The sequence below is a fragment of the Duganella sp. genome, assembly GCF_039595735.1.
GTDB lineage: Bacteria > Pseudomonadota > Gammaproteobacteria > Burkholderiales > Burkholderiaceae_D > Rugamonas.
The window spans coordinates 1-114505 of record NZ_JBCNLB010000017.1 but is presented as its reverse complement, the minus strand read 5'-3'; the positions used below and the strand labels follow the sequence as shown (position 1 = coordinate 114505).

At 63.4% G+C, this 114505-nt stretch carries 100 protein-coding genes, 1 tRNA gene and 1 riboswitch (1 of these 102 cut by a window edge); of the genes, 41 read left to right on the top strand and 60 right to left on the bottom strand.

Annotated features, from left to right (window positions below):
- The 9 genes from pbpC to ABDW57_RS22855 form a co-directional block, all read right to left on the bottom strand.
- On the bottom strand, nt 1-1748 hold the 5' portion of the coding sequence (gene pbpC, locus ABDW57_RS22895) for a penicillin-binding protein 1C (RefSeq protein WP_343732456.1). The gene continues 343 nt to the left of window position 1, outside the view; only the first 1748 of its 2091 coding nucleotides appear in the window; its start codon is at nt 1746-1748; its stop codon lies off the left edge, out of view.
- Complete coding sequence (locus tag ABDW57_RS22890; protein ID WP_343732455.1) at nt 1745-7525, bottom strand: MG2 domain-containing protein; 5781 nt, start codon at nt 7523-7525, stop codon at nt 1745-1747. The genes pbpC and ABDW57_RS22890 overlap by 4 nt, the downstream gene beginning before the upstream one ends.
- 80 nt (nt 7526-7605) lie before the next feature.
- Nucleotides 7606-8949, bottom strand: a complete 1344-nt coding sequence (rlmD, locus tag ABDW57_RS22885; protein WP_343732454.1) for a 23S rRNA (uracil(1939)-C(5))-methyltransferase RlmD — start codon at nt 8947-8949, stop codon at nt 7606-7608.
- Between the two features lie 164 nt (nt 8950-9113).
- Entirely contained in the window at nt 9114-10118 is a 1005-nt protein-coding gene (rpoS, locus tag ABDW57_RS22880; protein ID WP_343732453.1) for an RNA polymerase sigma factor RpoS, read from the bottom strand.
- Between the two features lie 13 nt (nt 10119-10131).
- Entirely contained in the window at nt 10132-11070 is a 939-nt protein-coding gene (locus ABDW57_RS22875) for a peptidoglycan DD-metalloendopeptidase family protein (protein ID WP_343732452.1), read from the bottom strand.
- Between the two features lie 29 nt (nt 11071-11099).
- Nucleotides 11100-11969, bottom strand: coding sequence for a protein-L-isoaspartate(D-aspartate) O-methyltransferase (locus tag ABDW57_RS22870; RefSeq protein WP_343732451.1), 870 nt, complete (start codon nt 11967-11969; stop codon nt 11100-11102).
- Nucleotides 11966-12703, bottom strand: a complete 738-nt coding sequence (surE, locus tag ABDW57_RS22865; RefSeq protein WP_343732450.1) for a 5'/3'-nucleotidase SurE — start codon at nt 12701-12703, stop codon at nt 11966-11968. Before surE ends, ABDW57_RS22870 begins: the two co-directional genes overlap by 4 nt.
- A gap of 70 nt (nt 12704-12773) precedes the next feature.
- Entirely contained in the window at nt 12774-14735 is a 1962-nt protein-coding gene (locus tag ABDW57_RS22860) for a tetratricopeptide repeat protein (RefSeq protein WP_343732449.1), read from the bottom strand.
- A gap of 9 nt (nt 14736-14744) precedes the next feature.
- Nucleotides 14745-15350, bottom strand: a complete 606-nt coding sequence (locus tag ABDW57_RS22855; protein ID WP_343732448.1) for a toll/interleukin-1 receptor domain-containing protein — start codon at nt 15348-15350, stop codon at nt 14745-14747.
- A gap of 159 nt (nt 15351-15509) precedes the next feature.
- On the opposite strand from ABDW57_RS22855, the gene ABDW57_RS22850 reads away from it, so the two are divergent.
- On the top strand, nt 15510-16487 hold the full coding sequence (locus ABDW57_RS22850; protein WP_343732447.1) for an NADPH:quinone oxidoreductase family protein: 978 nt from the start codon (nt 15510-15512) through the stop codon (nt 16485-16487).
- Nucleotides 16488-16594: 107 nt separating this feature from the next.
- On the opposite strand, the gene ABDW57_RS22845 is transcribed toward ABDW57_RS22850, so the two are convergent.
- Nucleotides 16595-18598 (bottom strand): ATP-dependent DNA helicase, encoded by a 2004-nt coding sequence (locus ABDW57_RS22845; protein WP_343732485.1) that lies wholly within the window; start codon nt 18596-18598, stop codon nt 16595-16597.
- A gap of 54 nt (nt 18599-18652) precedes the next feature.
- On the bottom strand, nt 18653-18853 hold the full coding sequence (locus ABDW57_RS22840; protein WP_008450659.1) for a DUF465 domain-containing protein: 201 nt from the start codon (nt 18851-18853) through the stop codon (nt 18653-18655).
- Nucleotides 18854-18990: 137 nt separating this feature from the next.
- Here ABDW57_RS22840 and ABDW57_RS22835 point away from each other — a divergent pair, with 137 nt between their 5' ends.
- The gene (locus ABDW57_RS22835) at nt 18991-19794 is read left to right on the top strand and encodes a protein phosphatase 2C domain-containing protein (RefSeq protein WP_343732446.1); all 804 of its coding nucleotides are present in this window, start codon (nt 18991-18993) and stop codon (nt 19792-19794) included.
- On the opposite strand, the gene ABDW57_RS22830 is transcribed toward ABDW57_RS22835, so the two are convergent.
- From ABDW57_RS22830 to ABDW57_RS22800, 7 genes are all read right to left on the bottom strand, one after another.
- A complete protein-coding gene (locus ABDW57_RS22830) occupies nt 19795-20439 on the bottom strand; it encodes a hypothetical protein (RefSeq protein ID WP_343732445.1) in 645 nt (214 codons plus the stop codon). It abuts the gene before it with no gap.
- A 12-nt stretch (nt 20440-20451) separates the two neighbouring features.
- On the bottom strand, nt 20452-21549 hold the full coding sequence (zapE, locus tag ABDW57_RS22825) for a cell division protein ZapE (RefSeq protein WP_343732444.1): 1098 nt from the start codon (nt 21547-21549) through the stop codon (nt 20452-20454).
- A gap of 160 nt (nt 21550-21709) precedes the next feature.
- A complete protein-coding gene (gene lpdA / locus ABDW57_RS22820; RefSeq protein WP_343732443.1) occupies nt 21710-23140 on the bottom strand; it encodes a dihydrolipoyl dehydrogenase in 1431 nt (476 codons plus the stop codon).
- 3 nt (nt 23141-23143) lie between these two features.
- Nucleotides 23144-23467, bottom strand: a complete 324-nt coding sequence (locus tag ABDW57_RS22815) for a PspC domain-containing protein (RefSeq protein WP_343732442.1) — start codon at nt 23465-23467, stop codon at nt 23144-23146.
- 49 nt (nt 23468-23516) lie between these two features.
- Nucleotides 23517-24773 carry a 2-oxoglutarate dehydrogenase complex dihydrolipoyllysine-residue succinyltransferase gene (gene odhB, locus ABDW57_RS22810; RefSeq protein WP_343732441.1) on the bottom strand — a complete coding sequence of 419 codons (1257 nt, stop codon included), beginning with the start codon at nt 24771-24773 and terminating at the stop codon, nt 23517-23519.
- A gap of 78 nt (nt 24774-24851) precedes the next feature.
- Nucleotides 24852-27707, bottom strand: coding sequence for a 2-oxoglutarate dehydrogenase E1 component (locus ABDW57_RS22805; RefSeq protein WP_343732440.1), 2856 nt, complete (start codon nt 27705-27707; stop codon nt 24852-24854).
- A 188-nt stretch (nt 27708-27895) separates the two neighbouring features.
- Entirely contained in the window at nt 27896-28834 is a 939-nt protein-coding gene (locus ABDW57_RS22800) for a LysR family transcriptional regulator (protein ID WP_343732439.1), read from the bottom strand.
- A 100-nt stretch (nt 28835-28934) separates the two neighbouring features.
- Between ABDW57_RS22800 and ABDW57_RS22795 the strand changes: the two genes are divergently transcribed.
- The 7 genes from ABDW57_RS22795 (at nt 28935) to ABDW57_RS22765 (ending at nt 33444) form a co-directional block, all read left to right on the top strand.
- Nucleotides 28935-29780 (top strand): MBL fold metallo-hydrolase, encoded by an 846-nt coding sequence (locus ABDW57_RS22795; RefSeq protein WP_343732438.1) that lies wholly within the window; start codon nt 28935-28937, stop codon nt 29778-29780.
- 54 nt (nt 29781-29834) lie between these two features.
- Nucleotides 29835-31163, top strand: coding sequence for a leucine-rich repeat-containing protein kinase family protein (locus tag ABDW57_RS22790; RefSeq protein ID WP_343732437.1), 1329 nt, complete (start codon nt 29835-29837; stop codon nt 31161-31163).
- A gap of 18 nt (nt 31164-31181) precedes the next feature.
- The gene (locus tag ABDW57_RS22785) at nt 31182-31556 is read left to right on the top strand and encodes a BlaI/MecI/CopY family transcriptional regulator (RefSeq protein WP_176647866.1); all 375 of its coding nucleotides are present in this window, start codon (nt 31182-31184) and stop codon (nt 31554-31556) included.
- A 35-nt stretch (nt 31557-31591) separates the two neighbouring features.
- On the top strand, nt 31592-32002 hold the full coding sequence (locus ABDW57_RS22780) for a hypothetical protein (RefSeq protein WP_343732436.1): 411 nt from the start codon (nt 31592-31594) through the stop codon (nt 32000-32002).
- A gap of 67 nt (nt 32003-32069) precedes the next feature.
- Nucleotides 32070-32174: riboswitch (SAM-I-IV-variant riboswitch) on the top strand.
- 40 nt (nt 32175-32214) lie between these two features.
- Entirely contained in the window at nt 32215-32514 is a 300-nt protein-coding gene (locus ABDW57_RS22775) for a hypothetical protein (protein WP_343732435.1), read from the top strand.
- A 62-nt stretch (nt 32515-32576) separates the two neighbouring features.
- The gene (locus ABDW57_RS22770; protein WP_343732434.1) at nt 32577-32912 is read left to right on the top strand and encodes a PilZ domain-containing protein; all 336 of its coding nucleotides are present in this window, start codon (nt 32577-32579) and stop codon (nt 32910-32912) included.
- 43 nt (nt 32913-32955) lie between these two features.
- On the top strand, nt 32956-33444 hold the full coding sequence (locus tag ABDW57_RS22765) for a hypothetical protein (protein WP_343732433.1): 489 nt from the start codon (nt 32956-32958) through the stop codon (nt 33442-33444).
- Here the strand turns inward: ABDW57_RS22765 and gltA are convergent.
- The 7 genes from gltA to ABDW57_RS22730 all read right to left on the bottom strand — a co-directional run bounded on the left by gltA (nt 33441) and on the right by ABDW57_RS22730 (nt 39437).
- Nucleotides 33441-34742 carry a citrate synthase gene (gltA, locus tag ABDW57_RS22760; RefSeq protein ID WP_343732432.1) on the bottom strand — a complete coding sequence of 434 codons (1302 nt, stop codon included), beginning with the start codon at nt 34740-34742 and terminating at the stop codon, nt 33441-33443. The two genes, ABDW57_RS22765 and gltA, sit on opposite strands and share 4 nt — an antisense overlap.
- A gap of 62 nt (nt 34743-34804) precedes the next feature.
- The gene (locus tag ABDW57_RS22755) at nt 34805-35086 is read right to left on the bottom strand and encodes a succinate dehydrogenase assembly factor 2 (protein WP_161012877.1); all 282 of its coding nucleotides are present in this window, start codon (nt 35084-35086) and stop codon (nt 34805-34807) included.
- A gap of 58 nt (nt 35087-35144) precedes the next feature.
- On the bottom strand, nt 35145-35855 hold the full coding sequence (locus ABDW57_RS22750) for a succinate dehydrogenase iron-sulfur subunit (protein ID WP_155463463.1): 711 nt from the start codon (nt 35853-35855) through the stop codon (nt 35145-35147).
- A gap of 11 nt (nt 35856-35866) precedes the next feature.
- The gene (gene sdhA / locus ABDW57_RS22745; protein ID WP_343732431.1) at nt 35867-37645 is read right to left on the bottom strand and encodes a succinate dehydrogenase flavoprotein subunit; all 1779 of its coding nucleotides are present in this window, start codon (nt 37643-37645) and stop codon (nt 35867-35869) included.
- A 2-nt stretch (nt 37646-37647) separates the two neighbouring features.
- Nucleotides 37648-38019 carry a succinate dehydrogenase, hydrophobic membrane anchor protein gene (gene sdhD, locus ABDW57_RS22740; protein ID WP_343732430.1) on the bottom strand — a complete coding sequence of 124 codons (372 nt, stop codon included), beginning with the start codon at nt 38017-38019 and terminating at the stop codon, nt 37648-37650.
- A 1-nt stretch (nt 38020) separates the two neighbouring features.
- Nucleotides 38021-38443: a succinate dehydrogenase, cytochrome b556 subunit gene (sdhC, locus tag ABDW57_RS22735; RefSeq protein ID WP_343732429.1), complete on the bottom strand. Its 423-nt coding sequence runs from the start codon at nt 38441-38443 to the stop codon at nt 38021-38023.
- A gap of 208 nt (nt 38444-38651) precedes the next feature.
- The gene (locus tag ABDW57_RS22730) at nt 38652-39437 is read right to left on the bottom strand and encodes a GntR family transcriptional regulator (RefSeq protein WP_343732428.1); all 786 of its coding nucleotides are present in this window, start codon (nt 39435-39437) and stop codon (nt 38652-38654) included.
- A gap of 237 nt (nt 39438-39674) precedes the next feature.
- On the opposite strand from ABDW57_RS22730, the gene ABDW57_RS22725 reads away from it, so the two are divergent.
- From ABDW57_RS22725 to ABDW57_RS22705, 5 genes are all read left to right on the top strand, one after another.
- Nucleotides 39675-40664: a malate dehydrogenase gene (locus ABDW57_RS22725; protein ID WP_176647854.1), complete on the top strand. Its 990-nt coding sequence runs from the start codon at nt 39675-39677 to the stop codon at nt 40662-40664.
- A 102-nt stretch (nt 40665-40766) separates the two neighbouring features.
- On the top strand, nt 40767-41771 hold the full coding sequence (locus ABDW57_RS22720; RefSeq protein ID WP_343732427.1) for an aldolase/citrate lyase family protein: 1005 nt from the start codon (nt 40767-40769) through the stop codon (nt 41769-41771).
- Nucleotides 41771-42289, top strand: coding sequence for a hypothetical protein (locus ABDW57_RS22715; RefSeq protein WP_343732426.1), 519 nt, complete (start codon nt 41771-41773; stop codon nt 42287-42289). Before ABDW57_RS22720 ends, ABDW57_RS22715 begins: the two co-directional genes overlap by 1 nt.
- A 47-nt stretch (nt 42290-42336) precedes the next feature.
- Complete coding sequence (gene acnA, locus ABDW57_RS22710; protein WP_343732425.1) at nt 42337-45045, top strand: aconitate hydratase AcnA; 2709 nt, start codon at nt 42337-42339, stop codon at nt 45043-45045.
- Nucleotides 45046-45165: 120 nt separating this feature from the next.
- Entirely contained in the window at nt 45166-46428 is a 1263-nt protein-coding gene (locus ABDW57_RS22705; protein WP_343732424.1) for a DUF2863 family protein, read from the top strand.
- Between the two features lie 28 nt (nt 46429-46456).
- Here ABDW57_RS22705 and ABDW57_RS22700 read toward each other — a convergent pair whose 3' ends face one another.
- The 10 genes from ABDW57_RS22700 to cphA (ABDW57_RS22655) all read right to left on the bottom strand — a co-directional run bounded on the left by ABDW57_RS22700 (nt 46457) and on the right by cphA (ABDW57_RS22655) (nt 57935).
- The gene (locus tag ABDW57_RS22700) at nt 46457-46753 is read right to left on the bottom strand and encodes a hypothetical protein (protein ID WP_343732423.1); all 297 of its coding nucleotides are present in this window, start codon (nt 46751-46753) and stop codon (nt 46457-46459) included.
- A gap of 28 nt (nt 46754-46781) precedes the next feature.
- A complete protein-coding gene (locus ABDW57_RS22695; protein WP_343732422.1) occupies nt 46782-47246 on the bottom strand; it encodes a CYTH domain-containing protein in 465 nt (154 codons plus the stop codon).
- A gap of 2 nt (nt 47247-47248) precedes the next feature.
- Complete coding sequence (locus ABDW57_RS22690; RefSeq protein WP_343732421.1) at nt 47249-48376, bottom strand: M14-type cytosolic carboxypeptidase; 1128 nt, start codon at nt 48374-48376, stop codon at nt 47249-47251.
- A 54-nt stretch (nt 48377-48430) separates the two neighbouring features.
- The gene (locus tag ABDW57_RS22685; protein WP_343732420.1) at nt 48431-49282 is read right to left on the bottom strand and encodes a hypothetical protein; all 852 of its coding nucleotides are present in this window, start codon (nt 49280-49282) and stop codon (nt 48431-48433) included.
- Between the two features lie 23 nt (nt 49283-49305).
- On the bottom strand, nt 49306-49761 hold the full coding sequence (locus ABDW57_RS22680) for a hypothetical protein (RefSeq protein WP_343732419.1): 456 nt from the start codon (nt 49759-49761) through the stop codon (nt 49306-49308).
- A gap of 12 nt (nt 49762-49773) precedes the next feature.
- Nucleotides 49774-50367 carry an RNA polymerase sigma factor gene (locus ABDW57_RS22675; RefSeq protein WP_343732418.1) on the bottom strand — a complete coding sequence of 198 codons (594 nt, stop codon included), beginning with the start codon at nt 50365-50367 and terminating at the stop codon, nt 49774-49776.
- 98 nt (nt 50368-50465) lie between these two features.
- Nucleotides 50466-51572 carry a patatin-like phospholipase family protein gene (locus ABDW57_RS22670; RefSeq protein WP_343732417.1) on the bottom strand — a complete coding sequence of 369 codons (1107 nt, stop codon included), beginning with the start codon at nt 51570-51572 and terminating at the stop codon, nt 50466-50468.
- Between the two features lie 46 nt (nt 51573-51618).
- The gene (locus ABDW57_RS22665) at nt 51619-53073 is read right to left on the bottom strand and encodes a catalase (protein WP_343732416.1); all 1455 of its coding nucleotides are present in this window, start codon (nt 53071-53073) and stop codon (nt 51619-51621) included.
- A gap of 97 nt (nt 53074-53170) precedes the next feature.
- Nucleotides 53171-55741, bottom strand: a complete 2571-nt coding sequence (gene cphA, locus ABDW57_RS22660; RefSeq protein WP_343732415.1) for a cyanophycin synthetase — start codon at nt 55739-55741, stop codon at nt 53171-53173.
- 31 nt (nt 55742-55772) lie between these two features.
- Nucleotides 55773-57935 (bottom strand): cyanophycin synthetase, encoded by a 2163-nt coding sequence (cphA, locus tag ABDW57_RS22655; protein ID WP_343732414.1) that lies wholly within the window; start codon nt 57933-57935, stop codon nt 55773-55775.
- A 214-nt stretch (nt 57936-58149) separates the two neighbouring features.
- Here cphA (ABDW57_RS22655) and ABDW57_RS22650 point away from each other — a divergent pair, with 214 nt between their 5' ends.
- The 3 genes from ABDW57_RS22650 (at nt 58150) to ABDW57_RS22640 (ending at nt 61557) form a co-directional block, all read left to right on the top strand.
- On the top strand, nt 58150-60408 hold the full coding sequence (locus ABDW57_RS22650; protein ID WP_343732413.1) for an ABC transporter ATP-binding protein: 2259 nt from the start codon (nt 58150-58152) through the stop codon (nt 60406-60408).
- 1 nt (nt 60409) lies between these two features.
- A complete protein-coding gene (locus ABDW57_RS22645) occupies nt 60410-60877 on the top strand; it encodes a DUF1854 domain-containing protein (protein ID WP_343732412.1) in 468 nt (155 codons plus the stop codon).
- 215 nt (nt 60878-61092) lie between these two features.
- The gene (locus ABDW57_RS22640) at nt 61093-61557 is read left to right on the top strand and encodes a hypothetical protein (protein WP_343732411.1); all 465 of its coding nucleotides are present in this window, start codon (nt 61093-61095) and stop codon (nt 61555-61557) included.
- A gap of 42 nt (nt 61558-61599) precedes the next feature.
- On the opposite strand, the gene ABDW57_RS22635 is transcribed toward ABDW57_RS22640, so the two are convergent.
- The 7 genes from ABDW57_RS22635 to ABDW57_RS22605 form a co-directional block, all read right to left on the bottom strand.
- The gene (locus ABDW57_RS22635) at nt 61600-62889 is read right to left on the bottom strand and encodes a sugar MFS transporter (RefSeq protein ID WP_343732410.1); all 1290 of its coding nucleotides are present in this window, start codon (nt 62887-62889) and stop codon (nt 61600-61602) included.
- A 23-nt stretch (nt 62890-62912) separates the two neighbouring features.
- Nucleotides 62913-65435, bottom strand: coding sequence for a glycoside hydrolase family 3 N-terminal domain-containing protein (locus tag ABDW57_RS22630; protein ID WP_343732409.1), 2523 nt, complete (start codon nt 65433-65435; stop codon nt 62913-62915).
- Between the two features lie 23 nt (nt 65436-65458).
- Entirely contained in the window at nt 65459-66826 is a 1368-nt protein-coding gene (locus ABDW57_RS22625) for a GH1 family beta-glucosidase (protein WP_343732408.1), read from the bottom strand.
- Nucleotides 66827-66830: 4 nt separating this feature from the next.
- The gene (locus ABDW57_RS22620; RefSeq protein WP_343732407.1) at nt 66831-68102 is read right to left on the bottom strand and encodes a cellulase family glycosylhydrolase; all 1272 of its coding nucleotides are present in this window, start codon (nt 68100-68102) and stop codon (nt 66831-66833) included.
- A 73-nt stretch (nt 68103-68175) separates the two neighbouring features.
- The gene (locus tag ABDW57_RS22615; protein ID WP_343732406.1) at nt 68176-69195 is read right to left on the bottom strand and encodes a LacI family DNA-binding transcriptional regulator; all 1020 of its coding nucleotides are present in this window, start codon (nt 69193-69195) and stop codon (nt 68176-68178) included.
- 51 nt (nt 69196-69246) lie between these two features.
- The gene (locus ABDW57_RS22610) at nt 69247-70503 is read right to left on the bottom strand and encodes an ABC transporter substrate-binding protein (protein WP_343732405.1); all 1257 of its coding nucleotides are present in this window, start codon (nt 70501-70503) and stop codon (nt 69247-69249) included.
- Nucleotides 70504-70700: 197 nt separating this feature from the next.
- Entirely contained in the window at nt 70701-71066 is a 366-nt protein-coding gene (locus ABDW57_RS22605; RefSeq protein ID WP_343732404.1) for a VOC family protein, read from the bottom strand.
- Nucleotides 71067-71212: 146 nt separating this feature from the next.
- On the opposite strand from ABDW57_RS22605, the gene ABDW57_RS22600 reads away from it, so the two are divergent.
- The 4 genes from ABDW57_RS22600 to ABDW57_RS22585 are packed head-to-tail and all read left to right on the top strand — an operon-like array spanning nt 71213 to nt 74031.
- On the top strand, nt 71213-72682 hold the full coding sequence (locus tag ABDW57_RS22600; RefSeq protein ID WP_343732403.1) for a pilus assembly protein TadG-related protein: 1470 nt from the start codon (nt 71213-71215) through the stop codon (nt 72680-72682).
- On the top strand, nt 72679-73110 hold the full coding sequence (locus ABDW57_RS22595) for a TadE family protein (protein ID WP_343732402.1): 432 nt from the start codon (nt 72679-72681) through the stop codon (nt 73108-73110). Before ABDW57_RS22600 ends, ABDW57_RS22595 begins: the two co-directional genes overlap by 4 nt.
- Entirely contained in the window at nt 73097-73678 is a 582-nt protein-coding gene (locus tag ABDW57_RS22590) for a TadE family protein (protein ID WP_343732401.1), read from the top strand. The genes ABDW57_RS22595 and ABDW57_RS22590 overlap by 14 nt, the downstream gene beginning before the upstream one ends.
- Nucleotides 73669-74031, top strand: a complete 363-nt coding sequence (locus ABDW57_RS22585; protein ID WP_343732400.1) for a hypothetical protein — start codon at nt 73669-73671, stop codon at nt 74029-74031. The genes ABDW57_RS22590 and ABDW57_RS22585 overlap by 10 nt, the downstream gene beginning before the upstream one ends.
- Nucleotides 74032-74081: 50 nt before the next feature.
- Here the strand turns inward: ABDW57_RS22585 and ABDW57_RS22580 are convergent.
- Nucleotides 74082-74158, bottom strand: a tRNA-Pro gene (locus ABDW57_RS22580).
- A gap of 70 nt (nt 74159-74228) precedes the next feature.
- Here ABDW57_RS22580 and ABDW57_RS22575 point away from each other — a divergent pair.
- A complete protein-coding gene (locus ABDW57_RS22575) occupies nt 74229-75053 on the top strand; it encodes a Sir2 family NAD-dependent protein deacetylase (protein ID WP_343732399.1) in 825 nt (274 codons plus the stop codon).
- A gap of 5 nt (nt 75054-75058) precedes the next feature.
- Here the strand turns inward: ABDW57_RS22575 and ABDW57_RS22570 are convergent, their stop codons facing one another.
- The 5 genes from ABDW57_RS22570 to ABDW57_RS22550 form a co-directional block, all read right to left on the bottom strand.
- On the bottom strand, nt 75059-75766 hold the full coding sequence (locus ABDW57_RS22570) for a fumarylacetoacetate hydrolase family protein (protein WP_343732398.1): 708 nt from the start codon (nt 75764-75766) through the stop codon (nt 75059-75061).
- An 85-nt stretch (nt 75767-75851) separates the two neighbouring features.
- The gene (locus tag ABDW57_RS22565) at nt 75852-76463 is read right to left on the bottom strand and encodes a TetR/AcrR family transcriptional regulator (protein WP_343732397.1); all 612 of its coding nucleotides are present in this window, start codon (nt 76461-76463) and stop codon (nt 75852-75854) included.
- A gap of 71 nt (nt 76464-76534) precedes the next feature.
- A complete protein-coding gene (adeC, locus tag ABDW57_RS22560; RefSeq protein ID WP_343732396.1) occupies nt 76535-77968 on the bottom strand; it encodes an AdeC/AdeK/OprM family multidrug efflux complex outer membrane factor in 1434 nt (477 codons plus the stop codon).
- A 1-nt stretch (nt 77969) separates the two neighbouring features.
- Nucleotides 77970-81101: an efflux RND transporter permease subunit gene (locus ABDW57_RS22555; RefSeq protein ID WP_343732395.1), complete on the bottom strand. Its 3132-nt coding sequence runs from the start codon at nt 81099-81101 to the stop codon at nt 77970-77972.
- Nucleotides 81102-81112: 11 nt separating this feature from the next.
- Nucleotides 81113-82315, bottom strand: a complete 1203-nt coding sequence (locus ABDW57_RS22550) for an efflux RND transporter periplasmic adaptor subunit (RefSeq protein ID WP_343732394.1) — start codon at nt 82313-82315, stop codon at nt 81113-81115.
- A gap of 207 nt (nt 82316-82522) precedes the next feature.
- Here ABDW57_RS22550 and ABDW57_RS22545 point away from each other — a divergent pair, with 207 nt between their 5' ends.
- The 3 genes from ABDW57_RS22545 to ABDW57_RS22535 all read left to right on the top strand — a co-directional run bounded on the left by ABDW57_RS22545 (nt 82523) and on the right by ABDW57_RS22535 (nt 87777).
- Nucleotides 82523-84670 (top strand): diguanylate cyclase, encoded by a 2148-nt coding sequence (locus ABDW57_RS22545; protein ID WP_343732393.1) that lies wholly within the window; start codon nt 82523-82525, stop codon nt 84668-84670.
- 78 nt (nt 84671-84748) lie between these two features.
- Nucleotides 84749-86242, top strand: coding sequence for an ATPase domain-containing protein (locus ABDW57_RS22540; RefSeq protein WP_343732392.1), 1494 nt, complete (start codon nt 84749-84751; stop codon nt 86240-86242).
- Nucleotides 86243-86247: 5 nt separating this feature from the next.
- Nucleotides 86248-87777 (top strand): response regulator, encoded by a 1530-nt coding sequence (locus ABDW57_RS22535; protein ID WP_343732391.1) that lies wholly within the window; start codon nt 86248-86250, stop codon nt 87775-87777.
- Here the strand turns inward: ABDW57_RS22535 and ABDW57_RS22530 are convergent, their stop codons facing one another.
- From ABDW57_RS22530 to ABDW57_RS22515, 4 genes are all read right to left on the bottom strand, one after another.
- Nucleotides 87778-88518: a hypothetical protein gene (locus ABDW57_RS22530; RefSeq protein ID WP_343732390.1), complete on the bottom strand. Its 741-nt coding sequence runs from the start codon at nt 88516-88518 to the stop codon at nt 87778-87780.
- 146 nt (nt 88519-88664) lie between these two features.
- The gene (locus tag ABDW57_RS22525) at nt 88665-90563 is read right to left on the bottom strand and encodes an MFS transporter (RefSeq protein WP_343732389.1); all 1899 of its coding nucleotides are present in this window, start codon (nt 90561-90563) and stop codon (nt 88665-88667) included.
- A 91-nt stretch (nt 90564-90654) separates the two neighbouring features.
- Nucleotides 90655-91149 (bottom strand): hypothetical protein, encoded by a 495-nt coding sequence (locus ABDW57_RS22520; protein WP_343732388.1) that lies wholly within the window; start codon nt 91147-91149, stop codon nt 90655-90657.
- Nucleotides 91146-91346: a hypothetical protein gene (locus ABDW57_RS22515; RefSeq protein ID WP_343732387.1), complete on the bottom strand. Its 201-nt coding sequence runs from the start codon at nt 91344-91346 to the stop codon at nt 91146-91148. Before ABDW57_RS22515 ends, ABDW57_RS22520 begins: the two co-directional genes overlap by 4 nt.
- Before the next feature lie 193 nt (nt 91347-91539).
- On the opposite strand from ABDW57_RS22515, the gene ABDW57_RS22510 reads away from it, so the two are divergent.
- The gene (locus ABDW57_RS22510) at nt 91540-92097 is read left to right on the top strand and encodes an outer membrane beta-barrel protein (protein ID WP_343732386.1); all 558 of its coding nucleotides are present in this window, start codon (nt 91540-91542) and stop codon (nt 92095-92097) included.
- 41 nt (nt 92098-92138) lie between these two features.
- Here the strand turns inward: ABDW57_RS22510 and ABDW57_RS22505 are convergent, their stop codons facing one another.
- Genes ABDW57_RS22505 through ABDW57_RS22480 form a run of 6 tightly spaced genes read right to left on the bottom strand, consistent with a single transcriptional unit; the run spans nt 92139 to nt 98831 of the window.
- A complete protein-coding gene (locus tag ABDW57_RS22505) occupies nt 92139-92762 on the bottom strand; it encodes a 4-phosphopantetheinyl transferase (protein WP_343732385.1) in 624 nt (207 codons plus the stop codon).
- Between the two features lie 52 nt (nt 92763-92814).
- Nucleotides 92815-93882, bottom strand: a complete 1068-nt coding sequence (locus tag ABDW57_RS22500; RefSeq protein ID WP_343732384.1) for an ABC transporter ATP-binding protein — start codon at nt 93880-93882, stop codon at nt 92815-92817.
- 25 nt (nt 93883-93907) lie between these two features.
- On the bottom strand, nt 93908-95677 hold the full coding sequence (locus tag ABDW57_RS22495) for an iron ABC transporter permease (protein WP_343732383.1): 1770 nt from the start codon (nt 95675-95677) through the stop codon (nt 93908-93910).
- A 12-nt stretch (nt 95678-95689) separates the two neighbouring features.
- Nucleotides 95690-96775: an ABC transporter substrate-binding protein gene (locus ABDW57_RS22490; protein ID WP_343732382.1), complete on the bottom strand. Its 1086-nt coding sequence runs from the start codon at nt 96773-96775 to the stop codon at nt 95690-95692.
- Between the two features lie 24 nt (nt 96776-96799).
- Nucleotides 96800-97768 carry a tripartite tricarboxylate transporter substrate-binding protein gene (locus ABDW57_RS22485; protein ID WP_343732381.1) on the bottom strand — a complete coding sequence of 323 codons (969 nt, stop codon included), beginning with the start codon at nt 97766-97768 and terminating at the stop codon, nt 96800-96802.
- Nucleotide 97769: 1 nt separating this feature from the next.
- Nucleotides 97770-98831, bottom strand: coding sequence for a porin (locus tag ABDW57_RS22480; protein ID WP_343732380.1), 1062 nt, complete (start codon nt 98829-98831; stop codon nt 97770-97772).
- A 194-nt stretch (nt 98832-99025) separates the two neighbouring features.
- On the opposite strand from ABDW57_RS22480, the gene ABDW57_RS22475 reads away from it, so the two are divergent.
- The 9 genes from ABDW57_RS22475 to ABDW57_RS22435 all read left to right on the top strand — a co-directional run bounded on the left by ABDW57_RS22475 (nt 99026) and on the right by ABDW57_RS22435 (nt 106123).
- Nucleotides 99026-99727 carry a response regulator gene (locus ABDW57_RS22475; RefSeq protein ID WP_343732379.1) on the top strand — a complete coding sequence of 234 codons (702 nt, stop codon included), beginning with the start codon at nt 99026-99028 and terminating at the stop codon, nt 99725-99727.
- A 5-nt stretch (nt 99728-99732) separates the two neighbouring features.
- Nucleotides 99733-101193: a sensor histidine kinase gene (locus tag ABDW57_RS22470; protein ID WP_343732378.1), complete on the top strand. Its 1461-nt coding sequence runs from the start codon at nt 99733-99735 to the stop codon at nt 101191-101193.
- Nucleotides 101194-101200: 7 nt separating this feature from the next.
- On the top strand, nt 101201-101419 hold the full coding sequence (locus tag ABDW57_RS22465; protein WP_343732377.1) for a hypothetical protein: 219 nt from the start codon (nt 101201-101203) through the stop codon (nt 101417-101419).
- Nucleotides 101409-101735, top strand: a complete 327-nt coding sequence (locus tag ABDW57_RS22460) for a nucleotidyltransferase domain-containing protein (protein ID WP_343732376.1) — start codon at nt 101409-101411, stop codon at nt 101733-101735. The genes ABDW57_RS22465 and ABDW57_RS22460 overlap by 11 nt, the downstream gene beginning before the upstream one ends.
- Before the next feature lie 3 nt (nt 101736-101738).
- Complete coding sequence (locus ABDW57_RS22455; RefSeq protein ID WP_343732375.1) at nt 101739-102080, top strand: ribonuclease E inhibitor RraB; 342 nt, start codon at nt 101739-101741, stop codon at nt 102078-102080.
- Between the two features lie 127 nt (nt 102081-102207).
- Nucleotides 102208-103638, top strand: a complete 1431-nt coding sequence (locus ABDW57_RS22450; protein ID WP_343732374.1) for a HAMP domain-containing sensor histidine kinase — start codon at nt 102208-102210, stop codon at nt 103636-103638.
- Complete coding sequence (locus tag ABDW57_RS22445; protein ID WP_343732373.1) at nt 103628-104191, top strand: hypothetical protein; 564 nt, start codon at nt 103628-103630, stop codon at nt 104189-104191. Before ABDW57_RS22450 ends, ABDW57_RS22445 begins: the two co-directional genes overlap by 11 nt.
- Nucleotides 104188-105588, top strand: coding sequence for a sigma 54-interacting transcriptional regulator (locus ABDW57_RS22440; RefSeq protein ID WP_343732372.1), 1401 nt, complete (start codon nt 104188-104190; stop codon nt 105586-105588). Before ABDW57_RS22445 ends, ABDW57_RS22440 begins: the two co-directional genes overlap by 4 nt.
- 208 nt (nt 105589-105796) lie before the next feature.
- Nucleotides 105797-106123, top strand: coding sequence for a BON domain-containing protein (locus ABDW57_RS22435; RefSeq protein WP_176647771.1), 327 nt, complete (start codon nt 105797-105799; stop codon nt 106121-106123).
- A gap of 106 nt (nt 106124-106229) precedes the next feature.
- On the opposite strand, the gene ABDW57_RS22430 is transcribed toward ABDW57_RS22435, so the two are convergent.
- Nucleotides 106230-107552: a homoserine dehydrogenase gene (locus tag ABDW57_RS22430; protein WP_343732371.1), complete on the bottom strand. Its 1323-nt coding sequence runs from the start codon at nt 107550-107552 to the stop codon at nt 106230-106232.
- A 107-nt stretch (nt 107553-107659) separates the two neighbouring features.
- Nucleotides 107660-108892: a pyridoxal phosphate-dependent aminotransferase gene (locus tag ABDW57_RS22425; protein ID WP_343732370.1), complete on the bottom strand. Its 1233-nt coding sequence runs from the start codon at nt 108890-108892 to the stop codon at nt 107660-107662.
- Between the two features lie 176 nt (nt 108893-109068).
- On the opposite strand from ABDW57_RS22425, the gene ABDW57_RS22420 reads away from it, so the two are divergent.
- The 6 genes from ABDW57_RS22420 to ABDW57_RS22395 form a co-directional block, all read left to right on the top strand.
- Nucleotides 109069-109461 (top strand): Mth938-like domain-containing protein, encoded by a 393-nt coding sequence (locus tag ABDW57_RS22420; protein ID WP_343732369.1) that lies wholly within the window; start codon nt 109069-109071, stop codon nt 109459-109461.
- Complete coding sequence (locus ABDW57_RS22415) at nt 109461-111119, top strand: glycosyltransferase family 39 protein (RefSeq protein ID WP_343732368.1); 1659 nt, start codon at nt 109461-109463, stop codon at nt 111117-111119. The genes ABDW57_RS22420 and ABDW57_RS22415 overlap by 1 nt, the downstream gene beginning before the upstream one ends.
- 119 nt (nt 111120-111238) lie before the next feature.
- Nucleotides 111239-112378, top strand: coding sequence for a DegT/DnrJ/EryC1/StrS aminotransferase family protein (locus ABDW57_RS22410; RefSeq protein ID WP_343732367.1), 1140 nt, complete (start codon nt 111239-111241; stop codon nt 112376-112378).
- A complete protein-coding gene (locus ABDW57_RS22405; RefSeq protein ID WP_343732366.1) occupies nt 112375-113385 on the top strand; it encodes a glycosyltransferase in 1011 nt (336 codons plus the stop codon). Before ABDW57_RS22410 ends, ABDW57_RS22405 begins: the two co-directional genes overlap by 4 nt.
- The gene (locus ABDW57_RS22400; RefSeq protein WP_343732365.1) at nt 113378-114316 is read left to right on the top strand and encodes a formyltransferase; all 939 of its coding nucleotides are present in this window, start codon (nt 113378-113380) and stop codon (nt 114314-114316) included. The genes ABDW57_RS22405 and ABDW57_RS22400 overlap by 8 nt, the downstream gene beginning before the upstream one ends.
- Nucleotides 114317-114339: 23 nt before the next feature.
- A partial coding sequence (locus tag ABDW57_RS22395; protein ID WP_343732484.1) for an NAD-dependent epimerase/dehydratase family protein occupies nt 114340-114505 on the top strand: 166 nt, incomplete at its 3' end.

Sequence of the window (114505 nt, the reverse complement as noted above, 5' to 3'; positions counted from 1 at the left end):
GGCTGGTAGACCACCTGCTGGCGCACCACGCCCGCTGGCGGCCTGGGCGCGCGGCTGGGCTGGCCGCGGTGCAGGTAGTCCATCACGTCGCGCCACACGGGCGCGGCGCCGGTGACGCCGGAGACATCCCACATCGGCTGGCCGTTGAAATTGCCAACCCAGACCCCGACCGTGTATTTGTCCGAATAGCCGATGCACCAGTTGTCGCGCATGTCCTTGCTGGTGCCGGTTTTGACGGCGGCCCAGAAGGTGGTGGCCAGTTCGTTCTTCAGGCCGAAAGTCAGGCTGCGCGCCGCGCGGTCGGCCAGGATATCGCTGACGATGAAGCTGGCGCGCGGGTCCAGCACGCGGCGCGCAGCCCCGGCACCGCGCGGCACCAGCGTCGCCGGGCTGTACACGCCGCCATTCGCCAGTGCGCGGTAGGCATTGCTCAATTCCAGCAGCGATACCTCGGCGGAGCCCAGCGCCAGCGCGTAGCCGTAGTATTCGGCCGGCTGCGTCAGGCTGCTGAGGCCCACGTCGCGCAGGCGCTCATGGAAGCGTTCCATCCCCGTCATCATCAGCGTGCGCACCGCCGGCACGTTGAGCGAGCTGGCAAGGCTGGTGCGGGCGCTGACGTAACCCTTGTAACCCTTGTCGTAGTTCTGCGGCGCGTACAAGCCAGACGGCGTCGAGACGTCAATGGCCGAGTCGTCCATCAGCGAAGCCGCCGTGATCTGCCTGCGCTCCAGCGCCAGCTCATATAGAAACGGCTTGAGCGTGGACCCGGCCTGGCGCAGCGCCGCCACGCCATCCACCTCGGCGCCGCCGGCGTTGCCGACGTAGGCCAGAATCTCGCCGCTGGCGTTATCCAGCACCACCACCGCGCCATCGTTCACATTGCGGCCGTTCAGCGCGGCCAGCTGCTGGCGCAGCACCGTCTGCGCGTGACGCTGCAGACCCGCGTCCAGCGTGCTGCGCACCGCCTGCCCGCTGCGTGTCAGCAGTTGCTGCGCCACCTGCGGCGCCGGCGGCAAATTCACCGCCAGCTGCGGGCGGCTCCAGGCAATGATGATACGCAGCTGTATCTCGCTGCACGTTGAAGGCAAACGCAATTCACCCGCCAGCGCACAAGCCCGTTGCGATACGATCTTCTGTCCCGCCGCCGGTCCGCGCAACAAGCTGGCCAGGATCACCGATTCGCTCAGATCCAGTCCGGAAGGGGCTTTACCGAACATGCTGCGCGCCGCTGCACCCACGCCTTGCAGCTCGCCGCGGTACGACACCATGTTCAGATACGCTTCCATGATCTGCTGCTTCGACCACTCCGCATCCAGTTCGCGCGCTGCCTTCACCTGGTCCCACTTCTGCGACCAGTTGCGCCCCTTGGCCGCTGGCTGCAAGGCCGGATCGAGCAAGGCCGCCAGTTGCATGGTGATGGTCGACGCGCCGCGCGGACGCGCGCGGAACAGGTTGTCCCAAGCCGCCTTGGCGGCCGCGCTCCAGTCGACGCCATTGTGTTCGTAAAAGCGCTGGTCTTCCGCCTGCAGCACCGCCGCCGGCAGCGCGGGCGAGATATCGCCTAACGCCACCCACGGCAAACGCCGCACCGCCATGTCGATGCGCAGTGATTGAACCGCCTGGCCATGCCGGTCCAGCAGCTCCGCGTCCGACGAGCGATACGCCGTGCGCACCTCGTCAAAGGTGGGCACGGCGTGGGCTGCGGTGCCGGCCAGCGCCAGCACCATGGCGGAGACGATCAGTTTCATTTCACATTCATGGCTGCGTTAGGTGCGGCGCCATACATCTCAGGACTGTACATGGCCTCCACCCGGGTGGGCGGCAGGTTGAACTGCCCCGGATTATTCAAGCGCACAGTGTACTCCACGCTCCACTTGCCTTTCGGGACAAAGGCGTAGAACGCGCGATAGCCTTCAAACGTGCGCTCCTGGAACGCCGGATACGCCCAGCCGGCAGCACGCTCGCCGCCGGCGGAAATCGCAGAATCGCCACCCAGGCCCGAACCCAGCACGGTGGCGCTGGCCGGAATTGGATCGTCCACCACCACCCAGGTCATGTCCGACTGCGCTTCCAGATCCAGATGCACGCGGTAGGTATCGCCACGAGACCACGCGCCTTTGGTTTTCTGCTCCAGTGGCGTGATGGTTTTGACGATCTTGTAGCCGCTCGACAGCTGGGTCTTGAGCGGCACTGCCGACAGGGTCTGTACCGTGGCCCACGGCTTGCCGGTGCCGGCATGTTCCAGTTCCAGCTGGCCGCTGCCGCCGCGCGGCCAGGGCAGCAAAGCAGTGCCGCCGGCCGGCTCGCCGCCAAAGGCAATGCTCTTGCTGGCATTGGCCAGCGTGGCGCCGGCGGTGCCGGTCACCTTTTCGCTTTCGAACAGGCGCGAGAACTTGTCCATACCGAGCACGCCCCAGGCGTTGGCGACAGTGGTGCCCCAGCGGCCTTTCTTCTGCCGCCCCAGCACACCCCGTGCGAGGCGGCCAATATCATCCTTCCACGCCGGATTGTCGGCCATGACCAGCAGCAGGCGGTTGGCGTTGCTGTCGGCCGAGGACATCAGCCACCACCAGTCATCGGTGCGTTCGGTGGAGAAGGTCATGGTCGTGCCCTGCAAGTTGAGGCGCGAGCGCAGGATCTGGTCCGCCTCCTTCAGACGCTGCGCACGCTGCGGCAGCTTGGGCGAGCGTTGCAGGATCTGATACCAGTCGATGACGGCGGACGTCGGCCACAGGTTCGGCTGCACGGTGAACGATTCCAGCTCGCTGGCGTTGACCGGCCTGGCGCGCGACAAAGCCTCCAGCGCGGCGATCTTGCGCACTGCCAGATCGGCCGTCGGCAACGACGAGTAGCGCACCACTTTACCCTGCACGAAGGCCAGCAGTGCGGATTCCATCCGGCCTTTCAGCGCTTCCGGAATCTCGTAGCCGGCTTCGTTGGCGGCTGACAGCACGTAGGCCGTCAGCGTGTCGCTGCCCTCGTGCATCGACGAGAAGTATTTGACCAGACCATCGGCGTCCAGATAGGTCGGCAGCTTGTCCACCGCCGCGTGCCACATGGCTTCATCATGCAGCGCAATTGAGCGCGATGTCATCTGCTCAAAGCAGCGATATGGATATTGCAGCATGTAGTCGCGCACGCCCGGCAGTTCGCCGCCCAGCCTGGGGCTGAACTGCACTTGCACGCCGCCGCGCCCCGGCACCGCGTCGCCAGGGAGGCTGACTGCCATGCTTTGCTTGCGCTCCAGCTGCAGCAAGGTGGCCTGCATGACGGTGACCGGCACCGCCGGCACGATTTTCTGCGTGATCCTGATGCGATCAGCCGATGCCGGGCCGCCGCCCTCCACCGCCGCGCTCACATCCCAGGCCAGCGTGGCTGCGGACGCCGGCACCTGCACGTCCCAACTCACTTCGCGCGCCTGCCCCGGCTCCAGCGCGACCGTTTGCGGCGCCAACGGCTTGCCACCGACACCCGCCCCCGCCGCGCTGGCAATGCCGCCCCGGCTGCCGCTGCCGCTGCCGCTGCCGCTGCCGCCGCCGCTACCACTGCCACTGGCGCTGGTATTGGCGCTGCCGTTGCCGCCCGGGTTGACGCGCAGCGTCGCTTTGACGGCGGCGTCGGTCGTGTTCCTCAGCGTGAAGATGGCGCGGAAGCGGTCGCCCTCGCGCACCAGCGACGGCAGGCCGGAAAGCAGGATCAGCTCCTGCGAGCTGCGCACCTCGGTGCGGCCGGTGCCGAACAGGTCGGCCTCGGCGCTGGCCACCGCCACAATCCGGAACGCCGTCAGCGAATCGTTAATCGGCACCTGCACCGTGGCCTGGCCGTTGGCATCCAGCGTGACCCGCGCCTTCCAGAACAGCAGCGTGTCGAACAACTCGCGTCCCGCGCCCTTGCCGCCGCCACCGCCGGCCGGCACGGCCTTGCGGCCGAAGTGGCGCTTGCCCACCACCTGCATCTGCGCAGTGGCCGTGGTGACCTGCAGATTACGCTGCTCCATCATGGCTTCCAGCAGATTCCAGCTGGTGTTCGGCATCAGCTCCAGCAGGCCGACATCGACCGCCGCCAGCGCGACTTCCGCACCGGCCGGCGGCGCCGAGCCGTCCGGGCGTGTGACCTTCACTGACACGGTGGCCTTGTCACGCACCTTGTAGACATCCTTATCGGCCTTCACCTGCACCTTGAGTTCATTGGCCGACCAGCCCACCCGCAGCGGCGCGATGCCCAGCTTGTAGGCTGGCTTGCCCAGATCGACCAGCGCGGTCGGCTGCACGCCGTTCACGCGGCCACGCACGACCAGCGCGGAGACGTAGACGTTCGGCGCGTACTGCTTTTTCACCGGGATCGAGAACACCGGTTCGCTGCCGCTGAGCGGACGCACGTAGGTATCGATCACGCCCTCGCGCTCCACCGTAATCAGCGCGGTCGCTTCGCGGAACGGCATGCGCACCTGGAAGCTGGCGGTGTCGCCCGGCTCGTAGCGTTTTTTTTCCGGCAGCAGGTCGATGCGATCGTTGTCGGTGGCGGCAAACCACCAGTCGGCGCCATCGGCCACCCAGGTCTCGCGATTGGTGACAGCGACGCGCTGCTGCGCATCCTGTGTTTTCGCGCGCAGGATCAGATTACCCGATGCCGGCGCCTTGATCTGGCAGATCAGCAGGCCTTTGCTGTCGCTCTTGCCTTCGCAGGCCGCGCCCAGCGCTTTCACTTCGCTGCTGTTTTCGTACGCATAGAAGCCGCCGATCAGACGGCGACGATGCGAATAGGATTGCCGCTGAAAGATATCCACTGCCACCGGCGCATCGGTGACCGGTTTGCCTTGCAGGTCCAGCACCGCCACCGTGAACTTGAGCGCATCCTTGCTGGCCACCCAGCCGTCCGGCTGGATACCGATCACGTAACTGGACGGCCACAAAGGAATACGGGTGGCGGCGGACAGCGTTTCACCGTTGGCGTCCTGATAGCTCATCTCGGCCATGACCTCATGCGGCGTTTGCACGGCCGGCAGCTGATCCAGCGTGATGCGCGCACCGCCGGCCTTGTCCAGCGTCAGGCTGCGTGTCCTGACTGCACCGGGGCCGCTCGCCGCGTCCTCCTCGCCTTCAAACATGCCTTCGTCATCATCAAAGCTGCCGCCGCGCTGCTCGACGCCGACCTTGACGTCGCCGGTGCTGAAGCTGAAGTCTGCGTAGTCTTCAAAGCTGATGCTCTTGCTCTGCACCACGCTGCGCAACTGTACCGGCGCGTCGCCCGCGCCGCCGCCTGACAGGTAGCTCAACTGGACATCCAGATCCACCGATGACGCCTGCACTGCCGGCACTTTCGGCCCTTGCAGCAGCGCTTTCATGGTCGGCACGCGGAACTGCTCGACGCGGAAGCGGCCCGACCCGCGCCCGCCGATCATCAGCTGATACCAACCCTGCCTGGCGTCGGCCGGAATCGGCCAGGTGTTTTCGGCCGAGCCGTTGGCGCTCCATTTAAGCGGCAATTCATACTGCTGGCCGCTGCCTTCGTGGATGATGAACATGCTGGCCGGCTGCTCTTTGGTCGCGCGCGCCAGCCCCTGCTCCACATGGCGGCGCAGGAAGTGCTTCATGTGCACCGTCTCGCCGGCGCGCAGCAGCGTGCGATCGAACACCGTGGAGGCGATCACGTTATCGGCGCCGTAGTAACCGGTCGGCAGATTGAAGCGCCAGGTTTCAATGCCGCGATCCCAGTCGGACAGCGTGAACGTCATATCGCCGCCCAGCCGCGCGCTGATGAAGAAACGTTGATCTTCCTTCTGCACCAGTTCCTGACGAATGTGCGCCAGGCCGCCGCTGTCGGTCATGCCCTGCCACAGCAGCTTGCCGTGATAATCCCGCACCGCCACCTGCGCCTGCGCCACCGGCTGGCCCTTGTCCAGCGACGTCACCCACACCAGCGACGATTCGGCGCCGTGCTTGAAGTGCGCCACCATGTTGGTGACCAGCGCGGCGCTGCTGACATACGCCGGCCCTTTGCCCAGCGCCAGCCCCGCACCCAGCTTGGGACTCGCCAGCTCCACCACGTAGAAACCCGGCTTGCGCAGCGGGATGCCCACCACTTCAAATGCCTTGCCGCCGCCCGGCTTGGGCATGGTGAAGCGTTCGACCTTGCCGGCCTTGGCGTCCAGCAGCGGCCTGGCCATCTTGTCCGCGTGGAGTTCCTGTGGCTCCCAGCTGTAGCTGCTGCCCATGCGCTTCAGCCATGCGATGACTTGCTGGTCCTGCTGATCCAGCGCTGCGCCCTCATTGACGCGCAGCGCGGCGCCATCGACCTTGGTGCCGGCCAGCGCCGCCTCCACATTGCGCACGGTGACCGGCAGCAGCTTGTCGCCCTTGGCTTCGATGATGCCAAAGCGCGCCGGGAACTTGACCAGCGGCGGCTGGGCGTCGGTGCGGATCGCCATCGGGAAGCGCGCCTGATTGACCAGCGACCGGCCGGCATCGTCCTTCACGCCAGCCGGCAGCGATACGGTCAGCCTGGCGCTTTCCGGGAACGGCCCTTTGAAGGTCAGCCACTCCAGATACTCGTTTTTCTCCTCGTCCTTATTCAACTGCGGTTTAAAGACTTTGCCGCCCGGCCCCGTGATCCTGACCGCCAGCGCGTCCGCGCGCTTGACCGGCGCGCTGAATTGCACGCGCATCGGCAGGAACGGCACGCAGCCGGCATCGGCGTTCAGTCTGTCGCAGCTGAAGCGCGCCGTAAAGTCGGGACGTGTTTTGTAAGACAGCGTCTGATCCTCTTTGGTGGCGATGCCGCTGTCAGCCTCGATGCCGGCGCCCCACACCAGCGACACCTGCGTCGCCGGCGGCAGGCTGCGCTTGCACTGCAAAACCGCCAGCGGCAAGCGCTCCAGCTTTTTGTTCCTGACCGCCGTGGTGGCGCGCCACACCACGCCGCGCGCCTTGAAGTACAGGGACAGATACCGTTCGGTGAAGGACTTGCGCAGATCAAGCACCTGCTGCCGTTCCGTCCCCTGCAGCACGCGCACGCCGATACGTTCATTGATCCCGTCGGCGCGACACCAGGCATGTGCTGCCACGGCATCATCGCTGGCAGGGGCATCGAGACCTAGTACGAAAATCTGCTGCTCGTCGATGTAGCTGGCGCCCTCGCGCGGCGCGGCTTCCACGATCGCGGGGCCGCCGGTATCAAAGCTGAACTGGCGCGTGCCGTTCAGCGGCTTGCCGCTCAAATCCTTGAGGTCGTCCTTGAGCGTGAAGCGGCACGCCACGCCGGCCGGCAGGTCGCGCACGAAATCGTAGCTCCAGTTCTGTCCATCGATCCAGCGGCCCTTGCCCTCTTCCGGACAGTCAATGTTGAACGGATCGCCCAGCCGCATATCGCCCAGCGGAACCATCTGCCCGCTGAAGCGCGCGGCCACCTGGCGCACGCCCTTGACGGTGCCCGATGGCGAAAACGAAGTGATGGAAGTGTCGGCCAGAACGGCCAGCGGCAGGCTGCAGAAAGCAGCCATCGCGATGAGGCGGGACAGAAGGCGCATGCCAACTCCAGGCGCTGATGATGATCAGCTCAGTGTTGCGCACGCCTCCTGCAAAGTCAATAACATTAGAAGAAAAACACTTACACCAGGTCGAACACCGCCATCGATTCAACGTGCGAGGTGTGCGGGAACATGTTGACCACGCCGGCTTTATCCAGCTTGTAGCCGGCCACGTTGACCAGCACATTGGCGTCGCGCGCCAGCGTCGACGGGCTGCACGAGACATACACAATGCGCTTCGGCAGGAACTCCGGGTTGGTCTTGCGCAGTTCGCCCAGCGCCAGCGACAGTTCCATGGCGCCGTCGCGCGGCGGGTCGATCAGCATGCGGTCGAATTTACCGAGGTCGATCAGGTCCTGCGGCGTCACTTCGAACAGGTTGCGGTTGTAGAAGGTGGTCTTGCTATCCAGGCCGTTGGCCTTGGCATTGCTCAGCGAGCGGTCGGTCAGCGCCTGGCTGCCCTCGATGCCCACCACCTCGCGCGCCAGTGTCGCCAGCGGCAGCGTGAAGTTGCCGAGGCCGCAGAACAGATCGGCCACCCGGTCTTCCGGCTGCACGTCCAGCAGGCGCAGCGCCTTGTGCACCAGCACGCGGTTGATGTGGTGGTTCACCTGGGTGAAGTCGACCGGCTTGAACGGCATGCGCACGCCGAATTCCGGCAGCAGGTAGTGCAGCTGCGGCTCCAGCGGATAGAACGGCGCGGCGGTTTCCGGGCCTTTGGTCTGCAGCCAGAACTGCACTTTGTATTGATCGGCAAAGGCCTTGATCTTGGTTTCGTCGTCGGCGCTCAGCGCGTCCATGATGCGCAGCACCAGCACGGTGACGTCTTCACCGATGGCCAGTTCGATCTGCGGGATCTGGTTGTACAGCGACAGCGAACCGACCAGCGCGCGCAGCGGCATGAACATGTCCGACACGTGCTTGGGCAGGATCTGGCAGCTCTGGATGTCGGCCACGAAGATCGATTTCTTTTCCTTGAAGCCGACCAGCACCGTGCCCTTCTTTTCCACCCAGCGCACCGACAGGCGCGCGCGGTAGCGGTAGCCCCAGGTCGGGCCGTACATCGGCCGCATGATGTTGTCGGCGGTGACTTTGCCGATGTGCCACAGGTTATCTTCCAGCACGCGCTGCTTGATCGCCACCTGGGCGCTGGGCTCGATGTGCTGCATGGAGCAGCCGCCGCAGTAGTCAAAGTGTTCGCACTTCGGCTTGACGCGCATCGACGACTCGCGGTGCAGCGCGGTCATTTTGGCCGCTTCCCAGTTCTTCTTTTTCTTGAAGGTTTCAAAGCTGACGCGCTCGCCCGGCAGGGCGCCTTCCACGAACACCACTTTGCCCGGCGTGCCGTCTTCATTGTCCTGCATGTGGCCGACGCCGCGGGCGTCCATGTCGAGCGATTTGATGTCGATGGTATTTTCTTGCATAGCGTTCAATATTGAATGAGAAGGCGGCTTAAAACCGTCACTCCGGCGGAAGCCGGAATCCATACTCAGTTCGCAGGCATGCGCAAGGGCTATGGATTCCGGCTTGCGCCGGCATGACGGATCGGAGGCCAACGGTCGTTGCGTCGGGCCGATATGATAGCAGACTACAGCAGCGAATCGCGGACCACGCCGCGCGCGGCCATGGCCCGCTTGAGCTTGACCAGCGCTTCCTGCTGGATCTGGCGCACCCGCTCACGCGTCACGCCCATCTCTTCGGCCAGGGTTTCAAGGGTGGCCGGATCGTCATTATCGAGGCCAAAGCGGCGCATGATGACGATGCGCTGCTTGTCCGGCAGCTTGGTCAGCCAGTCGCGCACCAGCACCGTCATTTCGTGATGCTCGGCGCGGGCGTCGGGACTGTCCTCGCTGTCGCCGGGCAGCATGTCCATCAGCGACGATTGGGGATCGTTGTCCAGCGGCGCATCCAGCGAGGTGGCGTGCTCGGACAGCGCCAGGATGTCCTGCACCTCCTCCACCGGCCGGCCGACCAGCTCGGCGATATCCTCGGCGGTGGCGTCCTTGCCATTGTGGTGCTGGGCTTCCAGGTGGTATTTGCCGCGCAGGATCTGGTTCAGCTCGCGCACCATGTGCACCGGCAGGCGCACCGTGCGCGCCTGGTTCATGATGGCGCGCTCGATGCTCTGGCGTATCCACCAGGTGGCGTAAGTGGAAAAACGGAAACCGCGCTCGGGCTCGAACTTGTCGATGGCGCGCATCAGGCCAATGTTGCCCTCTTCGATCATGTCCAGCAGCACCACGCCGCGGTTGATGTAATGCTTGGCGATCGACACCACCAGCCGCAGGTTGTGCTCGATCATGGTCTGGCGGGCGCTGAAATCGCCGGCCTTGGCCAGGGTGGCGTAGTGGACTTCCTGCTGCGCGGTCAGCAGCGGGCGGGTGCCGATCTGGTTGAGATAATGCTGGGTGGTGTCGGTCGACAGCTCGGCGGCCAGCACTTTCTTGAGCTCGTCGACGCTTTCCAGGACCGCGCCGGCTTCCGGCAGGTCCGCATCGTCTACCCCATCGATCGCGGCATCATCGTTGGCTTCGTCCCGGAAATCGTCCGGGAGAGCATCGTCATCCATCTGATCGTGCGGCGTAGAGGTCATCTCATCGGCTCAGCTAGCGGTTGGGCAGGAAGCGGGACGGGTCCACCGGTTTGCCCTGCTGCCGTATTTCAAAGTGCAGCTTGACGGAATCGGTATCGGAATCGCCCATTTCCGCAATCATTTGTCCCTTGCTTACGCTCTGCCCTTCCTTGACCAGGATGGTGCGGTTGTGTGCGTAGGCCGACAACAAATTATTACTGTGCTTCACAATAACGAGATTACCATATCCGCGGATGCCGCTGCCGGCATACATCACTTTTCCTGCGCCGGCAGCCACGACCTGCTGGCCCGCCTTGCCGGCGATGTCCACGCCCTTGTTCTTGCCCTCGTCGAAGGTGGCAATGACTTTGCCGTCGGCCGGCCACACCCAGCTCAGGTTGGCGTCGTCAGCAGCCAGGGCCGGAGCGGCAGGCGCGGCCGGGGCCGGCGTGCTGGCGCGCGGTGCCGCAGGCGCTGGCGCCGGGGCTGGCGCGGCGGCCACTTCCTTGCCGTTTTCGGCGCGCTGCAGCTCGGCCAGGTTGGCCTCGGAATACGGTTTCTTGTCGCCTTTCGGACCGGTTTTCTTGACCACCGGCGGTGGCGGCGGGGTCTTGTCGGACGGCGGCATGATCACGGCGGCGGTTTCCACGCCGCTGCCATTGCTCTCGGGCGGCAGCACGCGCAGCACCTGATCGACCTTGATGTCGTTCGGGTTGGCCAGGTTGTTCCAGACCACCAGATCGCGGTAATTCTGGCCAAATTCCAGCGCGATGCGGATCAGGGTATCGCCCTTTTTCACGGTGTACAGGCCGCGCTCGTCGCGGGCGACCTGCGCCGTTTCACTTGGCGTGGCGGGCTTGACGGCCGGCGGAATCGTGCGGTCTACGACCGGGGCCTGGTTGGGAGTGGTACCGCAGGCGCTCAATAAAGCGAGCGCAAAGCTCATCAAGAGCACATTACTTTTCTTCGTCATTCTCATCGTCGTGTCTAGTGGGTCGGGCGCTAAATCACGCCCGGACGCAACGGCACGAAATGGCAGTCTTCCAGCGTCTGGCTGGCCCATTCCGTCTTGCCGAGGCGTGTAATCAGTTCCAAATGCTGCGTACGCGTCCCCACTGGCGCGACCAGACGACCGCCGATGGTCAGCTGCTCCAGCAGGGCTTGCGGCACCTCCATCCCGGCCGCGGCCAGAATGATACCGTCAAACGGGGCCGCTTGCGGCAGCCCAAGCATACCATCTCCGTAATGCAGACGCAGATTCGGTACCCGCAGGGGGCGCAAATTGGCCTTGGCCAGCTCGTGCAGCGGCTTGATGCGCTCGATCGAATACACTTCCTGCGCCACGCAGGCCAGCACCGCCGCCTGGTAGCCGCAGCCGGTGCCGATCTCCAGCACGCGCTTGAGCTGGCCGCCGTTGCGCATCACCTCGATCATGCGCGCCACGATGTAAGGCTGGGAAATGGTCTGGTGATGACCGATCGGCAGCGAGGCGTCGACATAGGCTTGCGGCGCCAGGCCCTCGTCCATGAACATGTGGCGCGGCACGGTCTCCATGGCGTTCAGCACCACCTGGTCCTTGACGCCCTGTTTGGCAATGCGCTGCACCATGGCGCGCCGCACAGCGTCCGACACCAGCGGATTCGAGCGCGGCGCGGCGGCTGGCACCGGCTGGGCGCGCTCCATGGCGTAACTGTGCGACTTGGATGGGGTGGCCACCGGGCGCGGGCCGGGATACTGGGGCGGCGCGTGGCGCGCGGCGTTCTGGGTGGCGGTTTGCGGTGTTGCCACCGGCCCGAAGACCGTTGCCTTTTTGGCCCCCTTGTCTACTACCGAGGACAGCGGCAAAGGAAAGGTACGGTTTTTGTCGGTCATGCCAAGGCCTTTGCCAATGCACTGAGTTGGGAGGTGTGGGTCAGATCGATCTGCAGCGGGGTGATCGAGGTCTTGCCGTTGGCCACGGCATGGAAATCCGTGCCCTCGCCGGCATCCTTGCAGGCGCCCGGCGGGCCGATCCAGTAGATATCGCGGCCGCGCGGGTCCTGCGCCCGGATCACCGGCTCCGACTGGTGGCGCTTGCCGAGCCGGGTCGCCGCCACAGCGTTAAGTTGCTCATAAGGACGATTGGGTATATTCACGTTCCACAGGCAGGGACGCGGCAGCTCTTGGTAGAAGCGCTGAATCAGGTCGCGCGCATGGCGGGCGGCGCCTGCAATGTGCTCCCAGCCGTAGGCGCCCTGCGAGAAGGCAATCGACGGGATGCCAAACAGAAAACCTTCGGTAGCGGCCGCCACGGTGCCGGAATACAGGGTGTCGTCGCCCATATTGGGGCCGTTGTTGATGCCGGACACCACCAGATCGGGCTTGTAGTCCAGCACGGCGGTCAGGGCGATGTGCACGCAATCGCTGGGCGTGCCGTTGACAAAATAAAAACCATTGGCCGCGCGCTGCACCGACAGCGGCCGGTCCAGCGACAGGGAGTTCGACGCGCCCGAACGGTTGCTGTCGGGGGCCACCACCACGATGTCCGCGATGGGCGCGAGCGCCTCGGCCAGCGCATTGATGCCAGGCGCGAGGTAGCCATCGTCATTGCTTATCAGGATTCTCATACCGGAGATTTTACCTGAAGCAATGGCCGGACTGCGCACGCCGGCAGCCCGGAAAACAGATAAATTTCGCTCACCGCGACGGCGTGCGCGGCGCCGACAGGTAACCGTCCAGCGCCACCAGCTCGTCCGACGAGCGCGACCACAGGCTGTTGGCCGCCGCCGCGCTGCGCGCCCGCCCGGGCCGCACCAGCGCATCGCCGTAATCGTCCATGGCGGCATTCTGATGCAGTTCGTGCACCGGCTGCAGCTCGACTGCCGGCATACCCAGTTGCAACTGCAGCTCGACCAGCTGCTCGCGCGCCTTGCGCGTCTCCGGGTGATCCGGTCCCAGCCGCCGCAAATGGGCGTGCAGCACCGTTTCCAGCAGACTGCGCGCGGCGTCCAGCTCTTGCATATGCACCAAGGTCTGGGCCAGCGCCGTCTTGCTGCGCAAGGTATCGGCATGCTCGGCGCCCAGCAGCCGCTTGCGGGCGGCCAGCACCTGCTCCTGCACGCTGCGGGCATGTTCGGTGTCGCCGCGCTGCAGCAGCAATTCGGCACGCGCGGCCTTGGCGGACAGCGTCAGCAGATGCTCGGCGCCGAGCAGCCGCATATACGTATCGATCACGGCATCCTGAATCGCCAGCGCCTCGGCCAGCCGGCCTTGCAGGCCCATGGTGATGGCCAGCGCGCTGCGCGCCGCCAGCGTATCGAAATGCTCGGCGCCCAGCAGCCGCTCACGGGCGTCCACCACGCACTCCTCCAGAAACTGCGCCTCCTCCAGCTTGCCCTGCAGCCGCAGCGCCGTGGCCAGATTGGTCTTGCTGACCAGCGTATCCGGGTGATCCTCGCCCAGACCACGCTGGCGCAGGACCAGACTCTCCTCAAAACAGGCCAGCGCCTGACGCAGCTTGCCCTCGCGCCGGTACAGCTCGCCCAGCAGATTGAGGTCGCGCGCCAGCGGCTGGGGCACGGCGCGGCCGGCGCCGCCGCCCGCCTCCAGCGCGCGGCGCGCCTCAGCAATCGCGGACAGCAAGTGGATTTCGCGGTGCGACTGCCACGGAAAATAGCCGGGAGCCAGCCACGCCAAAAAAGCCTCGAAGGTGCGGGTCAGCGAAAAGCGGTCGCCGCCCTGATCGAGCTGCACCGCCACCTGTTCGCCATAGGCAAACGTACGGGTCTGCTGCAGCTGCACCTCGTCAAAGTAGCTCTCCAGCGACAAATGCTGCATGCCGTAGCAATCGCGTATCAACTCCTCAAAGCTGGGCTGGTAACCCAGAATCCGCAGACGCTCATCGCCGCGGCGCCACTGGGCGCGCTGCAGACTGTCGCCCATTTCTATGCGCGACGGCAAGGGATAGACCAGCAATGGCCGCTGCTCATCCTCGTGGCTGCGGCGGTAGGTGGTGGCGCGCGCCACCAGCGCCTGCACCCCTTCCAGACTCTGCCGGTTGGGCGTGAACACCACCACCAGTTTGCGCGGGAGCAAGGTGGTGCAGATGCCGGCGCTGTCGGTGCGGCCCGTGCGCGAATCGACCAGCACGTAGCGGAAATGGCGCGACAGCCGATCGGCAAAACAACGGAACAGCGCCGGGCAACTGTAAAACAGTTCCTCCCAGTGCATGGCGGCCAGCCGCTCGCCGTAACTGTCGTCAAAGCGGCCGGCGCGCATCAGGTAGAGCTGGCTGCCCTGATCGACCCGCGTCACATATTGCCCCCAATCAATCGTCGACAGCACATCGTGCGCCCAGTCTTCATCGTCCAGCGCGGCGCCGTTGCGGTGGTGCTGAAGTTGCTCGCGGCAATGCTCGAACAATTCCAGCACGCCGGGCCTGGGCTCTTGCTGCTGGTCGGCAAAATAGTGGTGCAGCCCCGGCGCTTCGAGATCCCAGTCGATCATCAATACCGGCGTGGTGGCATTTTGCAGGCGCGCCAGCAGCACAGCGATATTCGACAGCGCCATCGTGCGCCCGGTGCCCCCCTTGTAAGAATAGAAAGTAATCACTTCGCCGCTGGTGCTGAGCGGCGGCAGGGTCAATGGATGGAGTTCCATGGCAAACCTTTAGCGTGGGAAATGTGGAGGAGGAATGGCACGCCACTCCGGGGGGATCTCGGGCAGCACGAAACGGCTGCAGTCGTGCCCGGGCGGCATGCTGCGTTTTAGACAGTGGTAATGCTCGGCAATGCGGTGGACGATTTTTTCAATGTCCGGGAGGAAGTCGGGATTGGTTTTCAGGTCGCCGCTGGCCAGGGTGTAGCGGGAAAAATCCACATACATGCCCGGTCCGGCGATTTGGGGCGGCAAGCCGCTGGGATGGCGCGTCATGATGACGGGAATAATCAGATGGCTGGGCAAGCTGTACCACTGCTTGCGCTCGCGCTCAATAAGTTGCATTGCTGCAAACTCACGGCGGGTATAGCCGTGGGCTTCATATTTGGGTGTATAAATGGCAATCATGCAAACGCTCTCGCACAGGGCGCGGGCGATCTTCTCGTCGAGGTCATCGCCGCCGCCGAGTTGCTCGCTATCAACAAACAACTCGTCTTCGTTGTCGAAGTGGGGTTCGAGATAGCACTTCAAGGCATCGATCAAATCGTCCTTGAACTTACTCATATAAGTATGCTGGCCATGGGCATAACTGAAAAAGCAGCCGTGACGGATAGTCATGACATCCTCCCTGCGTTTAACCAACTCTAACAAGCCATAATGCAGAGACTTTGAGTTAGAACAAACGTGCGACAGGCGGAACTTTGCGCAAACGGCTGGCAGTTTCAGGTAAGATAAAAATATAACGACCGTTCTTTTTTATAACCAAAGGAGACCCGCATGAAAGCAGTCGTATGTGAGACCTGGGGGGCACCGGACACGCTGACCGTGCAAGATTTACCAGACCCGCGCCCCGGTCCGGGACAGGTGGTGATCGACGTACGAGCGGCCGGCGTCAATTTTCCGGACGTACTCATCGTGCAAGGAAAATACCAATTCAAACCGGAACTGCCGTTCGTGCCGGGCAGCGAAGTAGCGGGTGTCATCCAATCGACCGGTAGCGATGTGACAACTTTCCAACCCGGCGACCAAGTCATCGCCTTCGTCCCCACCGGTGGTTTCGGGCAACAATTATTAGCACCAGCACAAGCCTTGATCCCAATGCCGTCCGGCATGGATTTCGACACCGCGGCCGCCATCACCCTCACCTACGGCACCTCCTACCACGCGATAGTGGACCGGGCCAAGCTAAAAAATGGTGAGAACATGCTAATTCTTGGCGCGGCTGGCGGGGTCGGCCTGGCGGCCGTCGAGATAGGAAAAGCCCTTGGAGCCCGCATTATTGCTTGCGCTTCGACTGATGAGAAGTTGGAAGTATGCCGCCAGCATGGCGCCGACGTCCTGATCAACTACAGCCAGGCGGACTGGCGCGAGCAAGTAAAGACCGCGACGGGCGGCAAGGGTGCGGACGTGATATACGACCCGGTGGGCGGTGACTATGCCGAGCCGGCGTTCCGCGCGACTGCCTGGGGCGGGCGTTACCTGGTGGTGGGATTTGCCAACGGCGAGATTCCCAAACTGCCATTGAATTTAGCCTTGCTGAAAGGCGCCTCCCTGGTCGGTGTATTCTGGGGCGAACACACCAAGCGTGATCCAAAAGGCAACATGGCAAACATGCGCCAGCTGCTGCAGTGGTTACACGAAGGCAAAATCAAGCCACGCATATCGGGGCGTTACAAGTTAGAAGATGCGGCCCAGGCGCTGAATGACATGGCCGCCCGCAAAGTCACCGGCAAAGTGGTGGTATTGCCGCACTAACAATTCGGGGTCAGCTCTGACATTCGGACATTGCGGAACTAATTCAAAATTATTTAGTTCCCGAATGTCCGAATGTCAGAGCTGACCCCAAATTTTTTAACTGAAAGTTACTGCTCGGAATTCTTGTTTTTGAAGAATTCGATCACGACTTCCTGTTCGCGGGTGCGTTTGAAGGATGGCAGGCTTTGCCAGATGCGGCGGCCGTAAGGCTTGGAAATCACGCGCGGGTCGCACAACATCAGCACGCCACGGTCTTTTTCGTCGCGGATCAGCCGGCCGGCGCCCTGCTTCAGGTTGATGATGGCTTCCGGCAGGGTGTGGCTCATGAAGCCGTTTTTGCCTTGCTTTTCCATCACTTCCAGCCGCGCTGCCAGCACCGGATCGTCCGGCGGCGCAAACGGCAGTTTGTCGATGATGACTAATGACAGGGCATCGCCGCGCACGTCCACGCCCTCCCAGAAGCTTTGCGAACCGATCAGGACGCCATTGCCGGCTTTGCGGAATTGGTCCAGCAACTCGGTGCGGCCTTTGTCACCCTGCACAAACAGTGGGTACGGCAGGCCCCGCTTCTCGAATTCGTCGCGCAGACGCTCGGCGGCGCGCTTGACGGCACGCAAAGTCGTGCACAAAAGGAAGGTTTTTCCGCCGGCGGCCTCGATGACCGGCAGCGCCAGGTCCAGCACGGCATCGGTGTAGCCGAAGGAATTCGGGTCCGGCAGGCCGGTCGGTACGTACAAAATGCCCTGTTCTTCGTAGTTGAACGGGCTCGGCCACGACATCGATGGCTCGTTATTCAAGCCCATTTGCTCGGCAAAGTGGCTGAAGTCGTTTTTTACCGCCAGCGTTGCCGAGGTGAAAATCCAGCTGCGCGGCACGCCTTCGCGCTGGCCGTTGAAGATCGGCGCGATCGACAGCGGCGTCTTGTGCAGCTGCAGCGAGGAGGCAAACGCCTCTACCCAGAACACCGCTTCCTCGCCCTTGGCCACCTTGGCTTTGGGATCGAATTTCCAGGCCGCCAGCCGCGCCACCAGGTCGACGCCGCGCTGGCGGCATTGTTCCAGCGTTTCCGCGCGCTCGGCGTGCTTTTCCAGCACGGCCATCATGCCGTCCAGCTCGTCTTTCAGGGTTTCCAGCGCCGGGAAGAAGTCGCTCGACGGGGCGATCTGCGGCAGGGACAGGCGCACAATGTCTTGCGGGAAGGTCAGGCGCAGGTCGCGCGCGGCTTTTTCCACCACGGTCACGACCTTGCCCCAGTCGGCGCCGTCGCGCGCATTCGACAAGCCTTCGGCCAGCACATCGCGGCACAGTTCCAGCACTTGCGAGGTGGAGAAGGTATCGCCAAAGAACAGGGTGGCGGTGTCCGGCAGCTGGTGCGCCTCGTCAAAGATGATGGTGTTGGCCGACGGCAGCAATTCAGTGATGCCGGAATCCTTCAGCGCCACGTCGGCAAAGAACAGGTGGTGGTTGACTACCACCACGTCCGCCTGCTGCGCTTCCTTGCGCGCTTTCATGACGAAACAATCCTGGTAGTACTGGCATTCCGTGCCCATGCAGTTGTCGCGGGTGGAGGTCACCAGGTTCCAGATCAGTGCATTTTCCGGCACCCGCGCCAGTTCCGCCTTGTCGCCGGATTTGGTCATTTTCAGGAAGCGCGAGATTTCGCGCAGGTAGCCGACGTCGTCCCGCGAGGTCATGCGGCCGTTCTGCAGCGTACGCTCCAGGTGGTAGTGGCACAGGTAGTTGGAGCGCCCTTTCAGCAGCGCCACCGACACCGGCGCCTGCAGCGCGTTGCGCACCGCCGGGATGTCGCGCAGGAACAGCTGGTCCTGCAAGTTCTTGGTCCCGGTCGAAACAATGGTCTTGCCGCCCCACAGCAGCGCCGGCACCAGGTACGCAAAGGTTTTGCCCGTGCCGGTGCCCGCCTCGGCAATCAGCGTGGTCTGGGTGGCGATCGCCGATGCAACCGCCTTGGCCATTTCGGTCTGCGAGCGGCGCGGGCGGAAGTCGCCCACGGCCGGCCCCAGCGGTCCGCCGGCGCCAAACAGGCGCTCGACCTCGGAATCATACTTGCCGGGAGGCTGTTCAGGCGTGGCGCCGATGACGGCGGGAATGGCGTCGGAGGTCGCGGCGGGAGGAAGGTGTTCGGTCAAAATGGGTCGGGGTGCTTACGCCGGAACGTCAGGCACCAATTGCATTTTCAGCAGAGTGATATGGTCTTTCAGTTGCAGCTTGCGCTTCTTGAGGCGGCGCAATTGCAGTTGATCGTGGTGTCCATCCAGCGTGAGCATGTCGATGACCGCGTCCAGGTCGCGGTGTTCGACGTCGAGTTCGATCAATCGACGTTGGATATCTTGTACATCAGTCATATTTCTCGGCCAAATAGTTTCACTGGAACAACATGGGTCTTGCACACAAACTGCGACACGGTGCATAGTTTAATCTACGGCGCGCCCGCCGCCAACAGAATGATCGTGCCGCGGCCGTTCAGGATACATTGTCGACTATGAGCGCTTACAAAATCGAAGCCGGGACCGCCCAGCACATCGGCAACCGGCCGCAGCAAAATGATCGCGTCGCCCTGTACACGGCTGCCCAGGCGCCGGGCTACGTCATGGCCGTGCTGGCCGACGGCAACCACAGCCCGATCGGCGCCGACCAGGTGCTGCTGACCGCCAAGCACCTGTTTGACGAATACCGGGTGGGCGACAGCGCCAACCTGGCACGCCTGCAGGAACTGCTGCGCAATATCGCGCTGGAAGCCCACCAGGTGATCACCATGAATCCGCTGGCCGCTAGCGCCGAGCCGCAAAGCGCCCTCGCCGTGCTGGTGCTGACGCCCCAGGCGCAGGCGGTGTGGGCGCATGTGGGCGACGCCCGCATCTACCGCTTCCGCGGCGAGACCTGCGCCATGCGCACCAACGACAGCGCCTACGTCGAGCACCTGATCCAGCACGACAAGCTGCCGCCGGAGGCGGCAAAGAAGCACCGCGGCTCGCGCCTGCTGAACAATACGCTGGGCAACAGCCTGAAACCGCCGTTTGTCACCACCGGCTGGCACGAAGGCTTGCAGGCCGGCGATGCGCTGATGCTGTGCTCGGACGGCCTGTGGCAGCTGTTCCGGCCCGAAGAGCTGGCGGCCGCGGTACAGCGCAACACGCCGCGCCAGGCCGCCGAACGGCTGATCGGCAAGGCCGGCGAACGCGCCCAGGGCAAGGGCGACAATTGCTCGATGGCCATCATCAAGCTGCTGGCGCCGCCGGCGCAGGGGCCCGGCTACACCGTGGAAACGATGCGCCGCGCAGTCTGATTACTTGGCCGGCGCCGGCTGGGCCGCGGCCTTTTTCTCCTCGGCTGCGCGGCGCTCGGCAGCGCGTTCAGCTTTGGCGGCGTTTTCCGCCTTCTTGCGCGCCACTTCCGCCTGGCGATGCTCGGACTCGGCCTTCTTCCTCTCAAACGCGGCGACGTTGGCGGCACGCTGGCCCGCTTCGGCGGCATCCTTCTGCTGCTGGCGCTTGACCCTGGCGGCATATTCCGCCTCGCGGTCGGCTACGCGCTGGCCAGTCGGCGCCGGCGGCGCGGCTTTTTCCTCGTGTGGCGGTTTCGGCGGCTGGGCCGCGCGCAGCGCGGCTTCCTCGGCGTCCTTGCGCGCGCGTTCGGCCAGCTCGGCATCGCGCCTGGCCACCGAGTCGGCGCGCTTGAAGTGCTGGGCGTCGACTTCGCGCGCGCGGATGGCGGACAGCGCGACGCGGCGTTTTTCCTTGGCCTTGTCCAGGCAGTTGTTGACGAAGAACTTGGTCGAGCATTCGCGCTCGCTGGCGGCAAACTCCTCGTTGACGGCGGCGCGGTCCCTGGCCACCTTGTCCAGTGCAGCGTTGGCCTGCTCTACCGAAGTCACGTTCTGGGCCTGGGCGGCTGCCGCCGTGGCAAGCAGCAATGCAATCAGTGCTTTCATAGTCCGATCCTGTTACGCCAGCGAGGCGGCGGCGCCGCGCTGCTGGCGATTCATGTATTCCTGCGACTGCATCTCGACGATGCGCGACACGGTGCGATGGAATTCGTTGGCCATGGCGCCGGTGGTGTACAGCTCTTCCGGCGCCACTTCCGCCGACATCAGCAGTTTAACGCCCTGGTCGTAGAACACGTCGATCAGCCAGGTGAAACGGCGCGCTTCGGACGACATGGCGGCCGACATCATCGGCACTCCGGACAATATCACGGTATGGAAGCGGCTGGCGATTTCCAGATAGTCGTTCTGCGAGCGCGGTCCGCCGCACAGGGTGTTAAAGTCGAACCAGATGATGGTGCCGGCGCGGCGCAGGGCGCGGATCTCGCGCGCCTCGATGCGGATCACCGGGTCTTCATCGGCGGTCTCCGCCACGCTGGCATAGGCGTCGCGCAGCGCCTTGTCGGTCTGGGCGTTGAGCGGCGTGTAGTACGCCTCCACCTGCTCCAGCGCGCGGCCGCGGTAGTCGATGCCGGCGTCGATGTTCATCACGTCCAGCTTTTCGTACAGCAGCGCGATGGTCGGCAGGATGCGGTCGCGGTGCAGGCCGTCCGGGTACAGCAGCTGCGGATCGTAATTCGAGGTCATGATGAAGGACACGCCGTTGTCGAACAGCGCCTTCAGCAGGTTGTACATGATCATGGCGTCGGCCACATCCGAGATGTGGAATTCGTCGAAGCAGATCAGGCGGTATTTCTTGGCCACGCGCTTGGCCACTTCGTCAAGCGGATCGGCCACGCCGCGCAGCTCGTCCAGCTGGCGGTGGATGTCGCGCATGAATTCGTGGAAATGCAGGCGCGTCTTGCGCACCAGCGGCACCACCGAGTAAAAACTGTCCATCAAGAACGACTTGCCACGCCCCACGCCGCCCCACATGTACACGCCCTTCGGCACCGCCGGGCGGTTGATCAGGCGCTTGAAGGTGCTGGAACGCTGCGATTTGTACTCCACCCATTCGTCATAGCATTGCTGCAAACGGGTGATGGCGCGCTGCTGCGCCTCGTCGGGCTTGTAGCCGCGCTGGGCAAGCGCGTTGTTGTAGTACTCTTGGACGTTCATAGTGTTCATTCTGCACAAACAAAAATGGCGGGCCATGACGGCCCGCCTTTCAAACCTTACTTCGAAGGTTGCTTCAAAACCTGTGCTGCGAGGCGCGGCGACAGTGCGTTAGCACGGCGAGCAGTCGCAACCAGGCAGCACGCGTTTTTAAGCGACCGGCTTAGAAGTTCAGCGTGCGCTTGTCGATCGCCAGCGCGGCTTCCTTGGTCGCTTCCGACAGCGACGGGTGAGCGTGGCAGATACGCGCGATGTCTTCGGCCGAGGCCTTGAACTCCATCGCCACCACGGCTTCCGAAATCAGTTCCGACGCCATCGGGCCGATGATGTGCACGCCCAGGATTTCGTCGGTGGCCGCATCCGCCAGGAACTTGACCATGCCCGAGGTATCGCCCAGCGCGCGTGCGCGGCCGTTGGCCAGGAACGGGAAGGTGCCGGCTTTGTACGCCACGCCGTCGGCCTTCAGTTGCTGCTCGGTGCGGCCCACCCAGGCGATTTCCGGCGAGGTGTAGATCACCCAAGGGATGGTGGCGAAGTTGGTGTGGCCGTGCTGGCCAGCCATGCGTTCGGCCACTGCAACGCCCTCTTCTTCCGCTTTGTGCGCCAGCATCGGGCCGCGTACCACGTCGCCAATCGCCCATACGCCTGGCAGGTTGGTCTTGCAGTCGTCATCAACGGCCACGAAACCGCGCTCGTCCAGCGCCAGGCCGACTTTGTCCGCAGCCAGGCCGTTGGTGTTCGGGGTGCGGCCGATCGACACGATCAGCTTGTCGAACACGGCGGTGTTGGCTTCGCCCTTGGCGTTGTCGTATTCCACGGTGACGTTGTTGTCGCCCTTGGTGACTTTGTTGATCTTGCAGCCCAGGTTGATGCTCAGGCCCTGCTTGGTGAACAGTTTGTTGGCTTCCTTGGCGATCTGCTCGTCGACGGCGCCCAGGAAAGTCGGCAGACCTTCCAGCACGGTCACTTCCGAACCCAGACGACGCCATACCGAACCCATTTCCAGGCCGATCACGCCGGCGCCGATCACGCCCAGCTTCTTCGGCACGTCCGAAATGGCCAGTGCGCCTTCGTTCGACAGGATCAGTTTCTCATCGAATTCCGCGCCTGGCAGGGCACGGGCGTTGGAACCGGTGGCGATGATGACTTGCTTGCCGACGATGCTTTCGTTGGCCGGGGCCGACACGGTCAGCGGGTAGCCTTCAGCGGTCGCGGCGCCGGCAAAGGCGGCGCGGCCGTGGAAGAAGGTCACTTTGTTTTTCTTGAACAGGAACAGGATGCCATCGTTGTTTTGCTTCACAACGGTGTCCTTGCGCTTCAGCATTTGCGGCAGGTTCAGCGACAGGCCGGCAACGTCAATGCCGTGGTCCTTGAACGCGTGACCGGCGTGCTCGTAGTGTTCCGACGATTGCAGCAGCGCTTTGGATGGAATGCAGCCGACGTTGGTGCAGGTGCCGCCCGGTGCCGGGCCGCCTTTTTCATTTTCCCATGCGTCGACGCATGCCACCGAGAAACCCAGCTGTGCAGCGCGGATAGCGGCGATGTAACCGCCAGGACCGGCGCCGATAACTACTACGTCAAATTGTTTACTCATTTTTTAATTTCCAATCAGTTCGTCTTCTGGAACGAAGATCCACAACAGAATGTAGAGTGCGAGGCCGAAGCCGAAGGTCAGCACAAACAGCACAAACAGCAGGCGCCAGATCCAGGAATCGACACCGGTAATACGCCCCAGCCCGCCGCACACGCCGCCCAGCCAGCGGTCGGTGCGCGAACGGCGCAGGCGCGAGATGTCGTTGGAGGTGGCAGGAGCAGCCTGGTTGTTCAGCAAACGGGCTTTGGCGGCGGCAAACTCTTCGTCCGACAGCGCACCGGCCTGATGCAGTTCATGCAAACGCTTGATTTCTTCAGCAACGCTCATTCATGACCCCTTAGTCAGCCCCCGGACCGGCCGGGGGCACAGGCACTAATTACAGGTCCAGCAGCAGACGTGCAGGATCTTCCAGCGCTTCCTTCATGGCCACCAGGCCCAGCACGGCTTCGCGGCCGTCGATGATGCGGTGGTCGTAGGACATCGCCAGGTAGTTCATCGGACGCACAACGATCTGGCCGTTTTCCACCACAGCGCGGTCCTTGGTGGCGTGCACGCCCAGGATCGCCGATTGTGGCGGGTTGATGATCGGGGTCGACAGCATCGAACCGAAGGTGCCGCCGTTCGAGATCGAGAAGGTGCCGCCGGTCAGGTCGTCCAGGGTCAGCTTGCCTTCCTTGGCCTTGGCGCCGAACTCGCCGATTTTCTTCTCGATTTCAGCGATCGACATCTGGTCGGCGTTGCGCAGGATCGGCACCACCAGGCCGCGTGGCGAACCAACCGCGATACCGATGTCGAAGTAGCCGTGGTAGACGATGTCGTTGCCGTCCACCGAGGCGTTCAGGATCGGGTATTTCTTCAGCGCGGCAACGGCGGCCTTGACGAAGAACGACATGAAGCCCAGCTTGACGCCGTGCTCTTTCTCGAACTTGTCTTTGTACTTGTTGCGCAAGTCCATGACTGGCGCCATGTTCACTTCGTTGAAGGTGGTCAGGATCGCGTTGGTCGATTGCGATTGCACCAGACGTTCAGCGATACGGGCACGCAGACGGCTCATCGGCACGCGCTCTTCCGGACGATCGCCCAGGTTGGCGGCGGCAGGGGCGGCCACTTGTGCCAGGGCTGGCTTGGCGGCTGGCGCGGCCAGCGGTGCAACGGCCGGGGTCGACGGTGCCGAAGCGGCCAGGGCGTCGCCCTTGGTCACGCGGCCATCTTTGCCCGAACCGGCCACGTCGGAAGCCGACAGGCCTTTTTCCGACAGGATCTTGGCGGCGGCCGGCATTGCCACGTCGCCTTTCGAACCGCCGGCGGCAGCGGCAGGCGCAGCGGCCGGAGCCGGTGCGGCGGCGGCCGGCGCGGCAGCAGCGGCCGGCGCAGCGGCCACCGCGGCGCCGCCTTCGGTATCGATAATTGCGATCACTTCGTCAGCCACCACGGTGCTGCCGTCGCCCTTGATGATTTGCACCAGGGTGCCAGCGGCAGGTGCCGGCAGTTCCAGAACAACTTTGTCGGTTTCGATATCGATCAGGTTTTCGTCGCGCGAGATGGCGTCGCCGACTTTTTTGTGCCAGGTCAGCATGGTTGCTTCTGCGACCGATTCCGACAGTTGAGGAACTTTGACTTCGATTTGTGCCATGAAAAAACTCCGTATATTTGTTTTTGCGGCGCCGCCCTGCGTAGCAAAGGCGGCGCTCCGTTCAGAAAGTGGTGCTGCTTATTTGGTCAGGATGAAACCTTTGAGCTTCGAGAATGCGGTCTCCAGCAGCTCTTTTTGCTGAGCGTAGTGCTTGTCGTAGTAACCGACGGCTGGCGATGCCGAAGCCGGGCGGCCGGCGTAAGCCAGACGCTGGCCCGCTTCCAGGCTCTCGAAGATATTGTGCTGAATCTGGAACCATGGGCCCTGATTCTGCGGTTCGTCCTGTGCCCACACCACTTCGGTCGCGGCTGGGAACTTTTTCAGTTCGGCAGCGAAGGCCTTGTGCGGGAACGGATACAGCTGCTCGATACGCAGGATCGCGGTATCGGTCTGGGCGCGGGTCTTGCGTGCGTTGACCAGGTCGTAGTAAACCTTGCCCGAGCAGACGATGACGCGCTTGACTTTCTTGGCGTCGATTTTCTCGTCGACTTCACCGATCACGGTCTGGAACGCGCCCTTGGCCAGTTCCGCCAGCGGCGAACCTGCATCCTTGTTACGCAGCAGCGATTTCGGGGTCATGATGACCAGCGGCTTGCGGAACTGACGCACCATCTGGCGACGCAGCACGTGGAAGATCTGCGAGGCGGTGGTTGGCTGCACCACTTGCATGTTGTTGTCGGCGCACAGCTGCAGGAAGCGCTCCGGGCGTGCCGACGAGTGCTCTGGGCCCTGGCCTTCGTAGCCGTGCGGCAGCAGCATGACCAGGCCGGAAGCGCGGCCCCACTTCACTTCGCCGGAGCTGATGAACTGGTCGATCACGACCTGGGCGCCGTTGACGAAGTCGCCGAACTGGGCTTCCCAGATGGTCAGGGTGTTAGGCTCGGCGGTCGAGTAGCCGTATTCAAAGCCCAGCACTGCCTCTTCCGACAGCACCGAGTCGATCACGGTGAATGGCGCCTGGCCTTCAGCGATGTTTTGCAGCGGCACGTAGGTGCCGGCATCCCAACGCTCGCGGTTCTGGTCGTGCAGCACAGCGTGACGGTGGGTGAAGGTGCCGCGGCCGGCGTCCTGGCCGGTCAGGCGCACAGCGTAGCCCGACGATACCAGCGATGCGAAGGCCAGGTGTTCGCCCATGCCCCAGTCCAGGTTCACTTCGCCGCGGCCCATGGCAGCGCGGTCAGCCAGCACTTTTTCTACCAGCGAGTGCACTTTGAAGCCTTCCGGCACGGTGGTGATGCGGCCGGCCAGGCGTTTCAGTTCGGTGGTCGGCACGGCGGTGTCGGCAGCGTCGGTCCACTTCTTGTTCAGGAACGGCAGCCAGTCAACGGCAAACTTGTTCTTGAAGTTGGAGATCACTGGATCGACGGTGTGCTTGCCGGCGTCCATGGCGTCGCGGTAAGCGGCCACCATCTGATCGCCGCCATCGGCCGGGATCACGTTCTGGGTCGCCAGCTTGTCGGCGTACAGCTTGCGGGTGCCTGGGTGCTTGCCGATTTTCTTGTACATCAGCGGCTGGGTCAGCGCCGGGGTGTCTTGCTCGTTGTGGCCCAGTTTGCGGAAGCAGATGATGTCCACCACGATGTCCTTGCCGAACTGGGCGCGGTAGTCCATGGCGATCTGCGAGGCCAGCACGGTGGCTTCCGGATCGTCGGCGTTGACGTGCAGCACCGGCGCTTCGATCATCTTCACCACGTCCGAGCAGTAGATGGTGGAACGGGCGTCGCGCGGGTCGGAGGTGGTGAAACCGATCTGGTTGTTGATCACGATGTGCACGGTACCGCCGGTGCCGTAGCCACGGGTCTGCGCCAGATTCAGGGTTTCCATCACCACGCCCTGGCCGGCGAACGCGGCGTCGCCGTGCACCAGGATCGGCAGCACTTGCTTGCCGGCGTGGTCGCCGCGGCGGTCCATACGGGCCTTGACCGAACCTTCAACCACCGGGTTGACGATTTCCAGGTGCGACGGGTTGAACGCCAGCGACAGGTGGACTGGACCGCCAACGGTCGAGATGTCCGACGAGAAGCCCTGGTGGTATTTCACGTCGCCGGCCGGCAGGTCGTCGCCGTGCTTGCCTTCGAATTCTTCGAACAGATCCTTCGGCGCTTTGCCGAGGGTATTGACCAGCACGTTCAGACGGCCGCGGTGGGCCATGCCGATCACGATTTCCTGCACGCCTTTTTCACCGGCGCGCTGGATGATCTCGTCGATCGAGGCGATGAAGGTCTCGCCGCCTTCCAGCGAGAAGCGCTTCTGGCCGACGTATTTGGTATGCAGGTAGCGTTCCAGGCCTTCGGCCGCGGTCAGGCGCTCCAGGATGTGCTTTTTCTTTTCCGGAGTGAAGTTCGGGGTCGAACGGATCGATTCCAGACGCTCTTGCAGCCAGCGCTTTTCAGCCGGGTCGGAGATGTACATATACTCTGCGCCGATCGAACGGGTGTAGGTGTCGCGCAGGAAGTTCAGCAGGTCGCGCAGGGTCGCGGTTTCCGGGCCGAAGTAGGTGTTGCTGATGTTGAATACGGTGTCCATGTCCGCATCCGAGAAGCCGTAGAAGCTCGGATCCAGCTCAGGGATGTTAGGACGCTCCTGGCGTTGCAGCGGGTCCAGGTTGGCCCAGCGGGAGCCCAGGTAACGGTAGGCTGCGACCAGCTGGGTGACGGCAACGCGCTTGCGGCCCATTTCGGCGTCGGCGGTGGCGGTAACGGTGCGGATAGGACCGGCTTTGGCGCGCTCTGCGAAGGAGGCGATGACGGAAGCGTGGGCTACGTCGGGTTTGTTGGAACCATCGACTGCCGGGACGTGCTGCATGGCGTCGAAGTAGGCGCGCCAGTTGTCTGGGACGGAGCCTGGATTGTCGAGATACGCTTCGTACAGTTCTTCAACGTACGGGGCGTTCCCACCAAACAGGTAGGAGTTGGACGTGTATTGTTGCATCATTCTTGCTCACCTTTCTTCGCGCTTCGCGAGGAATTAGCGGGTTAATCTAACCTTCCGCGACACGGCCTGACCGGTTAGCGGATTGCACATCAAGTTGTGGGGGAAGGGCTATTTGTTCAAGTAGTATTCAAACGGGCCATTCAGCATAGCACCGGTATTGTATCTCAACAATCATTGACGCGACAAAATCACGCTAAATCTTTCGGCGTTAATGCTAACTTAAGCCGCATGGACGCTTGGTTTGCGCCGTCAAACCAGCTTGCCAGCCAGTCAAGCATGGCGCGCAGCGCCGGCGCCATGTGCTGGCGCGAGGTGTAAATGCCATAGATGCCCATCCGGATCGGAGTGTAGCCAGGAAGCAACGCCACCAGCTTGCCGGCAGCGATCAGCGGGGCGGCGCTGTACAGCGGCTGCAGGGCGATGCCGCTGCCCTGCTCCGCCGCCTTCAGCAGGATCAGGTCTTCATTGGCGGACAGGTTGCCGCTGACCGGCACCGACAGCGCGGCGCCTGCCTCATCGGTGAACTGCCACAGGCTCTTGCCGAAATAGGTGTAGGTCAGGCAGTTGTGCCCGGCCAGCTCGTGCGGAGCGCGCGGCGTGCCGCGCGCCTGCAGATACGCCGGCGCCGCGCACACCACCGAGTCGCAATTGCCCAGCTGGCGGGCGATCAGGTTGGGCTCCAGGGTGTTGGTGACGCGCAGCGCCAGGTCGATGCGCTCCTCGATCAGGTTGACGGCGCGATTGCTCATCTGCAGATCGACCGCCGTGCGTGGATAGCGTTTCAGAAACTCGCCCACGGCCGCAGCCAGCTCAGCCTGCGCCAGCGATTGCGAACAGGTGACCCGCAACAGGCCCTGGGGCGTGTCGGCAGCGTCGCCGGCGGCCACCGCCATGTCGTCCGCCACTTCCAGCATGCGGCGGCAGCGCGCCAGCGTGACATCACCGGCGTCGGTCAGACTCAGGCGGCGGGTGCTCCGGTGCAGCAGCCGGGCGCCCGCCCACTGCTCCATCTCGGCCAGATAGCGCGTGACCATGGCGCGCGACATGTCCAGCGTGTCGGCGGCGGCGATCATGCTGCCGCGCTCAGCGATCGTGATGAACACCCGGGCGGCGGTAATGCGGTCCATGATTTGTCCGATTTATGCAATTAAAAAAGCCAGATTACCGTATTTTTCTATCGCATTGAGAAATTTAAGATGGCGTCATTCTTACTTTTCTGGAGTGATCATGTTCAAACAAGCCCTGCTGACCGCCGCCCTCGCCACCACCGTCGCCGCCCAGGCCGCGCCGTTGAAGCTGGATGTGTTCAATCCCGGTGAAGCGGCCATCTTCCCGGTCGCCTCGGTCATCGTCAGCGGCGACAACGATGCCGTGCTGATCGACGCCCAGTTCTCGCGCGCCGAAGCGCTCAAGCTGGTGGAGAAAATCAAGGCCGGCGGCAAGCGCCTGACCACCATTTACATCAGTCACGACGATCCGGACTTTTACTTCGGCCTGGACGTGATCCACGCCGCCTTCCCGGACGCGAAGATTGTTGCCACCCCAGCCGTGATTGCCGGCATCGAAAAGAAAAAAGCCGCCAAGGTGGCCTTCTGGGGGCCGATCCTGAAAGACAACGCGCCGCATGAAGTGATCGTGCCGCAGCCGCTGCAGGGCGACACCATCAAGCTGGAAGGCCAGACGCTGCAAATCAAGGATGCGCCGCGCGGTTACGTGTGGATCCCATCGATCAAGGCGGTGGTGGGCGGCGTGGTGCTGTTCAACGACCTGCACGTGTGGATGGCCGACACGCAAACGCCGGAATCGCGCCGCCAGTGGCTGGCCACGCTGGACGGCATTGCCGTCCTGAAACCGGCGACGGTGGTGCCTGGCCACTTCAAGCCGGGCGCGGCGCTGACCGCGGAGGCAATCAGCTTTACCCGCAACTATGTGCTCACCTTTGAAAATGAGACCGCCAAGGCCACGGACTCGGCCGCGCTGATCGGCCGCATGAAAGCGCTCTATCCAAACGCCGGCCTGCCGGGCGGCCTGGATACCAGCGCCAAGGTGGCCAAGGGTGAAATGAAGTGGTAAGCACGCGGGCGATGAAGTGATACACTGCGCCGTCCTTGTTTATCACCTCTTCCCATGCACACCCTTGAGCAGCTGCGCAGCGGCGCGCTGGCAGGCATCACCCGCCTGACTTTGCGCTGTGGCCTCACCGAATTCCCGCGCGAAATCTACACGCTGGCCGATAGCCTGGAAATCCTCGACCTGTCCGGCAATGCGCTGTCGGCGCTGCCGGACGACCTGCCCCGCCTGCACAAGCTGCGCATCATTTTCTGCTCGGACAACCAGTTTCAGGAGCTGCCGGGCGTGCTGGGCGCCTGTCCCTCGCTGACCATGGTGGGCTTCAAAGCCAACCGCATCCGCCGGGTGCCGGCCGCCGCCCTGCCGGCCAAACTGCGCTGGCTGGTGCTGACCGATAACGCCATCGAAGAACTGCCGGCCGAACTCGGCGAACGTCCGCAACTGCAGAAGCTGATGCTGGCCGGCAACCGCCTGCGCGCCCTGCCGGCGTCCATGGCGCAGCTGCGCCAGCTGGAACTGCTGCGCATCGCCAGCAACCAGCTGAGCGCGCTGCCGGACTGGCTGCTGGCACTGCCGCGCCTGACATGGCTGGCCTACGCCGGCAATCCGTTGTGCGATGCGCTGGAAGACACACTGGCGCACACGCCCTCCGCCGCCATCAGCTGGACCTCGCTGACGCTGCGCGAAAAACTGGGCGAAGGCGCCTCCGGCATCATCTACCGCGCCGACTGGCAGCGCGACGGCAACGCTGCCCCCGCGCCCGCGCCGGCCGCCGTCACCACGCCAGCTGCTATGCCGGTGGCCGTCAAACTCTTCCGCGCCGCCATGACCAGCGACGGCTCACCGCTGAGCGAAATGGCCGCCTGCCTCGGCGCCGGGGCTCATCCCAACCTGATCGCCATCCTCGGCCACCTGGAACACCATCCTGAAAACGCCCACGGTCTGGTGATGGAACTGATCTCGCCGGACTTCCACAATCTGGCCGGGCCGCCCAGCCTGGACAGCTGCACCCGCGACATCTACGCTGAAGACAAACATTTCGACCTGCCCACCGCGCTCAACATCGCCCGCGCCATCGCCTCGGCGGCAGCCCAGCTGCACAGCCACGGCATCATGCACGGCGACCTGTACGGCCACAACGTCCTGCACGACGATCACGGCCACACCCTGCTGGGCGACTTCGGCGCCGCCTCCTTCTACGACCCGGCCGGCCCGCAAGCCGACGCACTGCAAACACTGGAAGTCCGCGCCTTCGGCAACCTGCTGGAAGAACTGCTGGACCGCAGCGGCCAGGTCCCGCCGCGCCTGCGCCAGCTGCAAGCCGCCTGCCAGCAAGGCAGCCCGCGCTTCAGCGACATCAAAGAACAGCTAGACAATCCGGTCTAGATATTTTATTCTACATCCATGAGTACCTTACCGAAACCCACCGCCGCCGAACTGGAGATGCTGCGCCTGCTGTATGCGCTCGGCCCCGCCACGGCGCGGCAAGTGCACGAGGCGGCGCTGGAAACGCGTCCGGACACCAGCTACGCCAACGTCTTGCGCGTGCTGCAAGTCATGCACACCAAAGGCCTGCTGAAGCGCGACGAAAGCCAGCGCGCCCACGTCTACGCGCCGGTGCAGGAACAGGACTCCGTCCAGACCAGCCTGCTGAAAGACCTGATCCAGAAAGCCTTTGCCGGCTCCGGCAAAGCCCTGGTTCTGGCAGCCCTGCGCGGCGGCCACGTCAGCAAAAAAGAACGCGAAGAAATCCAGGCCCTGCTCGATCAGGAGAAGTAGCACTACAATGGTGCCCTTTCACTGCGCACCAGAACATGAACAACCGCTTTTCCTCCTGGCCGGAACAGGCCCATCCCGCGATTGCCGTCATGCTGGCGGTGGCGATTTGCGCCGTGCCAGTCGTACTGCCGCACTTTGATTTGGCCAACCTGCCGGTCAATCTGTTTGCCTATGTGTTCTGCTGCGTGCTGGTGTATCCGTTCGCCTCGCTGCTGCGCCGTCGCGTGACCAGCCTGCCGGCGATCTGGGGCGTGGCCGCGCTGTTCCTGCTGGCGGCTTGCTTTTATCACACCAACATTATCGCGGAAACCGCCAACAGCGCCTGGCCGCAGCGACGCGATGTGACCATCGATAAATTCCTCTACAACCTGCCGCAACTGACCATCGGCGTCCTGGGCTGGTGGCTACTGGTGCTGCGCCCCGACCGCCGCCACCGCGCAAGTTGATTTCCTGCCTATTGCTCTCTTAGACGTTTTCCGCTATATTGAACTCAAATTCGTTATAACGAATTCAGTAATGCATCAAGAGTCGGCTTGTCCGACGCCAACCTGCCTCCCCGGGCAAGGTGGATGCCCTTTGTGGCGATGCGGCCTTTTAACGGCAACGAAGCGGGCGCACATGGTTTGCTCCGAATCGGGCCAAGCTTTCAGGAGTAACCATGAGCACGCACACTTCCCTCGATACCCAGTTCCGCATGACGCACACCTTCCATCTGCAGCTGGGCGCCAATGAACCCGCCGCCAGCGAGCTGGAATCGACCTTGAAAAGCGCCGAGGCGCGCGTCGACAAATGGCTGATCCTGCGTCGCGGCGGCTGTTATGAGCACAGCATTACCGTGGGCGGCATAGGCGAAGCTTCGGCGCGCGCCCTGCGCAAGGCGCTGGCCAGCCTGAACCACGGCATCAAGGTCCATGTCGAACACATGCTGCATTTCGATCGCCCCGCAACACCGCGCTGATCCTGACTGGCGGACGTTCCAGATTGTGATATTCTTTTCATAATCCAACTTCTGTTCGCATCATGACGCAGAAAGCCCGCACAGCCCGACGCCACGCGGTCCGCCAGCCAGCCGTGCTGACCATGACCGACGAAAGCCGCCACGAGGTCCACACCCTGGACCTGTCGCACGGCGGCATCAGCCTGCAAACCGGCAGCCAGATCCGCCTGGCGCAATATTGCGCGGTCTCCTTCAAGGTCCAGCTGGGCGACACTGACCACAACGTGCTGGCCATGGGCCAGGTGGTCTACAGCGATCCCGATGCCGAACTGGGCTTCAAGACCGGCGTCCAGTTCCTGCGCATCGACGACAACAGCCGCGCCGTCTTCCACCAGCTTCTTGAGGAAAGCAAGGCCTGAGCTCCATAGCAGGCGCGCCACTTGAGGAGACGCGATCGTGAGCATGTCTTCCATCCACCCTATTGGGGTGATCTTGTTTGCGATCGGCCTTGCCGCGCTCGGCGCGTTCCTGATTGCCGAGCTGCGCGCGATGAGGAAAATGGGCGATGGAAAGTCACCGAATGCCGCCAGCTATGCCATCCCCTGGAAGGCGGTCATGTATGCGCCGCTGGCACACATTCCTGTCACGGCACTGGGCTGGTACGATGGCTTGAGGGGTCTGGTGGTGGTGACGGTGTTTATCACACCGATGTTTTACGTGGGCATGCTGTTCTGGGGCATACCGGCCTATCTGCTGCTGGTCAGGCTCAACATCTGGACCATCTGTGTGGCCGGTGGCGCCATCCCCGCAATTTTGCTCAGGCACGAACCGCGGTACCTGACCATGGTCATTGTTGGCGCTTGCGTCGCCGTCAGCGCCACAGCCTATCTGCTGAGCAGGCGCGAAAAAAAACGGGCCGCAGCCCGTTTTCCTGATGCGTTAATGGATTAACGCTTGTCCAGCGGCGGCACGTCGCGGGTTGGCGAGCCAACGAACAGCTGACGTGGACGGCCGATTTTCTGTTCTGGATCGGCAATCATTTCGTTCCACTGGGCGATCCAGCCGATGGTACGCGCCATCGCGAAGATACCGGTGAACAGCGACACTGGAATGCCCAGCGCCGATTGCACGATGCCCGAGTAGAAGTCGACGTTCGGGTACAGTTTGCGCGAGACGAAGTATTCGTCGTTCAGTGCGATCTTTTCCAGTTCCATCGCCAGCTTGAACAGCGGATCGTCCTGCAGGCCCAGTTCGTTCAGCACTTCGTGGCAGGTTTCGCGCATCAGCTTGGCGCGCGGGTCGAAGTTCTTGTACACGCGGTGACCGAAGCCCATCAGCTTCACGCCCGAATTCTTGTCTTTCACCTTGGCGATGAAGTCAGGAATGTTCTCAACCGAACCGATTTCCTTCAGCATGGTCAGTGCCGCTTCGTTGGCGCCGCCGTGGGCAGGACCCCACAGGCAGGCGATACCGGCAGCGATACAGGCGAACGGGTTGGCGCCCGACGAACCGGCCAGACGGACGGTCGAGGTCGACGCGTTCTGCTCGTGGTCGGCGTGCAGGATCAGGATGCGGTCCAGCGCACGCACCAGCACGTCGTTGACCTTGTACTCTTCGCATGGGTTGCCGAACATCATGCGCATGAAGTTGGCCGAGTACGACAGGTCGTTGCGCGGGTACATGAACGGCTGGCCGATCGAGTACTTGTAGGCCATGGCGACCAGGGTTGGCATCTTGGCGATCAGGCGGATGGCCGAGATTTCACGCTGCTTGGCATCGTTGATGTCCAGCGAGTCGTGGTAGAACGAGGCCAGCGCGCCAACGGTACCGACCAGCACCGACATCGGGTGGGCGTCGCGACGGAAGCCGCGGAAGAAGAATTGCATCTGCTCGTGCACCATGGTGTGCTTGGACACGGTGTCAACGAACTCTTTCTTCTGCGCTGCGTTCGGCAGTTCGCCGTTCAGCAGCAGGTAGCACGATTCCATGAAGTCGGCGTTCACGGCCAGCTGTTCGATCGGGTAGCCGCGGTATTGCAGTTCGCCCTTGTCGCCATCGATGTAGGTGATCGACGAGTTGCACGACGCGGTCGACATGAAGCCGGGGTCGTAGGTGAACTTGCCGGTGGCGCCGTACAGTTTGCGGATGTCGACCACGTCAGGACCGACGGTGCCTTTGTAGATCGGGAATTCGACCGATGGGCTGCCATCGGAGAACGACAGAGTGGCTTTGTTATCAGAGATGTTCATGGACTCTTCCTTCTTGGAGAGATGATGCAAGTAAAAAAAGCAAAAATTCTGGGTGTGAGGTATTACGCACTACGTAACCGTTGCAGCATCGCATGCACGTGCGGCAGGTCGATTTCGCCTTCCGGCTCTTTACGGGCCAGTACCAGATCCATCAGGGCATTGTCCGACAAGTCGAGGAGCCGCGTGAATGCGTCCACTTCCTCGTCGGTCAATTCGGTTTCATGCGCATCCAGAAAACGGGTGAGGATGATGTCGTTTTCCAGCAGACCCCGGCGGGAGCGCCAGCGCAGGCGGGCGCGGTTGGCTGGGTCGGACTGATGCGCAGAAGGGTTGGTTTCAGTCATAGTCGTGCTACTTTACACAAAAACGGGCGGCGCTGACGCCGCCCGTGTGCGCTACAGATTAAATCGCGCGGCGTACCATCAGCTCTTTGATCTTGCCGATTGCCTTGTTCGGGTTCAGACCTTTCGGGCACACGTCAACGCAGTTCATGATCGAGTGGCAGCGGAACAGGCGGTACGGATCTTCCAGGTTGTCCAGACGCTGGCCGGTGGCTTCGTCGCGCGAGTCGGCGATGAAGCGGTAGGCTTGCAGCAGGCCGGCCGGACCGACGAACTTGTCCGGATTCCACCAGAACGACGGGCACGAGGTCGAGCAGCACGCGCACAGGATGCACTCGTACAGGCCGTCCAGCTCTTCGCGCTGTTCCGGGGTTTGCAGGCGTTCTTTTTCAGGACGGATCGAATCGTTGATCAGGTACGGCTTGATCGAATCGTACTGTTTGAAGAACTGGGTCATGTCGACGATCAGGTCGCGGATCACCGGCAGGCCTGGCAGCGGACGCAGCACGATCGGCTCGGTCAGCTCGTTCAGGTTGGTGGTGCAGGCCAGACCGTTCTTGCCGTTGATGTTCATCGCGTCCGAACCGCACACGCCTTCGCGGCACGAGCGGCGCAGGGCCAGCGAGTCGTCAACGTCGGACTTGATGCGCTGCAGGGCGTCCAGCAGCATCTTGTCGGTGTCTTTCAGCTCGACGGTTACGTCCTGCATGTACGGCTTGGCGTCCTGGTCCGGATCGTAACGGTAAATTTTCAGTTTGAGAGTGCGTGCCATGTTGTATAGCCTTAGAAAGTACGTGGTTTCGGTTTGAAGGTATCAACCGTCAGCGGCTTGGTCACCACCGCCTTGTATTCCAGGCGGTTGCCTTCCGAGAACCACAGCGTGTGCTTCATCCAGTTGTCGTCGTCGCGGTGCGGGTAATCGTTGTGGGCGTGGGCGCCGCGCGATTCCTTGCGGGCGGCTGCCGAGACGATGGTGGCTTTCGCGGTTTCGATCAGGTTGTCCAGTTCCAGCGCTTCGACGCGGGCGGTGTTGAAGACCTTGGACTTGTCCTTGAACGAGACGTGCTTGCGGCGCTCGTCCAGCTTCATGATCTCTTCCACGCCTTTTTGCAGCGCTTCGTCGGTACGGAACACGCCGCAGTACTTCTGCATCGAAGCGCGGATGTCGTTGGCCACGCCCTGCACTTTTTCGCCGCCGGTCGAGGTTTCCAGCTTGTTCAGCCGGTTCAGTGCGAAGTCGGCCGCGTCTTTCGGCAGCGGCTTGTTTTCTTTCTGCTTCAGGTTGGAGGCCACCACGTGGTTGCCGGCCGCGCGGCCGAACACCACCAGGTCCAGCAGCGAGTTGGTGCCCAGGCGGTTGGCGCCGTGCACCGAGACGCAGGCGCATTCGCCGATCGCGTACAGGCCGTTGACCACTTTCTGGGTGCCGTCGCCGTTTGGCGTGACCACCTGACCGTGGATGTTGGTCGGAATGCCGCCCATCTGGTAGTGGATGGTCGGCACCACCGGGATCGGTTCCTTGGTGGCATCGACGTTGGCGAACTTGTGGCCGATTTCCAGGATCGACGGCAGACGCTTCTCGATGGTTTCCTTGCCGATGTGGCGCAGGTCCAGCATGACGTGGTCTTTGTTCGGACCGCAGCCGCGGCCTTCCTTGATTTCCTGGTCCATCGAACGCGACACGAAGTCGCGCGGCGCCAGGTCTTTCAGGGTCGGCGCGTAACGCTCCATGAAGCGCTCGCCTTCCGAGTTGATCAGGATACCGCCCTCACCGCGCACACCTTCGGTGATCAGCACGCCCGCGCCGGACACGCCGGTCGGGTGGAACTGCCAGAATTCCATGTCCTGCAGCGGCAGGCCGGCGCGTGCCGCCATGCCCATGCCGTCGCCGGTGTTGATGAAGGCGTTGGTCGAGGCCGCGAAGATACGGCCGGCGCCGCCGGTGGCGAAGATGGTGGTCTTGGCTTCCAGGATCATGACCTCGCCGGTTTCCATTTCCAGTGCCACCACGCCGACCACGTCGCCTTCGGCGTCGCGGATCAGGTCCAGCGCCATCCACTCGACGAAGAAGTGGGTGCGGGCGCGCACGTTGCGCTGGTACAGGGTGTGCAGCAGGGCGTGGCCGGTGCGGTCGGCCGCGGCGCAGGCGCGCTGCACGGCTTTTTCACCGAAGTTGGCGGTGTGGCCGCCGAACGGACGCTGGTAGATGGTGCCGTCCGGGTTGCGGTCGAACGGCATGCCGAAGTGTTCCAGCTCGTACACCACCTTCGGGGCTTCGCGGCACATGAATTCGATCGCGTCCTGGTCGCCCAGATAGTCGCCGCCCTTGACGGTGTCGAACATGTGCCAGAACCAGTTGTCTTCGGCCATATTGCCCAGCGAGGCGCCGATGCCGCCCTGCGCTGCCACGGTGTGGGAACGGGTCGGGAACACTTTCGACAGCACCGCCACGTTCAGGCCGGCTTCGGCCAGCTGCAGCGATGCGCGCATGCCGGAGCCGCCGGCGCCGACGATTACCGCGTCAAAGCGGCGGGTAGGGATTGCAGATTTGATAGCTGCCACGATTACACACTCCAGATAATTTGAATCGCCCAAACGGCGCAGCCGATCAGCCAGGCGATGGTGGCGATTTGCAGGGTCAGGCGCAGGCCAACGGCGCGCACATAGTCCATCCAGACGTCGCGCATGCCGACCCAGGCGTGGTAGAACAGGCCGATCAGGGTGACCGCGGTCACCAGCTTGAACCACTGCTGGGCGAACAGGCCGGCCCAGCCTTCATAGGTAAAGTTCTGGCCGCTCAGGAAGGACAGCACCAGGATGGCGGTGTACAGCACCATGATGACTGCGGTGACGCGCTGCACCAGCCAGTCTTTGACGCCATAGTGGGCGCCGACGACGCGGCGCTTAGGGCCGATACCGTTATCGTTAATGGACATTTCAGAAGACTCCAAACAGTTTCAGGGCGATCAGGGCGGTCAGCACCAGGCTGATGACCAGCACGGTGGCCGACGATTTACGTGCCGAGTGCTTGTCCAGGCCGATGTGCATGTCCATCACCAGGTGGCGGATGCCGGCGCACATGTGGTGCAGGAAGCCCCACACCAAGGCCAGGATGATCAGCTTGACCAGCGGGTAGGTCACAAAGCCTTCGTAGTACGCGAACGAGATCTCGGAACGCAGGGAATTTTGCAAGAGATACAGCACGAACGGCAGCAGCACGAACATCAGGACACCGGAAATACGGTGCAGGATGGACACAATGGCAGCCAATGGCATGCGGTAGTTGGACAGTTCGGTAACATGGATGTTACGGAACTCCGGCCGTTCTTTTTTAGGGGCTTCCCTTACGGCTTCTGACATAACAAGACCTCCTCAGGCTTATAACAAAAATTTGGTGAGACAGCGATTTTCGCCTATTTCCGCATTCATAACCAATATCTATTGTCACATATAACTAAAATAGTGTTTGGCAACACTGGCTGGCGGCCACTTTCCGTAGCTCAACGTATTATCAGCGCAACAATGCTACAGGCGTGTGACGCGCCCTTTCGTGTGCGCTGTGTCTCCTTCAATTCAACTCGTTGTGGTAATGGTGGCGCTCGGTCGAATACAAGCCGCGGCGCAATTCCACCGGCTTGTCACCATAGGTAAACGAGACCCGCTCCGACGCCAGCAACGGCGTGTTCACGGGGACGTGCAGCAGCGCGGCGTCGCCCTCGGCGGCGCACACGGCGCGGATTTTTTCGGTGGCACGGATCATGCGCGTGCCGAATTCAGACTCAAACAGGCCGTACATCGGCCCCTTGTACTCTTCCAGCCGCTCGGCGGTCAATCCCTTGAAGGTCAGACCCGGCAGCCACAGCTCTTCCACGATGGTCGGCACGGCGTCGAACGATTGTACGCGCTTGATGAAGATGACGGCATCCCCGGACTTCAGGTCCAGCAGGCGCGCCACGTCGGCCGGCGCGCGCATGCGCTTGACTTCGATGAACTTGCTTTCAGGGTAGTGCGGCACGCCCTCGTCGGGCATCAGGCGCAGGAAGCGGAAGTGCGCGCGCGCCTCGTGGTGGGTGGACACAAACGTGCCCTTGCCCTGCTTGCGCACCACCAGGTTTTCCGCGGCCAGCTCGTCGATCGCCTTGCGCACGGTCCCCTGGCTCACCTTGAAGCGGTTGGCCAGTTCGACTTCGCTGGGAATCAGCTCGCCCGGTTTCCATTCGCCGGACTGCAGGCTCTGCGTAATGAGGGCCTTGATTTGCTGGTACAGAGGAGAGAAAGTAGGAGACGAGCCCCCCGCGCTGCCAGCGTTGGCGGCAGCGGGATTGTTGTTCGGATTGGGCGGCGCGGAACTCATAGCCCACGATTTCACCACAAAAGGCCTGTGCCGTCCAGAAGAAATGGCAATAACTGATCTGTCTTATATAAGACATAAGATAGAATTGACAGATAGTGGCGCCCGGCCTACACTCCCGAGGCTACGCTTGCCAGATACATGATTATAAGCGTGGCATTTTGCAGTATGATTACGGTTTCCGGACCGGCCGCCGGTCCTGCTTCACGAACGATTCACTTCCCACTTTGGAGATTCATCATGGCTAAAACCCCACTGCGTGTTGCTGTTACCGGCGCTGCCGGCCAGATCGGCTACGCTCTGCTGTTCCGTATCGCCAACGGCGACATGCTCGGCAAGGACCAACCAGTTATCCTGCAACTGCTGGAAATCCCTGACGAGAAAGCACAGAAGGCGCTGAAGGGCGTCATGATGGAAATCGACGACTGCGCGTTCCCGCTGCTGACCGAAATGACCGCCCACTCCGACCCGCTGACCGCATTCAAGGATGTGGACTACGCCGTGCTGGTGGGCGCCCGCCCACGCGGCCCGGGCATGGAGCGTAAGGACCTGCTGGAAGCCAACGCCCAGATCTTCACCGCCCAGGGCAAGGCGCTGGACCAGGTGGCATCGCGCAATGTGAAAGTGCTGGTGGTCGGCAACCCGGCCAACACCAACGCCTACATCGCCATGAAATCGGCGCCGTCGCTGCCGGCCAAGAACTTCACCGCCATGCTGCGCCTGGACCACAACCGCGCCCTGTCGCAAGTGGCTGCCAAGACCGGCACCCAGGTAAAAGACATCGAGAAGCTGACCGTGTGGGGCAACCACTCGCCAACCATGTACGCCGACTACCGCTTCGCCACCGTGAACGGCAAATCGGTCAAGGAACTGATCAACGATCAGGAATGGAACGCCAACACCTTCCTGCCAACCGTGGGCAAGCGCGGCGCCGCCATCATCGAAGCGCGCGGCCTGTCGTCGGCGGCTTCGGCGGCCAACGCCGCCATCGACCACGTGCACGACTGGCACGTCGGCACCAACGGCAAGTGGACCACCATGGGCGTGCCATCGGATGGTTCGTACGGCATCCCTGAAGGCATCGTGTTCGGCTTCCCGGTGACCACCGAAAACGGCGAATACAAAATCGTTCAGGGCCTGGAAATCGACGCCTTCTCGCAAGAGCGCATCAACCTGACCCTGAAGGAACTGACCGAAGAGCGCGAAGGCGTCAAGCACCTGCTGCCATAATTCTTCGCTGTTCCAGTGGAACCGGTTAAACCACCGATCCGCCGTACCCGCCGCGCTGCCGAGAGCAGCGCGGCGGTTATTTCTTCACCCGCCCCATCACGCATGCACCCATCCGAGGTTTTATTCCAGGGTAACCGCCAGCCGCTGCTGCTGCCCGCCTGCGATCACTACGCCGGCTCCGAAAAGCTGATGCGCAAATCGATCGCCCTGCAACAAGAACTTGGTCCATTGTTCGATATCACCCTCGATTGCGAGGACGGCGCCAGCGCCGGCAACGAGGAAGCCCATGCCCGGCTGATCGTCGAACTGCTCAACTCCGAAGACAACAAATTCAACCGCATCGGCGCCCGCGTGCACGATGTCGACAGCCCGTTCTTTGCCCGCGACGTGGAAATCATCTGCGCCGCCGCCCCGCGCCTGGCCTACCTGATGCTGCCGAAAGCCGGCGGCGTGGCCGACGTCGAGCGCGCCATCAGGCTGATCAACACCCATGCCGCCAAGGCCGGCCGCAAGGACTTGCCGGTCCACGTGCTGATCGAAACCCATGGCGCCCTGCACGACGCCTACGCGATTGCCGCCCTGCCCCAGGTGCAGAGCCTGTCGTTTGGCATCATGGATTTCGTTTCCTCGCACTATGGCGCGATACCCGGCAACGCCATGCGCACGCCGGGCCAGTTCACCCACCCGCTGGTGGTGCGCGCCAAGCTGGAAATCGCCGCCGCCTGCCACGCGCACGGCAAGGTGCCGTCGCATAACGTCACCACCGAGATCAAGGACACGGCGGTGGCCGCCAACGATGCCCAGCGCGCCGCCGCCGAATTCGGCTACACGCGCATGTGGAGCATCCACCCCAACCAGATCAAGCCGATCATCAAGACCTTCACGCCGCGCCTGTCCGAGGTCAGCGAGGCGGCCGCCATCCTGCACGAAGCGGCCGCCGTGCAATGGGGGCCGATCTCCCAAAATGGCCGATTGCACGACCGCGCCAGCTACAGATATTATTGGACCGTTTTACAGCGCGCCAGACTGGCCGGGCTGACTTTGCCCGAGTCGGTGGCCGCGTTGTTCAACGGCAGTACCACCGATCACCCACAGGAAGCACACTGATGTCCATCTCCAAATTATTCATGGCCTGCAGCCTCGCGCTGGCCTCCCTGACCATGGCCAGCGCCGCCCACGCCGAAGGCGATGTGCCGGCCAAGAAAACCGTCAAGAAAGCGGTAGCAAAGACCAGCAAGAAAGCCGCCGCCGCCAAGCCGGTCGAGCCGAAAGCGCCGGATGAGGAAGCCGACGAGCCGGCCATCACCGACTCCGCCGTCACCGAGTTCGACTGCGAGCTGGGCAACAAGATCACCATCTACACCAACGCCAGCGACGACGCTCACATCGCGCTGCGCTGGAAAAAGCGCCTGCACCGCCTGACCCGGGTCGGCACCACCACCGGCGCCAACCGCTTTGAGAACAAGTTGTACGGCCTGATCTGGATCGGCATCCCGGCCAAGGGCATGCTGCTGGACTCCAAGCAGAACCGCCAGCTGGCCAATGAGTGCCGCAACGCCGAACAGTTGAAACCAGTGTCGACCGCTGCGACCGAACCGTCCAGCACCAAGATCACGATTCAGTAAGCACGCTTCACTTTAACAATAGACGATACCCACCCGAAGGAGAGGTCATGTCCCACAACACGCTTAACACGCTTCAGGAATTTAATATTTCGGGTAAAAAGGCGAAGTTCTATTCGCTGCCTGCCCTGGAAAAGAGCCTGGGCGCCAAAATCTCCCGCCTGCCGGTATCGATCCGCGTGGTGCTGGAGTCCGTTCTGCGTAACGTCGATGGCAAGAAAGTCACTGAAGAGCACGTCAAGCAGGTGGCCAACTGGGGCGCCACCGCCGAGCGCACCGAAGAAATCCCGTTCATCGTGGCCCGCGTGGTGCTGCAGGACTTCACCGGCGTGCCGCTGCTGGCCGACCTGGCCGCGATGCGCAACGTCGCCTACAAGATGGGCAAGAACGCCAAGAAGATCGAGCCGCTGGTGCCGGTCGACCTGGTGGTTGACCACTCGGTCACCATCGACCACTTCCGCGAGCCGAAGGCGCTGGACCTGAACATGAAGCTGGAATTCTCGCGCAACAACGAGCGCTACCAGTTCATGAAGTGGGGCATGCAAGCCTTCGACACCTTCGGCGTGGTGCCGCCGGGCTTCGGCATCGTCCACCAGGTCAACCTGGAATACCTGGCGCGCGGCGTGCACAAGGACGGCAGCGGCGTCTACTACCCGGATTCGCTGGTGGGCACCGACTCGCACACCACCATGATCAACGGCATCGGCGTGGTCGGCTGGGGCGTGGGCGGCATCGAGGCGGAAGCCGGCATGCTGGGCCAGCCAGTCTACTTCCTGACCCCGGACGTGATCGGTGTCAACCTGACCGGCGTGCTGCGCGAAGGCTGCACCGCGACCGACCTGGTGCTGACCATCACCGAAATGCTGCGCAAGGCCAAGGTGGTGGGCAAGTTCGTCGAATTCTTCGGCGAAGGCACCGAGACCCTGTCCGTGACCGACCGCGCCACCATCGCCAACATGGCGCCGGAATACGGCGCCACCATGGGCTTCTTCCCGGTCGATGACGCCACCATCGAATACTTCGAAGGCACCGGCCGCACCAAGGAAGAAATCGCCGCCTTCCAGGCCTACTTCAAGGCCCAGGGCATGTACGGCGTGCCGAAAGCCGGCGAGATCGACTACACCCGCGTGCTGGAACTGAACCTGACCGACGTCACGCCGTCGCTGGCCGGTCCGAAACGCCCGCAAGACCGTATCGAAATCGGCAACGTCAAGAACAACTTCATCGAACTGTTCTCGAAACCGACCTCGGAAAACGGCTTCAACAAAAAAGCCGAAGACCTGAACGCCACCTACACCACCACCAACGGCGTCCACGTCAAGAACGGCGACGTGCTGATCGCCGCCATCACCTCCTGCACCAACACCTCCAACCCGAGCGTGCTGCTGGCCGCCGGCCTGCTGGCCAAGAAGGCGGTGGAAGCCGGCCTGACCGTGGCGCCGCACATCAAGACCTCGCTGGCGCCTGGCTCGCGCGTGGTGACCGAGTACCTGACCGCCGCCGGCCTGCTGCCCTATCTGGAACAACTGGGCTTCGGCGTGACCGCCTACGGCTGCACCACCTGCATCGGCAACGCCGGCGACCTGACGCCGGAACTGAATGCCGCCATCACCTCGAACGACATCGTCGCTTCGGCCGTGCTGTCGGGTAACCGTAACTTTGAAGCGCGCATCCACCCGAACATCCGCTCCAACTTCCTGGCTTCGCCGCCGCTGGTGGTGGCCTACGCCATCGCCGGCAACATGACGGTCGATCTGATGACCCAGCCGGTTGGCAAGGGCAAGGATGGCAAGGACGTGTACCTGGGCGACATCTGGCCGACCTCGCAGGAAATCGCCAAGCTGATGAAGTTCGCCATGAACTCGAAAGTGTTCAAGACCAACTACGCCGATGTGAAGGGCAACCCGGGCAAGCTGTGGGAAAACGTGTCCTCGACCGAAGGCCAGGTCTACAACTGGCCGGCGTCGACCTACATTGCCGAGCCGCCATTCTTCGAAGGCTTCGAGATGACGCCGAAGGCGAGCGATCCGAACATCAAGGGCGCACGCGCGCTGGGCGTGTTTGGCGACTCGATCACCACCGACCACATCTCGCCAGCCGGCTCGATCAAGGAAGACGGCCCGGCCGGTAAATGGCTGAAAGAAAACGGCGTGCAGAAAGCCGATTTCAACTCCTACGGCTCGCGCCGCGGCAACCACGAGATCATGATGCGCGGCACCTTCGCCAACGTGCGCATCAAGAACAAGATGATCCCGCCGAAGGCCGACGGTTCCGCAGTGGAAGGCGGCATCACCATCCACCAGCCATCGGGCGAACAGCTGTCGATCTACGACGCGGCCATGAAGTACGTGGCCGAAGGCACCCCGACCATGGTGTTTGGCGGCGAAGAATACGGCACCGGCTCGTCGCGCGACTGGGCAGCCAAGGGCACCCAGCTGCTGGGCGTGAAGGCGGTGATCGTGCGTTCGTTCGAGCGCATCCACCGCTCCAACCTGGTCGGCATGGGCGTGCTGCCGCTGCAATTCATCGGCAACGACTCGGTGGAATCGCTGGGCATCACCGGCAAGGAAACCTACGACCTGAAGGGCCTGGACGGCGAAATCAAGCCGCAACAGCTGGCCACCCTGGTGATCCACCGTGCAGACGGTTCCAGCCAGGAAGTGAAAGTGCTGCTGCGTATCGATACCCCGATCGAAGTCGACTACTACAAGCACGGCGGCATCCTGCCGTTCGTCCTGCGCCAGCTGCTGGCGGCCTGATACGCCAGGCGCCGCACCATAGGAGCCGGGTTCGCCCGGCTTTTTTTATGCACGTTTGCCGAATCATCTACAATAGGGTCATAATCCGTTTTATTCACTTTTAATGAGACTCTTCGCGCGATGCGTCGTTCAAAACAAGCTTCATCCCATAAGTTGTCCGCCGAGAGCCAGCGCCTCGCCACCTACGCCCAGGCAGTCGGGCAGGCGGCCAGTCGCATCGAAGAACGGGCATGGGAACACTCCCTCGATGCACAGCTCCAGAAACTTCTGAAAACCGGCCACCAGGACACCATCGACGCCACCCTCAACGCGCTGTTCAAGGAAGACCTGAACGCGTACGACGTGCTGATGGACAGCGTGGAAGCGGTCAGCGAATCGAGCCACATCACCATCGACACCGCCGATGGCGTCAGCAAGCAATTCGACGTGCTGCTGGTGGCCGCGCCGATCCTGGCGTGGACCCGCTTTGCGATTGCCTCCGGCGCCATTCCGGCCGACATCCTGCAAACCCTGTCGGCGCACTTCTCGGCGCACCTGCTGGCCGACGGCACCCAGATGGCCATGTCGCCGACCCTGTTCTCGATCGACCAGCTGCCGCGCAGCCACGTCGAGACCTACGGCAAGGTGCAAAAGCTGGCGCAGGCCGCGCTCAAGGGCACGGTGCTGAAGGCCGACACCAAGGTCCCGGAAACCGCGCCCTTCCTGGCCGACACCCGCTACCTGCTGGCGGCCGTGGTGGCGCCGGCCGGCGCCCCGCTGTTCCGCTGGCAAATGGCCGAGCACCAGGCCAGCTTTGCCGCCGAGCGCGCCGCCGCGCTGGAGCAATGGCGCGCGCAGGCCACGCCGACCGTCAACCGCCTGCTGCCGGGTTGCGGCGTCGAACTGCTGCTGCCGGAAGCCTACTACATGGCCTGCCGCGAAGCGGACAAGCTGATCCGCCCGGTCTCGATCCGCGCCGCCGTGCACTACCTGACGCACACGCTGGCGGTCGAGCCGAACGAACTGCGCGCCGTGATTGCCGGCTTTGGCGAAGAAAATGCCGACGGCCAGATCGATGAATACCGGGTCGCCTTCACCCAGCGTTCGTCGACCGACGTGATTTACGGCGTGGTATGGCCGCTGTACGGGCAGGAAGATGAGGAAGGCACGCCGCCGGAAGGTCCGGGCGCGCTGAACGCCCTGCAAAAGCCGATGACGCCGGTGGAAGACATCACCGCCCACCTGAACGCGGCCGGCATCACGCAAGTGAAAAAGCTGGGCGAGCGCTACGTGATGGAATTCTGCGACGACTGCGGCGCCCCGCTGTTTGCCGATCCGCAAGGCGAGCTGGCCCACGCCGAAATGCCGGAAGACGCCCCCACCGGCACCGAGCACTTCCACTAAGCAAAAGCCCCTGTTCAACAGGGGCTTTCTACTTGAGCGGCGGGATATTGATGATGATGGTTGGCGGCGCCTGTGTCGGAGGCGCTGGTGCAGGCTGCGGTATTGGCTGCGCCTGCACAGCCACCGGGGCGGCAGGCAATGGCGGTTTCAGCAATTGGCCCAGCGCGGCGGCCAGGCCGCCAAAGCCGATGAACAGGCCGATCATGCTGCCGACCATCCACTTGTGTATGTCAGCACGCAAGGCTTCAATATCCGCCTTGGTTGCCAAGGTCGGCAGTATCGTATCGAAGCGCGCCTCAAGCGCAATTTGCCGTTCGTTGTCCATCCTTACAGCTTAGGACAAGCGAACGGCTTTACCAAGCGGAGTATGGATGCCTGATCAGGCTTGAATTGAGATAGCGCAAATCGTGCGTGACTTCCTCGCCGATCCAGTCCGGCTTGTCGAACTGCTGGCCTTCCGACTGCAATTCAATCTCCGCCACCACCAGCCCGGCGTTCGCGCCGAGGAATTCATCAACTTCCCACACATTGCCGGCGTAGCTGATGCGGCGGCGGTACTTCTCGATCAAGGGCTGCTCGCACAAACCGTCGAGCAGCTCGGCCGCGTCAGCCACAGGAATCTCATACTCCCACTCGCCGCGCGTGGCGCCCTTGTTGGCGCCCTTGATGGTGATCACCGCGCGCGCGCCCTCGATGCGCACGCGCACCACGCGTTCCTTGTGCGACGACAGGTAGCCCTGCTTGAACAGCACCGGTTCGCCCAGCGCCATCCAGCCATCGCCGCTCAACAGGAACTTGCGCTCGATCTCAACGCCCATGATCAGTAATCGTCCAGCGACAGCAGGATGGGCTGCAGGATCGCCGCGCCCAGCGCCGCGCTGCGCGCGCCGTTCCAGCCGACGTTCGGGTCCGGCAGATCGGCGTTGTCCTTGAACGGCATCTCCAGCGTCAGCGCCAGGCAGCCGAAGTGGTGGCCGACGTACTTGGAGGCCAGCGTCAGCATGTCTTCCTTGTACTTGCTGGCGGCATAGCCCACCTTGTCCTGGAAGTCCGGCGAGGCGTTCTTGTAGCGGTCAATAAAGGCCTGCTGCTTCAGGCGGCGCTCTTCGCTGAAGTTCTCCAGCATCTCGTTACCGGCCACGAAGTTGTACGGCAGCGCTTCATCGCCGTGAATATCGAAGAACATGTCGATGCCGGTTTCGTGCATTTTCTGCTTCACGTACAGCACTTCCGGGCTGCGCTCGACGGAAGGCGTCATCCACTCGCGATTCAGATTGGCGCCGGCCGCGTTGGTGCGCAGGTTGCCGCGCACCGAGCCGTCCGGGTTCATGTTCGGCACGATGTAGAACACGCAGCGCTGCAGCAGCTTGCGCGCGATCGGATTGGCGTCATCCAGCAGCGAATCGATCAGGCCTTCGATGAACCACTCGGCCATCGACTCGCCCGGGTGCTGGCGCGCGATGAACCAGATTTTCTTTTCCGCTTCCGGCTTGCCGATGACGACCAGGTTCATGTCGCGGCCATCCACGGTCGAACCCAGATCATGCACGCGGGCCAGCGGGTGCTCGCCCACTTCGCCCAGCAGGCGCAGGTGGCGCTCGAACGAATACGGCTCGAAGTAAGCATAATAGATGCTGTCGGTATCGGGCGTATGCCTGATCGTCATGACCTGGCCATCAAACGTGGTCGGCACGCGGAACCAGTTCTCGGTGTCGTAGCTGGCCACGGCCTGATAGTCCTCGTAGCCCTTGGCGTAGGTGGCCGAGCCGGCGTTCAGGAAGCGCATGTTCAGCTTTTGGCCGCGTGCGCCCTGGACCCGGAAGTGGAACCACTGGTGAATGTCCGCGTGCGAGTCCTTGCGCAGATTCAGTTCGATGGTGGCTGCGCTGTCGGCGCGCAGCACCTCAATGGCGCCCGAGTCAAAGTTTTGGCTGATTTTGATGGTCATGGTGATCCAATACTGAGTGAATTACTGTGACCATATTTTACCAGCACATCGGCGTCACTTTTTCTTCCACTGGGCTTCGATCTCTCCCAGCGCCTTTTCCGGCGCGCTGGTCACATCATTGACCGTGTAATCCGGCGGCACCGAAAACAGCCCCGCTGCCGGCTCGGCGCGTTTCAGGTTGGACAGCCGGAACACCGCCACGCCCGTGCGCGCATCGCTATGCTTCGAATACAGCGTCACCTGCAGCTCGGGCGAATACCAGCTTTCATCCGTCACCACGATCGGCTTGCGATTGCCCGCCTCACCGGCCGGGATCTCATAGCTGCGTAATTTGCCCTCGGCCTTGAGGCCTTCGATAGTCCGTGTGCCCAGGTCCTTGGTGATGGTCTTGCTGGCCCACTTCATGTCGCCGTAGGCGCCGGCGACCAGCGGAACGATATTCGCGTAGGTATTGCTGTTCGGCGTTGCGCGCTTGATGATGACGTCCTCGCCATCCTTGCGTTCATTCTCGATGCGGGCCTTGATCGCCGATCCGGCGGCCGTACCCACCGCCGCGGCCCTGGCATTGATACGGTCCAGTGACAACTTGATCGCAAGCCTGGCTGCCGGCACCAGGGTGTACATCGCATTGTCTGCGGCGGTCTGGATCGTGATGCTTTGCACCTCCCCATTGGGGCCGCGTATTTCCTGCCGCGTATTGCCGGCGCTGTCGCGATAGTGCAATGTGCTGGTCTTGCTGGTGATCTGATTGCCGTCGGCCAGGTCACGCTGGGTCTCCTGATCCACCACCGCGCTGTAGGGCGCATTCTTGACGACCTTGGCGGGCGATGGCTCGACCTCGGTCGCCGCAGCGGATACAAACAGGCAGCCGAGCAAGGCGGAAAGCAGTATTTTCTGAGTCTTCATATCATCCTCTGACAGGTGGGTTGCTACAAGCTGGAAAGACGGAGCGCGAGCGGCTGGCCATCGGCGCCGATCAGCATTTCGGCGCGGACCTGGTCGCCGGCATTTTCAGGCGTGAGCGGCACGCCGAGGCCAGCCAGTGCGGTGCGGGCGATGCGGGTCTCGACGACGCGCGGATCGGGATCGCTGCGGATACGCTCAAGCGGCTCCAGCGCGATGAATGGTCCGGCAAACGGTACGGCGTGCGCCGCCACCTGCGGCTGCGTGTGCAATGACAGCACCAGCACCACCAGCGCCGCGCTGGCCAGGCCGCCCGCCATGCCCCACCGGGCGGCGGAGATGCGCTGACACCAGCGCCGCTTCGGATGCTGCCGCGCGAAAGCGGCCATCAGCGCGTCTTCCACGGCGGGCGGCGTATCGCGTTCCGCCAGCGCGCCGCGCAGGGCATCCAGCAAGGGATCTCGGGATTCGTCAGTATGCATGGTCAGCTCTTCTCAGGCAGATTTAATCAGGGTGGAGCGATGGGCCGCCAATCGTTTCGCCAGCGCGGCGCGGCCACGCGACAGGCGTGAGCGCACCGTGCCGATATCGATCTGGCACACGGCGGCCACCTCCAGGTAGGACAGGTCGTGCAATTCGTACAGGATGACGACATCGCGGTAGGCCGGCGGCAGCAGGGACAGCGCACGCCGCACCTCCTCGGCCACCTCGTTGTCCAGCATGCGGGCCAGCGGTTCGGCGGCCTCGCTGCCGCTGTCGAATTCCAGCTCGCCCTCCTCGTCCGGCTCGGACAGGCTGGCGTGGCGCAGGCGTGGTTCCTCGTGCTTGAGCAGCAGATTGCGGGCCACGCCAAACAGGAAGGCACGCAGCTCGCCGCGCAGGGGATCGAAGCGCAGACTGTCCGTCAGCAGGCCCATGAACACTTCCTGGACGATGTCGGCCGCGGTGTCGGCAGAGCCGCTGCGCAGCAGCGCGAAGCGGAACAGCGCGCCCTGGTGGCGCCGGTACAGCGCCTGGAATGCGGCCGCAGTCCCGCTGCGCATCTGGCGCAGCAAATCGGTATCGGCAGTAATGGTGGAGATGGTCATCGTCTGGGCGTCATCGTCGGGTCTTGATCATATTCCGGCGAGGCCGCCGAAAAGTTCCAACAATTTTGCTCAAGACACGAAACCCGCCCCACGAGGGGCTAGCGCTCCGGCAGCTCGTGGATCGCGATCCCTTCGATCGGGTCGATGGGCTGGTCCCATGGCCGCAGCTTCATGAAGCGCCGGGTATCGTCATAGCCCGCCTGCCAGCGCGCGCGGATGCCGGTCGCGCTGAAGTCGATGTCCTTGGTGTGGTCTTCGTTGCCGATGCGCGGCGCGCGCAGCGACACCACATGCATGTCAGTGCCGCAGCCCCAGGAGGCCAGTTCACGCACTTCCGGCAGCGCCAGTTCCGCATCCGGCAGGTGGTGCGTCAGCTCGCGGATCACATGACGCAGGCGGTGCAGCCTGCGCTGCTGTTCGATATTGCTGGCGCGGCTGGCGTACTGGATCTCCTTGTGCTTATCCAGCACATCGAGCACGCTTTCCGGCTCGCTGCCATCCGGATTCCACACCTGTACCGAGAAGATCACCGAACTGCGGCGCGGCTCATCGTCCAGCACCGCCTCGATCGGCGTGTTGGAGTAGATGCCGCCGTCCCAATACGGCTCGCCATCGATGCGCACCGCCGGGAAGGCCGGCGGCAGCGCGCCGGACGCCATCACGTGGTCCACGCACAGCGGCTCCTTGCGCGTATCGAAGTAGCGCATGGTGCCGTTACGGGCATTGACCGCGCCCACCGTCATGCGCATCTGCTTGTCATTGAGGTAGCGGAAATCGACCAGGTCTTCCAGCGTGCTGCGCAAGGGTGTGGTCAGGTAAAAGGAGGCATGTTCGACGCCGACGCGCGCCTCGGGATTCCACCAGGACGGCAGGTTGGGTTCAAAGAAGGCGGGAATGCCCTGCCCCACCGTGATGGCATTGGCCACCGCGCGCGGCATGGTGGCAAAGCCGAAGGAGTTGCGTTCCATGCGATGCCAGAACTCGCGCAGCTGATCCAGCCGGCGCTGCGGCGGATTGCCGGCGATGATGGCGCCATTGATGGCGCCGATGGAAGTGCCGATCACCCAGTCGGGCTCAATGCCGGCTTCGTGCATGGCCTGATACACGCCCAACTGGTAGGCGCCCAAGGCGCCGCCGCCCTGCAGGACCAGAACAATCTGGCCAGGCAAGGCGGTCGATGGTGAACAAGCAGGATTGGACTTCAAGTCTGACCTCCACGATGCGCTGCAACGTGGAGATTGTAAGCCATCTTTACGCCAGGTTGACACCGCGCGCTTTTAACGCTGCGCGCACGCCCGCGCCGTAAGCCAGATCCGCCTGGTCAAAGTGGGCCAGCTGGCGCTCGATGATCTCGATGTTCACCTGGCTCAGCGGACCGGCGATGTTGTTGAACAGGTTTTGCTGTTCTTCGGCCGGCATCAGGCGGAACAGGTCACCGGCCTGGGTGTAGTCGTCCTCCTTGCCGCGGCCATCGTAACGGCCGGCGGCGCCGTCCAGCGCCAGCGGCGGTTCGCCGTGGCCCATGCCGTGCGGGTTGCTGCCGTTGGCCTGCACCGGGTCGTAATTGACCGCCGCACCGCCATTGGCGCCGGCCATGGCGCCGTCGCGCTGCTGGTTGTGGAACGGGCAGCGCGGCGCGTTCACCGGCAGGTGCTGGTGGTTGGTGCCGACGCGGTACAGCTGCGCGTCGTGGTAAGCAAACAGGCGCGCCTGCAGCATCTTGTCCGGCGAGTAGCCCATGCCCGGCACCACATTCGATGGCGACAAGGCAGCCTGCTCGACTTCCGCGTGATAGTTGACCGGATTGCGGTTCAGTTCCAGCACGCCGACCGGCAGCAGCGGGAAGTCCTTGTGCGGCCACACCTTGGTCAGGTCGAACGGATTCCAGCCGGTGCGCGCTTCCCATGCCGCCAGTTCAGCCTCGGTGGCGACTTGCACCTTGACGTCCCAGCGCGGGAAGTCGCCTTGCGCAATCGCGTTGAACAGGTCGCGCTGCGCGTAGTCCGGATCGGTGCCGGCGATGCGCGTGGCTTGTTCCGCGCTCAGGTTCCTGACGCCCTGCTGCGTCAGGAAGTGCCACTTCACGTAGACGCGTTCACCGGCGGCGTTAATCAGGCTGTAGGTGTGGCTGCCGAAACCGTGCATGTGGCGATAGCCGTCCGGCGTGCCGCGGCTGGAGAACAGCGTGGTCACCTGGTGCAGGCTTTCCGGCGTGCGGCTCCAGAAATCGAACATCGCGGTCGGCGATTTCAGATTGGTTTGCGGATCGCGTTTTTGCGTATGGATGAAGTCCGGGAATTTGATGCCATCCTTGAGGAAGAACACCGGCGTGTTATTCCCGACCAGATCCCAGTTGCCTTCCTCGGTATAGAAGCGCACCGCAAAGCCGCGTGGATCGCGCTCGGTATCGGCGCTGCCCTTCTCGCCGCCCACGGTGGAGAAGCGCATGAAGGTTTCGGTCTGCTTGCCCACTTCGGCAAACAGCTTTGCTTTCGAATACTTGGTGATGTCGTGCGTGACAGTGAAGGTGCCGTAAGCGCCCGAACCCTTGGCGTGCACCACGCGCTCAGGAATGCGCTCGCGGTTGAAGTGCTGGAGTTTCTCGATCAGGTGGAAGTCTTGCAGCAGCACCGGGCCACGCGGGCCGGCGGTCAGGGAATTCTGGTTGTCGGCGACAGGAATGCCGGATGCGGTCGTAATTTTCATGACTATGACTCCTCGTTGTTTGATAGCGTAGAGCTATTTTAAACAACGAGCGTCATAAATAAAAACTATAAATATCTATTAACTTGATAGGTATAGCCTAAACTTCTTTGATGCGCTTGGCGATGTGGGCCAGCGCGTCCTCCACCTGATCGATCAGGATCAGGCACAAGTCCCCGTCCTGCAGGCGCGCCAGCGCCGTATCGATGGCTTTGAACTCGCCGTAGATCTCTTCGATGTGCGAGGTGCGCGGCGCGCCGTTCAGGCCCGAACGCAGCAGCGCCACCACTTCGCCATCCACCCGGCCACGCTGGCAGGCGTCTTCGTACAGCAGCACGTCGTCAAACGCGCGGCCGAGGATTTCGGTCTGCTGCGTGATGTCCTGGTCGCGGCGGTCGCCGGCGCCCGAGATCACCACCACGCGGCGCTTGGCCGGCATGGTCTCCACCGCCTTCACCAGCGCCAGGATGGCGTCCGGATTGTGGCCGTAGTCGGCGATCAGGGTCGCGCCCTTGTAGTCGAACACATTGAAACGGCCCGGCGCATTGTCGGAATCGTTGGCGAAGGTTTTCAGGCCGAGGCGGATCGCGTCCCAGCTGATGCCCACGCCCCACGCCGCCGCCACCGACGCCATCACGTTCTCCACCTGGAAGCCGATGGTGCCGTTGCGGGTGATCGGCACCGCCGACAGCGGAATGGTGTGCTGCTCGCGCCCTTCCGCCGCCACGATGTGGCCATTTTCCACGTACACGGTGCGGCTGCCCTGCGCCAGATGGGTGGCGATCACCGGATGCGTGCGGTCGGCGCCGAAGAAGATCACCTTGCCGCGGCAGTTGGTCGCCATGCCGGCCACGATAGGATCGACCGCGTTCAGCACCGCGAAGCCGCTCTCCGAGACATTCTGCACGATCACGCGCTTGAGTACCGCCAGGTCTTCCACTGTGGTGATGTAATTCAGCCCCAGGTGGTCGCCCATGCCGATGTTGGTCACCACCGCCACCTGGCAGCGGTCGAAGGCCAGGCCTTCGCGCAGGATGCCGCCGCGCGCGGTTTCAAACACCGCCGCGTCGACGTCCGGATGCAGCAGCACGTTGCGCGCGCTGCGCGGACCGGAGCAATCACCGCTGTCGGTCTGGCGGCCTTCGATGTAGACGCCGTCGGTATTGGTCATGCCGGTGCGCAGGCCGCTGGCGGTCAGCAGATGCGCAATCAGGCGCACGGTGGTGGTCTTGCCGTTGGTGCCAGTCACCGCCACCACCGGAATGCGGCCGTTCTCGCCTGGCGCAAACATGGTGTTGACGATGGCCTCGCCCACCGCGCGGCCTTTACCGAACGATGGCGCGATGTGCATGCGCAGGCCTGGCGCGGCGTTCACTTCCACCACGCCGCCGCGCTGGTTTTCAATCGGTTCCAGCACGTTGTCGCAAACCACGTCCACGCCGCACAGATCGAGGCCGATCATTTGCGCCGCTTCCACCGCACGCGCCGCCACTTCCGGATGCACGTCATCGGTGACGTCGGTGGCGGTGCCGCCGGTCGACAGGTTGGCGTTGTTGCGCAGGATGACGCGCTGGCCGTGGGCCGGCACGGAATCGGCCTGCAGCCCTTGCAGCGCCAGGCGCGCAATGGCGATGTCGTCGAAACGGATCTTGGTCAGCGAAGTGGAGTGGCCCGAGCCGCGGCGCGGATCGGCATTGACGATGTCCACCAGTTCGCGCACGGTGTGCTTGCCGTCGCCCACCACATGCGGCGGATCGCGGCGCGCCGCTGCCACCAGCTTGTTGCCGATGACGAGCAGACGATAATCGTGGCCCGGCAGGTAGCGCTCGACCATCACGTCGTCGCGGAATTCCTTGGCGGTGCGGAAGGCGGCTTCCAGGTGTTCCCTGGTCATGATGTTAACCGTCACGCCCTTGCCCTGATTGCCGTCCTTCGGCTTCACCACCACCGGCAGGCCGATTTCCTGCGCGGCCTTCCAGGCGTCGGCTTCATCTTCCACCGAGCGGCCAATCGGCACCGGCACGCCGGCCGCGTGCAGCAGCTTCTTGGTCAGTTCCTTGTCCTGCGCGATGGTCTCGCCGATGGCGCCGGTGCTGTCCATTTCAGCGGCCTGGATGCGGCGCTGTTTCGAGCCCCAGCCGAACATCACCATCGAGCCTTCGGTCAGGCGGCGGAAAGGAATGTCACGCGCGATGGCGGCATTGACGATGGCGCCGGTGCTTGGACCAAGGCGCACGTCTTCATCGAGATCGCGCAGCTCTTCCAGTGAGGCGTGCAGGTCGAACGGCGTGTCTTTCAGCGCTGCGTTGATCAGCGCCTCCGCCAGTTCGACCGCGCGGCGGCCGACCGCTTCCTCGGTGTATTCCACCACGGTCTGGTAGATGCCGTTTTCCAGCGTGGCGGTGGTGCGGCTGAAGGTGACCGGGCAGCCGGCTTGCGCCTGCAGGCTCAGTGCCGCCACTTCCAGCACGCGGGCCAGCGAAACAGGTCCGGTGGTGCCGGTCGGCTGCAGTGCGCCGATGGCCGGGAAGCGCGTGCGCAGGCGCTGCTCAAAACCTGCCAGCGTTGCGATCGATTGTTCTTCCGGCGGGCACGAGACGATGACTTCCACCGCGGTGTGGTGGCTCCACAGGTTCGGGCCGCGAAGGGCGCGGGTGCGTATGACTTCCATATGAATCTTCTTATTCTTTCAGTGATAACGATCAGTGATGCGTTTTCTTCGGCGACGCTTCCCAGGTGCGCAGGCCGGCGCCGATCAGGTCCGGCGTCAGGCCCAGCGCCCAGCCGGCGGCAATCGCGGCCAGCACGGCTTCCGGCGGCACCAGCGGCGACAACGGCAGGCTGGCGACTTCGTCACCGCCATTCGCCATCACGATGCAATCCTTGCGCTGGAACACCACGCGCTTGCCATCCTGACGATGGGCGGCGATGGCGTCCAGATGCTCATCCACACCGTAGAAAATCACTTCGCCGTCGCACAGATCGGCCATCTCCACCACTTGCGGATCGGCGGCATTCAGCACCGCTGCACCGCTTGGCAGCACCACGTCCACCTGCGTGCGCAGCACGTTGTACAGGCGGTCCTCGCTGTCGATGTGGAACTCGCTCACGGCTTCCAGACCGCTGACGTCCGTCACCACGCCAACCGCGCATTTGTCGTAAGCCAGGCCCTCGGCCAGGATCATGCGCGCGCTGTTTTCAAACACGCCGGCTTCAACGTTCTTGTTCAGCAGCAGGCGCTCGCCGGTTTCCCATGCGCTCAGGCCATCGAGCGGCAGCTCGCGGCCGTTGACGAACAAGCCTTCGGCACAAGTCAGGCCGGTTTTCTTGCCGCTGATTTGCAGCAGCCACGCCACCAGGCGCGCGGTCATGGTGGTGCCGTGCGTACCGGTGATGCCGACGATCGGCATGCGGCCGGTGGCTTCGCCAAACAGATGCTCGACGATCGCCTCGCCCACATTGCGCGGCTCGCCCACCGCCGGCTTCAGGTGGGCCAGCAGGCCCGGGCTGGCGTTGACTTCGATGATGGCGCCGCCGGTTTCCTCCAGCGGACGCGAAATGTCGGAAGTCACCAGATCAATGCCGGCGATGTCCAGGCCGACCACGCGCGCCGCCAACGCCGCCATTGCGGCCACCTGCGGGTGCACCTTGTCGGTGACATCGACCGCCACATTGCCGTTCGGCTGGATCAGCACTTTCACGCCTTCGGCCGGCACCGATGCGTGGCTCAGGTTCTGGCGTTGCAGTTCAAGGATGATCTCGCCCGATTCATGCGGCTTGACCAGGCCCAGTGGGAATTCCTCGGTCTCGCCGCGGCGCGGGTCGGTGTTGATTTGGTTGTTGCACAGTTCCAGCACGGTGGACTTGCCGTCGCCGGTCACCCACAGCGACTCGCCGGCAGCGGCGGCCACCACGCGGCGGCCCACCACCAGCAGGCGGTGCTCGTCGCCGGCAATGAAGCGCTCGACGATCACGCTGCTGCTGTCGCCCTCTGCCGCCGCCAGGGCGTAAGCGGCGGCGATATCGGCTTCGGTGCTCAGGTTGAGCGAAACGCCGCGGCCATGGTTGCCGTCATACGGCTTGAGCACCACCGGCAGCCCGATGTCCTGCGCGGCGCTCCATGCTTCAGCGGCGCTCTTCACCAGTTCGCCTTCCGGCACCGGCACGCCGCACGACGAGATCAGGGTCTTGGTCAGATCCTTGTCGCTGGCGATGCCTTCAGCGATGGCCGAGGTGTGTTCGGTTTCAGCGGTCCAGATGCGGCGCTGCGCGGCGCCATGACCCAGCTGGACCAGATTGCCGTCGGTCAGACGGATGTGCGGGATCTTGCGCACGCCGGCGGCGTCCACGATGTTGCCGGTGCTCGGGCCGAGGCACAGGCTTTCGACCATGTCGGTCAGCCTGGTCACGGTGGCGTCGAGGTCGTAAGGCCGGTCTTCAATCGTGGCCATCAGCAGATCGCGGCCGGCGGCCAGCGCGGCGCGGCCGACTTCTTCCTGGCGGGTGCGGAAAGCCATCTTGTACAAGCCGCTGTCCGGAATAATTTCCCGGGTCTTGCCGAAGCCGGTCTTCATGCCGGCCAGGTTTTGCAGTTCCAGCACCACGTGTTCGAGGATGTGGCCGGCATAGGTGCCGTCGCGCAGGCGTTCCAGGAAGCCGCCGTGCTCGCCCACGCCGCAGCGGTGGACGATCAGGCCCGGCAGGATCGTCGTCAGACGCTCGTACAAACCGGGCAGCAAATTCGAGGGGAAATTCTCCAGCTCGCCGATATCCAGCCACGCCTCGATCACCGGGCGGTAGGTCCAGATATTGGGTCCGCGCAAATAAGTGACGCGGAGAATTTCGATGTCTTTCTTCTTAGTCATGTATTGATTCTTGTAACTTTGTTATCGGCTGAGCCAGCCCGCGCCGCGTATTGTAAACCCTTAAACCCTGTATGCCGGGCAAGCTGCCGTGCGGTATACTTGCCGCGATCGCAAAACGTTAATTTTATTGTTCTCTGTCAAATGTTTAATCACTGACAGAATACCGTAAAGTGGCCGTTATATCAGCCTTTTCCCCTCTGGAGTACGCCGCACGATGACAACCGAACAACTTCCCACCGTATCCAACCCTGGCGATCTCCCTGAACGCTGGCGTTCCGAGATACAGGCACAACTTTCCCAAGGGGAAAACGTTGTAAGTGCCCTGGAGGTTGACCTGGATCAGCAACTTCGTTTTTCCAAGGGGATTGTGGTCATTACACCAAGCCGCGTGCTGGCGCACGCGCCGGGCGCGGCGCGCTGGGAATCGTGGCCGTTCACGCAGGATCTGGTGCTGAAGCATCACGACCACGCCGGCGTCGGCCATCTGGAGCTGGTCAATGCGCACGGCCGCCTGGGCGCGTGGCGCTTCACGCTGGGACAGAATCTGGCGGCGATCCGCCTGGTCGAGCAATTCGACGCCCACCTCGACAGCCACGCCAGCGGCGAACCGGTGGTGCTGGACGATAAAAACATCTGCCCGAGCTGCAAGGCGCCGATGGAGCCGGATCAGGAAGAATGCCCGGTCTGCACCAAGGTGGTCTACACGCCGCCGTCGACCTGGACCCTGTTCCGCCTGTGGCGCTTCGCCCGTCCCTACAAATGGCAGCTGGCGCTCGGCTTCACCCTGATGCTGCTGTCCACCGGCGCGCACATGATTCCGCCCTACCTGACCATCCCGCTGATGGACAATGTGCTGATTCCTTACCAGAACGGCAAGGCGGTCGATCCGATGCTGGTGGTGTGGTACATGTCCGGCCTGGTGGGCGCGTCGGTGCTGGCGTGGATTTTCGGCTGGGGCAAAACCTATGTGCTGGCGCTGGCCTCGGAGCGCATCGGCGCCGACCTGCGCACCACCACCTACGAACACCTGCTGCAGCTGTCGCTGGAATACTTCAGCGGCAAACGCACCGGCGACCTGATGTCGCGCATCGGCTCGGAAAGTGACCGCATTTGCGTGTTCCTGTCGCTGCACCTGCTGGACTTCCTGTCCGACTGCCTGATGATCATCATGACCGGCGTGATCCTGCTGAATCTCGATCCGTGGCTGGCCATCTGCACGCTGGCGCCGCTGCCCTTCATCGCCTGGATGATCCATCTGGTGCGCGACCGCTTGCGCACCGGCTTTGAGAAGATCGACCGCGTGTGGGGCGAAGTGACCAACGTGCTGGCCGATACCATACCCGGCATCCGCGTGGTGAAAGCCTTCGCGCAGGAAGCGCGCGAAGCGAACCGCTTCCGCACCGCCAACAAGCACAATCTGGCCGTCAACGATAAGCTGAACAAGGTGTGGTCGCTGTTTTCGCCGACCGTGTCCTTCCTGACTGAATTGGGTTTGCTGGTGATCTGGGTGTTCGGTATCTACCAAGTCTCCAAGGGCAATATCACGGTGGGTGTGCTGTCATCCTTCATCGCTTACGCCAGCCGCTTCTACGGCCGCCTGGATTCGATGAGCCGCATTGTGTCGGTGACGCAGAAATCGGCGTCGGCGGCCAAGCGTATCTTTGACATTCTCGATCACGTGTCGTCGGTGCCGGAGCCGGTGAATCCGGTCAAGCTGAATCAGGTCGAGGGTAATATCAGCCTGCGTGAAGTCGGCTTCCGCTACGGTAACCGCGCGGTCAACCGCGGCATCAATCTGGATATCAAGGCGGGACAGATGGTGGGCCTGGTCGGCCATTCTGGTTCCGGCAAATCCACGCTGGTCAACCTGATCTGCCGCTTCTACGATGTGGCGGAAGGCGCGATCCTGCTGGATGGCGTGGACATCCGCCAGTTCGCGGTGTCGGACTATCGCCGCAATATCGGCCTGGTGCTGCAGGAGCCGTTCCTGTTCTTCGGCACCATTGCCGAGAATCTGGCCTACGGCAAGCCGGATGCGACGCGCGAGGAAATCATCGCCGCGGCACGCGCCGCCCATGCGCACGAATTCATCCTGCGTCTGCCGCAGGGTTACGACTCGATGGTCGGCGAGCGCGGCCAGGGCCTGTCGGGCGGTGAACGTCAGCGCATCTCGATCGCGCGCGCGCTGCTGATCGATCCGAAGATCCTGATCCTCGACGAAGCCACCGCCTCGGTGGACTCGGAGACCGAAAAAGAAATCCAGCGCGCGCTGGACAATCTGGTGCAAGGCCGCACCACCATCGCGATTGCGCACCGTCTGTCGACGCTGCAGAAAGCCGACCGTCTGGTGGTATTGGATCGCGGCGTGGTGGTGGAAGACGGTCCGCACGACGAACTGATGGCGCTGGAAGGCGCTTACTACCGCCTGTATCAGGCGCAGGCGCGCAATGCGGAACTGGGCAAGGAAGAATAAGATGACGACGCAATTTGAACTGATCCGCAATCCCTTTGGCAAACTGGTGCTGACCACCACCGAGGGCGTGGTGCACGAAGGCGTGTCGCCGGTGCGCGCTTTCCCGGTGCAGGCGCCGGAAGACGGCATCTCGCTGCTCAACAACGACGGCAAGGAAGTGGCGTGGATTGACCGCATTGCCGACCTTCCCGCGGCCATTGGCGCGCTGGTGAGCGAAGAACTGAGCGGGCGGGAATTCATGCCGGAGATCGCGCGCATCAACAGCGTCACCAGCTACGCCACGCCATGCACCTGGTCCGTGGCGACCGATCGTGGCGACACCGAATTCGTCCTGCGCGGCGAAGAAGACATCCGCCGTTTGACGATCGACACCCTGCTGATCACCGACATCCACGGCATCCACTACCTGATCCGCGACCTGCGCGAGCTCGACAAGCACAGCAAAAAAATCATTGACCGCTTCCTGTAAGCGTAGTCAGCCCTTCCGTACTGATCTATCGCAAAGCAGGCGCCAAAAGCGCCTGCATGATGGAATCGTGCGCCCATCGCCGGCGCCGGAAAGGCCTACAATGTAGTCCCTTGAGCCGAAATCTCATTTTCCGCAGCGTCCGCCGCCTAAACGGAAGCGCAAGCGCCGCAAGCCCGCACCGCCCAATCCGCAGCCTACGAAGGAGGAAACTCATCATGGACGAAGACAAGGACGAGCTGTACTTTAATTGCCGCTATGGGCAGCGGCTATGCCAACGCACCGCTCGCTTTTACCGTCGCATTCAGACGACGCTTACCTTCATGAGCCTGCTTGCTGGCAGTAGCGCCGTCGCTACGTTGGCTGCGCAAATGCCGGCGCAATCAGCGTGGCTGCTGGCGACCTTTGCAGTATTCGGTTGCATCAACCTTGCCATCCGACCAGCAGAGCGCATTGCGGCCAACGAAGCCGACGTCAGGAAGTACGGTACGCTACTGACCAAACTTAACCTGCTGGCTCCACCTGCCCTTCAGCAACTACTCGATGAAGCACGGCAATCAGACACCTCGGAAATCGAGCAACTGCGGCCAGTTGCCTACAACGATGTCGTGATGGAGATCGATGCGCCGGAGGCGTTGATTCCGCTGACGTCGATGCAAAAACTAATGGCCGTTTTGGCATAAAAAAAGCTCCCCGCAGGGAGCTTTTGACCAAACCAGCATTCCTTATTTTTCGCTGTACATATTGGCGTATTTCAGGCCAAAGTACAGGATAAAGGTGTAGCACGCAGCCGGGATCAGGAACGACAGCTGCAGGCTGACGGTGTCCGCCAGATACCCCTGTGCGAACGGCACCAGCGCGCCGCCCACGATTGCCATGCACAGCACGCCCGAGCCCTGGCCGGTCAGCGGACCCAGTTTGTTCAGCGCCATCGAGAAGATGGTCGGGAACATGATGGAGTTGAACAGGCCCACCGCCAGGATTGCCCACATCGCCAGCGTACCGCCGCTGAAAATCGCCAGCAGCACCAGCACGATCACCGCAGCCGCATTGAAGGCCAGCGCCTTGCCCGGGCTGATGGTGCGCATCACGGCGAAGCCGATGAAGCGGCCGATCATGGCGCCGCCCCAGTAGAAGCTGACGTAATGCGCCGCATCCGCCGCCGACAGACTGGCCACTTTAGGATCGCCCAGGAAGTTGATCAGGAAGCTGCCGATGCTGACTTCACCGCCCACGTACAGGAAGATCGCCACCGCGCCCAGCGCCAGGTGGCGGTGCTTCAGCACTTCACTGAAGCCGCCTTTGACGCTGCTGTCTTCCGCATCAACGATCTTCGGCAGACGCGCCATCGCAAACAGGATGGCCAGCACCAGCAGCGCCCCGGCCAGGGCCAGATAAGGGCCTTGCACGCTGGCCGCTTCCTTGGCGTGATACGCTGCCTGCTCGGCGGCGGGCAGCCTGGCCAGATCATCAGCGCTCAGCACCACGCCGCCCAGAATCAGCATGCCACCCAGCGCCGGCGCCACGGTGGTGCCCAGCGAGTTGAAGGCCTGGGTCAGGGTCAGGCGGCTGGACGCCGTGCGTGGATCGCCCAGCACCGCCACGTAAGGATTGGCCGCCACCTGCAGGATGGTGATGCCGCCCGCCAGCACGAAGAAGGCAATCAGGAACAGCGTATAGCCGCTGGTCGCCGCCGGATAGAACAGCGCGCAACCGGCAGCCGCAATCGTCAGGCCGGCCACCGCGCCGTGCTGGTAGCCGATCTTCTTGATCAGCATACCGGCCGGCAGCGAGACGATGAAGTAGGCGCCGAAGAAGCAGAACTGCACCAGCATCGCCTGCACATAAGTCAGCGTGTAGACCGCCTTCAGGTGCGGGATCAGCACGTCATTCAGCGACGTCAGCAAACCCCACATGAAGAACAGGATGGTGACGATGACCAGCGGCCCGGTATTCCCGCTGGTCTGCGCCGGCTGCCCCGCTGCGACCGGTGCAGTTTGCGAATAGTGTTCCATACTTTTACATCTCCTCGTATTTTTTATTTAAAGTCCCCACACGCCAGCGCGTCCTTGTCCTTGGCGGCGCCGCCAACGATCTGGATGTTGGCGAACGTCGCGGCAAACGGCGCATCCGCGCTGACGCTGAATGGCGTGCTCAAAGCCGCCAGCGGCAAACCACGGTCCGCGAAGCACGACAGAGGGATTTTGACCGTCTGCTTGCCTGTTCCGGCCAGCCGCTGGAATACAGCGCTGGCGTCCAGCTCCACCGTTTCGATGCCGATTTGTACCTTGCCCTGCGGCGCCGCCGACACGATCGCATCAAACTGCAGCGCGCCGTCCGTGCTGGCGTAGGCCGGCAGCTTGATCGCCTTGCGGGCCTGCGCCTCCAGTTTTGCCGTGCCGGTCCAGGTCAGACGCTTGGCGTCCTGCTGGGTGTTGATCTGCGCGGTTTCCACCTTCACGGTCGGCAGGTTGAACACGGCATTCAGGTCCGCCCCCAACACCACCCGCTGGCCGCCACTGCTCACGTACAGGCCGTAAGTGGCGCGGTCCGTAGGATTGTACACCGGGACAGCCGTAGTTTTGCTACAACCGCCGTCAGGATAGCTCGTATCGAGCTGTGGCAGGTGGTTTTTGTTGCTGTAGTTCAGACCAAAACCATATTTGAACAAGGGATCGTAACCGGCGTCGCCCACGTTCAGCGGCGACTGGCAGGCCGATTTCGGCCACGAGAACGACAGCTTGCCGCGGAAGTCCTTGTTGATCTTGCCGTTGGCCTTGCGGAACAGGACGTCGGTCACGCCCTTGCCCTCGGTGCCCGGCAGCCAGGCGGCCACGAAGCTGTCCGACAGGTTAAGGAGGTCGTTGGTGTACAGCGGACGGCCGGTGATTGCCACCGTCACCACGGGCTTGCCCTTGCCCGACACCGCCTGCAGCACCGCCAGGTCTTCCGGATGACGGCCGGACAGGCGCAGCGTGCCGGCCGGGCCGATATCGCCATCGCCTTCAGCGTACGGCGTTTCGCCGATCACCGCGATCACCGCGTCGAACTGGCTGACATCCACGCCGGCCGCGTTTTCGCTGAAGGTGACATTGTCCTTGCCGGCGACGTCCTGGATCGCAGCCAGGATGGTGTCGCTGTATGGATAGTCGCTGTTCTTGTTGTCGGTGCCCTGCCAGGTCAGCGACCAGCCGCCCGACTGGTTGGCCATGTTGTCGGCGCTCTTGCCGACCACCAGAATCTTCTTGCCGCGCGCCAGTGGCAGCACATTGCCGTTATTCTTCAGCAGCACCAGCGACTCCTGCACTGCCTTGCGCGCCAGTGCGCGGTCCTGCAGCACTTCCTGTTTGCCGGCGTAGATGTTCTGCGAAGGCTTCTTGCCATCGAACAGACTGGAACGCATTTTCACGCGCAGGATGCGGGTCACCGCATCGTCGATGCGCGACATCGGGATCTCGCCCTTCTCCACCTGCGCGATGGTGTTGGCGATGAAGGTCTTCCATTTTTCCGGCACCATCACCAGATCGACACCGGCGTTGATCGACGCGGCGCAGCTGTCTTCCGCGCAGCCCGGCACTTCGGTGATGGCGTTCCAGTCGCTGACGATCAGGCCATCGAAGCCCATCTTCTCTTTCAGCGCCACGGTCAGCAGCTCGCGGCTGCCGTGCATCTTGCCGTGGTCGGTGCCGCCCTTGACGTCGTTCCAGCTGTTAAAGGACGCCATCACGGTCTGCACGCCGGCTTGCAGCGCCGGGGAGTAACCCTGCGCGTGGATGTTGATCATCTCCGACATGGTGGACTGGTTGACGCCGCGGTCCTTGCCCTCGAAAGTGCCGCCATCGCCGACGAAGTGCTTAGCGGTGGCCACCACGGTGTTATCGGATTTCAGGTCGCCTTGCAGGCCCTTGACGTAGCCGGCCGCGTAATCGCGCACGATGGCCGGATCTTCCGAGAAGCTCTCGTAAGTGCGGCCCCAGCGATCATCGCGCACCACCGCCAGCGTCGGCGCGAACACCCAGTCGATACCGGTGGCGCGCACTGCCTTCGCTACCGATTTGGCCATGTCCGCCACCAGTTTCGGATCGCGCGCGGCGCCCAGGCCGATGTTGTGCGGGAACAGCGTGGCGCCGTACATATTCGAGTTGCCGTGCATGGCGTCGATGCCCCAGATGACCGGGATCTGCACCTTCATGTCGGTGCTCATGGACGCGTCGTAGTAAGCGTCGGCCAGCTTGACCCAGTCGGCGGCGCTGGCGTGCTTGTTATTCTGCGGCCAGCTGCCGCCGCCATTCAGCACTGAGCCGATGTAGTATTTGCGGATATCTTCCGGCGTACTGAACTTGATTTCCGGCTGCGTCATCTGGCCGATCTTCTGCGCCAGCGTCATGCCGGCCACGATCTCCTTGATGCGCGCTTCCATCGCCTTGTCCTGCTTGACGGCGCTGGTGATGTGCGGCCAGTCGGTCAGCGGCCTGGCGGCTGGCGCGGCGATGGCGTTGGCGCTCAACGCCAGGGTTGCGGTCAGGACGGCGCGGCGCAGGATGTGGTTATGCGAATTCATTCAGTCTCTCTCCGTTGTAATAATCAGTTTTTGCCGCGCACGAAGGCGCTGTACCATTCACCGCTCTGCTTGACGATGCGGCGTTGCGTCGGGTAGTCGATATAGGTCAGGCCGAAGCGGCGCAGATAGCCTTCCGCCCATTCAAAGTTATCCAGCAGGCTCCAGGCGAAGTAGCCCTTGATCTTGCCGCCGGCCGCAATCGCGTCGCGCATGGCGGCCAGGTGACGGATCAGGTAATCGCGGCGCGCGGTGTCGGTGACGGCGCCGTCCGCGCCGAGATGGTCATCATAGGACGAGCCGTTTTCGGTGACGTACAAATCGCCGGTCGGATAATCACGCGCCACGCGCTCCAGCAGCGTAATCAGGCCTCCCGGCGAGACTTCCCAGCCAAAATCGGTGCGCTGGCGGTCCTGCGGATAGACGATGCGGGTGCGCAGCGGATATTCATCCGGCGCGTCCACCACCACTTCCGGGAAGTAGTAGTTCACGCCGAGGAAATCGCACGGCACGGCGATGGCTTCCATGTCGCCGGCCTCGATCGCCGGCGCGTCCTTGCCTACCAGCGCCAGCGCCTCCGCCGGATAGCCGCGGCCATACAGCACGTCCAGGAACCAGCGGTTGCGCAGCGCGTCGTGGCGCGACACGGCGGCGATATCGGCCGCGCTGCCGCTGGCCGCCTTCACCGGGTGCAGGCTGAGTGCAATGCCCACCTTCGCGCCAGGCACATTGGCGCGGATCAGCGGCACGGCGCGCCCGTGCGACACCAGCACGTTGTGGCAGACCTGCAGCGCCAGCGGCAGCGACTTGTTGCCCGGCGCGTGCATGCCATCCCAGTTGCCGTGCATCGCCGTGCACCATGGCTCGTTGTGCGTGATCCAATGCTTGATGCGGTCGCCCAGGTGTTTGGTGATCACATCGACGTACTGCAGATAGGCGTCAATGGTGGCGCGGTTGTTCCAGCCGCCCTGATCCTGCAGGTACTGCGGCAAATCCCAGTGATACAGCGTGCACCATGGCTGCAGGCCGCGCGCCAGCATGCCGTCCACCAGCTTCGAATAAAACGCCAGACCTTGCGCGTTCGGCGGCGCGTCCACGCCGTTGAAGATGCGCGTCCACGCGATCGAAAAGCGGTACGCGTTCAGACCCATGGACCGCGCCAGATCGAGATCCTCCTCCCAGCGGTGGTAGTGGTCGCAAGCGACTTCGCCGGTGGAGCCGTCGCGGATCTTGCCCGGCGTGGCGGCAAAGGTGTCCCAGATCGACGGCACGCGGCCATCAACGGCGGCGGCGCCTTCAATCTGGTATGCGGATGTGGATACCCCCCAGAGAAAATCGCTGGCAAAGTCGGAGCGCTTGATCGCCGTAGGCAGGTCAGTAAGAATCATGGTCATGGTTTTATTTGGCGAAGGGAGTAGGCGGTACGGTGGCGTTCATCCATTTGATGGCGGTTTGCTGCGGCTGATACGGCACGCTGCCGTACAAGCGGAACAGGTTTTCGATCTCGGCCAGCGAGGCCTTGGTGAAATCGAGTTTGGGTATGGCGGCGCCGGGCGCGTTGGTCACGAGGCCCCAGGTGCCCTTGCCCTGCCCGCCCTTGTTGGTCAGGACCTTCCAGGCCCACGCGGTCGAGGCCCAGCCGTTGGCGACATAAGTGTCGTAGGTGACGCGCATGACTTGTCCGCCATGCTCGGCGCCGATGAAGGCCCACGGCTGGAATTCACCGACGAAGAAGGCGGTGTTCAGTGCTTCCAGTTTGCTCTTCCATTTGCAAACGTTGTCACCTGCGCCCACGCATTGCAGCCAGCCCTTGTGCACGGCCAGTCCCGGTTTGCCCCAGCCGAAGTGGCCGGGATACGGATGCATTTCGAAGGCGACGTTGCGCATGCCGTGATCGGACGGTTTGCCATAGGCGTCTATGCCTTTGCTATGGCCCGGCAGGATGATCACATGGTTCTGGTCTATTTCGCGGATCGCCTTGTACAGCGTGCCCATGACCACGGCCAGATTTTCCGGCGTGGTGCCCCAGGGCTCATTCAGGATGCTGTAGCCGGCCACCGCGCCGCGGTCCTTGTAGCGGGCGGCAATCTGCTGCCACAACCAGATGGTACGTTCCTGGTATTCCGGCGTGTCCCAGTATTGGTTCTTGCCGGCGCAGCCGCTGTGATGTTCCCAGCCCTGGCTGCCGACCGCGCCATGCAGGTCGAGGATGACGTAGATGCCGCGCTTCTCGGCTTCATCGATCACGCTGTCCAGATACTTCCAGGCGTCGGCGCGCAAGTGACGTGGATTCTTTTCGTCTTCCACCACGCTATAGATGAACGGCAGGCGCACCAGATTCAGATTCATCTTCGGCAGCAGATCCCAGTCGCGCTGCCTGATCCAGTTATCGCGGAACAGACTATATAAACGCTGGCGTTCTTCGTAGCCAAAGCGCTGATCGAGTACCGCTTCCAGCTTGCACTGGTCGTCCACCGCCTTGGTCTCCTGCCCCATCATCCAGAACTCCTGGATCAGGTAGTTGCCCAGATTGACGCCGCGCAGCGCCGGTTGTTTGCCATCGGCCGTCAGCCATCGGGTGCCTTCGGTATGCAGCATGGGCAAGGAGGTCTGCGCCTGGGCTGCGCCAGCCAGCAGCAGAACGGTACTGAGCCATCGTTTTATGAACATGCGATCTCCAGCATGGAATCGTTTCCAAGTCACTTTAAAAAAAGAGCATGCGACCATCGCGTGCTCTTGATCTTTACTTCTTTTTACTCTTCAGCGGCGCCAAAGAGGCGCGTTCTGCAACATGCAGGCGGTACTCGCGCTCCACCGGCCGCTTTAATTCATAGCAGCGGTTGAGCAGATAATTCAGCCCGTTCAGGGTCATCTCGCTCCACGGGATATGCACGCTGGTCAGCTGCGGCGCGGTGAATTCCGCGCTGTGCGTATCGTCGTAGCCGAGCACCGACACCTGCTCCGGCACTTTCACACCGGCCTTCTGGAACATCGACAAGGCCCCTACCGCCATCTCATCATTGGCGCAAAATACCGCCGTAAATTCTTCGCCCGACTGCAGCAGCTTTTCCGCGCACGCCAGGCCGCCTTCCGGTGTGAACTCGCCATCGGCCATCCACATCTTGCGCGTATCGATGCCGGCCGCTTCCAGCTCCGCCTTGAAACCGGCGATACGCTGCTGGTTGTCGGGCGCGGCCGCGCGGCCCGCGATCACCGCGATCTTGCGGTGGCCCAGATCCAGCAAGGTACGCGCCGCCAGGCGCCCGCCAGCTTCGTGATCCACCGTGAAGCACTGCTCCGAGATGCTGGCGAAATCCTGGTTGATCACCACCACCTTGGACTGGAACGGCCCCAGCGCCACAAAGTCCTCGTCTTCCATCGCATTGCTCATCACGATCAGGCCGTCGCTGCCGCGCTCGATCAGGAAATTCACGCCCTCGATGGCCTGGTTGCGGGCGTCGCCATCGCCAACGCCGAACGCCACCACCATGTTCAGCCCCGCCGCCCGCAGCGCCGTGTAGATCGACTGCAGGATCGGCGTGTAGAACGTCCCGCTCAGGTACGGGATGTACACGCCAATCATCTGCGAGCTGCCCGACAGCAGCGAGCGCGCCGCGTGCGATGGCCGGAATTCCAGCTGCTCGATGGCCTTGCGCACTTTCTCCGTCGTGGATTGCGATACCGATCCCTTGCCGCTGATGACGCGCGAGGCGGTGCCCAATCCCACGCCCGCCAGCCGGGCTACGTCTTTGATGGTTGCCACGAGTCCCCTTATCCGTTCTGTCTATGCGGCGGCAAGGATAACGCGCCCCCGTCAATCTTGCAACGCCGAGGCAATCCCCTTCTGCGCCTTCTCCACCGGCATGCGGGTGTTCCAGAAAGTGGTCAGCACATCCTGCAGCGCGCCGTTCTGGTCGGGCGTCAGGAACACCTCGATCATGCCCACCGCGCGCGTTTTATCCTTCAAAATCGCCATGCCGGCCTGGGCGCAAATATCCATGCCGGAGGTATCGACATCGCTCAAAATCGGCAGCGAACCCTTGATCTTGTTGAACTCCAGCTGCGCGCCCGGCGTCAGCATGGTGGTGGCCAGCAGCTTTTGCGCGCGCACCGCGTCCGGCTGGCTGGTTTTCGGGAACACGAAGGCATCGCCCTGGATCAGGTAAGGCACGTTGGCGCCGAGGCCGGGAATGCAGCCGAAATCCTTGCCGGCGCTTTGTCTGGCGGCGGCGAATTCCCCCTTGGCCCAGTCGCCCATGATCTGCACGCCGGCCTTGCCGCTGATGAGCATGGCGGTGGCGTCGTTCCAGTTGCGGTTGGGCGAACCGGGGTCCACATAGCTTTGCAGGCGCTTGAAGGCCAGCAGCACTTTCTTGAACGCCTCCGAATTGACGGCCTTGGGATTGCGGTCGCGCAGCACCTGCAGGTACAGCTCCTTGCCGCCGACGTTGGCCAGCATGGCCTGGAACAGGATGTTTTCCTGCCACGGCTGGCCGCCATGCGCCAGGCCGATCAGGCCGGCGGCTTTCAGCTTGTCCAGCGCGGCAAACAGCTCGTCCGGCGTGGCCGGCTCCTTGACGATGCCGGCCTTCTTGAAGGCGGCCTTGGAATACCAGATCCAGGTCGACATGTGGATGTCCACCGGCACCGCATAGAAGTGGCCCTTCACCTTGATCACATCCAGCACCGGCTGCGGCATCAGCTGGTCCCAGCGGTCGCGCACGGCGATGTCGTCGACATTGTTGAGCGAGCCCTGGTCGATCAGGTCACGGAACTGCTTGGTGGTGTTGAACTGCGCCGCCGTGGGCGGATTGCCGCCGACGATGCGGTTGATGGCCACGGCCTTGGCCTGGTCGGCGCCGGCGATCGCGGTATCGCCCCAGACGCCGCCGGCGGCGCGGTAGGCGTCCGCGAACTTGCGCACCGCCGCGGATTCACTGCTGGAGGTCCACCAGTGCATCACTTCCGCCTTGGGCGCGGCGGCGCCATGCACGGCGCCGGCGGCGCCCAGCGCCAGTGCGGTCAGCAAGGTTCCTGCCAGGCGCTGCGCGCCGATGGTGTGTTTGTCCATCCAGTCTCCGTTATGGTCGGTCTTCCCCCGATACTACCGCCTTTGCGCCGACAAAAAAACCGGCGCCGCCCAAGGCGCCGGCAACTTCGCGGGGCGAAGAGACGAGGGTGAGATTGGAAACGTTACCAATCTGAGGAGAAATATAACACTCCTTCTTTTTGAGTGTCAACGAAAATGGCGGCTGGCGCCGCCATTCTTTACGCATCCAGCGCCAGCACGCGCAGGCGGTGGCCGTCGCGGTCCAGCGCGACAAAGGTGTAGCCGAAATCCATCGCGGTCGGGCGCTGGGCGATGGCCAGCCCGCGCGCCGACCAGTCGGCATACATGTCGTTGACCACGCTGCGGTCCGGCACGGCAAAGGCCAGCTCGCTGCCGCCGCCATGGGCCAGCACCTTGGGCTCGGCGGTGTGGCGCGACCACAGGCCCAGCTTGAGGCCGGACGGCAGCACGAACAGCACAAAGGTCGGGCCGCTTTCCACCGGCTGCAGGTTCAGCAAGTCGGCATAAAACGCGCTGCTGGCGGCAGGCTGGTCAACATACAACAGGACGTAATCCGGGCTCATGTGGTTCTCCGTACAAGGTTGGCAATGAAGCTAGTTTACGGCGCGGCTGTGACAGTTTCTGTCAGGAGTCTGCTTGCGCCGCATCAAGGGTTGATATTTCCTCTTGGATAGAATCGGAGCGGTCAATCCACCGAGGAGATCGCCGCATGCGCCCCGCCCGCCTGCCGCGCCAGCGCGGCGCCATCTTCATCCTGTTTGCCATGATGGTGCTGGCCCTGCTGAGCATGGCCGGGATGGCGCTGGACCTGGCGCTGGCGTACAACCGCAAGGTCGAACTGCAGGCGCTGGCCGATGCTGCCGCGCTGGCCGCCGCGCGCGAACTGAACGGCACCGCGGCCGGCGTCGACAAGGCGGTCGAGGCCGCCGCCAGCGCGGCCGCCACCTACAAGTACCGCTACAACGTGCTGGCCGTGCCATGGTCGGACGCGGCACTGCGCTTTGCGGCCGCGCCCGGCACCGTCGAGGCCGGCTGGATCGACGCCGCCAGCGCCGCCGCCGCGCCGGCCACCCTGCTGTACGCCAAGGTCGATACCGCCGCGCTGGCAGCGCTGGACAGTCACCTCAATCACGTTCCGTCCATCTTCATGCGCGCCCACAGCGGCGCCGGCGCCACCTTGCAGGCCTCGGCACACGCCATTGCCGGCCGCCTGAAGATACCGGTCACGCCGCTGGCCATCTGCGCGCAGGGGCCGGCGCAAGCCTCGCGCGCCAACACCGGCGCCACCGCCTACAACGAGCTGGTGGAATATGGCTTCCGCCGCGGCGTCGCCTACAACCTCATGCAGCTGAATCCCGGCGACACCACGCCGGAGCACTTCCTGATCGATCCGCTGACGCCGCCCGGCCTGCCCGGCGCGCCTGCCAACTTCAGCACTGCCGTGGTGGGGCCGTTCGTGTGCGCCGGCGCCATGCTGATGCCCAGCGTCACCGGCGGCCCGCTCAGCGTGCAGCGCAACTTCCCGCTGGCGTCCCTGTACCTGCACCTGAACTCACGGTTCGACAACTACACCGGCAACCACTGCACGCCCGAGGCAGCCCCGCCGGACAGCAACATCAAGTCCTATCTGTATGCCGGCATCGGCTGGATGAACCCGGCCAGCAGCACGCAGGTGGCGGCGCCGTGGATCAGCGGCACCCGGCTCTGGACCCGCGCCGATCCCCTGCCCGGCGACGCCAGCAACACCGCGCCGCAATACGGCCCGCTGTGGGCCTACGCCCGCGCCGTGCCGTACTCGGCCTACAGCGCCAGTCCGGTCGAGCCGGCCAGCGGCTACGCCACCTTTGGCACCGCCGACTGGTCCAGGCTCTACACGCCCGGACCGCCGGCGGCCAGCGGCTACCCATCCGCCACCGCCGGCGCCACGCCGTACAGCACTGGCGGCGGCGCCTACTTCCAGCCGCCCTCGGCGGCCCATCCGGGCCAGGCACGGCGGCGCGTGCTGAACGTGGCGTTGCTGTCCTGCCCGGTGCCGGCCGGCGCCACCGCCAGCGCCACCGTACTGGGCGTGGGCCGCTTCTTCATGACAGTGCCGGCCACCGCCACCAGCCTGAGCGCCGAGTTTGCCGGCATCGCCCCGGCCGCGTCGCTGGCCGGCGCCGTGGAGCTGCAGCGATGAAGCGCCAGCGCGGCATCGCGGCGCTGGAAATGGCGCTGATCCTGCCCACGCTGATGACGCTGCTGGCGGTGGTACTGTATTACGGCCGTCTGACGCATCACTACGAAGTGGTGCAGAAAGCCCTGCAGGCCGGCACGCGCTACCTGTCCAGCGCGCCGCTGGTGAATCTGAAAACCCCGGCGCTGGCCACGCAGGAAAGCAACCTGACCCAGGCCATCGTCCAGGCCGAGCTGGACACGCTGGGCAGCAGCGCGGCGATCGTGGTGGCCTGCAATGGCGTGCCGTGTGTGCTGCTGAACGGCACCACGCCAACCGAGGTCTCGGTCACCGTGATTGTGGATGTGCCGAATATCTTCCCAGGCTATGTGCAGGAGCTGCTGGAACAGCGGCTCTGGATCAGCCGCAGCGTGCGTTATGTGGGCAACTAGCCGCAAGCCGCAGCGCGGCGCCACCGTTGCCGAGTTCGCGCTGAGCATCGTGCTGTTCCTGGCCGCTTTGTTCTTCGTGATCGAAGCCACGCGCGTGCTGTACCTGTGGAACACCCTGCAGGAAGCCACGCGCCGCGCCGCCTACCTGGCCGCCGTCAGCGACTTCAGCAACCCCGCCGTGATGGACGCGATCCGCCAGTCGGCCGTGCTGCGCAGCGACGCCGGCCATCTGCCGCTGGGGGCACCGGTCAGCGACGCCCATATCCGCATCGACTACCTGTCACTGACGCGCAATGCCGACGGCAGCCTGAACATGACCCCGATCCCGGCCGCCAGCCTGCCGGCCTGCCCGGCGCGCGCCCACTTCAACTGCATTGCCAATCCCAACGGCGCCAGCTGCATCCGCTTCGTGCGCGCGCGGCTATGCGCGCCTGGCACGGACTGCGACGCTGTCAACTATCAGCCCCTGTTCCCTTTGACCGGCATCAATCACGCACTGTCGCAGGCGACTACGATAGCCAAGGCAGAATCGCTGGGCTATCAGCCAGGGAGCACATTATGTCCGTGAAATTTGACCTGGAAAATCCGGAGGCCTACCATTGGCGCATGAATACCGAAGCGCGCATTCAGAAGCTGGAGGCAAACGAGGCCGATATCGCCACGATAAAAGCCAATTACGCCACCAAGGATGATATTGCCGAGCTCAAGGTAATGTTTGCCCATCTGGAGAACCGTTTCTCGGAAACCAGGGCCGAGCTTCGGGCCGACATCAGGACCCACCATGCCGAAACCAATGCCCAGATAGCCGAAACCAGGGCTCAGATAGCCGAAGCCAAGGCATCCATCATCCAGTGGTCGGTGACGGCCATTTTTATTGCCCAACTGCTGCCGGCGCTGCTGAAGCTGTTTTTGCCGGGCTAAAAAAAAAGACCCACCCGCCGAAGCAAGGTAAGTCTTTGATTTTATTGTGTTGGTCGGGGCGAGAGGATTCGAACCTCCGACCCCCTGCACCCCATGCAGGTACGCTACCGGGCTGCGCTACGCCCCGACTAACCGCGCAATTATAGCAGCGGCTTTAAGTATTTGTCATGTTTGCTTTGCGGCGCTAAGATGGGCGGATGGATTTCGTCTCGCTTGAACATGCCGCCGCCCTCGTCGCCCAGGCCGATCTGCTGATCGTGGCCGCCGGCGCCGGCATGGGCGTGGACTCCGGCCTGCCTGATTTTCGCGGCAACCAGGGTTTCTGGAAGGCCTATCCGGCCCTGGCCCAGGCGCGCATGGAATTCACCAGCGTCGCCTCCCCGTCCACCTTCCACGCCGATCCGGCCCTGGCCTGGGGATTTTATGGCCATCGCCTGAATCTCTACCGTGCGACCGCGCCGCATGCCGGCTTCGCCCTGCTGAAGCAATGGGGCGAACGCATGGAGCATGGCTATGCTGTTTTCACCAGCAATGTGGACGGCCAGTTTCAGGCCGCAGGCTTCGACCCGCAGCGCATTTATGAATGCCACGGCTCGATCCATCACCTGCAATGTCTGGAACCCTGCGGTTCACACATCTGGAGCGCGGACGACTACACGCCGCAAGTCGACAACGCGGCGTGCCGCCTGCTGAACGCGCCGCCAACCTGCCCGCATTGCGGCGCACTGGCGCGGCCGAACATTCTGATGTTTGGCGACTGGGGCTGGAACGAACAACGCTCCGCCGCGCAGGAAGCGCGCCTGCATCAGCTGCTGCACCAGGCGGCGCGCCCGCTGGTGGTGGAACTGGGCGCCGGCGTGGCGATTCCTTCGGTACGCCACTTCGGCCAGGCTGTCGTCAGCCACCACAATGGCCGCATGATCCGGATTAACCCGCGCGAACCGCAGGTCGCCAGCCCGCGCGATGTCGGACTGGCGGCCGGCGCCTGTGAAGCGCTCAGCGCCATAGACGCTTTGCTATAAACGGTTTATACCAATTTCACCGTAATCGGCGACAGGCCGGCCACGCGGCCTTCCAGCACCTGGCCGCGCACCACCGCGCCCACACCTTCCGGCGTGCCGCTGAAAATCAGATCGCCCGGCGCCAGCGTGAACAGGGTCGACAGATTGGCGATGGTCTCGCTGATCGACCAGATCAGGTGCGCAATGGTGGAGGACTGTTTGGTCACGCCATCCACATCCAGCTGGATCGCGGCGTTGTTGATATCGCCGGCGTCGGCCGCAGGATGAATCAGGCCGATCGGCGCCGAGTAGTCGAAGGCCTTGCCAATCTCCCACGGACGACCCGCATCGCGCATCTTGAACTGCAGGTCGCGGCGCGTCATGTCGAAGCCGACGGCATAGCCGTAGATGTGCGAAGCCGCGTCCTCCACCGAAATATTGGCGCCGCCCTTGCCGATGGCGACCACCAGCTCGCACTCGTAGTGCAGATTATTGGTCTGCGGCGGATACGGCAGTTCCAGCACGCGGTTCGGCGCGGCCGGCACCACGGCTTGCGCATCGCCCGGTTTGCAGAAGAAGAAAGGCGGTTCGCGGTCCGGGTCGGAACCCATCTCGCGCGCGTGGCCGGCGTAGTTGCGGCCGACGCAGTACACGCGGCGCACCGGGAATAAATCGGAAGTACCGGCGACCGGCAGGCCGACGATATCCTGGGCGGGAATTACGTAGGAAGTCATGATGCTCCTGTAAGCGGGAAGAGACATCAAGCATGGTACAACAGCAGCCGCGCGCGTGCAGCGGCCGGATACATTAGGAGACAAATCAGCTCAGCAGCAGTGCCTTCATGGCGACCCGATACCCTTCCACAAGAGAGTCGCGGTCCATGTTGGGGCGGTGCAGGGCGCGGATCGGCAGCCCGTGGAACAGCGACACCATGGTGTCGATGCGGCCGTCCAGCAGCGCATCATCGACCGGCAAGCCGCGCCGCTCGCGTTCGCGCTTGATAATCGGGCGGAACTCGGCCATCGCCGCCACGTCGGACGCGCGCATCGCCTCGGCAATCTTGGGATTGCGCGCCGCCTCGGCACACATCTCCATCGGCAGCTGGAAGAATTTCGGATCCAGATTCTCATCGATATGGCGCGGCGCCTCGTCGATCATCGACTGCAACGGATCTTCCTTGCTGCTCAGCTCACGCAGCTGCGCCGCCACATGCTCCGATTCCAGGTCGACGAAAGCCATGATGATGGCTTCCTTGCTGTCGAAGTAGTTGTAGATATGGCCGGCGCTCATGCCCGCCTCTTTCGAGATTTCGGCCATGCTGGCGCCATGGAAGCCGCTGCGGGCGAAGCACACCGCCGCCGCCTGCAACACCTGGCTACGACGACTCTGTGCCCGCTCCGGGTCACTGCGCCGTTTCACTTCGGTTTTCATGGAGCGTTCCTGAAATAGTTGTTAAACGGATTATAACGGCGGGCGCACCACAATGCACCCGCCACACCGGTTTAACCACGCGGCTGCGGCAACTCCGGCTGCCAGCCGCCGCCCAGCACCTTGTACAGGGTGACGGCGTTGCTGCTCTTGGCCAGGCGCGTGGTGATCAGGCCTTGTTGGGCCGAATACAACGCGCGCTGCGACACCAGCGCGTTCAGGTAGGAGTCCGCGCCCTTGCGGTAGCGCGCTTCGTTGATGGTGTAGCTCTTCTGCGCAGCATCCACCAGCGCCTGCTGCGACGACATGCGCTCATCCAGCGTGCCGCGCGTGGCCAGCGCGTCGGCCACTTCGCGGAACGCGGTCTGCACCGCTTTCTCGTACTGCGCCACCGAGATGTCGCGGTCCGCCTTGGCGATATTCAGGTTGGCGCGGTTGACGCCCCCATCGAAGATCGGCAGGTTGATGGCTGGCGCGAAAGTCCACGCCGACGAACCCGCCTTGAACAGGCCGGACAAGGTCGAGCTGGCGCTGCCGCCGGATGCCGTCAGCGAAATGCTGGGGAAGAAGGCCGCACGCGCCACGCCGATGTTGGCGTTGGCGGCGCGCAGCGCGCGCTCCGCTTCCTGCACATCCGGCCGCGATTGCAGCAGGTCCGATGGCAGGCCGGCCGGAATTGCCGCCAGTTGCGTCACTTCGGTCAGATCGCCGGTCGGCAGCAGTTCTTCCGGCACGGCGCTGCCCACCAGCAGCGTCAGCGCGTTCTGATCCAGCGCCACTTGCGCGGTGTAGACCGCCGCGTCATTGCGTGCCGATTCCAGCGTGGTCTGGGCATCGTACATGTCGGTGCCTGCCACCACGCCCGAAGCGAAACGCTTCTGGCTCAGGTCATAGCTGGTCTGCTGGCTTTTCAGGGTTTCCTGCGCCAGCTTCAAACGCTGCTGGTCCGCGATCAGCGTCAGGTAAGCGTTGGCCACTTCCGCCACCAGCGTAATCTGCTGCGTGCGGCGCGCCTCCTCGGTGCCCAGGTAGCTCTGCAAGCCAGCCTCGGACTGGTTGCGCACCTTGCCGAAGAAGTCCAGCTCATACGACGCCATCACCAGGCCGCCGTTGTACTGGCGGTTGATGGCGGCTGCGCCGGTGCCGGTCATCGTCGACGGCGTGCGCGCTGCGTTCTGGTTGACGTTGGCCGACAACTTGGGCAGCAGCGCCGCCGTGTCGATGTTGTACTGCGCCTTGGCCTTCTCGATATTCAGCACCGAGACACGCAGGTCGCGGTTGTTGGCCAGCGCCAGCTCGATCACCTTGCGCAGCTTGTCGTCCGCGAAGTAGTCGCGCCACAGGATTTGCGACACCGGCCTGGCGTCGGCAGCGGCAGGCACGCCCTTGTAGGCGTCGCCAGTCGGCCAGGCTTGCGCCACTGGTTGCGCCGGACGTTCATACACCGGCGCCAGGCTGCAGCCGGCCAACAGCGCCAGCGCAGCTAAAGTAAACACAGACTTTTTCATATCAATGCACCTCTACAGTTGCAGGAGCAGCCTTCTTCGGCGCGAAGTAGCCGCGCACCAGCACAAAGAACAGCGGCACGAAGAAGATGCCCAGGAAGGTCGCCGTCAGCATCCCGCCCAGCACGCCCACGCCAATCGCGTTCTGGCTGCCGGAGCCGGCGCCGCTGCTGATCGCCAGCGGCAGCACGCCCAGCCCGAACGCGATGGAAGTCATCAGGATCGGACGCAGACGCAGTTTCACTGCTTGCAGCGTGGCCTGTTTCAGCTCGACGCCCTGCTCTTGCAGCTCCTTGGCGAATTCCACGATCAGGATCGCGTTCTTCGCCGCCAGGCCGATCACGGTCAGCAGGCCGACCTGGAAGTAGACGTCGTTCGACAACTTGAACACGTAGGTGGCCAGTACCGTGCCCACCACACCCAGCGGCACCACCAGCAGCACCGAGAACGGCACCGACCAGCTTTCATACAGCGCGGCCAGGCACAGGAACACGATCAGGATCGAGATCGCATACAGCTGCGTGGTTTGCGAACCGGAGTCGCGCTCCTCGGTCGACAGGCCGGTCCATTCGTAGCCGATACCCGGCGGCAGCTGCGCCGCCAGCTTCTCGACTTCCGCCATGGCGGCGCCCGACGACAGGCCCGGCGCAGGCTGGCCCAAAATCTCGGTCGACGGCAGGCCGTTGTAACGCTCCAGACGCGGCGAGGCGTAAATCCACTGGCCGGTGGTGAAGGCCGAGAAAGGCACCATCTGGCCGTCGGCGTTACGCACGAACCACTTGTTCAGGTCTTCCGGCGTCATGCGCGCTTCGGCCGAGCCTTGCAGGTACACCTTCTTCACGCGGCCACGATCGACGAAGTCGTTGACGTAGGCGCTACCCCAGGCAGTGCTCAGCACCTTGTTCACGTCTTCCACCTTCAGGCCCAGTGCAATCGCCTTCTGCTGATCGACCGTGATCTTGTACTGCGGCGTATCTTCCTGGCCGTTAGGACGCACGCCCACCAGCACAGGGCTCTTGGACGCCATGCCCAGCATCTGGTTACGCGCGGCCATCAGCGCATCGTGACCGACGCCGCCGATATCCTGCAGTTGCAGGTCGAAGCCGCTGGCATTACCCAGTTCCAGCACGGCGGGCGGCGCAAAGGCAAACACCATCGCATCTTTGATCTGCGAGAACTTGCCCATGGCACGGCCGACAATCGCGTTGACGCGGTTGGCCGCGCCCGGACGTTCGGACCAGTCCTTCATGCGCACGAAGGCGATGCCGCTGTTCTGGCCATTGCCGCTGAAGCTGAAGCCAGCCACCGCGAACACCGAAGCAACCGCGTTCTTCTCGTCGTTCATGAAGTGGTCTTCGACCTTTTCAATCACCTTCAGCGTACGTTCCTGCGTCGCGCCGGTCGGCAGCTGGATCTGCGAGAACAGCACGCCCTGATCTTCTTCCGGCAGGAAGGAAGTCGGCAGGCGCATGAACACAAAGGTCAGCACAACGAGGATGATGCCGTACACCGCCAGCGAACGGCCGCCGCGATTCAGGATCGAACCGACAATGCCCTGATACTTGTTGGTGCTGCGTTCAAAGGTGCGGTTAAACCAGCCGAAGAAGCCCTTGTCGCTCAGGTGATGGCCCTTGGCCACCGGTTTCAGAATGGTCGCGCACAGCGCCGGCGTAAAGATCATCGCCACCAGCACCGACAGCACCATGGCCGACACAATCGTAATCGAGAACTGGCGGTAGATCACGCCGGTCGAACCGCTGAAGAACGCCATCGGCACAAACACCGCCGACAGCACCATGGCGATGCCCACCAGCGCGCCGCTGATCTGGCTCATCGACTTGCGGGTCGCTTCCAACGGCGACAAGCCCTCTTCCGTCATCACGCGCTCGACGTTTTCCACCACCACGATGGCGTCGTCCACCAGCAGGCCGATCGCCAGCACCACCGCGAACATGGTCAGCGTGTTGATCGAGTAGCCCAGCGCCGACAGGATGGCAAAGGTCCCCAGCAACACCACAGGCACCGCCATGGTTGGAATCAGCGTGGCGCGGAAGTTTTGCAGGAACAGGTACATCACCAGGAACACCAGGATGATGGCTTCCACCAGCGTCTTTACCACTTCTTCAATCGACAGCTTGACGAATGGCGTGGTATCAAAAGCCACCACCGCTTTCAGGCCGTGCGGGAATTGCTTCTCCAGCTGGGCCACCTTGGCCTTCACCGCGTTGGCGGTATCCAGCGCGTTGGCGCCGGTGGCCAGCTTGATCGCCATGCCGGATGCCGGCTTGCCGTTGTAGCGCGCCAGGATGTTGTAGGTCTCGCTGCCCAGTTCCATGCGGGCGACGTCGCGCAGATGCACGGTGGCGCCGCTGGCGGACGTCTTCAGCAGGATGGCGCCGAATTGTTCGGCGGTTTGCAGACGGCTTTGCGCGGTCACGGTGGCATTCAGCTGCTGGCCCGCCACTGCCGGCAAGCCGCCCAGCTCACCGGCCGAGACTTCGGTATTCTGCGCGCTGATGGCCGACGACACGTCGGCTGGCGTCAGCTGGTAGCTTTGCAGCTTGGCCGCGTCCAGCCAGATGCGCATGGCGTACTGCGAACCGAAGTTGGTGACGTCGCCCACGCCTTCCACGCGCGAGATCGGATCGATCACGCTGGCGGCCACGTAGTCGCCAATGTCGGCCTGCTTCATGGAGCCGTCTTCGGACACGAAGCCCAGCACCATCAGGAAGTTCTTGGTGGCCTTGGCCACTACCAGGCCTTGCTGCTGAACGGCGGCAGGCAGCAGCGGCGTCGCCAGCTGCAGCTTGTTCTGCACCTGCACCTGCGCGATGTCAGGATTGGTGCCGCTCTTGAAGGTCAGGGTGATATTCACGCCACCGGTCGAATCGGACGACGAGGACATGTAGCGCAGACCGTCGATGCCCTTCATCTTTTGTTCGATGATCTGGGTCACGGCGTCTTCCACCGTCTTGGCCGAAGCGCCCGGGTACGAGCCGGTAATCGAAATCGACGGCGGCGCAATGCTTGGATACTGCGATATCGGCAGGCCGAGAATCGCAATCACGCCCGCAAGCATGATCACGATCGCGACCACCCACGCAAAAATCGGGCGATCAATAAAGAAACGGGACATGGGCTATCTCCTTATTGCGCGCTCTTGGCGTTGGCCGGCATGGCGCCGCCGGCGACAGCGGCTGCCGGCTTGGCGGCATTGGCCGGCGCACCCGGCTTCACTTTCTGCACGCCTTCCACGATCAGCAGATCGCCATCGCTCAGACCGGACTTCACCAGCCACTTGTTGCCCAGCGTGCCGCCGGTGACCAGGGTGCGCTGCTCAACCTTGCCTTCCTTGTTCAGCACCAGCGCGGTGGCCTCGCCTTTCGGATTGCGGGTCACGCCCTGCTGCGGCACGGCGATGGCGTGTTCGTTCACGCCCGACTCGATCACCGCGCGCACAAACATGCCCGGCAGCAGATCGTGCCTGGGATTCGGGAACAGCGCGCGCAGCGTGACGTTGCCGGTGCCCGGATCCACCGTCACGTCGGAAAATTGCAGCTTGCCTTCCTGTTCGTATTTGGTGCCGTCCGACAGCAGCAGCGTGACCTTGGCCTGGCCGCCATTCTTTTTCAGGCCGCCGCTTTCGATCTCGCGCTTCAGGCGCAGCATGTCTTCGCTGGTCTGGGTGACGTCGACGTAGATCGGATCGAGCTGCTGCACGGTGGTCAGCGCGGTGGTCTGGTTGGCGGTCACCAGTGCGCCCGGCGTTACCGTCGAACGGCTGATACGGCCGCTGATCGGCGCATCCACGTGGGTGTAATCGAGATTGATCCTGGCTTGTTCCAGCGCGGCGGTGGCCGATTCCACGTCGGCCTTGGCCTGCTCGTGGGCGGCGACAGCGTCGTCGTAATCCTGGCGGCTCACGCCTTCGATCGCCACCAGGTCCTTGTAGCGCGCCACTTTCGGCGCGGCGGCCACCAGGTTGGCCCTGGCCTTGGCCAGCGCGGCCTTGGCCGAGTTGTACGCGGCCTGATAGGTGGCGGCGTCAATCTGGTACAGCGGGACGCCGGCTTTGACGTCGGCGCCCTCTACAAACAGGCGTTTCTGAATCAGACCACTGACCTGCGGGCGCACCTCGGCCACTTGATAAGCGGCGGTGCGGCCCGGCAGTTCGGTGGTGATTTGCAGCGCTTCCTGCGCCACCTTGAATACGCCCACTTCCGCCACCTGCTGCGTGCGAGGTGCTTCGGTCGTGGATTTGGAGCAACCGGCGAGGACGGCGATTGCGGAGAGCATGGCTGCGGCGCCAACGGTGCGCAGCAGCGGTTTTTTGCAGAAAAAGGCTGCCATGGGATGAGCTTTCTGTATAAAAATTAAGCACAGACTATAGAATGAACGATCATTCTAATTAAGTCAAGCAACTTTCTTGTGCAATGCGGCAAGCTTAAGCGTGGCTTAAGGCGGCGAAATTGCCATGGACAAGGGCCCGTGCAAGGGCGGCGGTGCTACAATGAATTACTTTCTTTCTGACATCATTCCGGTCCGCCAGTGCAGCCCATGCTCCCGCCGCCCCCTGCCGCCCGCCCCCGTCTCACCACCCTGGTGACTGTGGGTGTGAGCGCGACGGTGCTGCTGACGGTACTGTCCTTGCTCATCCTGGTCGACCATTTCGCCATTGACTACGCCCGCCGCGAGGCCGAGCAGCGCCTGCAACAGCTGTCCTGGCAAATGCGCGACGCGCTCAACGGCGTGGTGCGCAAGGCCACCAGCGATGTGCAGCTGTTGTCCGAACTGCCGCGTGTGCGCGAAGGGCGCAATCCGGCGGAAGTGCGGCAGGTGCTGGAAAGCCTGCAAAAAACCTTCCCCGACTACGCCTGGATCGGCCTGGCCAGCGCGGACGGCAAGGTGTTCGCCGCCACCCAGGGCGTGCAGGAAGGTGTGGACGTCAGCCAGCGCGACTGGTTCAAGGGCGGCCAGGACCGGCTGTACGCCGGCGATATCCACCCGGCCAATCTGTTGGGCAAGAAGCTGCCGGCCAACACCGATCCCTGGCGCTTTGTCGATGCCGCCGCGCCGGTCGCCGGCCCGGACGGCCAGCACCGCGGCGTGGTGTCGGTGCACATGAACTGGGGCTGGGCGCGGCGCATGGTGCAGACCATTTTTGCCCCGGCCGACAAGCAATACTCGGCCGATATCTTCGTGGTGCGGCGCGACGGCACCGTCATCCTCGGCCCGCCCGGCATGGAGGAACAAAAGATCAGCAGCGAGAGCCTGACGCTGGCCTACAGCGGCGCCTCCGGCGCGCTCAAGGAAACCTGGGCCGACGGCCGCAGCTACCTGACCGGCTACGCCCGCACCGGCAATCCCGCCGATGCGGCCACGCTGAGCTGGGCGATCCTGGTGCGTCAGCCGGAGGAGCTGGCCCTGTCCGGCGCGCGCGCGCTGGAGCGCCAGATCCTGCTGCTGGGGGCCGTCCTCGGGCTGGCGATGGCGCTGGTCGCCGCCGCGGTGGCGCGCCGCTTCACCCGTCCGCTGAATGCCCTCAGCCGCGCCATCGAGCAGCGCCTGGCCGCGCCGGCCACTGCCGCCGCCCTGCCGACCGTGGAGCGCGACGACAGCTATTACGAAGTGCAGGTGCTGTCGCGTGCGCTGAACGACATGCTGCGCAATGAGCAGAACCACGTGGACGAGCTGCGCGGCCTGAATGAAAAGCTGGAATCGGCGGTGGCCGAGCGCACCCGCGAGATCGCCCGCAAGGCGCTGCAGCTGGAACGCGCGCTGGCGCAGGAGCAAACCACCCAGCACCTGCTGCAGGAACGCGCGGCCGAACTGCGGGCGATTCTGGACAACGCCCACGACGCCTTCATCGCGCTCGATCCGGGCGGCGTGGTGCGCGAGTGGAACCTGCAGGCCGAGCAGCTGCTGGGCTGGAAGCGGACCGAAGTCATCGGCCAGCCGCTGGCCGCCATGATGCTGCCGCCGCTGCTGCGCCGCGCCTACGAGCGCGACATGCGCCAGCTGGCCGACAGCGGCGACGGCGCCGCCGCCATGCTGAGCCGCCGGGTCGAACTGACGCTGCACAACCGCGCCGGCCAGGAGCTGCCGGTGGAAGTCTCGCTGGCCTACGTGCCGCGCAGCAGCGGCCACCTGTTCATCGCCTTCCTGCACGACATCAGCGAGCGCAAGTCGCTGTTCGCCTCGATGGAGGCGATGGCGCTGAAAGACACCCTGACCGGCCTGCCCAACCGCCGCGCCCTGATGCAGGCCCTGCCCGAGGCGCTGCAACGCGCCAACCGCCTGCGCCAGAGCTGCGCCGTGTTCTTCCTCGACCTCGACCGCTTCAAGCAGGTCAACGACCGCTACGGCCATGAGGAAGGCGACGAGCTGCTGCGCCAGTTCGCCGAACGCGTGCGCGGCGCGGTGCGCAAGACCGACACCGTCGGCCGCCTGGCCGGCGACGAGTTCGTGATCATCCTCGAAATGCTGCACAGCGATGCCGACGCCCAGGAAGCGGCCGACAAGCTGCTGCCGGCGCTGCAGCGCCCTTTCATCCTGAAGACCGCCACCGTGACCCTCAGCGCCAGCATCGGCATCGCCATCCACCACCCGGACGACCCGCAGGACACCGAAATGCTGCTGAGCCGCGCCGACCGCGCCATGTACCGTCAGAAGCAGCAAGGCATGCAGCTGCGCGCGCGCCGCTAAGTGCGCTATCGAACATCATATTTACCGGCATTCATGTAGTATTTCCCAACATCGGACATTCTGCTTCGGGTCTTACTCATGGAAGAGCAAAACAGCGTTACTACCGACTTTCTATCTACTGGCGTGCCGGGTCTGGACGATGTTCTGGCCGGCGGCTTCACCCGTCACCGGCTCTACCTCGTCGAAGGCGAGCCCGGCACCGGCAAGACCACACTGGCCCTGCAATTTTTACTGGAAGGCGTGCGCCTGGGCGAGTCCACGCTGTACATCACGCTGGCCGAAACCTCGGTCGAGCTGCGCAGCGTGGCCGACTCGCATGGCAGGAACATGGACGGCATCCACATCGAGGAAATCATCCCCGATGAAAAGGCGCTGGACCCGGACCAGCAGTACACCATCTTTCATCCCTCCGAAATTGAACTGAGCCACACCACCCAGCGCATCCTGGCGGCGGTGGACCGCCACCAGCCGCGCCGGCTGGTGCTGGATTCGCTGTCCGAACTGCAGCTGCTGGCGGAAAGCCCGCTGCGCTACCGGCGCCAGGTGCTGGCGCTCAAGCAGTACCTGAGCAGCCGCAACTGCACCTCCATCTTCCTCGACGACCGCACCGCCCTCAGCACCGACCTGCAAGTGCGCAGCGTGGCGCACGCAGTGCTGACGCTGGAACTGGTCGACCAGGCTTACGGCGCCGAACGGCGCCGCCTGCGCGTGGTCAAATACCGCGGCGTGGCCTTCCGCGGCGGCGCGCACGACTACAAGATCGTCAAGGGCGGCCTGCAGATCTACCCGCGCCTGGTGGCCGCGCACTCGCGCGAGAGCGGCCCGCGCCGGCAGCTTTCCAGCGGCATGCCGACCCTGGACGCCTTGATCGGCGGCGGCCTGGAAGAAGGCATGAGCACCCTGATCAGCGGGCCGTCCGGCACCGGCAAGTCCTCGCTGGCGGCGCAGTTCGTGCACGCGGCCACCCTGCGCGGCGAGCGCTGCGCCATGTTCCTGTTCGAAGAGGCGCGCAACAATATGCTGAACCGCTGCCTCAGCCTGGGCCTGAATCTGCCGGAGGCGATCCAGAACGGCCTGCTGACGGTGCAGCAGATCGATCCGGCCGAACTGGCGCCCGGCGAATTCTCCAGCGCCGTGACGACGGCGGTGGAAAACGGTGCGCGCGTGGTGGTGATCGACAGTCTGAACGGCTATCTGAACGCGGTGCCGGACGAACGCTTCCTCATCATCTACCTGCACGAGCTGCTGACCTATCTGGGCCAGCGCGGCGTGGTCAGCATCATCGTTGGCGTGCAGCAGGGCATACTGGGCACCGGCATGAGCAGCTCGGTCGATGCCAGCTACCTGGCCGACAACATCATCATGCTGCGCTACTTCGAGTGCGACGGCGACGTGCAGCAGGCGATTTCCGTGTTCAAGAAACGCGGCAGCGCGCACGAGCGCACCATCCGCCGCTTCTCGGTCGGCAACGGCGGCCTGCAGGTCGGGCCGGTCCTGAAAGACTTCCACGGCGTGCTGACCGGCGTGCCAACCTACCACGGTCCGGCCAATGCGGACCTGCGGGACGATTGAGCGCCATGGAAAGCCGCATCCTGATCTACGCCCCCACCGGCCAGGATGCGCCGCTGGCCGCCAAGGTGCTGGCGGTGGCCGCCATCGACAGCCATGTGTGCGCCACCCTGGCCGAGCTGGGCCAGGAACTGGAGCACGGCGCCGGCGCCGTGTTGACGGTGGAGGAAGCGCTGGCGCCGGGCGGCTTCCAGCTGCTGCAGCACGCCGTGGCGCGCCAGCCGGAATGGTCGGACCTGCCGATCATCCTGCTGACCCACAACGGCGCCGATTCGCCCACCGTGCGGCAGGCGGTGACCGCGCTTGGCAACCTGGCCCTGCTGGAACGGCCGGTGCGCACGCTGACCCTGATCACCGCGCTGCACGCCACCCTGCGCGCGCGCAACAAGCAATATCAGGTGCGCGAGGCGGCGCGCCGCAAGGACGAATTCCTGGCCAGCCTGGGACACGAGCTGCGCAACCCGCTGGCGCCGATCCGCACTTCGGTGTCGCTGCTGACCCACCTGTATCCCAACGCGGCGCCGGTGGCGCGCATCCGCGACATGGTGGAGCGCCAGGTGCGCCTGCTGACGCGGCTGGTGGATGATCTGCTGGACGTGGCGCGCATCACCAGCGGCAAGATCAAGCTGCAGCAGCAGCTGGCGTCGCTGGCCTCGGTGATGAGCCACGTGAACGAGTTATGCCAGCAGGCCGCCGATGCCAAGCGCATCAAGATCGCCTGGCAGCTGCCGCCGCACGAGGTGATGCTCAACGTCGACTATGCGCGCGTGGTGCAGATCTACGCCAACATCCTGTCCAATGCGGTCAAGTTCACACCGCAGGGCGGTCACGTGGTGGTGCGCGCGGCCATCGATGACGGCCAGCTGCTGGTGAGCATCCGCGACGACGGCATCGGCCTCGATGCCGAGACCATCCCGCGCATCTTCCGCATGTTCGAGCAAAGCAACACCGTCAACGGCCAGTTCTCCAGCGGCCTCGGCATCGGCCTGAGCCTGTCGCGCCAGTTCGCCGAGATGCACGGCGGCACGGTGGACGCCTACAGCGAGGGCCCGGGCAAAGGCAGTGAATTCGTGATCCGCCTGCCGGTGCTGAGCAACGATGGCACGCGCGATCCGGTGCCGCTGTCGCAGCAGGAAGGAGCGGATGGCCGCAAGCTGCAGGTGCTGGTGGTGGACGACAATCAGGACGCCGCCGACTCGCTGACCGCCCTGCTGGAGCTGGATGGCTTCGATGCGCGCGCGGTGTACGATGGCGCCTCCGCCATTGCGGCAGTGGAAGCGCAGGCCCCGGACATGATCATCATGGACCTGGGCATGCCGGGCATGGATGGCTACGAAACCGCGCGTGCGATCCGCCAGATCGCCGGCGCCGAGCGCATCCTGCTGCTGGCCCTGACCGGCTGGGGCCAGGGCGATGCGCGCCGGCGCACCGCCGAAGCCGGCTTCGACCATCATCTGGTGAAGCCGGTGGAACTGGAACAAATTGTCCGCCTGGCCGGCGCCCGGCATAACCGCGACCAGGTCCAGGCGGCCCGCTGATTACTGCGGCTTGACGTGGGCGATCGCGCCCAGCAGGTACAGGTCGTTGGTGCCCTCAAAGGCCGAATCGGTGCCCAGCACGATCCAGAACTTGCCATCCTTGTCCGCGGTGAAGGCAATCGCCTCGGCCGACTTGCGGGTGGCCTTGGCGAACTCGGTGCCGCCGCAATCCAGTCCCTCGATGCCCTGCGTGCCCAGCACCTTGCCCTGCTTGCCCGATTCGGCCTGATCGCCGTGGTCAAAGTTCAGGCGATAGCGGCCATCGCTTTGCTTGACCAGTTTCGGTTCGTCCGTGGCGGCCGCCGCCACCATGTAAATGCTCTCGCCGCGCGCGCCGCCCACGCCAAAGCAACCGGTGGCCGCACTGGTCGCATAGCTCATCTCGAAGGTGACGGTGTACTTGGCGTTCGGCACCAGGCCGCTGAACTGGCGCTTGGTGTAGGTGAACACGTCGTCGCTATTGTTGTGCGAGATCAGGTAATAGCCCATGCCGCCCACTGGCGGCGCCAGCTTGGACCAGCCGGCGCCGGTCTCGCTGGGTTCGGTGCCATCGGTGTAATCGGCCACGCCGGCAGTCCAGCCGTCGATGCCTTGGGTGAAGTCGATGGTGATGGTGCTGGCCACCGGCGTGGGCGCCGGTGGCGGTGCGGCTTGTGGTGGCGCTTGGTAGCTGTGGCCGCCGCAGGCGCTCAGCGCCAGCATGGCCGCTGCGGCCAGCGCGCAATACGTGTATTTCTGCATGAAGTTTCCCCTGGTTGTGTGCGACGCTCTCGTGAAGCGCCGCACCGCAGTCTAAAGAAAACTTGTTAAAACAGTTCAGCAATTTGTAACCTGTGGTAAGTTACATTTTCTAACCAATATGATATGGACAGTGGGTTAAAAAAGCATTATTTCCAGTCGCCGCGCAGGGCCGCCACGCGCTGCTTCAGGTCTTCCGGTGTCACATCCTGCGGCGCCACCGGCGCCCCCACCGCCAGCGCCAGACGCGAGCGCAAGCCCTTGTGGAACACCCGCTCAAGCACATCGTCCTTGTTACGGCTGAGCAGATGGCCCCACAGGCCGCGCAGCGCCATCGGAATCACCGGCACCTTGGTGCGCTCGACGATTTTGGCCACCCCGCCCTTGAAGTCATTGATATCGCCGGTGCGGGTCAGCTGGCCTTCGGGGAAGATGCACACCAGTTCGCCTTCGTGCAGCGCCTGGGCGATATCGACGTATGCCTTTTCCATCAGCCACGGATCTTCCTTGGCCGGCGCGATCGGAATCGCACGCGCGGTGCGGAAGATCCAGCCCAGCAGCGGCAACTTGAAGATGCGGTGGTCCATCACGAAGCGGATCGGGCGCGGCGCGGCCGCCATGATGACGATCGCATCGACATAGCTGACGTGGTTACACACCAGCACCGCGGCGCCCTTGGCCGGAATGCGCTCGGCGTCGACCACCTGCACGCGGTGGATGGTGTGGATCAGCAGCCAGGCCAGGAAGCGCATCAGGAATTCCGGCACCAGCGAGAAGATGTAGATCGCCACCACGGCGTTCAGCAGCGCGGTCACCAGGAACAGCTGCGGAATGCTCAGGCCCTGCCCCAGCAGCACGATGGCCAGGCCGGCCGCCGCCACCATGAACAGCGCGTTCAGGATATTCATGCCGGCGATGGTGCGCGAAATGTGGGCCGGATCGCAGCGCAACTGGATCAGCGCGAACAGCGGCACGATGAAGAAGCCGCCAAACATGCCAATCATCAGCACATCAAACAGAATGCGCCACATGCCATGCTGCGCCAGCAGCGCAAACGCATCCAGATGCACGCCCGCTGCCGCCGTGCTGCTGAAGGCCAGGCTGGCAAAATACAGATCGACGCCAAACACTGTCAAACCGATCGAGCCGAACGGCACCAGGCCGATTTCCACCTTGCGGCCGGACAGGCGCTCACACAGCAGCGAGCCGCTGCCCACGCCCAGCGAGAAGATGGTCAGCAGCAGCACGAAGGCGCCGTGGTCGCCGTGCAGGTAGTCCTTGGCGTACACCGGGAACTGCGCCAGCACCAGCGCGCCGTAGAACCAGAACCACGAGTTGCCCAGCATGGACAGGAACACCGTGCGGTTCTTGCGCGAGAAATTGATGTTGCGAATCGATTCGCCGACAAAGTTCCAGCTGATCTTCAGGTCCGGCGCCGGTGCCGGCGAATGCGGAATCCGGTATGCCGCGGCCAGGCCCAGCGCGGCCACGCAGATGGTGGCGGCGGCTTCCAGCATCAGGCCATGCGGCTGCTGCACCACCAGCACCGCGCCCAGCACCTCGCCCATCAGGATGCCGACGAAGGTGCCCATCTCGGTCACGCCATTGCCGCCTATGAGTTCTTCCGGCTTGAGCTGCTGCGGCAGATAGGCATATTTGACGGGGCCGAACAGCGTCGAGTGCACGCCCATGCCGACCACCGCGGCGACCAGCAGCCACAGGTGATGCGTCACCCAGCCGATGCCGGCCACGCACATGATGGCCACCTCCAGCCATTTCACGAAGCGCGTCAGGCCGGACTTCTCGAACTTGTCGGCCAGCTGGCCGGCGGTGGCGGAGAACAGCACGTACGGCAGGATGAACAGGCCGGGAATCAGGTTGGTTACCAGCGACGGCGACATGGTGGTCCAGCTCAGCGCATCGAAGGTGATGATCACCACCAGCGCCGTCTTGAACAAATTATCGTTAAACGCGCCGAGGAACTGGGTCCAGAAAAACGGCGCAAAGCGGCGCTGCTTCAACAGCGAAAACTGATTGGGCTGGCTCATGAGGGACGTATCCGTTCAGGAAAGATTGAGCGGATTATAACCGTAGCCGCAGCGCTGCTGACATGCCGAAAAACAAGTTGGATGCACGAAATCAATCGGTCCGGTTCCCCAACCCATCCTCAGCGCCTGCACGAGCGAACGCGCCGGGGGCGCGAACCGCGGAGCCACGCACGGCGGTAGCCCGATCGAGTATCGCTTCCGCGTCTGCAATCAAGTGACGCCGCTGCAAGCCGTGAAGAAAAGTCGAGGTGGACAGGATCAACACGTTATCTGGCACGCGGACGAGAAAGTTTGCCTTGCGTATGTCGGTATCTTCAAACAATAACAAGCCTGCGTCCATGCCATCCAACTCATTGGCAAGCACTTCGGCTGCGGCCCTCTCGCCGCGATTACGCAGGTGCAAGGCCGGGTTCAAGGCAAGCATTGCGGCAAACTCGGCGAACTCCTCCGTGTGCCGGGTAACCTCAAAATGCACCATATCCGGAATGATCACGCGCGCACCGAGCAGCTTGAGAGTATCCAAAGCATCCGCCACCGCCAGCGTGATCAACGGCCCGGCGTCAGTGACGATCAGTGTAATGCTCATCCGAACACCCGCTGGAACAAACGCTGCTGCGCTTCATTGAAATGGACGCGCGTGTCCACCCGCGGCAGCGGCAAATGGCGCATCGCCATTTCGGACAATATCTCGCCAAACCACAGCCCGGTGGCCCGTTCCAGTTCGCGGCGACTCATGCGTCCTGCGGAGTACGCCGCCAACAATGAATCCAACTTGCTCTCCATAACTCCCCTCCGGTGAAAGCATGGATCGACTATACACCCGTTAGGTGCCCCGCTCCGTCAGACGGTGGCTGCCAAGGCCTGAAGGATTTGCAGGATTGGTTACCTTTCTATATAATATTGCCCTCGCGAAACGAAACATCGGCTAGTAGCAGATGTTTCGTTTCGCTTTTTGGGACCACATCAGGAAATTATTATGAAAAAAACCATCTTCATCGCAATGATCGCAGCGCTGGCTGCGCCCCTGGCCGCGCAAGCGGAAGGCGCTTACATCGGCGGCAACGTCGGCCGTGCCGAGCAAAAAGTGAATGTGGAAGGCTATTCGTTCAAGGAAAGCACCACTGCCTGGAAACTGTACGGCGGCTACAACTACACCCAGAACTTCGGCGTGGAAGCCGGCTTTGCCGACCTGCGTGAAGCAGAGAAAAGCGGCAACGGCGCGCGCATCGCGTCGGAACCAAAGTCGATCTACCTGGCCGCCACCGGCACCCTGCCGCTGAACGAACAGTTCGCCCTGTTCGGCAAAGTTGGCGTGGCCACCACCCACGTGAAAGTCACCGGCTCGGCGCCTGGCTTCAGCGCCAGCGGTTCGGACAACCGCACCTCGCCATACATCGGCGTGGGCGCATCGTTCGCACTGAACAAAAACGTCAGCTTCGTGGCTGAATACGAAAACTTCGGCAAGATCGCCAAAGACGGCGGCAGCCACATCAAGGCAGACTTCGTGTCGGCCGGCGTGCGCTACGCATTCTAAGTCTTCACAAGAAAAGCAAAAGCCGGCACAAGCCGGCTTTTTTATGCCTGCAGCGTCACCAGTTCTATCGCCGGCGCGCGCTCCAGCGGCTGCTCGGTGCACAGCACCATCGATAGTTCTGGATGCGGCAAGACCAAGCAATGGCCGCCGCCGGTGACGCCCAGCTTGAAGCGCGCCTCTTTTTCGCTCCACAGGCGGTAAAAACCTTCCACCCGCTGCTGATCAGGCAGGCCTTGCAGGCGTTCCCACTGCGACATTTCGACGCTGTCGAAAGCCTGCGCGGCCAGCGCGTTGAGGTCGCGCGTGCCGTCTTTCATTTCGATGTCCAGCCCCAGCGCAGTGTGCGCGCTGACCGCGCACGCCACCCAGCGGCCGCTGTGGGCGATGCTGAAGCCGGGCTGCACGCCCTTGAGCACCGGCGCGGCCAGCCGCGGCGCCTTGCCGACCTGCTCTTCCAGCCGGACCTCCTGCGGCGTCACGCCCAGCAGACGGCCCAGTGCCATGCGCAGCAGCACCCGGCCGACCACGAACTGGCGCTGGCGGTAGGCGCGGACGAAGCGCTGGTGGCGAGCCATCTCGCCCGGCGACAGCCAGCCGCGCAGGCGCTGCAGCTCGGCGTCCGTCACCGCATCCGCATCCACCATCCAGAAAGAAGCCTTCGTCATGTCGAAAATAATTGCCCTAAACCAAAAGGGCATTATAAACGACCCCGGCCGCTTAGAAGACCCAGAGCCTGTCGGACGGCAGTTGCAGCCAGTAGCGGCCAGCGTCCAGGCGGTACTTGGAATACGCGCGCAGGCTGATTTCGCCGTTGGCGCTCTTGAACAGGCACTCGAAGCGGTCGCCCAGGTACATGCAGGTCAGCAGCGGCAGCTCGATCGCGTTGTCGACTTGCGTGGCGCTGACTTTCACCTCCTCCACCCGGATCAGGGCCGCATCGCCGCCGGCGTTGCCGCGCGCGGTGGCTTGCAGACGGGTGCCGTTGATGTCCAGGTGCACCTGCTTGCCGTCGCGCTGGACCACGCGCGCCGGCAGACGGTTGTTACTGCCCATGAATTCCGCCGTGAACAGGGTGTCCGGGGTTTCGTACATGCTCTGCGGCGTGCCCTGCTGCTCGATCTTGCCGTTATTTAGCAGCAGGATGCGGTCCGAAATCGCCATCGCCTCGGCCTGGTCGTGCGTGACCATCAGCGCCGACAGCCCCATGCGCACGATCAGCTCGCGCAGGAAGGCGCGCGCTTCCTCGCGCAGCTTGGCGTCGAGGTTGGACAGCGGTTCGTCCAGCAGGATCACCGGCGGGTTGTAGACCAGCGCGCGCGCAATCGCCACGCGCTGCTGCTGGCCGCCGGACAGCTGGTGCGGATAGCGTTCCGCCAGATGGCCCAGCCCCAGGTTTTTCAATACGTCGCTGACCTTGTCCTTGATTTCGGCCGCGCCCAGCTTGCGCAGCTTGAGGCCATACGCCACGTTGTCAAACACGGTCTTGTGCGGCCACAGCGCGTAGGACTGGAACACCAGCCCGAGGTTGCGCTGCTCGGCCGGCATCTCGAAGCCCTTGGCGCCGTCGAACACATTGCGTTCGCCAATGGCGATGGTGCCGGCCTTCGGGCTTTCCAGCCCGGCCACGGCGCGCAGCAGCGTGGTCTTGCCGCTGCCGGAAGGCCCCAGCAGCGCCACCACTTCGCCTTTTTGCAGGTGCATGGACACGCCCTTGAGAATCGGGTTGGCGCTGGCGCCGCTGCCGTAGTCCAGATGCAGTTCGTTGACGGTCAGTTCGTTAGTCATGATGTCTCGTTTCATAATAGTTCTCTCAGTTGTGTAACTTCACGCCAAAGCGCAGCGCGACACCCAAGCCCACGGCAACCAGCGAGATGTTGATGAACGATAGTGCCGCCACCAGATCGGTGGAGCCGGTGGCCCACAGCGACACCAGCAGCGCGCCAATCACTTCCGTGCCCGGCGACAGCAGGTAGACGCCGGTCGAATACTCGCGTTCAAAGATCAGGAACACCATCAGCCACGCGCCCAGCAGGCCGTATTTGATCAGCGGGACGGTGACATCGCGCGTCACCTTGCCGCGGGTGGCGCCCACCGCGCGCGCCGCCTCTTCCAGTTCAGGCCCGACCTGCAGCAGCGCGGTCGAAATCAGCCGCATGCCGTACGCCAGCCACACCACCGAATACGCCAGCCACAAGGCGAAGATGGTGGAACGCAGGGAACGCAGCATCGGTATCGCATGTTCGCTGAGCCAGATCGCCGCGCCGTTGTCCATGCCCTTCAAGACGCCGTCCAGCCAGCTCGGCACAAACAGGAACACCCACAGGAAGGACAAGCCGGCCAGCAGGCCTGGCACCGCGCGCGGCACCAGTACGCTGTAGTCGAGGAAGCGGGTGATCATGTCCGGCTTGCGGTGCATGGCCAGCGCGATGGCGCAGTAGCAGATCACCGCGCAGGCGCCGCCGATCACACCAATCAGCACCGTGTTGAAGATCCCGCGCACCAGCGCCGGTTGTTCGATGATTTCACGGAAGTGCTGCAAGGTCAGCACATCGGCCAGCTTCACGCCCTCGCCCCAGTACTGCACGAAGGAGCGCAGCACGATGCCCGACATCGGCATGATGATGGTGAACATCAGCCAGCCGAAGATCAGCGCAAACGCCAGCCACTTCCAGCGGCCCAGCGGCATGGCCTTGCTGCGCGCGCCCTTGCCTTTGATCGAGACGAATTTGTTGGCCGACTTGAGCAGCCAGCGCTGCACCATCACCAGCGGCATGGTCACCATCACCAGGCATACCGCCACGGCAGCCATCAGGTGGTAGGACGGCGTGCCCAGCTTGTTGGTCAGCTTGTACAGATAGGTGGCCAGCACCATGTGGCCTTCCGGATCGCCCAGCACCAGCACCAGGCCGAAGACCTCGAAGCCGAGGAAGAACACCAGCACCCCGGCATACGCCAGCGCCGGCGTAATCATCGGCAGCGAGACGTTGAACATCACCTGCAGCGGCGAGGCGCCGCTGACGCGCGCTGCCTCTTCCACATCCGAGCCAAGGCTCTTCAGCGCCGACGAGGCGTACAGGTAGACGTGCGGCACGTGCGTCAGGCCGGCAATCACCACGATGCTGGTGAAGGAGTAGATATTCCACGGGATGAAGCCGACGATGTCCTTGGCCCACAGCGAATAGAAGCCCACCGGCCCCATCGCCACCACGTAGCCGAAGCCCATCACCATCGGCGAGACGAAGATCGGCACCAGCAGCAGCGGCGCAATAAAGCCCTTGCCCGGCAGGTCGGTGCGGATCATCAGGAAGGCCAGCATGCCGCCCAGCGGCACGGCGATCAGCGCCAGGCCAGTGGCCAGCCAGAATGCGTTCTTGAACGCCACCGCGAAATCGGGATCTTCAAAGATGAAGCGGTAGGCGTCCAGGCCCAGCTCCTTGACCGGCATGAAGAACGGCGCATTCAAAAAGCTTTGATAAAAAATCAGGATCAGCGGCAGGAAGATAACGCCGGCGGCCAGCGTTACCACCACGCCGCGCGGCCAGTTGAGGCCCGGCCGGCTGGAGTGAGCGAGTGTTTGCATGTTCATGCCCTCTTACTTCTTGCCTGCGGTTTCTTTCCACTGCTTGAGGAAGGCCATGCGCTTGGCTGGTCCCAGGAATTGCAGCAGGATAGGATGGACTGGCACCGGCTTGATCTTGTCGTTGCCGATTTGTTTGATCAGCTCCGCCGAAGTGGTTTCACCGGTGACGTCGGCGCGGATCGCAAACAGCTTGGAGTCGTTGGCGATGATGGTCTGGCCGCGGTGCGACAGCATGTAGTCCAGCCACAGCTTGGCGGCGTTGACGTTCTTGGCGGCCTTGTTGATGAAGAATACGCGCGACATCACCAGCGTGTAATCCTTCGGCAGCACCACGCCGATCGATGGATCGGCCTTGGCGCGCACCAGCGCGTAGGAACCCAGCACGTTGTAGCCGATCAGGTTCTCGCCCGAGGAGATGCGCTCCATCATGGTGCCGGTGGACGATTGCACGCGCACCCTGGACACGCCAAACGCGTTTTCCAGGTCGAGGAACTTCGGATACTCGCGCGCATCCTGCGTCATGAACATGAAGCCGACGCCGGATTTTTCGATATCGTAGGTGGTGACCTTGTCGCGGAATTTCGGCTGCTGGATCAGGGCGGCGAAGTCGGCGTGCGTCTGCGGCACTTCCCTGGCATCCACCAGGCGCTTGTTGTAGACGATGGCGGCCGGCTCGAAGGTGGTGCCGTAGGCTTTATCATCCCACACCGCCCAGCCAGGGATCTTGGACGCCTCCACCGATTTATATTGCAGCGCGTAGCCGTCCGAGGCCAGCCGCATTTGCAGGTCCATGGCGGAGGACCACATGGCGTCAGCGGTGTTGCCGCCGGCCGCCACTTCGGAGATGAAGCGGTTATACACTTCGGTCGAGTTCATGTCGTTGTACTCGACTGTGATGCCCGGGTACATGGCGCTGAAATCCTTGATCAGCGGCTGGGTCGCCTTGCTGTCGGTGGCGCCGTAGATCACCAGCTTGCCCTCTTTCTTCGCAGCGTCGATGATCTTCTGGTAGTCGGCGGGGTAGCCCGCAGGGACTTGCGCAAAGGCCGATCCGGCAAAAAACGCGCATGCGGCGGCCACAGTATGTTTCAACTTCATCGTAATCTCCAGATAGTTATGTAATCAGCGCACGAGACCTAGTTCGGCCGCCCGCTTGCCGTAGTCGTCCACGGCTTTCTTGACATAGGCCGCCAGCGCATCGCCGGTCAGCCCAAACGGATATAAACCAGATGCGGCACGCATCTGCGCAAACTGCGGGCTGGCCAGCACGCGGTCGAAGGCCGACACCCACTGCTTGTAGTCAGCGTCCGGCACGTTGGGCCCCATCCACACGCCGCGGATGATGGGCCACACCACGTCCACGCCCTGCTCGCGCGCGGTCGGCACATTGGCCAGCACGCCCGGCAGGCGCTGTTCGGACAGCACCGCCAGCACCCGCGTGTTGCCGCTGGCCGCGTACAGCGTGGCCTCGCTGGCGTCGCCGGACACCACATGCACGAAGTTGGCGTGCATGGCGGTGAACGCCTCGCCGCCGCCCTCCAGCGCCACGAAACGCAGCGCTTTCGGATCGATGCCGGCACTGCGCGACACCAGCGCCATCTTCAGCCAGTCCTGGCTGCCGATGGTGCCGGACACGCCGATCAGCACCTTTTCCGGATTCGCCTTCAGGGCAGCCACCAGATCGCGCAGCGTCTTGTAAGGCGAATCGGCGCGCACCGCGATCATGCCGTAGTCCGCTCCCAGCGCCGCCACCCAGCGCACATCCGACGACTTCACCTTGCCGAATTTGCCCTGCGCGAGATTCAGCAGCGAGCCACCGGAAAACGCCACCAAGGTATTGGGCTCGGTACGGCGCCGCTGTACCAGCGAGTGCCACGCCACCGCGCCGATCCCGCCCGGCAGGTAGGTGATGTGCATATCCGACGGCGGCGGATTGGGCGTATCGCGCAGTCCTGCCAGGCCTTTCTGCGCCAGCTTGCAGGTCAGGTCCATCGCGCCGCCCGGCTTGGACGGCACGATGCATTCCAGTCCCGCCGCCTGGGCCGCTGCGCCAGCCAGCAGTGCGCAGATGAGTGCCAGCAGGGTTTTCATATCAGAAGCGGTGCTGCATGCCGACGGTGAGGCCGTGCTGGCTGTTGCCGTAGCCGGCGTCGTCGCGCGACAGGCCGGTGAGCTGGCCGTTCTTCGCTTTCGCGTAGGCGGCCGTCACGTGCAGGTCGGTGCGCTTGGACAGCGCGTAGCGGTAGCGCGCCACGTACATGGTCGGATCGGCATCCTTGCCGGCAGCGACGTTCTTGACGTTGACGTGGTAGACCGCGCCGGTCAGCGTGGTGGCGCCGGTTTTGTAGGCCACGCCGGCCCAGGTGGTGGTGGCGTCGACATCGGCGGTCAGCGCCTTGCCGGCCACCAGCTTGTAGTCGCGCAGCACCGCCCAGAACTTGAACGGGCCGGTCTCGTAATTGCCGCCGATGTGCCAGACGGTGTTCTTGTCACGGTTGCCGGTGGCTGGCACGGTGTTGCCGTTGTTGCGCTCCCAGGTCGCCATCAGGTTGACGTCGCCCATTTTGTAGACGGTGCTGAAACCGGTCTTGGCGCTGTCCTGGGTGCCGGTGGTCTGCTCGCCGGCGGCGTAGTTGGCGCCGATGCGCCAGTCGCCAAAGGTGCCGGCGTACTTGATGATATTGTCGTACTGGGTGGTGAAGCCGTATTTGCTTGGGCCGGTGGCCGGGCCGGAGGTGGCCCACGAATAGAACGGCGCAAAGCCCATCGGGTCGAAGCCGATCACGGTGTCGTACACGGTGGTGAAGGAACGGCCGACCACCACCCGGCCGAAGGCGCCTTCCAGGCCGACGTTGGCCTGGCGCTTGAACAGCGCGCCGTCCTGGGCGCCGGTGTCCATCAGAATGCCGCCTTCGAGGTTGAAGACCGCTTTCAGGCCGCCGCCCAGGTCTTCGCTGCCGCGCAGGCCCCAGCGCGAGGTGTTCATGCCGCCCGAGATGACGCGGGTCATGCTGCCGCCGGTCGGGGTCTGGTTGTTGGCGCTTTCCATGCCGACGTCGAGCAGGCCGTAGACCTGCACGTTGGACTGGGCCTGGGCGCTACCGGCGGCCGCAAACAATGCCAGGACCGCGAGGGCCAGGGGGGATTTCTTCATGAGTTGTCTCCATGTATAGTTTTTTGTGTGCCTGATTTCTCAATCAGTGCTGCCACTATAGGAGCGTCAATCTTTCAATTGCCTTTCAATGTCTCCTGCTGACCACAAGCACGACCGGGACTTCCCTTTTCCGCGCGCCGGCGCCATGATGCTGGCCTTACCCTGCACTTATTTGAACGAACTGGCAAGCCCTCATGCGCATACTGTTAGTTGAAGACCACACTGAATTGCAGCACTGGCTGGCCAAGGCCCTGCGCGACGCCCATCTGACGGTGGAATGCGCCGACAACGGCGCCGACGCCGACGCCCTGCTGCACACCCAGGATTACGCGCTGGTGATCCTCGACCTGACCTTGCCGCGCATGGACGGGCTGGATGTGCTCAAGCGCCTGCGCGCACGCGGCGGCGCGCGCGCCAAGACGCCGGTGCTGATCCTGACCGCGCGCGGCGGACTGGAAGACCGCGTGCAGGGCCTGAACCTGGGCGCCGACGATTATCTGGCCAAGCCGTTCGAACTGGCGGAGCTGGAGGCGCGTGTGAAAGCGCTGCTGCGCCGCAGCGTCGGCAACGAGGCACTGGTACACCACTGCGGCGCGCTCAGTTTCGACACCGTCACCCGCATGTTCAGCTACGCCGGCAATCCGCTGGCGCTGACGCCGCGCGAGCACGCGGTGCTGGAAACGCTGATCACCCGCAGCGGCCGCGCAGTCTCCAAGGAAAAGCTATTCGATGAAGTATTCTCGCTAGGCGATGATGCCGGCATCGACGCCATCGACCTGTACATCCACCGGGTGCGCAAGAAGCTCGACATACCCGGCCCGGACGCCGCTGTCATCACCACCCTGCGCGGCATCGGCTACCTGCTGCAGCCGCGCGCCGCGGTCGGCACGGCCTGAGCACCATGCCACTGCTGCCCGCCCTTGCCCGCCGCCTCGGTCTCGCGCCGGGCGCCGCGCTGGGCAGCCTGCGCGGACAGCTGCTGCGCTGGCTGCTCGGCCCCCTGCTGGTGCTGGTGGCGCTCAACACCATCTCGGTCTACCGCAACGCACTCGATGCCGCCGACATTGCCTACGACCGCTCGCTGCTGGCCTCCACGCGCGCGCTGGCGGAGCGGGTCTCGGTGGTGGACGGCAAAGTGGTGGCCGACGTGCCCTACGTGGCGCTGGACAGCTTTGAAACCGACACGCTGGGCCGCATCTACTACAAGGTCACCGGCATCGCCGGCGAAACCGTGTCCGGCTACGCCGACCTGCCGCCGGTGCCGGCCAACGTGCCGCGCTCGGAAGCCTATCCGGCGCTGGTGCGCTTTTATCACGCCAACTACAACGGTCAGCCGGTGCGCATTGCCGCCCTGCTGCAACCGGTGTACGACGATTCCATGCGCGGCATCGCGCTGATTCAGGTCGGCGAAACACTGGAGGCGCGGCGCGTGCTGTCCAACCAGATCCTGTTCGACACGCTGATGTGGCAAGCGCTGTTGCTGGCGGCGGTGGCGCTGCTGGTGTGGTTCGCGGTGCGGCTGGTGCTGCAGCCGCTGATGCAGCTGAAGAACGCGGTCGAAACGCGCGATCCCAACGATGCCTCCGACGTCGATCCGACGCTGGTGCACAAGGAAGTGCGGCCGCTGGTGGCGGCCCTGAACAGCTCACGCCTGCGCATGCACATGCTGATCAACAGCCAGCGCCGCTTCATTGCGGACGCCTCGCACCAGCTGCGCACGCCGCTGACCGTGCTGAAAACCCAGGCCGAACTGGCGCTGCGCGAATGCGACAAGGCCGGCGCCGATCCGGAGGCGCTGCGCGACATCGTGCGCAGCATGGCCACCACCACCGATTCCACCGTCAACCTGGCCAACCGCCTGCTGACGCTGGCGCGCATCGAGCACCGCAGCGAAGACAATACCGAACCGGTCTCGCTGCGCGAACTGGCGCGTCAGGTGGGGCTGGAGCTGGCGGTGACGGCCGTGGCCAGGAATATTGACCTGTCGCTGGAAGCCGAACAGGAAGGCCGCGTGCAGGGCCAGTCGCTGCTGCTGCACGAGCTGCTGGCCAACCTGGTCGACAATGCGCTGCGCTACACGCCGGCCGGCGGCAGCGTCATCCTGCGCGTGCGCGAAGCGGCGGATCAGGTGCTGCTGGAAGTGGAAGACAGCGGTCCCGGCATCGCCGCCGCCGAGCGCGAGCGGGTATTCACGCCGTTCTACCGCGCCGCCGCCACGCTGGAGCGCAATCCGGGCGGCCACGGTCTGGGGCTGGCCATCGTGCGCGACATTGCCACCCTGCACCACGCCACCATCACCCTGGACGACGCCGCCCATCACGCCGGCCTGAAAGTCAGCATCGCCTTCGACGCGGTAAAATAGCGTCATCATGAGCGAGCCCCATCTCCGTTGGCTGCAACGACTGTCGAATTATCGGCTGGCTCTGGCACAGCTAAGGAAACTCATCGACAAAGGCCAACTGAACGAACTTGGACATACTTACAACAAGGCCACCGCCGACAAAATTGCCGCCTTAATTCCCAGCAGCTATTTCACGTTGTTCTGCCAGTTCGAGCAGCGCATGGTGGAGCTTTCTGATGCAGTTTGATGACGCAGCGCATGGCTTGTCCGCGCACACCGTGGCCGCCATCGCCGCAGTGCTGCGCAACTTCCCGCAGGTTGAGCACGCTATACTGCACGGCTCCCGCGCGCGCGGGAACTTCCGGCCTGGATCGGATATCGACCTCTGCCTTGTAGGAAAAGGACTGACCGTGCCGCTATTGTTTACAATAGAGCACGCACTGGACAATCTCCTTCTGCCTTACAAGATCGACCTGTCCATTCACGAACAGATCGACAATCCTGAACTACTGGCCCAAATTGAGCGACTGGGCATCAGTCTCTACCGCCGCTCCAAGGAATAAATCATGATTACCAAAGAAGAAATGGTCACGCTGTTTGCGGACATGAAACAGAACGCGCCATGGGATATCAGCAAGCCGCTGTTGTGGGGCTACTTTTTTGCCGATGCCGACAAGGCCAGGCTGGAAGCCGCCGTGCCCGCGCTGCAGACCAAAGGCTATCAGTTCGTCGGCATCTACGACTCCAAGCCGGAAGCCGGCAATCCGGCGCTGTGGTGGCTGCATATCGAGAAAGTCGAGAAGCACACGGTCGACACCCTGCACGCCCGCAACCAGGAATTCTACCAATTCGCCGCCGAGCACCAGCTCGAATCCTACGACGGCATGGACGTCGGCCCCGCCGAATAAACCCGCCCCGGCCGGCACCGCTGGCCGCCTTCCCCCGGCAGCAAATGCAGGCGTTGATGCCAATCGAACAGGCCATCCCGGCTGTTTGGTCATATGATTCCATCAACATAGCCATTTCCTGACCCACATGCTCTCGAAACTCTCGTTTCGCCAGTTGCTGCTGGGCGTCTTCCTGTTGATTGCCGTGCTGCTGAGCGCCGCCTCGCTGCATGCCCTGTGGACCCTGGACCGCCTGGCCGCCCACAGCCGCGACAGCGGACGCCACGCGCTGGCGCTCACTGAAAATACCCAGCAACTGGCCGAGCGCAGCGTTGCCATGACGCGCAGCGCCCGCCAGTACATGGTGCTGGACGACCCGGCCTTCCGCAAGCGCTATGCCGATGCCTGGCGCGACGCCCAGCTGGCGCTGGACGCGGTGGCGGCCGCCCTGCCCTATGCGCAGGACACCCTGTTCGAGCGCTGGCGCGAGGCCGGCCAGCAGGCCTGGGACATCCTGCAGGCGCCGTCGCGCCCGCTCAGCGCCCGCAGCGCCCGCCAGCAGGCGCTGGAACGGGTGCTGGCGCCGCTGCCCGACATGAACGAACAACTGGCCGAGGAAGTCAAACAGGAAGTGGAACGGCGCAACGGCGAGCTGCTGGCCGAACTGGACCAGCGCCGCGCCGTGCTCAAGGCACAGGTGATCGGCTCCATCATCCTGGCGGCCGCGCTGGCCTCGGGCTTTGGCTTCTGGCTGTCGCGCCCGCTGGCGCAAATCGAACAAGCCATCGACACGCTGGGCGAGAACCGCTACGACCAGGCGATTGCCGTGCGCGGCCCCAGCGACCTGCAACGCGTCGGCCAGCAGCTGAACTGGCTGCGCCAGCGCCTGGCCGATCTGGAGGCGGACAAGGCGCGCTTCCTGCGCCACATCTCGCACGAGCTGAAGACGCCGCTGGCGGCGTTGCGCGAAGGGGTGGCCCTGCTGGAGGATGGCGTGGCCGGCGCGCTGTCGCCCGATCAGCGCGAGATTGCCGGCATCCTCAACCAGAACACCGCGGCCCTGCAGTCGCAGATCGAAGCGCTGCTGCGCTACAACGCCGCCACCTTCGACGCCCAGCACCTGCAGCGCCAGCTGGTGGACATGAGCGAATTGCTGACGCAGGCGGTCGACAGCCAGCGCCTGCAATGGCAGGCCGCGCGCCTGACCGTGGTGGCCGAGGGCAAGGCGCGGCCGATCGCCGCCGACGCCGACAAGCTGGCCATCGTGCTGGGCAACCTGCTGTCGAATGCGGTGCGCTTCAGCCCGCAAGGCGGCCTGATCAGCTTCCGCCTGGGCGAGCTGAACGGCAAGCTGCTGCTCGACTGCGTCGACCAGGGGCCGGGCGTGGCGGCCGAAGACGCGGCCCGCATCTTCGAACCGTTTTACCAGGGACAGCGCCAGCCGCCCGGGGCCCGGCGCGGCAACGGCATTGGCCTGTCCATCGTGCAGGAATATGTGACCGCACATGGCGGCGTCCTGAAATTGCTGCCGTCCGAACGCGGCGCCCACTTCCACATTGAACTTCCCTATGAACGCTAAGCACTACCTGATCCTGCTGGCCTGCCTGACGCTGGCGGCCTGCACCCTGAATTCGCCGCTGCCGGCCGATCCGGCGCCGGCGCCACCGCCACCGCCGGTGGTGGAAGTGATCCAGGCGCCGCCGCCGCCACCGGATGAAGTCGGTCCGCTGCTGAGCTATCACCAGTCGCTGCGCCGCATGAGCCAGGGCGAGCTGCTGAAGGAATTGAGCGGGCTGGGTCTGCAGCAGCGCAGCCCGCGGGTGGCGATCCAGATGGGCATGGCGCTGATGCTCACGCGCGGCGGCGGCGATCTGGCGCGTGCCCAGGCGCTGCTCGACAGCGTGGCCACCTCGGCCGAGGTGGAGGCGGCGCCGTTCCGGCCGCTGGCACAAATGCTGTCCGCCAACTGCGCCGAAATGCGCCGCCTGTACGAACATGCCGACCGCCTGGCCGCGCAGCAAAAGGATAACCAGCGCCGCATCGAGCAATTGAATGAGATGCTGGAAGGCCTGAAGACCATCGAACGCACACTGCCGGTCCGTCCGGCACCCGGACCACAGGTGACCAAATGAATGCAACCCAGGGACAAGGCGCCCACCTGCTGCTGGTGGACGATGACGACGACTTGCTGCGCCTGCTGTCGATGCGGCTGAGCGCCAATGGCTACCGCGTCACCGCGGTCACCAGCGCCGAGGCGGCGCTGGCGCGGCTGTCGATGGAACTGCCGCGGCTGGTGATCAGCGACATCCGCCTGCCCGACCGCGACGGCATGTGGCTGTTCCAGGAAATCCGCCGCAGCTATCCGGCCCTGCCGGTGATCCTGCTGACCGCGCACGGCAGCATTCCGGATGCGGTGGAAGCCACCACCCTGGGCGCCTATGCCTATCTGACCAAGCCGTTTGACGCCAAGGTATTGCTGGAACGTATCGCCCAGGCCCTGAGCCTGGCGGCGCCGGCCGCCCGTCCCGCCGAGGCCGACGAGGAGTGGCGCTCGGCCATCATCAGCCGCAGCCAGTGCATGGACGAGCTGCTGGCCGAAGCGCGGCTGGTGGCCGCCTCCGACGCCAGCATCCTGATCCGCGGCGAAAGCGGCACCGGCAAGGAATTGCTGGCGCAAGCCATCCACCGCGCCAGCCGGCGTGCGAGCGCGCCCTTTATTGCCGTCAATTGCGGCGCCATCCCGGAAGCGCTGCTGGAATCCGAGCTGTTCGGCCACGTCAAGGGCGCCTACACCGGCGCGGTCGCCAGCCGCGAAGGCCTGCTGCAGGCGGCCGATGGCGGCACCCTGTTCCTGGATGAGATTGGCGACATGCCGCTGCTGCTGCAGGTCAAGCTGCTGCGGGTGCTGCAGGAGCGCGTGGTGCGCCAGCTCGGCTCGGACGTGGCGAGGCCGGTGGATGTGCGCATCCTGTCCGCCACCCACCGCGACCTGGACGTGGCCATGCAGGAGGGCCAGTTCCGCGAAGACTTGTATTACCGCCTCAACGTCATCACCCTGACCTTGCCGCCGCTGGCGCAGCGGCGCGAGGACATCGCGCCGATGGCCACCCAGTTCCTGCACACGCTGGCCGCCAAGTATGGCAAGACTGTGCGCGGCTTTGCGCCGGACGCGCTGGAAGCGCTCACCACCTCGGCCTGGCCCGGCAATGTGCGCCAGCTGTACAACGTGGTCGAGCACGTCTGCGCGCTGGCCACCGCGCCGCTGGTGCCGCTGTCGCTGGTGCAGCGGGCGCTGCGCGTGCCCTCGCTGGAGGTGCTCAGCTATAACGAAGCGCGCCAGCGGTTCGAGCGCAATTACCTGGTGCAGCTGCTCAAACTGACCGACGGTAACGTGGCCGACGCCGCCCGCCTGGCCGAACGCAACCGCACGGAGTTTTACCGGCTGCTGCAAAAGCATGAACTCGATGCCAGTCTGTTCCGCGGCGATGTCGCCACGGAGCGACAAGAAGATCACCTTAAAAATCAATGACTTGCATCGCGGTGCCGACAGCTTGTCGCCATTTCCCGACAAAATCGCGGCAATATGGCCGAAAAAACCACAACATTATGATTTCCCATTAGAAAAATCATTATAACTCGTTGAATTTAAAAGAAAAATCAGAGCTGGCACGGGGTTTGCAAAGAGTAGGACAACGTCACTGACGTTTTATCCTCAAACTCGATAAAGGAAGCAAATCATGATGACCAAACAACTGATCGCCCGCCTGATGGTTGCCACCGCCCTGACCGCCGCTGCCGCCACCGGTACCGCCTTCGCACAACAGGACGCCGCCCTGGCTGGCGCAGCCAAGGCTGGCACCGCGACCAATGACGAGGCGATTACCAGCAAGATCAAGGCATCGCTGGCAGATCAAAAGCAGATTGGCGTGACCACCGCTGACGGCGTGGTGACCCTGAGCGGCACCGTGGCCAGCACCGACGTCGGCACCAAGGCCATCCAGGTAGCATCGGCCGTGCCGGGCGTGAAGGAAGTGAAGAGCGAACTGACCGTCGCTTCGAAGTAAGCCGTAACAGCAGCAATGTAGTACCGGGCACTAAATAGGAGTAGCTGCCCCTTACCCTTTGCCGGGACCGTGTGCGTAGACACTGTCCCGGCTTTTTTTCGCCGGTTTAGCTGAGGTTTTCCAGGCGGATCTTGGTGACGCTGCCGCACACCGTCGACAGCCCTTCCATCTTGGCGATGGCGGCCGTGACATTCTTTTCCTGGGTCTGGTGGGTCAGGAAGATGATGTCGGTGCGGGTCTCGCCGTCGGCCGGTTCCTTCTGCAGCATGGCGTCGATCGAGATGCCGGCATCGGCCAGGATGCGGGTCAGGTCGGCCAGCACGCCCGGCTGGTCGCTCACGTTCATGCGCAGGTAGTAGCTGGTGGTCACTTCCGACATCGGCAGGATCTCGATGTTGGTCATGGCGTTCGGCTGGAAGGCCAGGTGCGGCACGCGGTGTTCCGGATCGGCGGTGGCCAGGCGGGTGATGTCGACCAGGTCGGCAATCACGGCCGAGGCGGTCGGCTCGGAGCCGGCGCCCTTGCCGTAGTACAGCGTGGCGCCAACGGCGTCGCCCTGCACCAGCACCGCGTTCATGGCGCCTTCCACGTTGGCGATCAGGCGCTTGGATGGAATCAGGGTCGGATGGACGCGCAGTTCCACGCCCTCCTTGCCGCCCACCCTGGCGCGCTTGGCGATGCCCAGCAGCTTGATGCGGTAGCCCAGCTGTTCGGCGTACTTGATGTCCACCGCGTTCAGCTTGGAAATGCCTTCCACGTGGGCCTTGTCGAACTGCACCGGAATGCCGAAGGCGATGGCCGACATGATGGTGGCCTTGTGCGCCGCGTCCACGCCCTCGATGTCGAAGGTGGGGTCGGCTTCAGCGTAGCCCAGTTCCTGCGCCTGCTTCAGCACGGTGGCGAAGTCCAGGCCCTTGTCGCGCATCTCGGACAGGATGAAGTTGGTGGTGCCGTTGATGATGCCGGCAAACCAGTCGATGCGGTTGGCGGTCAGGCCTTCACGCAGCGCCTTGATGATGGGGATGCCGCCGGCCACGGCCGCTTCAAACGCCACCATCACGCCCTTGGCTTGCGCCGCGGCGAAAATCTCGTTGCCATGCACAGCCAGCAGCGCCTTGTTGGCGGTGACCACGTGCTTGCCGTTTTCGATGGCCTTCAGCACCAGTTCCCTGGCCTGGTCATAGCCGCCGATCAGTTCGACGACGATATCGATTTCCGGATCGTTGACGATGTCGGCCGGATTGGCCACCACCTTGACCTTGCCGCCGGTGCGCGCCTTGGCGCGCTCCAGGTTGCGGGCCGACACGGCCACCACCTCGATGCTGCGGCCGGCGCGGCGGCGGATCTCTTCCTGGTTGCGCTCCAGTACGTCAAACGTACCACCGCCGACATTGCCGACGCCTAACAAGCCTACTTTGATTGGTTTCATATTCATTCCAAAGATCTCATACGTCATTCCGGCGAAAGCCGGAATCCATGCTGAGGCGCCGAATTCGATGGCGTTCCATGGATTCCGGCCGGCGCCGGAATGACGGGTTAAAAGCTGGCGCCGTGGCGCTTGCGGTAGCTTTCCATGAACTTGGCCATGCGGCCAAAAGCCTCCACCATATCGTCCGAGTTCGGCAGGAACACCACGCGGAAGTGATCCGGGGCGATCCAGTTGAAGCCGCTGCCCTGGACGATCAGCACTTTCGTTTCGGCCAGCAGCTCGTATGCAAACTGCTGGTCATCCGCGATCGGATAGATCTTCGGATCAAGACGCGGGAACATGTACAGCGCCGCTTTCGGCTTGACACAAGTGACGCCCGGAATCTCGGTCAGCAGCTTGTAAGCCAGATCGCGTTGCTTCAACAGGCGCCCGCCCGGGCCCACCAGGTCGTCGATGGACTGGTAGCCGCCAAGCGCAGTCTGGATCGCAAACTGCCCCGGAGCGTTGGCGCACAAGCGCATCGAGGCCAGCATGTTGAGGCCTTCGATGTAATCTTTCGCGTGCGATTTTTCGCCCGACACTACCATCCAGCCGGAACGGTAGCCGCAGGCGCGGTAATTCTTGGACAAGCCATTGAAGGTGACGAACAGCACGTCGTCGCAAAGCGAGGCGATCGAGACGTGCTGGGCGCCGTCATACAGCACCTTGTCGTAAATTTCATCGGCGTAGATGATCAGCTGGTGCTGGCGCGCCAGCTCGATGATCTGCAGCAGCAGCTCGACCGGGTACAGCGCGCCGGTCGGGTTGTTGGGGTTGATCACCACGATCGCGCGCGTGTTTGGCGTGATCTTGCTGCGCATGTCTTCGATGTCCGGGAACCAGTCCTGCTGCTCGTCGCAGATGTAATGCACCGGCTTGCCGCCGGACAGCGATACCGCCGCCGTCCACAGCGGATAGTCGGGCGCCGGCACCAGCACCTCGTCGCCGTTGTTGAGCAGCGCATTCATCGACATGACGATCAGTTCCGAGGCGCCATTGCCGAGGTAAATGTCGTCGATGCTGACGCCGCGGATATTCTTGCCCTGGGTGTAATGCATCACCGCCTTGCGCGGCGCGAACATGCCCTTGGAGTCGGTGTAGCCGGCCGCGTTGGACAGATTCATTTTCATGTCCTGCACGATCTCGTCCGGCGGATCAAAGCCGAACACCGCCAAGTTGCCGATGTTCAACTTCGTAATCTTATGGCCTTCTTCCTCCATTTGCCGGGCTTTTTCCGGCACCGGGCCGCGGATCTCGTAGCAGACTTCCGCCAGTTTGTTCGATTTTTGAATCGGTCGCAAAATAAAATCCTGTTTATGTGAGGCAAACTTCTCTGACCTGCCAAAAACGCCCAAGCCGGCCCGTGCTGCAATGCGAAAAGAACCATTCTGCCGAAAGGCCCTGATTTAATCAACCTTTCATCTTTAAAACGCTACAATGACGCTTCTTTTGCTGTCCAAAATACGCGATTTCCACCATGAAGCTCCACCAAAGCGATACCCAAAAATACCAGACCGTGACCGGCTACGATGAAACCGGCGTGGAAATCAATGCCGAGCGCTACAACTACAGCCTGGTTGTATTGCCGGAAACCCCGCCGCGCGCGTGGAATGCCCCCACTTTCGAGTCTCTCACCGCAGCGCATTTCGACCTCATCGGCGCCGACAGCCCGGACGTGGTCATCCTTGGCACCGGCGCGCGCCAGCGCTTCATCCACCCCAAGCTGACCGCCGCGCTGACCATGCGCCGCATCGGCGTGGAATGCATGGACAGCCAGGCGGCCTGCCGCACCTACAACATCCTGATGGGAGAGGGCCGCAAAGTCACGCTGGCCCTGGTGATTGACGCCAACGAGGGCAAAACCGCCTGATGAACGATCTGTACAATTCGAAGAAATTCCTGTGGTCGCTGCTGGCGGCGTTTGCCATTGTCTGGCTGTACATGCTGGGCGTACGCACCCTGGTGCCGCCCGATGAGGGCCGTTACGCTGAAATGGCGCGCGAAATGTGGGCCAGCGGCGACTGGATCACCACCCGCCTGAACGGCATCAAGTATTTTGAAAAGCCGCCGCTGCAAACCTGGATGAATGCCCTGTCGTTTGCCGCCTTTGGCCTGGGCGAGTGGCAGGCGCGCCTGTGGACCGGCTTGTGCGGCCTCGGCGGCGTGCTGTTCACCGGCTATGCCGCCAGGCGCGTGTTTGGCGCGCGCGCCGGCTTCTACGCCGCGCTGGTGCTCGGCTCCAGCCTGTTCTGGGTGGCGGGCGGCCAGATCAACTCGCTGGACATGAGCTTGTCCGCCATGATGACCATCGCCCTGTGCGCCATGCTGATCGCCCAGCGCGACGGCGCCACGCCGGCCGAGCAGCGCAACTGGATGCTGGTCTGCTGGGCCGGCATGGCACTGGCGGTGCTGGCCAAGGGCCTGATCGGCCTGGTGCTGCCGGGCGCCGTGCTGACTCTCTACAGCCTGCTGTCGCGCGACTTCGCCATCTGGAAGCGCCTGCACCTCGGCAAGGGCCTGTTGCTGTTCCTGGCGATTGCCGCGCCGTGGTTCGTGCTGGTCGGCCTGAAGAACCCGGAGCAGCCGCACTTCTTCTTCATCCACGAACACTGGGAACGTTTCTTCCTCAAGACCCACCACCGCGAAGGCCCGTGGTACTACTTCCTGCTGCTGCTGCTGCCGGGCCTGATGCCGTGGCTGGGCGTGGCGCCGCAGGCGCTGTTCAACAGCGCCAGACGCACGCCGGGCGCGGTGTTCCAGCCGCGCCTGATGCTGTTGATCTGGGTGGTGTTCATCACCTTCTTCTTCAGCTATTCCAGCTCCAAGCTGCCGGGCTACATTGTGCCGGTGTTCCCGGCCATGGCCATGCTGTGCGCCACCTATCTGGAAAACGCCTCGCGCCTGAACCGCATGATCGCGGCCTGCCTGCTGATCGTGGTAGGCGGATGCGGCCTGGCGGTCCTGACGCAGATGGTCGACATCTCGGTGCGCCATCCGGACGAGCGCGCCCTGCTGATCGCCTATCAGCCGTGGGTGCTGACCGCCGCCATCGTGGCCGCGGCCGGCGGCGCCCTGTCGCTGCTGCACGCGCGCCAGCTGCGGCGCGACCTCAGCGTGCTGACCCTGGCGATTGCCGGTTTTATCTCGGTACAGCTGATCCTGGCCGGCTTTGAACCTTACGGCAATATGCGCGCCGGCAAGACGCTGGCGCTGAAAATGCTGCCGGAACTGCAGCCCGACACCCGCATCTACTCGGTTGCCACCTACGAGCAGTCGATGACCTTCTACCTCAACCGCACCGTGATTCTGGTCGATTACTGGGATGAATTCACCTTCGGCCTGCGCCAGCAGCCGGAGCTGTCTATCCCGATGCAAGGCTTTATCGAGCAATGGCAGCATCTGAGTGCGCAAAACACCAAGGCCATGGCCATCCTTGCCGGCGACACCTATGCCGCGCTGAAAGCCAAGGGACTTCCGATGCGGGTGGTGGCCGAGGATACCCGCCGCATCGTCATTACCAATCGGTAATGAACAATTAGGCTAGTTCGCCAGCTGTAACGCTATGGTGCGGCTGGCGCGCACCTGATGAACACTTTAGAATTGCGGCCAGACGTTTTATATAAAAATACTAGCGAGCAAACCACCTCATGAGTGCTGATCTGCCCTTCCTGCCATTCTCCCGGCCTACCATCGACGAGGCCACCATCACCGCCGTGGGCGAAGTCCTGCGCTCGGGCTGGATCACCAGCGGCCCGAAAGTGGCGGCGTTTGAAGCCCGCATGTCGGAATACTTTGGCGGCCGTCCGGTGCGCACCTTCAATTCCGGCACCTGCACCATGGAGATCGCGCTGCGCATCGCCGGCATCGGTCCCGGCGACGAAGTGATCACCACGCCAATCTCGTGGGTGGCCACCGCCAACGTCATCATTGAAGTGGGCGCCACGCCGGTGTTTGCCGATATCGACCCGCTCACCCGCAACATCGACCTCGACCAGCTGGAAGCCGCCATCACGCCGCGCACCAAGGCCATCATTCCGGTCTACCTGTCCGGCCTGCCGGTCGACATGGATCGCCTGTACGCCATCGCGCGCAAGCACCAGCTGCGCGTGGTGGAAGACGCGGCTCAGGCCTTCGGTTCGGAATGGCAAGGCAAGCGCATTGGCTCTTTTGGCGACTTCATCTCGTTCAGCTTCCAGGCCAACAAGAACATCACCACCGGCGAAGGCGGGGCACTGGTCCTCAACAACGAGGAAGAAGCCAGACTGGCCGAGAAATACCGCCTGCAGGGCGTGACCCGCAGCGGCGTCGATGGCATTGACGTCGACGTCCTCGGCGGCAAATACAATATGAGCGACATCATGGCCGCCATCGGCCTGGGCCAGTTTGCCAACGTCGAGCAGATCACCGCCCACCGCCGCGCGCTGGCACGCCGCTATTACGAGGCGTTTGGCGCGGACTTTGAAGCGCAGTCCGGCGCCCAGCTGCCGCTGCAAGCCTTCGATTCCAGCAATTACCATCTGTTCCAGATCATCCTGCCGGACCACGGCCCCGGCACCCGCGCCGACTTCATGCATGCCATGAAGGACCGCTTCAACATCGGCACCGGCTACCACTACGCGCCGATCCACCTGTTCACCATGTACCGCGAGCGCGGCTTCAAGGAAGGCATGTTCCCGGTGGCGGAAAAAATCGGCCGCCTGACCGTGACCCTGCCGATGTTCTATGCCATGACCAGCGCCGACGTCGACCGCGTGGCCGCCGCCGTGAAAGCGATCCTGGTCAAATGAACGCGCCCATGAACAAGCCGGAAATTTCCGTCGTCATCCCCATCTACAACGAGCAGGCCGGCCTGGCCGCCTTGTTCGCGCGCCTGTATCCGGCGCTCGACAAGCTGGGCACCAGCTACGAGATCGTGTTTGTCAACGACGGCAGCCGCGACAACTCGGTGTCCATCCTGGCCGAGCAGTTCCGCGCCCGCCCGGACGTCACCCGCGTGGTGCTGTTCAACGGTAACTACGGCCAGCACATGGCGATCCTGGCCGGCTTTGAAGCGGCGCGCGGCGAGATCATGATCACGCTGGACGCCGACCTGCAAAATCCGCCGGAAGAAATCGGCAACCTGGTGGCCAAGATGCGCGAGGGCTACGACTACGTCGGTTCGATCCGCCGCAAGCGCCAGGATGTCGCCTGGCGTACCTATGCCTCCAAGGCCATGAACCGCCTGCGCGAGCGCATCACCAACATCAAGATCACCGACCAGGGCAATATGCTGCGCGCCTATGGCCGCAACATCGTCGACCTGATGAACCAGTGCGCCGAGGTCAACACCTTCGTGCCGGCGCTGGCCTACCGCTTTGCCCGCAACCCGACCGAGATCGTGGTGGAGCACGAGGAGCGCGCGGCCGGCGAATCGAAGTATTCACTGTACAGCCTGATCCGCCTGAACTTCGACCTGGTCACCGGCTTCTCGCTGGTGCCGCTGCAGTTCTACTCCATGATGGGCATGCTGTTGTCGCTGGTGTCCGGCATCCTGGTGCTGGTGCTGCTGGTGCGCCGCCTGTTCCTGGGCGCGGAAGCGGAAGGCGTGTTCACGCTGTTTGCCATCACCTTCTTCTTCATGGGCGTGATCCTGTTCGGCATCGGTTTGCTGGGCGAGTATATTGGCCGCATCTTCCAGCAAGTGCGTGCGCGGCCGCGCTACGTGGTGCAAACCATTTTGCAGCAAAAACCGGGCGAGCCGGTGGAAGTGCCGGCCGGCGTGGAAAAACGTACCGTGGGCCGCCGCCATGAATGACCTCGACCTGCGCAAGCGCGCGGTGGTGTTCGGCTACCACAATGTCGGCGTGCGCTGCCTGAAGGTGTTGCTGGCCGCCGGCGTGGAGGTGGCGCTGGTGGTCACCCACGAAGACAGCGCCAGCGAAAACATCTGGTTTGAATCGATGATCTCGCTGTGCCAGACCGAAGGCATCCCCTACGTCACCCCGGCCGACGCCCGCTCGCCGGAGCTGCTGGAACAGGTGAAAACCGTCGAACCGGACCTGATGTTCAGCTTCTATTACCGTCACATGCTGCCGGCCGCGCTGCTGGCGGTGGCGCCTGCTTTCAATATGCATGGCTCGCTGCTGCCGGAATTCCGCGGCCGCGCCCCGGTCAACTGGGCGGTGCTGCACGGCGCCACGGTCACCGGCGCCACCCTGCATGAAATGACCGTCAAGCCGGATGCCGGCGCCATCGTCTCGCAGATGGAAGTGCCGATCCTGCCGGACGATACCGCGCACGAGGTGTTCGGCAAGGTGCAGGTGGCGGCCGAGCAGGCGCTGTGGCGTGTGCTGCCCTCGCTGCTGGACGGCACGGCGCCGCGCCTGCATAACGACCTGAGCAAGGGCGGCTATTTTGGCGGCCGCACGCCGGAAGATGGCCGCATCGACTGGCGTCTGCCGGCCCAGCAGGTCTACAACTTGCATAGGGCGGTGGCCCCTCCTTATCCGGGCGCCTTTACCGACCTCGGCGGTGTACGCTATGTGATCCAGCGCGCCCGTTTGGCCGGCACCGGGCGTGGCAATTTTGGCAACGTAAATTGTCTTGGTTTGCCACTCGGCTTGACCGTAGTAGATAATTGTATCTTTGGCGTCTGCGGCGATGGCCGCATGCTGGCGATTTCCGCGCTGACAGCTGATGGCGATCCCATCACTGCTGAAGAATTAAAAGTCCGCCTGGCGGCATAAGAATATCAATTGGAAACCCAAACATGAAAAAAGTTCTCATTCTCGGCGTGAACGGCTTTATCGGCCATCACCTGTCCAAGCGTATTCTGGAAACCACCGATTGGCATGTCTACGGCATGGACATGAGCACCGATCGCATCAGCGAGCTGCTGGCGCATCCGCGCATGCACTTCTTCGAAGGCGACATCA

Bases quoted from the DNA above. Each gene is read 5' to 3' on its own strand.
- ABDW57_RS22450 (WP_343732374.1), top strand. From the start codon at position 102,208: ATGCTCTCGAAACTCTCGTTTCGCCAGTTGCTGCTGGGCGTCTTCCTG.
- ABDW57_RS22795 (WP_343732438.1), top strand. From the start codon at position 28,935: ATGTTCAAACAAGCCCTGCTGACCGCCGCCCTCGCCACCACCGTCGCC.
- ABDW57_RS22770 (WP_343732434.1), top strand. From the start codon at position 32,577: ATGACGCAGAAAGCCCGCACAGCCCGACGCCACGCGGTCCGCCAGCCA.
- ABDW57_RS22540 (WP_343732392.1), top strand. From the start codon at position 84,749: ATGGAAGAGCAAAACAGCGTTACTACCGACTTTCTATCTACTGGCGTG.
- ABDW57_RS22690 (WP_343732421.1), bottom strand. From the start codon at position 48,376: ATGACCATCAAAATCAGCCAAAACTTTGACTCGGGCGCCATTGAGGTG.
- ABDW57_RS22840 (WP_008450659.1), bottom strand. From the start codon at position 18,853: ATGACTGATGTACAAGATATCCAACGTCGATTGATCGAACTCGACGTC.
- cphA (WP_343732415.1), bottom strand. From the start codon at position 55,741: ATGGAAGTCATACGCACCCGCGCCCTTCGCGGCCCGAACCTGTGGAGC.
- cphA (WP_343732414.1), bottom strand. From the start codon at position 57,935: ATGACTAAGAAGAAAGACATCGAAATTCTCCGCGTCACTTATTTGCGC.
- ABDW57_RS22470 (WP_343732378.1), top strand. From the start codon at position 99,733: ATGCCACTGCTGCCCGCCCTTGCCCGCCGCCTCGGTCTCGCGCCGGGC.
- ABDW57_RS22460 (WP_343732376.1), top strand. From the start codon at position 101,409: ATGCAGTTTGATGACGCAGCGCATGGCTTGTCCGCGCACACCGTGGCC.
- ABDW57_RS22870 (WP_343732451.1), bottom strand. From the start codon at position 11,969: ATGACCGACAAAAACCGTACCTTTCCTTTGCCGCTGTCCTCGGTAGTA.
- ABDW57_RS22590 (WP_343732401.1), top strand. From the start codon at position 73,097: ATGTGGGCAACTAGCCGCAAGCCGCAGCGCGGCGCCACCGTTGCCGAG.
- odhB (WP_343732441.1), bottom strand. From the start codon at position 24,773: ATGGCACAAATCGAAGTCAAAGTTCCTCAACTGTCGGAATCGGTCGCA.
- ABDW57_RS22630 (WP_343732409.1), bottom strand. From the start codon at position 65,435: ATGAATTCGCATAACCACATCCTGCGCCGCGCCGTCCTGACCGCAACC.
- ABDW57_RS22780 (WP_343732436.1), top strand. From the start codon at position 31,592: ATGAACAACCGCTTTTCCTCCTGGCCGGAACAGGCCCATCCCGCGATT.
- ABDW57_RS22480 (WP_343732380.1), bottom strand. From the start codon at position 98,831: ATGAAGAAATCCCCCCTGGCCCTCGCGGTCCTGGCATTGTTTGCGGCC.
- sdhD (WP_343732430.1), bottom strand. From the start codon at position 38,019: ATGTCCATTAACGATAACGGTATCGGCCCTAAGCGCCGCGTCGTCGGC.
- ABDW57_RS22475 (WP_343732379.1), top strand. From the start codon at position 99,026: ATGCGCATACTGTTAGTTGAAGACCACACTGAATTGCAGCACTGGCTG.
- ABDW57_RS22400 (WP_343732365.1), top strand. From the start codon at position 113,378: ATGAATGACCTCGACCTGCGCAAGCGCGCGGTGGTGTTCGGCTACCAC.
- ABDW57_RS22605 (WP_343732404.1), bottom strand. From the start codon at position 71,066: ATGAGCCCGGATTACGTCCTGTTGTATGTTGACCAGCCTGCCGCCAGC.
- ABDW57_RS22595 (WP_343732402.1), top strand. From the start codon at position 72,679: ATGAAGCGCCAGCGCGGCATCGCGGCGCTGGAAATGGCGCTGATCCTG.
- ABDW57_RS22890 (WP_343732455.1), bottom strand. From the start codon at position 7,525: ATGCGCCTTCTGTCCCGCCTCATCGCGATGGCTGCTTTCTGCAGCCTG.
- ABDW57_RS22415 (WP_343732368.1), top strand. From the start codon at position 109,461: ATGAACGATCTGTACAATTCGAAGAAATTCCTGTGGTCGCTGCTGGCG.
- ABDW57_RS22720 (WP_343732427.1), top strand. From the start codon at position 40,767: ATGCACCCATCCGAGGTTTTATTCCAGGGTAACCGCCAGCCGCTGCTG.
- ABDW57_RS22440 (WP_343732372.1), top strand. From the start codon at position 104,188: ATGAATGCAACCCAGGGACAAGGCGCCCACCTGCTGCTGGTGGACGAT.
- ABDW57_RS22730 (WP_343732428.1), bottom strand. From the start codon at position 39,437: ATGAGTTCCGCGCCGCCCAATCCGAACAACAATCCCGCTGCCGCCAAC.
- ABDW57_RS22465 (WP_343732377.1), top strand. From the start codon at position 101,201: ATGAGCGAGCCCCATCTCCGTTGGCTGCAACGACTGTCGAATTATCGG.
- ABDW57_RS22525 (WP_343732389.1), bottom strand. From the start codon at position 90,563: ATGAGCCAGCCCAATCAGTTTTCGCTGTTGAAGCAGCGCCGCTTTGCG.
- ABDW57_RS22855 (WP_343732448.1), bottom strand. From the start codon at position 15,350: ATGACTATCCGTCACGGCTGCTTTTTCAGTTATGCCCATGGCCAGCAT.
- sdhC (WP_343732429.1), bottom strand. From the start codon at position 38,443: ATGTCAGAAGCCGTAAGGGAAGCCCCTAAAAAAGAACGGCCGGAGTTC.
- rpoS (WP_343732453.1), bottom strand. From the start codon at position 10,118: ATGACCTCTACGCCGCACGATCAGATGGATGACGATGCTCTCCCGGAC.
- ABDW57_RS22445 (WP_343732373.1), top strand. From the start codon at position 103,628: ATGAACGCTAAGCACTACCTGATCCTGCTGGCCTGCCTGACGCTGGCG.
- ABDW57_RS22600 (WP_343732403.1), top strand. From the start codon at position 71,213: ATGCGCCCCGCCCGCCTGCCGCGCCAGCGCGGCGCCATCTTCATCCTG.
- ABDW57_RS22610 (WP_343732405.1), bottom strand. From the start codon at position 70,503: ATGGACAAACACACCATCGGCGCGCAGCGCCTGGCAGGAACCTTGCTG.
- ABDW57_RS22520 (WP_343732388.1), bottom strand. From the start codon at position 91,149: ATGAGCATTACACTGATCGTCACTGACGCCGGGCCGTTGATCACGCTG.
- ABDW57_RS22565 (WP_343732397.1), bottom strand. From the start codon at position 76,463: ATGAAAACCGAAGTGAAACGGCGCAGTGACCCGGAGCGGGCACAGAGT.
- ABDW57_RS22635 (WP_343732410.1), bottom strand. From the start codon at position 62,889: ATGGAACACTATTCGCAAACTGCACCGGTCGCAGCGGGGCAGCCGGCG.
- ABDW57_RS22620 (WP_343732407.1), bottom strand. From the start codon at position 68,102: ATGTTCATAAAACGATGGCTCAGTACCGTTCTGCTGCTGGCTGGCGCA.
- ABDW57_RS22485 (WP_343732381.1), bottom strand. From the start codon at position 97,768: ATGAAAACCCTGCTGGCACTCATCTGCGCACTGCTGGCTGGCGCAGCG.
- ABDW57_RS22815 (WP_343732442.1), bottom strand. From the start codon at position 23,467: ATGAGCGTTGCTGAAGAAATCAAGCGTTTGCATGAACTGCATCAGGCC.
- ABDW57_RS22875 (WP_343732452.1), bottom strand. From the start codon at position 11,070: ATGACGAAGAAAAGTAATGTGCTCTTGATGAGCTTTGCGCTCGCTTTA.
- ABDW57_RS22755 (WP_161012877.1), bottom strand. From the start codon at position 35,086: ATGACTGAAACCAACCCTTCTGCGCATCAGTCCGACCCAGCCAACCGC.
- ABDW57_RS22535 (WP_343732391.1), top strand. From the start codon at position 86,248: ATGGAAAGCCGCATCCTGATCTACGCCCCCACCGGCCAGGATGCGCCG.
- ABDW57_RS22650 (WP_343732413.1), top strand. From the start codon at position 58,150: ATGACAACCGAACAACTTCCCACCGTATCCAACCCTGGCGATCTCCCT.
- ABDW57_RS22455 (WP_343732375.1), top strand. From the start codon at position 101,739: ATGATTACCAAAGAAGAAATGGTCACGCTGTTTGCGGACATGAAACAG.
- ABDW57_RS22830 (WP_343732445.1), bottom strand. From the start codon at position 20,439: ATGAAAGCACTGATTGCATTGCTGCTTGCCACGGCGGCAGCCGCCCAG.
- ABDW57_RS22515 (WP_343732387.1), bottom strand. From the start codon at position 91,346: ATGGAGAGCAAGTTGGATTCATTGTTGGCGGCGTACTCCGCAGGACGC.
- ABDW57_RS22570 (WP_343732398.1), bottom strand. From the start codon at position 75,766: ATGACTTCCTACGTAATTCCCGCCCAGGATATCGTCGGCCTGCCGGTC.
- surE (WP_343732450.1), bottom strand. From the start codon at position 12,703: ATGAGAATCCTGATAAGCAATGACGATGGCTACCTCGCGCCTGGCATC.
- ABDW57_RS22550 (WP_343732394.1), bottom strand. From the start codon at position 82,315: ATGGCAGCCTTTTTCTGCAAAAAACCGCTGCTGCGCACCGTTGGCGCC.
- ABDW57_RS22715 (WP_343732426.1), top strand. From the start codon at position 41,771: ATGTCCATCTCCAAATTATTCATGGCCTGCAGCCTCGCGCTGGCCTCC.
- lpdA (WP_343732443.1), bottom strand. From the start codon at position 23,140: ATGAGTAAACAATTTGACGTAGTAGTTATCGGCGCCGGTCCTGGCGGT.
- ABDW57_RS22800 (WP_343732439.1), bottom strand. From the start codon at position 28,834: ATGGACCGCATTACCGCCGCCCGGGTGTTCATCACGATCGCTGAGCGC.
- ABDW57_RS22645 (WP_343732412.1), top strand. From the start codon at position 60,410: ATGACGACGCAATTTGAACTGATCCGCAATCCCTTTGGCAAACTGGTG.
- rlmD (WP_343732454.1), bottom strand. From the start codon at position 8,949: ATGCAAGAAAATACCATCGACATCAAATCGCTCGACATGGACGCCCGC.
- ABDW57_RS22775 (WP_343732435.1), top strand. From the start codon at position 32,215: ATGAGCACGCACACTTCCCTCGATACCCAGTTCCGCATGACGCACACC.
- ABDW57_RS22765 (WP_343732433.1), top strand. From the start codon at position 32,956: ATGTCTTCCATCCACCCTATTGGGGTGATCTTGTTTGCGATCGGCCTT.
- ABDW57_RS22790 (WP_343732437.1), top strand. From the start codon at position 29,835: ATGCACACCCTTGAGCAGCTGCGCAGCGGCGCGCTGGCAGGCATCACC.
- gltA (WP_343732432.1), bottom strand. From the start codon at position 34,742: ATGAACATCTCTGATAACAAAGCCACTCTGTCGTTCTCCGATGGCAGC.
- ABDW57_RS22680 (WP_343732419.1), bottom strand. From the start codon at position 49,761: ATGCATACTGACGAATCCCGAGATCCCTTGCTGGATGCCCTGCGCGGC.
- ABDW57_RS22510 (WP_343732386.1), top strand. From the start codon at position 91,540: ATGAAAAAAACCATCTTCATCGCAATGATCGCAGCGCTGGCTGCGCCC.
- ABDW57_RS22805 (WP_343732440.1), bottom strand. From the start codon at position 27,707: ATGATGCAACAATACACGTCCAACTCCTACCTGTTTGGTGGGAACGCC.
- ABDW57_RS22725 (WP_176647854.1), top strand. From the start codon at position 39,675: ATGGCTAAAACCCCACTGCGTGTTGCTGTTACCGGCGCTGCCGGCCAG.
- ABDW57_RS22685 (WP_343732420.1), bottom strand. From the start codon at position 49,282: ATGAAGACTCAGAAAATACTGCTTTCCGCCTTGCTCGGCTGCCTGTTT.
- acnA (WP_343732425.1), top strand. From the start codon at position 42,337: ATGTCCCACAACACGCTTAACACGCTTCAGGAATTTAATATTTCGGGT.
- ABDW57_RS22705 (WP_343732424.1), top strand. From the start codon at position 45,166: ATGCGTCGTTCAAAACAAGCTTCATCCCATAAGTTGTCCGCCGAGAGC.
- ABDW57_RS22420 (WP_343732369.1), top strand. From the start codon at position 109,069: ATGAAGCTCCACCAAAGCGATACCCAAAAATACCAGACCGTGACCGGC.
- ABDW57_RS22625 (WP_343732408.1), bottom strand. From the start codon at position 66,826: ATGACCATGATTCTTACTGACCTGCCTACGGCGATCAAGCGCTCCGAC.
- ABDW57_RS22575 (WP_343732399.1), top strand. From the start codon at position 74,229: ATGGATTTCGTCTCGCTTGAACATGCCGCCGCCCTCGTCGCCCAGGCC.
- ABDW57_RS22505 (WP_343732385.1), bottom strand. From the start codon at position 92,762: ATGACGAAGGCTTCTTTCTGGATGGTGGATGCGGATGCGGTGACGGAC.
- ABDW57_RS22785 (WP_176647866.1), top strand. From the start codon at position 31,182: ATGAGTACCTTACCGAAACCCACCGCCGCCGAACTGGAGATGCTGCGC.
- ABDW57_RS22850 (WP_343732447.1), top strand. From the start codon at position 15,510: ATGAAAGCAGTCGTATGTGAGACCTGGGGGGCACCGGACACGCTGACC.
- ABDW57_RS22695 (WP_343732422.1), bottom strand. From the start codon at position 47,246: ATGGGCGTTGAGATCGAGCGCAAGTTCCTGTTGAGCGGCGATGGCTGG.
- ABDW57_RS22640 (WP_343732411.1), top strand. From the start codon at position 61,093: ATGGACGAAGACAAGGACGAGCTGTACTTTAATTGCCGCTATGGGCAG.
- zapE (WP_343732444.1), bottom strand. From the start codon at position 21,549: ATGAACGTCCAAGAGTACTACAACAACGCGCTTGCCCAGCGCGGCTAC.
- ABDW57_RS22545 (WP_343732393.1), top strand. From the start codon at position 82,523: ATGCTCCCGCCGCCCCCTGCCGCCCGCCCCCGTCTCACCACCCTGGTG.
- adeC (WP_343732396.1), bottom strand. From the start codon at position 77,968: ATGAAAAAGTCTGTGTTTACTTTAGCTGCGCTGGCGCTGTTGGCCGGC.
- ABDW57_RS22430 (WP_343732371.1), bottom strand. From the start codon at position 107,552: ATGAAACCAATCAAAGTAGGCTTGTTAGGCGTCGGCAATGTCGGCGGT.
- ABDW57_RS22495 (WP_343732383.1), bottom strand. From the start codon at position 95,677: ATGCAAACACTCGCTCACTCCAGCCGGCCGGGCCTCAACTGGCCGCGC.
- ABDW57_RS22700 (WP_343732423.1), bottom strand. From the start codon at position 46,753: ATGGACAACGAACGGCAAATTGCGCTTGAGGCGCGCTTCGATACGATA.
- ABDW57_RS22675 (WP_343732418.1), bottom strand. From the start codon at position 50,367: ATGACCATCTCCACCATTACTGCCGATACCGATTTGCTGCGCCAGATG.
- ABDW57_RS22410 (WP_343732367.1), top strand. From the start codon at position 111,239: ATGAGTGCTGATCTGCCCTTCCTGCCATTCTCCCGGCCTACCATCGAC.
- ABDW57_RS22435 (WP_176647771.1), top strand. From the start codon at position 105,797: ATGATGACCAAACAACTGATCGCCCGCCTGATGGTTGCCACCGCCCTG.
- ABDW57_RS22665 (WP_343732416.1), bottom strand. From the start codon at position 53,073: ATGAAAATTACGACCGCATCCGGCATTCCTGTCGCCGACAACCAGAAT.
- ABDW57_RS22585 (WP_343732400.1), top strand. From the start codon at position 73,669: ATGTCCGTGAAATTTGACCTGGAAAATCCGGAGGCCTACCATTGGCGC.
- ABDW57_RS22555 (WP_343732395.1), bottom strand. From the start codon at position 81,101: ATGTCCCGTTTCTTTATTGATCGCCCGATTTTTGCGTGGGTGGTCGCG.
- ABDW57_RS22750 (WP_155463463.1), bottom strand. From the start codon at position 35,855: ATGGCACGCACTCTCAAACTGAAAATTTACCGTTACGATCCGGACCAG.
- ABDW57_RS22500 (WP_343732384.1), bottom strand. From the start codon at position 93,882: ATGACTAACGAACTGACCGTCAACGAACTGCATCTGGACTACGGCAGC.
- ABDW57_RS22860 (WP_343732449.1), bottom strand. From the start codon at position 14,735: ATGGAACTCCATCCATTGACCCTGCCGCCGCTCAGCACCAGCGGCGAA.
- ABDW57_RS22835 (WP_343732446.1), top strand. From the start codon at position 18,991: ATGAGCGCTTACAAAATCGAAGCCGGGACCGCCCAGCACATCGGCAAC.
- ABDW57_RS22490 (WP_343732382.1), bottom strand. From the start codon at position 96,775: ATGAAGTTGAAACATACTGTGGCCGCCGCATGCGCGTTTTTTGCCGGA.
- ABDW57_RS22530 (WP_343732390.1), bottom strand. From the start codon at position 88,518: ATGCAGAAATACACGTATTGCGCGCTGGCCGCAGCGGCCATGCTGGCG.
- ABDW57_RS22405 (WP_343732366.1), top strand. From the start codon at position 112,375: ATGAACGCGCCCATGAACAAGCCGGAAATTTCCGTCGTCATCCCCATC.